At 72.2% G+C, this 115,343-nt stretch carries 93 protein-coding genes and 1 pseudogene (1 of these 94 only partly in view); 40 read left to right on the top strand and 54 right to left on the bottom strand.

Annotated elements, in window-relative coordinates; all coding sequences use genetic code 11:
• Window positions 1-452: the 5' portion of a response regulator gene (locus ACLZOT_RS13110; RefSeq protein WP_416969006.1), read on the bottom strand. 214 nt of this gene lie to the left of the window's left edge; the window shows 452 of its 666 coding nt (coding positions 1-452); the start codon lies at window positions 450-452; the stop codon falls past the left edge of the window.
• A complete protein-coding gene (locus tag ACLZOT_RS13105) occupies window positions 449-1,633 on the bottom strand; it encodes a sensor histidine kinase (RefSeq protein WP_416969005.1) in 1,185 nt (394 codons plus the stop codon). The genes ACLZOT_RS13110 and ACLZOT_RS13105 overlap by 4 nt, the downstream gene beginning before the upstream one ends.
• 304 nt (window positions 1,634-1,937) lie before the next feature.
• On the opposite strand from ACLZOT_RS13105, the gene ACLZOT_RS13100 reads away from it, so the two are divergent.
• Window positions 1,938-3,203, top strand: coding sequence for an alpha/beta fold hydrolase (locus tag ACLZOT_RS13100; protein ID WP_416969004.1), 1,266 nt, complete (start codon window positions 1,938-1,940; stop codon window positions 3,201-3,203).
• Window positions 3,204-3,312: 109 nt separating this feature from the next.
• The gene (gene tuf / locus ACLZOT_RS13095) at window positions 3,313-4,506 is read left to right on the top strand and encodes an elongation factor Tu (RefSeq protein WP_416969003.1); all 1,194 of its coding nucleotides are present in this window, start codon (window positions 3,313-3,315) and stop codon (window positions 4,504-4,506) included.
• A gap of 19 nt (window positions 4,507-4,525) precedes the next feature.
• Here tuf and ACLZOT_RS13090 read toward each other — a convergent pair whose 3' ends face one another.
• Together ACLZOT_RS13090 and ACLZOT_RS13085 are read right to left on the bottom strand one after the other, a co-directional pair.
• Complete coding sequence (locus ACLZOT_RS13090; RefSeq protein ID WP_416969002.1) at window positions 4,526-4,900, bottom strand: anti-sigma factor antagonist; 375 nt, start codon at window positions 4,898-4,900, stop codon at window positions 4,526-4,528.
• A 165-nt stretch (window positions 4,901-5,065) separates the two neighbouring features.
• On the bottom strand, window positions 5,066-5,491 hold the full coding sequence (locus tag ACLZOT_RS13085; protein WP_416969001.1) for a MarR family winged helix-turn-helix transcriptional regulator: 426 nt from the start codon (window positions 5,489-5,491) through the stop codon (window positions 5,066-5,068).
• 112 nt (window positions 5,492-5,603) lie between these two features.
• Between ACLZOT_RS13085 and ACLZOT_RS13080 the strand changes: the two genes are divergently transcribed.
• Both ACLZOT_RS13080 and ACLZOT_RS13075 read left to right on the top strand, forming a co-directional pair.
• Window positions 5,604-7,058, top strand: coding sequence for an aldehyde dehydrogenase family protein (locus tag ACLZOT_RS13080; RefSeq protein ID WP_416969000.1), 1,455 nt, complete (start codon window positions 5,604-5,606; stop codon window positions 7,056-7,058).
• 86 nt (window positions 7,059-7,144) lie between these two features.
• On the top strand, window positions 7,145-8,218 hold the full coding sequence (locus ACLZOT_RS13075) for an NAD(P)-dependent alcohol dehydrogenase (RefSeq protein ID WP_416968999.1): 1,074 nt from the start codon (window positions 7,145-7,147) through the stop codon (window positions 8,216-8,218).
• 8 nt (window positions 8,219-8,226) lie between these two features.
• Here the strand turns inward: ACLZOT_RS13075 and ACLZOT_RS13070 are convergent, their stop codons facing one another.
• The 3 genes from ACLZOT_RS13070 to ACLZOT_RS13060 all read right to left on the bottom strand — a co-directional run bounded on the left by ACLZOT_RS13070 (window position 8,227) and on the right by ACLZOT_RS13060 (window position 9,771).
• Entirely contained in the window at window positions 8,227-8,790 is a 564-nt protein-coding gene (locus ACLZOT_RS13070; protein ID WP_416968998.1) for a TetR/AcrR family transcriptional regulator, read from the bottom strand.
• Window positions 8,787-9,149, bottom strand: a complete 363-nt coding sequence (locus tag ACLZOT_RS13065; RefSeq protein ID WP_416968997.1) for a DUF1304 domain-containing protein — start codon at window positions 9,147-9,149, stop codon at window positions 8,787-8,789. The genes ACLZOT_RS13070 and ACLZOT_RS13065 overlap by 4 nt, the downstream gene beginning before the upstream one ends.
• Before the next feature lie 178 nt (window positions 9,150-9,327).
• Complete coding sequence (locus ACLZOT_RS13060) at window positions 9,328-9,771, bottom strand: nitroreductase family deazaflavin-dependent oxidoreductase (RefSeq protein ID WP_416968996.1); 444 nt, start codon at window positions 9,769-9,771, stop codon at window positions 9,328-9,330.
• Window positions 9,772-10,007: 236 nt separating this feature from the next.
• Between ACLZOT_RS13060 and ACLZOT_RS13055 the strand changes: the two genes are divergently transcribed.
• The gene (locus ACLZOT_RS13055; protein ID WP_416968995.1) at window positions 10,008-11,204 is read left to right on the top strand and encodes a cytochrome P450; all 1,197 of its coding nucleotides are present in this window, start codon (window positions 10,008-10,010) and stop codon (window positions 11,202-11,204) included.
• A 12-nt stretch (window positions 11,205-11,216) separates the two neighbouring features.
• Entirely contained in the window at window positions 11,217-11,405 is a 189-nt protein-coding gene (locus ACLZOT_RS13050; protein WP_416968994.1) for a ferredoxin, read from the top strand.
• Here ACLZOT_RS13050 and ACLZOT_RS13045 read toward each other — a convergent pair.
• Window positions 11,392-12,300, bottom strand: a complete 909-nt coding sequence (locus ACLZOT_RS13045) for a hypothetical protein (RefSeq protein ID WP_416968993.1) — start codon at window positions 12,298-12,300, stop codon at window positions 11,392-11,394. The genes ACLZOT_RS13050 and ACLZOT_RS13045 overlap by 14 nt on opposite strands.
• Window positions 12,301-12,477: 177 nt before the next feature.
• On the opposite strand from ACLZOT_RS13045, the gene ACLZOT_RS13040 reads away from it, so the two are divergent.
• Window positions 12,478-13,446: an aldo/keto reductase gene (locus tag ACLZOT_RS13040; RefSeq protein ID WP_416968992.1), complete on the top strand. Its 969-nt coding sequence runs from the start codon at window positions 12,478-12,480 to the stop codon at window positions 13,444-13,446.
• Between the two features lie 4 nt (window positions 13,447-13,450).
• On the opposite strand, the gene ACLZOT_RS13035 is transcribed toward ACLZOT_RS13040, so the two are convergent.
• Window positions 13,451-14,236 carry a phytanoyl-CoA dioxygenase family protein gene (locus ACLZOT_RS13035; protein WP_416968991.1) on the bottom strand — a complete coding sequence of 262 codons (786 nt, stop codon included), beginning with the start codon at window positions 14,234-14,236 and terminating at the stop codon, window positions 13,451-13,453.
• Window positions 14,237-14,272: 36 nt separating this feature from the next.
• On the opposite strand from ACLZOT_RS13035, the gene ACLZOT_RS13030 reads away from it, so the two are divergent.
• Window positions 14,273-15,169: a helix-turn-helix domain-containing protein gene (locus ACLZOT_RS13030; RefSeq protein ID WP_416968990.1), complete on the top strand. Its 897-nt coding sequence runs from the start codon at window positions 14,273-14,275 to the stop codon at window positions 15,167-15,169.
• On the opposite strand, the gene ACLZOT_RS13025 is transcribed toward ACLZOT_RS13030, so the two are convergent.
• From ACLZOT_RS13025 to ACLZOT_RS13015, 3 genes are read right to left on the bottom strand one after another with little or no spacing between them, the layout of a single operon-like run.
• Entirely contained in the window at window positions 15,147-15,734 is a 588-nt protein-coding gene (locus ACLZOT_RS13025) for a histidine phosphatase family protein (RefSeq protein WP_416968989.1), read from the bottom strand. The two genes, ACLZOT_RS13030 and ACLZOT_RS13025, sit on opposite strands and share 23 nt — an antisense overlap.
• Before the next feature lies 1 nt (window position 15,735).
• Window positions 15,736-17,295, bottom strand: coding sequence for a pyruvate, phosphate dikinase (locus ACLZOT_RS13020; RefSeq protein WP_416968988.1), 1,560 nt, complete (start codon window positions 17,293-17,295; stop codon window positions 15,736-15,738).
• Window positions 17,292-17,879: a transcriptional regulator gene (locus ACLZOT_RS13015; RefSeq protein ID WP_416968987.1), complete on the bottom strand. Its 588-nt coding sequence runs from the start codon at window positions 17,877-17,879 to the stop codon at window positions 17,292-17,294. The genes ACLZOT_RS13020 and ACLZOT_RS13015 overlap by 4 nt, the downstream gene beginning before the upstream one ends.
• Before the next feature lie 91 nt (window positions 17,880-17,970).
• Here ACLZOT_RS13015 and ACLZOT_RS13010 point away from each other — a divergent pair, with 91 nt between their 5' ends.
• The gene (locus ACLZOT_RS13010) at window positions 17,971-19,023 is read left to right on the top strand and encodes a TetR family transcriptional regulator (protein WP_416968986.1); all 1,053 of its coding nucleotides are present in this window, start codon (window positions 17,971-17,973) and stop codon (window positions 19,021-19,023) included.
• Between the two features lie 78 nt (window positions 19,024-19,101).
• Here ACLZOT_RS13010 and ACLZOT_RS13005 read toward each other — a convergent pair whose 3' ends face one another.
• Window positions 19,102-20,196 (bottom strand): sensor histidine kinase, encoded by a 1,095-nt coding sequence (locus ACLZOT_RS13005; protein WP_416968985.1) that lies wholly within the window; start codon window positions 20,194-20,196, stop codon window positions 19,102-19,104.
• Window positions 20,193-20,855: a response regulator gene (locus ACLZOT_RS13000; protein ID WP_416968984.1), complete on the bottom strand. Its 663-nt coding sequence runs from the start codon at window positions 20,853-20,855 to the stop codon at window positions 20,193-20,195. The genes ACLZOT_RS13005 and ACLZOT_RS13000 overlap by 4 nt, the downstream gene beginning before the upstream one ends.
• A 252-nt stretch (window positions 20,856-21,107) precedes the next feature.
• On the opposite strand from ACLZOT_RS13000, the gene ACLZOT_RS12995 reads away from it, so the two are divergent.
• Window positions 21,108-22,388, top strand: a complete 1,281-nt coding sequence (locus ACLZOT_RS12995; RefSeq protein ID WP_416968983.1) for a DUF418 domain-containing protein — start codon at window positions 21,108-21,110, stop codon at window positions 22,386-22,388.
• Window positions 22,389-22,421: 33 nt separating this feature from the next.
• A complete protein-coding gene (locus tag ACLZOT_RS12990; RefSeq protein ID WP_416968982.1) occupies window positions 22,422-23,555 on the top strand; it encodes an ABC transporter substrate-binding protein in 1,134 nt (377 codons plus the stop codon).
• Between the two features lie 351 nt (window positions 23,556-23,906).
• On the opposite strand, the gene ACLZOT_RS12985 is transcribed toward ACLZOT_RS12990, so the two are convergent.
• Entirely contained in the window at window positions 23,907-25,820 is a 1,914-nt protein-coding gene (locus ACLZOT_RS12985; protein WP_416968981.1) for a right-handed parallel beta-helix repeat-containing protein, read from the bottom strand.
• 483 nt (window positions 25,821-26,303) lie between these two features.
• On the opposite strand from ACLZOT_RS12985, the gene ACLZOT_RS12980 reads away from it, so the two are divergent.
• Window positions 26,304-28,103 (top strand): RICIN domain-containing protein, encoded by a 1,800-nt coding sequence (locus ACLZOT_RS12980; RefSeq protein WP_416969072.1) that lies wholly within the window; start codon window positions 26,304-26,306, stop codon window positions 28,101-28,103.
• A 50-nt stretch (window positions 28,104-28,153) separates the two neighbouring features.
• Here the strand turns inward: ACLZOT_RS12980 and ACLZOT_RS12975 are convergent, their stop codons facing one another.
• Entirely contained in the window at window positions 28,154-29,404 is a 1,251-nt protein-coding gene (locus tag ACLZOT_RS12975) for an SLC13 family permease (protein ID WP_416969071.1), read from the bottom strand.
• A 95-nt stretch (window positions 29,405-29,499) separates the two neighbouring features.
• Window positions 29,500-31,872 carry a SpoIIE family protein phosphatase gene (locus ACLZOT_RS12970; RefSeq protein WP_416968980.1) on the bottom strand — a complete coding sequence of 791 codons (2,373 nt, stop codon included), beginning with the start codon at window positions 31,870-31,872 and terminating at the stop codon, window positions 29,500-29,502.
• A gap of 231 nt (window positions 31,873-32,103) precedes the next feature.
• Between ACLZOT_RS12970 and ACLZOT_RS12965 the strand changes: the two genes are divergently transcribed.
• From ACLZOT_RS12965 to ACLZOT_RS12940, 6 genes and pseudogenes are all read left to right on the top strand, one after another.
• A complete protein-coding gene (locus tag ACLZOT_RS12965; RefSeq protein ID WP_416968979.1) occupies window positions 32,104-35,184 on the top strand; it encodes a glycoside hydrolase family 2 TIM barrel-domain containing protein in 3,081 nt (1,026 codons plus the stop codon).
• 138 nt (window positions 35,185-35,322) lie between these two features.
• Window positions 35,323-37,566 carry a glycoside hydrolase family 9 protein gene (locus ACLZOT_RS12960; RefSeq protein ID WP_416968978.1) on the top strand — a complete coding sequence of 748 codons (2,244 nt, stop codon included), beginning with the start codon at window positions 35,323-35,325 and terminating at the stop codon, window positions 37,564-37,566.
• 91 nt (window positions 37,567-37,657) lie between these two features.
• Complete coding sequence (locus ACLZOT_RS12955) at window positions 37,658-37,909, top strand: hypothetical protein (protein WP_416968977.1); 252 nt, start codon at window positions 37,658-37,660, stop codon at window positions 37,907-37,909.
• The gene (locus ACLZOT_RS12950) at window positions 37,906-38,283 is read left to right on the top strand and encodes a toxin Doc (RefSeq protein WP_416968976.1); all 378 of its coding nucleotides are present in this window, start codon (window positions 37,906-37,908) and stop codon (window positions 38,281-38,283) included. The genes ACLZOT_RS12955 and ACLZOT_RS12950 overlap by 4 nt, the downstream gene beginning before the upstream one ends.
• Before the next feature lie 405 nt (window positions 38,284-38,688).
• A pseudogene (locus ACLZOT_RS12945) lies at window positions 38,689-39,624 on the top strand (hydrolase); the annotation flags it as partial.
• A gap of 444 nt (window positions 39,625-40,068) precedes the next feature.
• Window positions 40,069-40,896 carry an RICIN domain-containing protein gene (locus ACLZOT_RS12940; protein ID WP_416969070.1) on the top strand — a complete coding sequence of 276 codons (828 nt, stop codon included), beginning with the start codon at window positions 40,069-40,071 and terminating at the stop codon, window positions 40,894-40,896.
• 20 nt (window positions 40,897-40,916) lie between these two features.
• Here ACLZOT_RS12940 and ACLZOT_RS12935 read toward each other — a convergent pair whose 3' ends face one another.
• Genes ACLZOT_RS12935 through ACLZOT_RS12925 form a run of 3 tightly spaced genes read right to left on the bottom strand, consistent with a single transcriptional unit; the run spans window position 40,917 to window position 44,334 of the window.
• Window positions 40,917-42,086: a lactate 2-monooxygenase gene (locus ACLZOT_RS12935; RefSeq protein WP_416968975.1), complete on the bottom strand. Its 1,170-nt coding sequence runs from the start codon at window positions 42,084-42,086 to the stop codon at window positions 40,917-40,919.
• Window positions 42,087-42,094: 8 nt separating this feature from the next.
• On the bottom strand, window positions 42,095-42,772 hold the full coding sequence (locus tag ACLZOT_RS12930) for an alpha/beta fold hydrolase (RefSeq protein ID WP_416968974.1): 678 nt from the start codon (window positions 42,770-42,772) through the stop codon (window positions 42,095-42,097).
• A complete protein-coding gene (locus ACLZOT_RS12925) occupies window positions 42,769-44,334 on the bottom strand; it encodes a purine-cytosine permease family protein (protein ID WP_416968973.1) in 1,566 nt (521 codons plus the stop codon). The genes ACLZOT_RS12930 and ACLZOT_RS12925 overlap by 4 nt, the downstream gene beginning before the upstream one ends.
• 406 nt (window positions 44,335-44,740) lie before the next feature.
• Between ACLZOT_RS12925 and ACLZOT_RS12920 the strand changes: the two genes are divergently transcribed.
• Window positions 44,741-45,175, top strand: a complete 435-nt coding sequence (locus ACLZOT_RS12920) for a subtilase-type protease inhibitor (RefSeq protein ID WP_416968972.1) — start codon at window positions 44,741-44,743, stop codon at window positions 45,173-45,175.
• 299 nt (window positions 45,176-45,474) lie between these two features.
• On the opposite strand, the gene ACLZOT_RS12915 is transcribed toward ACLZOT_RS12920, so the two are convergent.
• The 4 genes from ACLZOT_RS12915 to ACLZOT_RS12900 all read right to left on the bottom strand — a co-directional run bounded on the left by ACLZOT_RS12915 (window position 45,475) and on the right by ACLZOT_RS12900 (window position 51,544).
• Window positions 45,475-48,279, bottom strand: coding sequence for an NHLP bacteriocin export ABC transporter permease/ATPase subunit (locus ACLZOT_RS12915; protein WP_416968971.1), 2,805 nt, complete (start codon window positions 48,277-48,279; stop codon window positions 45,475-45,477).
• A complete protein-coding gene (locus ACLZOT_RS12910; protein ID WP_416968970.1) occupies window positions 48,276-50,435 on the bottom strand; it encodes an NHLP family bacteriocin export ABC transporter peptidase/permease/ATPase subunit in 2,160 nt (719 codons plus the stop codon). The genes ACLZOT_RS12915 and ACLZOT_RS12910 overlap by 4 nt, the downstream gene beginning before the upstream one ends.
• Window positions 50,432-51,238: an HlyD family efflux transporter periplasmic adaptor subunit gene (locus ACLZOT_RS12905; RefSeq protein WP_416968969.1), complete on the bottom strand. Its 807-nt coding sequence runs from the start codon at window positions 51,236-51,238 to the stop codon at window positions 50,432-50,434. The genes ACLZOT_RS12910 and ACLZOT_RS12905 overlap by 4 nt, the downstream gene beginning before the upstream one ends.
• A gap of 99 nt (window positions 51,239-51,337) precedes the next feature.
• Window positions 51,338-51,544 (bottom strand): type A2 lantipeptide, encoded by a 207-nt coding sequence (locus tag ACLZOT_RS12900; RefSeq protein ID WP_416968968.1) that lies wholly within the window; start codon window positions 51,542-51,544, stop codon window positions 51,338-51,340.
• A 706-nt stretch (window positions 51,545-52,250) separates the two neighbouring features.
• Here ACLZOT_RS12900 and ACLZOT_RS12895 point away from each other — a divergent pair.
• Window positions 52,251-53,678 (top strand): S1 family peptidase, encoded by a 1,428-nt coding sequence (locus tag ACLZOT_RS12895; protein ID WP_416968967.1) that lies wholly within the window; start codon window positions 52,251-52,253, stop codon window positions 53,676-53,678.
• Between the two features lie 98 nt (window positions 53,679-53,776).
• Here ACLZOT_RS12895 and ACLZOT_RS12890 read toward each other — a convergent pair whose 3' ends face one another.
• Complete coding sequence (locus tag ACLZOT_RS12890) at window positions 53,777-55,780, bottom strand: SpoIIE family protein phosphatase (protein WP_416969069.1); 2,004 nt, start codon at window positions 55,778-55,780, stop codon at window positions 53,777-53,779.
• A 318-nt stretch (window positions 55,781-56,098) separates the two neighbouring features.
• Here ACLZOT_RS12890 and ACLZOT_RS12885 point away from each other — a divergent pair, with 318 nt between their 5' ends.
• On the top strand, window positions 56,099-56,707 hold the full coding sequence (locus ACLZOT_RS12885) for a LuxR C-terminal-related transcriptional regulator (RefSeq protein ID WP_416968966.1): 609 nt from the start codon (window positions 56,099-56,101) through the stop codon (window positions 56,705-56,707).
• Here ACLZOT_RS12885 and ACLZOT_RS12880 read toward each other — a convergent pair.
• From ACLZOT_RS12880 to lanKC, 4 genes are all read right to left on the bottom strand, one after another.
• Window positions 56,702-58,648 (bottom strand): ATP-binding cassette domain-containing protein, encoded by a 1,947-nt coding sequence (locus ACLZOT_RS12880; protein ID WP_416968965.1) that lies wholly within the window; start codon window positions 58,646-58,648, stop codon window positions 56,702-56,704. The genes ACLZOT_RS12885 and ACLZOT_RS12880 overlap by 6 nt on opposite strands.
• Window positions 58,645-60,438: an ABC transporter ATP-binding protein gene (locus ACLZOT_RS12875; RefSeq protein ID WP_416968964.1), complete on the bottom strand. Its 1,794-nt coding sequence runs from the start codon at window positions 60,436-60,438 to the stop codon at window positions 58,645-58,647. Before ACLZOT_RS12875 ends, ACLZOT_RS12880 begins: the two co-directional genes overlap by 4 nt.
• A gap of 105 nt (window positions 60,439-60,543) precedes the next feature.
• Window positions 60,544-60,654 (bottom strand): SapB/AmfS family lanthipeptide, encoded by a 111-nt coding sequence (locus tag ACLZOT_RS12870; protein ID WP_416968963.1) that lies wholly within the window; start codon window positions 60,652-60,654, stop codon window positions 60,544-60,546.
• A 51-nt stretch (window positions 60,655-60,705) separates the two neighbouring features.
• Window positions 60,706-63,324 carry a class III lanthionine synthetase LanKC gene (gene lanKC, locus ACLZOT_RS12865; RefSeq protein ID WP_416968962.1) on the bottom strand — a complete coding sequence of 873 codons (2,619 nt, stop codon included), beginning with the start codon at window positions 63,322-63,324 and terminating at the stop codon, window positions 60,706-60,708.
• Window positions 63,325-63,590: 266 nt separating this feature from the next.
• Here lanKC and ACLZOT_RS12860 point away from each other — a divergent pair, with 266 nt between their 5' ends.
• Window positions 63,591-65,975 (top strand): SpoIIE family protein phosphatase, encoded by a 2,385-nt coding sequence (locus tag ACLZOT_RS12860; RefSeq protein WP_416968961.1) that lies wholly within the window; start codon window positions 63,591-63,593, stop codon window positions 65,973-65,975.
• Window positions 65,976-66,211: 236 nt separating this feature from the next.
• On the opposite strand, the gene ACLZOT_RS12855 is transcribed toward ACLZOT_RS12860, so the two are convergent.
• Window positions 66,212-67,090, bottom strand: a complete 879-nt coding sequence (locus ACLZOT_RS12855) for an oxygenase MpaB family protein (protein ID WP_416968960.1) — start codon at window positions 67,088-67,090, stop codon at window positions 66,212-66,214.
• A 41-nt stretch (window positions 67,091-67,131) separates the two neighbouring features.
• Window positions 67,132-68,190: an alpha/beta hydrolase gene (locus ACLZOT_RS12850; RefSeq protein WP_416968959.1), complete on the bottom strand. Its 1,059-nt coding sequence runs from the start codon at window positions 68,188-68,190 to the stop codon at window positions 67,132-67,134.
• A gap of 209 nt (window positions 68,191-68,399) precedes the next feature.
• On the opposite strand from ACLZOT_RS12850, the gene ACLZOT_RS12845 reads away from it, so the two are divergent.
• Complete coding sequence (locus tag ACLZOT_RS12845) at window positions 68,400-70,253, top strand: endoglycosylceramidase (RefSeq protein WP_416968958.1); 1,854 nt, start codon at window positions 68,400-68,402, stop codon at window positions 70,251-70,253.
• Between the two features lie 50 nt (window positions 70,254-70,303).
• On the opposite strand, the gene ACLZOT_RS12840 is transcribed toward ACLZOT_RS12845, so the two are convergent.
• Window positions 70,304-71,548, bottom strand: a complete 1,245-nt coding sequence (locus ACLZOT_RS12840; protein ID WP_416968957.1) for a YncE family protein — start codon at window positions 71,546-71,548, stop codon at window positions 70,304-70,306.
• 169 nt (window positions 71,549-71,717) lie between these two features.
• Here ACLZOT_RS12840 and ACLZOT_RS12835 point away from each other — a divergent pair, with 169 nt between their 5' ends.
• The gene (locus tag ACLZOT_RS12835) at window positions 71,718-72,401 is read left to right on the top strand and encodes a TetR/AcrR family transcriptional regulator (RefSeq protein WP_416968956.1); all 684 of its coding nucleotides are present in this window, start codon (window positions 71,718-71,720) and stop codon (window positions 72,399-72,401) included.
• Window positions 72,402-72,542: 141 nt separating this feature from the next.
• On the opposite strand, the gene ACLZOT_RS12830 is transcribed toward ACLZOT_RS12835, so the two are convergent.
• Window positions 72,543-73,754 (bottom strand): glycosyltransferase, encoded by a 1,212-nt coding sequence (locus tag ACLZOT_RS12830; protein ID WP_416969068.1) that lies wholly within the window; start codon window positions 73,752-73,754, stop codon window positions 72,543-72,545.
• 207 nt (window positions 73,755-73,961) lie between these two features.
• Here ACLZOT_RS12830 and ACLZOT_RS12825 point away from each other — a divergent pair, with 207 nt between their 5' ends.
• Both ACLZOT_RS12825 and ACLZOT_RS12820 read left to right on the top strand, forming a co-directional pair.
• A complete protein-coding gene (locus tag ACLZOT_RS12825) occupies window positions 73,962-75,896 on the top strand; it encodes a ricin-type beta-trefoil lectin domain protein (protein WP_416968955.1) in 1,935 nt (644 codons plus the stop codon).
• 322 nt (window positions 75,897-76,218) lie between these two features.
• A complete protein-coding gene (locus ACLZOT_RS12820) occupies window positions 76,219-77,172 on the top strand; it encodes a hypothetical protein (RefSeq protein WP_416968954.1) in 954 nt (317 codons plus the stop codon).
• Window positions 77,173-77,175: 3 nt separating this feature from the next.
• Here ACLZOT_RS12820 and ACLZOT_RS12815 read toward each other — a convergent pair whose 3' ends face one another.
• Window positions 77,176-77,541: a nuclear transport factor 2 family protein gene (locus ACLZOT_RS12815; protein ID WP_416968953.1), complete on the bottom strand. Its 366-nt coding sequence runs from the start codon at window positions 77,539-77,541 to the stop codon at window positions 77,176-77,178.
• 167 nt (window positions 77,542-77,708) lie between these two features.
• Here ACLZOT_RS12815 and ACLZOT_RS12810 point away from each other — a divergent pair, with 167 nt between their 5' ends.
• Complete coding sequence (locus ACLZOT_RS12810; RefSeq protein ID WP_416968952.1) at window positions 77,709-78,017, top strand: hypothetical protein; 309 nt, start codon at window positions 77,709-77,711, stop codon at window positions 78,015-78,017.
• Between the two features lie 94 nt (window positions 78,018-78,111).
• On the opposite strand, the gene ACLZOT_RS12805 is transcribed toward ACLZOT_RS12810, so the two are convergent.
• The 9 genes from ACLZOT_RS12805 to ACLZOT_RS12765 form a co-directional block, all read right to left on the bottom strand.
• Window positions 78,112-79,269, bottom strand: a complete 1,158-nt coding sequence (locus tag ACLZOT_RS12805) for a type III PLP-dependent enzyme (protein ID WP_416969067.1) — start codon at window positions 79,267-79,269, stop codon at window positions 78,112-78,114.
• Window positions 79,270-79,274: 5 nt separating this feature from the next.
• Entirely contained in the window at window positions 79,275-80,972 is a 1,698-nt protein-coding gene (locus ACLZOT_RS12800; protein WP_416968951.1) for an IucA/IucC family protein, read from the bottom strand.
• A complete protein-coding gene (locus tag ACLZOT_RS12795; protein WP_416968950.1) occupies window positions 80,972-82,147 on the bottom strand; it encodes an MFS transporter in 1,176 nt (391 codons plus the stop codon). Before ACLZOT_RS12795 ends, ACLZOT_RS12800 begins: the two co-directional genes overlap by 1 nt.
• Window positions 82,144-83,721, bottom strand: coding sequence for an IucA/IucC family protein (locus ACLZOT_RS12790; RefSeq protein ID WP_416968949.1), 1,578 nt, complete (start codon window positions 83,719-83,721; stop codon window positions 82,144-82,146). The genes ACLZOT_RS12795 and ACLZOT_RS12790 overlap by 4 nt, the downstream gene beginning before the upstream one ends.
• A 131-nt stretch (window positions 83,722-83,852) precedes the next feature.
• Window positions 83,853-85,013 carry an ATP-grasp domain-containing protein gene (locus ACLZOT_RS12785; RefSeq protein ID WP_416968948.1) on the bottom strand — a complete coding sequence of 387 codons (1,161 nt, stop codon included), beginning with the start codon at window positions 85,011-85,013 and terminating at the stop codon, window positions 83,853-83,855.
• A 114-nt stretch (window positions 85,014-85,127) separates the two neighbouring features.
• Window positions 85,128-86,159: an ABC transporter substrate-binding protein gene (locus ACLZOT_RS12780; RefSeq protein ID WP_416968947.1), complete on the bottom strand. Its 1,032-nt coding sequence runs from the start codon at window positions 86,157-86,159 to the stop codon at window positions 85,128-85,130.
• Window positions 86,160-86,187: 28 nt separating this feature from the next.
• The gene (locus ACLZOT_RS12775) at window positions 86,188-86,994 is read right to left on the bottom strand and encodes an ABC transporter ATP-binding protein (protein WP_416968946.1); all 807 of its coding nucleotides are present in this window, start codon (window positions 86,992-86,994) and stop codon (window positions 86,188-86,190) included.
• Window positions 86,994-88,001 (bottom strand): FecCD family ABC transporter permease, encoded by a 1,008-nt coding sequence (locus ACLZOT_RS12770; RefSeq protein WP_416968945.1) that lies wholly within the window; start codon window positions 87,999-88,001, stop codon window positions 86,994-86,996. The genes ACLZOT_RS12775 and ACLZOT_RS12770 overlap by 1 nt, the downstream gene beginning before the upstream one ends.
• A complete protein-coding gene (locus ACLZOT_RS12765) occupies window positions 87,998-88,966 on the bottom strand; it encodes a FecCD family ABC transporter permease (protein ID WP_416968944.1) in 969 nt (322 codons plus the stop codon). The genes ACLZOT_RS12770 and ACLZOT_RS12765 overlap by 4 nt, the downstream gene beginning before the upstream one ends.
• Before the next feature lie 197 nt (window positions 88,967-89,163).
• On the opposite strand from ACLZOT_RS12765, the gene ACLZOT_RS12760 reads away from it, so the two are divergent.
• On the top strand, window positions 89,164-89,868 hold the full coding sequence (locus ACLZOT_RS12760; protein ID WP_416968943.1) for a (2Fe-2S)-binding protein: 705 nt from the start codon (window positions 89,164-89,166) through the stop codon (window positions 89,866-89,868).
• Here the strand turns inward: ACLZOT_RS12760 and ACLZOT_RS12755 are convergent.
• Window positions 89,865-91,625, bottom strand: coding sequence for an ABC transporter ATP-binding protein (locus ACLZOT_RS12755; RefSeq protein ID WP_416968942.1), 1,761 nt, complete (start codon window positions 91,623-91,625; stop codon window positions 89,865-89,867). The two genes, ACLZOT_RS12760 and ACLZOT_RS12755, sit on opposite strands and share 4 nt — an antisense overlap.
• A gap of 114 nt (window positions 91,626-91,739) precedes the next feature.
• Between ACLZOT_RS12755 and ACLZOT_RS12750 the strand changes: the two genes are divergently transcribed.
• The 5 genes from ACLZOT_RS12750 to ACLZOT_RS12730 all read left to right on the top strand — a co-directional run bounded on the left by ACLZOT_RS12750 (window position 91,740) and on the right by ACLZOT_RS12730 (window position 95,601).
• Entirely contained in the window at window positions 91,740-92,828 is a 1,089-nt protein-coding gene (locus tag ACLZOT_RS12750) for an S-(hydroxymethyl)mycothiol dehydrogenase (RefSeq protein ID WP_416968941.1), read from the top strand.
• On the top strand, window positions 92,828-93,457 hold the full coding sequence (locus ACLZOT_RS12745) for an MBL fold metallo-hydrolase (protein ID WP_416968940.1): 630 nt from the start codon (window positions 92,828-92,830) through the stop codon (window positions 93,455-93,457). Before ACLZOT_RS12750 ends, ACLZOT_RS12745 begins: the two co-directional genes overlap by 1 nt.
• Window positions 93,458-93,520: 63 nt before the next feature.
• Complete coding sequence (locus tag ACLZOT_RS12740) at window positions 93,521-94,471, top strand: SDR family oxidoreductase (protein ID WP_416968939.1); 951 nt, start codon at window positions 93,521-93,523, stop codon at window positions 94,469-94,471.
• 114 nt (window positions 94,472-94,585) lie between these two features.
• On the top strand, window positions 94,586-95,281 hold the full coding sequence (locus tag ACLZOT_RS12735) for a L,D-transpeptidase family protein (protein WP_416968938.1): 696 nt from the start codon (window positions 94,586-94,588) through the stop codon (window positions 95,279-95,281).
• A 146-nt stretch (window positions 95,282-95,427) separates the two neighbouring features.
• On the top strand, window positions 95,428-95,601 hold the full coding sequence (locus tag ACLZOT_RS12730) for a hypothetical protein (protein WP_416968937.1): 174 nt from the start codon (window positions 95,428-95,430) through the stop codon (window positions 95,599-95,601).
• 64 nt (window positions 95,602-95,665) lie between these two features.
• On the opposite strand, the gene ACLZOT_RS12725 is transcribed toward ACLZOT_RS12730, so the two are convergent.
• Both ACLZOT_RS12725 and ACLZOT_RS12720 read right to left on the bottom strand, forming a co-directional pair.
• Window positions 95,666-96,997 (bottom strand): S1 family peptidase, encoded by a 1,332-nt coding sequence (locus tag ACLZOT_RS12725; RefSeq protein WP_416968936.1) that lies wholly within the window; start codon window positions 96,995-96,997, stop codon window positions 95,666-95,668.
• Window positions 96,998-97,268: 271 nt separating this feature from the next.
• The gene (locus ACLZOT_RS12720) at window positions 97,269-98,156 is read right to left on the bottom strand and encodes a hypothetical protein (RefSeq protein WP_416968935.1); all 888 of its coding nucleotides are present in this window, start codon (window positions 98,154-98,156) and stop codon (window positions 97,269-97,271) included.
• 181 nt (window positions 98,157-98,337) lie between these two features.
• On the opposite strand from ACLZOT_RS12720, the gene ACLZOT_RS12715 reads away from it, so the two are divergent.
• The 6 genes from ACLZOT_RS12715 to ACLZOT_RS12690 are packed head-to-tail and all read left to right on the top strand — an operon-like array spanning window position 98,338 to window position 104,074.
• The gene (locus tag ACLZOT_RS12715) at window positions 98,338-99,666 is read left to right on the top strand and encodes a sugar ABC transporter substrate-binding protein (protein WP_416968934.1); all 1,329 of its coding nucleotides are present in this window, start codon (window positions 98,338-98,340) and stop codon (window positions 99,664-99,666) included.
• Entirely contained in the window at window positions 99,663-100,571 is a 909-nt protein-coding gene (locus ACLZOT_RS12710; RefSeq protein ID WP_416968933.1) for a carbohydrate ABC transporter permease, read from the top strand. The genes ACLZOT_RS12715 and ACLZOT_RS12710 overlap by 4 nt, the downstream gene beginning before the upstream one ends.
• On the top strand, window positions 100,568-101,509 hold the full coding sequence (locus ACLZOT_RS12705) for a carbohydrate ABC transporter permease (protein WP_416968932.1): 942 nt from the start codon (window positions 100,568-100,570) through the stop codon (window positions 101,507-101,509). The genes ACLZOT_RS12710 and ACLZOT_RS12705 overlap by 4 nt, the downstream gene beginning before the upstream one ends.
• 26 nt (window positions 101,510-101,535) lie before the next feature.
• A complete protein-coding gene (locus ACLZOT_RS12700) occupies window positions 101,536-102,438 on the top strand; it encodes a 5-dehydro-4-deoxyglucarate dehydratase (RefSeq protein WP_416968931.1) in 903 nt (300 codons plus the stop codon).
• Window positions 102,435-103,685: a glucarate dehydratase family protein gene (locus ACLZOT_RS12695; RefSeq protein ID WP_416968930.1), complete on the top strand. Its 1,251-nt coding sequence runs from the start codon at window positions 102,435-102,437 to the stop codon at window positions 103,683-103,685. Before ACLZOT_RS12700 ends, ACLZOT_RS12695 begins: the two co-directional genes overlap by 4 nt.
• Window positions 103,686-103,702: 17 nt before the next feature.
• Window positions 103,703-104,074 (top strand): PPOX class F420-dependent oxidoreductase, encoded by a 372-nt coding sequence (locus ACLZOT_RS12690; RefSeq protein ID WP_416968929.1) that lies wholly within the window; start codon window positions 103,703-103,705, stop codon window positions 104,072-104,074.
• 50 nt (window positions 104,075-104,124) lie between these two features.
• Here ACLZOT_RS12690 and ACLZOT_RS12685 read toward each other — a convergent pair whose 3' ends face one another.
• The 4 genes from ACLZOT_RS12685 to ACLZOT_RS12670 form a co-directional block, all read right to left on the bottom strand.
• Window positions 104,125-106,878: a hypothetical protein gene (locus ACLZOT_RS12685; RefSeq protein ID WP_416968928.1), complete on the bottom strand. Its 2,754-nt coding sequence runs from the start codon at window positions 106,876-106,878 to the stop codon at window positions 104,125-104,127.
• 151 nt (window positions 106,879-107,029) lie between these two features.
• Entirely contained in the window at window positions 107,030-107,434 is a 405-nt protein-coding gene (locus ACLZOT_RS12680) for a Zn-ribbon domain-containing OB-fold protein (protein ID WP_416969066.1), read from the bottom strand.
• A 129-nt stretch (window positions 107,435-107,563) separates the two neighbouring features.
• On the bottom strand, window positions 107,564-108,235 hold the full coding sequence (locus tag ACLZOT_RS12675; protein WP_416969065.1) for a TetR family transcriptional regulator: 672 nt from the start codon (window positions 108,233-108,235) through the stop codon (window positions 107,564-107,566).
• A 71-nt stretch (window positions 108,236-108,306) separates the two neighbouring features.
• Window positions 108,307-109,155: a bifunctional methylenetetrahydrofolate dehydrogenase/methenyltetrahydrofolate cyclohydrolase gene (locus ACLZOT_RS12670; protein ID WP_416968927.1), complete on the bottom strand. Its 849-nt coding sequence runs from the start codon at window positions 109,153-109,155 to the stop codon at window positions 108,307-108,309.
• Window positions 109,156-109,379: 224 nt separating this feature from the next.
• On the opposite strand from ACLZOT_RS12670, the gene ACLZOT_RS12665 reads away from it, so the two are divergent.
• Complete coding sequence (locus ACLZOT_RS12665; RefSeq protein WP_416968926.1) at window positions 109,380-110,081, top strand: peptidoglycan-binding domain-containing protein; 702 nt, start codon at window positions 109,380-109,382, stop codon at window positions 110,079-110,081.
• Here ACLZOT_RS12665 and ACLZOT_RS12660 read toward each other — a convergent pair.
• From ACLZOT_RS12660 to ACLZOT_RS12645, 4 genes are all read right to left on the bottom strand, one after another.
• Window positions 110,067-110,456: a hypothetical protein gene (locus tag ACLZOT_RS12660; protein ID WP_416968925.1), complete on the bottom strand. Its 390-nt coding sequence runs from the start codon at window positions 110,454-110,456 to the stop codon at window positions 110,067-110,069. The two genes, ACLZOT_RS12665 and ACLZOT_RS12660, sit on opposite strands and share 15 nt — an antisense overlap.
• Before the next feature lie 113 nt (window positions 110,457-110,569).
• Window positions 110,570-111,517, bottom strand: a complete 948-nt coding sequence (locus ACLZOT_RS12655) for a MurR/RpiR family transcriptional regulator (protein WP_416968924.1) — start codon at window positions 111,515-111,517, stop codon at window positions 110,570-110,572.
• Window positions 111,518-111,534: 17 nt separating this feature from the next.
• Window positions 111,535-113,139, bottom strand: coding sequence for a phospholipid carrier-dependent glycosyltransferase (locus tag ACLZOT_RS12650; RefSeq protein ID WP_416968923.1), 1,605 nt, complete (start codon window positions 113,137-113,139; stop codon window positions 111,535-111,537).
• A gap of 74 nt (window positions 113,140-113,213) precedes the next feature.
• Complete coding sequence (locus ACLZOT_RS12645; protein ID WP_416968922.1) at window positions 113,214-115,115, bottom strand: phosphatase PAP2 family protein; 1,902 nt, start codon at window positions 115,113-115,115, stop codon at window positions 113,214-113,216.
• Window positions 115,116-115,343 lie beyond the last annotated feature (228 nt).

Genomic DNA, 115,343 nt, shown 5'->3' with positions numbered 1-115,343 from the left:
GCGGTCTCCGGTGACGGCTCCACCGGCGTCGCCCTCGCGAACTCCGCGAGCAGGCGCCGGGTCACGGACGGCCCGAGCAGCGCCTCGCCCGCCGCGAGCGTCCTGATCCCCTCGATCAGCGCCTCCGGCGGGCTCCGCTTGAGCAGGAACCCGGCCGCACCCGCCCGCACCGCCGCGAACACGTACTCGTCCAGCTCGAACGTCGTCAGGATCAGCACCTTCGGCGCACCGTCCCCCACCGCCGTGATCGCCCTCGCCGCACCGACACCGTCCAGCACCGGCATCCGTACGTCCATCAACACGACGTCCGGCCTCACCTCCCCGGCCAGCCGCACCGCCTCTCCACCGTCCCGCGCCTCACCCACGACCACGAGATCCGCCTGCGTCTCCAGCATCATCCGCAGACCGGCCCGCATGAGGTCTTCGTCATCGGCGAGGAGTACGCGGATCATGTCGCACCTTTCCAAGGAGGGACCTTCTCTGAGGGGGTCTCGCCTCCGTGCCCAGCACCGAGCCGTCCCCGCCGTCGCCGCGTGGTCGGCACCGGGCCGGTGCCCCGGAACCCCGCCGCCACCGGCACCACCGCAGTCACCCGCCACCCCCGACCTCCCCCCTCCACGACCCCTGCCTCCACCCACCCGCCAAGCCCCGCGACCCTCTCCCGCATGACCCCCAACCCCCGCCCTCCACCGACCACGACACGCGCCGCACCCCTACCCGCACCCGCACCCGCACCCCCGTCATCCGTGACCCGCACCACCACCCTCCCCTCACCCACCCCCACCTCCACGACAACCCGCCCCGCCCCCGCATGCCGAACGGCATTGGTCAGTGACTCCTGCACCACCCTCCCCACCGCCTCCGCGACCGGCAACGGCAGCTCCCGCAGCTCTCCGCCGACGGGAAGGCGCAGGTCCACGGGGATGTCCGCGGGGAGCCGGGCCGCGAGGTTGTGGAGGTCCGCCTCCAGGTCGTACGACTCTGTCAGCAGGCCGAGGACGCGGTCGAGGTCGGTCATCGCGGCGCGGCCGGCCTGCTCGATGCGGGTGAGGGCTTCACGGACGGGCGGGGAACCGTCCGCGAGGGTGAGACGGGCCGCACCCGCGTGGGTGAGCATGACGGTCACGGCGTGGCCGACCGCGTCGTGCAACTCGCGGGCCATCCGGGCGCGTTCCGCGGTCACCGCCCGTTCGCCGTCCCGTGCGCGCAAGGTCTCGGCCACCTCGTCCCGGGCCCGCCCCGCGCGCCCCGCGAGCCAGGCGACGCCGTGCGCCACGGCCGCCGGGACGAACGCGCGGTCGTCCGAGGCGAGCGCGACCAGCACGCCCGCGACCGGAACCGCCGCAAGCTCCAGAGCCCGGCGCGGCGGCCGGGACCGGACGACGAGGGCCAGCGCGAGGGCCGACGCCAGCGACACGTTCGTCACCTCGGCGCCGGACACCACCGCCGCGACCGTCGCACCACCGCCCGCCCACAGCGCCCACCCCGGAGCGAACCGCCGCCCGGCGATGGCCACGAACCACACGACCGCGCACCCCCGCTCGACCGCACTCCCGTCGACCACCGACGCCGTGTGATCCGACGGCCCGATCGCGATCACGGCGGACAGATAGGCGACGACGAGATCGAGCACGACCCACCGAACACCCCGCTCCCCAAGCCGATCCCCTCGCCACCGCCCCCCGAACTCCCGCACAGCATCCGGCACTTGATGCCACCCACGCCCCTGCGCGACACGCTTCCGCCCCCACACCCCCCACCCCACCATCTCCCCCCTCCTTCCCGCCGTCTCCGAATCTCCCCGCCCTCCAAACCCTAAGAACCCCACCCCCGAATCCGCGTCCCCCCACAGAGCTATCCCTCATCCCCCTACGAGAGGACCAGCCCGCCCACCCCGGCGGACGCGCCACCCCACCCCTCAGCCCCACGATCGCCCCATGACGACAACCCAGCTCATCCAGCCGGCCACGCCGACCACCCCCCACCGTTTCCGCACCCTCCGCCGAATCGCCCGCGTCCTCCTCACCCTCCTCGGCATCGTCCTGTCCCCGTTGGCAGCCCTGGCCGCGACCTGGGCCACCGCGACCCTCACCCCGGACCCGTGGCTGTTCACCGCGGCCGGCATGGCCGCGGCGGCGGTGACCTGTGCGCTGCTCGTCCACGCCGGAACCCGCCACCGGACAGCCACCGCGATCGTGACCGCGGCGGTCCTGGCCCTCACCACCCTCGCCGCGTCCCTCACCGTCCTGAAGCCCCTCGACGAAACCCCGCCCACCCCGCACGCCCGCCCCACCGGCTACTGGACCCTGGCCACGGGCTCCCGCCTCGCGTACACCCACCTCCCCGCCCAGGGCACACCCCGCCCGACCCCGGTCATCGTGCTGCACGGCGGCCCCGGCACCCCCGGCGACGGCCCCGACGCGATGGACCGGATCCTCGCCGGACGGGGGTATGACGTGTACGCCTACGACCAGGTGGGCTCAGGCCGCTCCACGCGGCTCGCGGACCCCACGGGGTACACGGTCGCCCGCCAGGTCGCGGACCTGGAGGCCGTACGGGAGCGGATCGGTGCCGAGAAGGTCGTTCTGATGGGCGCCTCCTGGGGTGCGACGCTCGCCGCCGAGTACCTGGCCGCACACCCCGAGCGTGTCGCGCGGATGGTGCTGACCTCGCCGGGTGTGCTGTGGGCACCGGCGTGGGAGGGCCGGGACGAGGGGGACATCTGGGACCTGCTGACTCCGGAACTCCGGCGTCGTATCGACGAGTTGGAGGCGAACCCGCGCCTGGTCGCATGGTCATCGCTGATGGCGGCCGATCCGCGGGCCGCGCACGCGGTGGTCGGGGACGCGGAGATCGACCCGGTGTTCGCGAAACTGCTCACGATCGCGGCGCCCGCGGCGACCTGCCACCCCGAGCGCCCGCTGGAGGACCTCCCGGGTTCGCTGCCCGGTTTCTACGCCAACCAGCTCACCACGGCGGACCAGTTGAAGGTCCCGGACCCGCGCCCCGCGCTGCGCCGGACCGGCGTCCCCGTCCTGGTCGTCCGGGGCGACTGCGACTACAAGAACCCGGGGATCGCGCGCGAGTACGGCGAAGTCCTGCCCGGCGCGACCCTGTTGACGGTCGAGGGCGCGGGGCATCTGGTCGATCTGGAGCAACCGGGGGCGTACCGGCGGGCGGTGACGGACTTCCTGACGGGCTGAGGCGCCGCGCGATGGCCCGTCGACGCCCTGTTCGACGGGCCGGGGAGCGAATAGACAGGAGACAGGCGCCAGTTGACGCCCGGCGCCCCTCAGGGACAGGAGGCCCGCAGTGGCGAAGGCACGGTTCGAACGGACCAAACCGCACGTCAACATCGGCACCATCGGCCATATCGACCACGGCAAGACGACACTGACCGCGGCGATCACGAAGGTGCTGCACGACCGGTTTCCCGACCTGAACCCGTTCACGCCGTTCGACCAGATCGACAAGGCGCCGGAGGAGCGCCAGCGCGGCATCACGATCTCGATCGCGCACGTCGAGTACCAGACTCAGGCCCGGCACTACGCGCACGTGGACTGCCCGGGCCACGCCGACTACATCAAGAACATGATCACGGGCGCGGCGCAGATGGACGGCGCGATCCTGGTCGTCGCGGCGACCGACGGGCCGATGCCGCAGACCAAGGAACACGTGCTGCTGGCACGGCAGGTGGGCGTGCCGTACATCGTCGTCGCGCTGAACAAGGCGGACATGGTGGACGACGAGGAGATCCTCGAACTCGTCGAGCTGGAGGTGCGCGAGTTGCTCACGGAGTACGAGTTCCCGGGGGACGACGTCCCGGTCGTACGGGTGTCGGCGCTGCGCGCGCTGGAGGGTGACCCGCAGTGGTCGAGGTCGGTGCTGGAGCTGCTGGACGCGGTCGACACGGCCGTACCGCAGCCGCAGCGGGACGTCGACAGGCCGTTCCTGATGCCGATCGAGGACGTGTTCACGATCACCGGGCGCGGGACGGTGGTCACCGGGCGGATCGAGCGCGGGACGCTGCGGGTGAACACCGAGGTGGAGATCATCGGGATCCACGAGCAGAAGACGCGGACGACCGTGACGGGCATCGAGATGTTCCGCAAGCTGCTCGACGAGGGCTGGGCGGGGGAGAACGTGGGGCTGCTGCTGCGCGGCGTCAAGCGGGAGGACGTGGAGCGCGGGCAGGTCGTCATCAAGCCGGGGTCGGTGACGCCGCACACGCGGTTCGAGGCGCGGGCGTACATCCTGTCGAAGGACGAGGGCGGGCGGCACACGCCGTTCTTCGACAACTACCGGCCGCAGTTCTACTTCCGGACGACGGACGTCACGGGGGTGGTGACGCTGCCGAAGGGGACCGAGATGGTCATGCCGGGCGACAACACGGGCATGCTGGTGCAGCTCATCCAGCCCGTCGCGATGGAGGAGGGGCTGAAGTTCGCCATCCGGGAGGGCGGGCGGACGGTGGGCGCGGGTCAGGTGACGAGGATCATCGAGTAGCGGGATCGACCGGGCGCGTTCATAAGGTCTCCCCGGGTTTGCCGAGGGCGGCCTCCACGCTCGGCGCGGGCGGCAGGAGCTTGGACAGGCCCGTCGCCCGCAGCACCCGCAGGGTCAGCGGGTGGACGCAGACCAGGCGCAGTTCCCCGTCGCGCTCCAGGGTCCGGGCGCGGGCGCGGTAGAGCAGGCGCAGCCCCGAGCAGTCGAAGAACTCGACGGCGGTGAGGTCGAGGAGCACGCGCGGGGCCTGTCCCGCCACGCGGTCGTCGATGTGCGGCAGGATCTCCATCGCCGCGACGATGTCGATCTCGCCGTGGAACTCCAGCACGACGTACCCCTGTTCCTCACGGATACGCAGGTGAGGGGTGTCGACCAGGGGTTCCTGGGGCACCATGGCATTGCCTCCAGCACGGGCCGGCGGATGGGTTTCTTCGGACGCTGGGGAGCGCTCGGTGGAGCCTGCCTCAGCAAGTTACCCCCGATGGAGTGAATTCCAGCATGTTCGATTGACATATGTCTTCGGAAATGGACCGCTCGGAGTCGGCCACTTCGTGAATCGTTACGACAGCGCCTGCCAGGCCCGGGTCAGCGACTGCCGGAACTGATCGGTCTGACGCTCCGTCAACTCGTTGACCATACGGTCCTCCAGCTCCCGCACGGGCGTCGCGTGCAGCGCGAGCAGCTCCCGTCCCGCGTCGGTCAGCAGGATCCTCAGCTCCCGGCGGCTGTGCGGATTCGGCTCGCGGCGGATCAGGCCCCGGCTCTCCAGGGAGCGCACCAGGTCGGCCATCGACTGCGCGGTCACGAACGAGTCCCGGGCCAACTGGGCGGCGGACAGGCCGTCGTGGCGCTCCAGGACCGTCAGCGCCGTGTACTGCAAGGCGGTGATGCCCGACGGTCTGACCAGCTCGTCCAGCCGGGAGCGGACGGCGAGTTCGAGCTGCTTGACCATGTAGAGAAGTGAGGGGGGTGCGCTTCCGGCCATGGAGCGAGCGTAAACCATTGACAGGAAACCTGTCTGTAAAGAGACTGCGAACCACCAGGAATCCTGTCGGTTCACGACGCGGCGACGGCGCCGCAAGACCCGAGGAGTGGCGATGACCGCCTTCCAGATCGACCCCGGGCAGCTCTTCATCGGGGGCCAGTGGCGGGAATCCGCCGACGGAGCGCGCGCCGAGGTGATCGACCCCTCCAGGGGCCGCACGGTCACCACGGTCGCCGAGGCCGGCCCCGCCGATGTCGACGCCGCCGTACGCGCCGCCCGCGAGGCGTACGAGACCGGACCCTGGGCCCACCTCACCGGCCGCGAACGGGGCCGCATCCTGCTGCGCGTCGCCGAGCTGATTCGGCAAGAGGCCGACACCATCGCCGAGTTGGAGAGCCTCGACGTCGGCAAGCCCATCACGCTGGCCCGCGCCGTGGACGTCACCAACGCCGCCAACGACTACGAGTACTACGCCACCCTCGCCTTCGCCCTCGACGGCTCCGCCCGCGAGACCCAGCACAACGCCCACGCCTACACCCGGCGCGGCCCCCTCGGCGTCGTCGCGGCGATCACGCCGTTCAACTTCCCGCTGATCCTGGCCGGTTCGAAACTCGCGCCCGCACTCGCCGCCGGGAACACGGTCGTTCACAAGCCCGCCGACGAAACCCCCCTCAGCGCCCTCTACATGGCGGGCCTCCTCCAGCGCGCGGGCGTCCCCGACGGCGTCGTCAACGTCGTCACCGGCACCGGACCCATCGCCGGCGAAGCCCTCCTGCGCCACCCCGGCATCGACAAGGTCGCCTTCACCGGGTCCACGCAGATCGGCAGGCACGCCGCCGCCATCGCCGGACAGGCACTGAAACCGGTCACGGTCGAACTGGGCGGAAACGCGCCCCACCTGGTCTTCGAGGACGCCGACCTGGAGAAGGCCGTCGGCGCGATCATCAAGGGATTCGTCTTCAACACCGGCCAGTTCTGCATGGGCGGCCCCCGTCTCCTGGTCGCCCGTTCGGTCTGCGCCACGCTGCTCAACATCCTCGCCGAGGCGGTCCCCGGCATCCCGGTCGGCGACCCGCGCGACCCGGCGACCGTCGTCGGCCCGCTGACGGGGGAGCGGCACCTGCGCAAGGTCGAGGAGTACGTCGACCTCGCCCGCAAGGACGGCGGCCGGATCGTCTGCGGCGGCGAACGCCTCGACCTGGACGGCGGCTACTACTACCGGCCGACCGTCATCGCCGACCTCCCCAACGACTCGCGCGTGATCCAGGAGGAGATCTTCGGCCCCGTCCTCACCGTCCAGCCCTTCGACGACGAGGACGAGGCGGTCGCCCTCGCCAACTCCACGCCCTACGGCCTGGCTTCGGGCATCCAGACCGGCAGCCTCGCCCGCGCCCACCGTGTCGCCGACCGCCTCCAGGCGGGCATCGTCTGGATCAACGACTGGGCGATGCTGGACCCCGCGGTGCCGTTCGGGGGTGTCAAGGACTCGGGGTTCGGGCGGGAGTACGGGCCGGAGGCGCTGGCGTCGTATCTGAAGACGAAGTCGGTGGTCGTGTCGCTGGACTGAGGGAGCCGCCCTCGCCCCGTGAGGCAACGCCGCCCCGTGCGGCAACCCCGCCCCAACCCTCCCTCGACATGCAGGAGTTCACCCCCATGCCCCTCACCACCAGAGCCGCCCTCGTCGAGTCCGGCGGCGCCCCCTTCACCTTCGCGGACGTCACCCTCGCCGACCCGGGCCCGAACGAAGCCGTCGTCCGTGTCGTCGCCGCCGGCCTCTGCCACACCGACCTCGGTGTCGCCTCCGGCGGGCTGCCGTTCCCCCTGCCCGGGGTGCTCGGGCACGAGGGCGCGGGGATCGTCGAGTCCGTCGGCGCCTCCGTCACCTCCGTCGCCCCCGGCGACCACGTCGTCCTCTCCTTCACCTCCTGCGGAACCTGCCGCAACTGCAACGGCGGCCACCCCGCCTACTGCGCCGACTGGCTCCCCCTGAACCTCCTCGGGGGCCGCCGCGCCGACGGCACCGCCACCATCACCCGCGACGGCGAGGAGATCGGCGGCCACTTCTTCGGGCAGTCCTCGTTCGCCGAACGGGCGTTGGTGGACGAGCGCAGTCTCGTCAAGGTCGACCCGGAGGTACCGCTCGCCTCGATCGCCCCGCTGGGCTGCGGAGTCCAGACCGGCGTCGGCGCCGTCTGGAACGTCCTGAAGCCGGAGCCGGGCAGTACGGTCGTCGTCCTCGGCGCCGGTGCCGTCGGACTCTCGGCGGTGATGGCCGCCGCGCTCTCCCCGGCCACCGAGATCGTCGCCGTCGACCGGGTGCCCGAACGGCTCGACCTGGCCCGGGAGTTGGGAGCGACCCGCACCCTCACCGACGTACGCGAAATCACTCAAGCCGACGGGATCGTGGAGACGACCGGCAGTACGGCCGTGCTGCGGGCCGGTGTCGACGCGCTCGCCGCGCGCGGCACTCTCGTCGTCGTGGGGGCGCCGCCCTTCGGGACCGAAGTCGCCCTGGACGTCAACGGGTTGCTCACCGGGAAGCGGGTCGTCGGTCTCACGCTCGGGGACAGCGAGACGCAGAGCCTCGTGCCGACGCTGGTCGGCCTGGTCAAGTCGGGGCGGCTGCCGCTGGAGAAGCTGATCGGGACGTACGGATTCGAGGACATCGGGCAGGCGGTGAAGGACATGACCGAGGGGCGGACCGTCAAGCCGGTGCTGCTCTTCTGAACCAGGCGTCAGCGGCTGGCGTGCAGCGCCACCAGCAACTGCCATATCTGGTCGGCGATCTGACGGGGTGTCCCCTCCAGCAGCCCGTGCAGCCAGTCACCCAGCACCCCCGCGAAGGTCGCCGCCACCGCCGACGCCACCAGCGCGGCGTCGGCGGCCCCCGCCCGCTCCCGCTCGCGCAGGCTGTACGCGCGCAGGTCCCGGTGCAGGACCAGTCCCAGCGGCCCGCCCCCGCCCGGCGTCAACAGCCGCCGGTACAGGGCGAGATGGGGAGTGAGGGAGGCGAAGAACTCCGGCAGCGCGTCCGGCGCGCGGACCGGATCCGGCCGCCCCTGCCAGGAGTGCAGCGCCTCAACCGCCTCCCGGACGACGTCCGCGCACGCGTCGACCGCGAGGTCTTCGAGGTCGGTGTAGTGGACGTAGAACGTGGCCCGCCCGGCACCGGCCCGCCGCACCAGCGCGGCCACGCTCACCTCCTCCAGCGGGCGCTGCGCGCACTCCGCGAGCAGCGCCGCCCGCAGCCTCGCCCGGGTGCGGGCGGCCCGCGGGTCCTCGGGCGCGGCGCGGGTCACTGCGCGATCAGGACGGCGGCCAGGGCGATGGCGCCGGGCAGTGCCTGCGCGAAGATGATGCGCCGGTTCGCGGTCGCCGCGCCGTACACGCCCGCGACGATCACGCAGGACAGGAAGAAGACCTGTGCGCGGAAGCCGGTCGGGTCGTCGGCGATCAGGCCCCAGACCAGGCCCGCGGCGAGGAAGCCGTTGTAGAGGCCCTGGTTGGCCGCGAGCTTCGCGGTCGTCTCGGCCAGCTCCGGGCCGAAGCCGTGGAAGCGGCGGCCCGGCGGCTTCTGCCACAGGAACATCTCCAGCACCAGGATGTAGGCGTGCAGCAGGGCGATGAGCGCCACCAGTACGTTCGCGACCGTTTCCATGACCTTTTCCGGCTCCCTCGACTCAGAACTTCCTGGACACCTGTCCACTATAGCTGGACAGGCGTCCAGGAAGTCACCTGAGGGCATGGGAAAGCCCCGCCGCGACGGGGGAGCGCGGCGGGGCCCGTAGACCGCGTTCCCGGCAGGCGGGCATTCACACCTGCCGGGCCGGGGGTTTCTACGCCTGCGGCTCCAGCACGAACACGGGGATCTCCCGGTCCGTCTTCTCCTGGTACTCCGCGTACGGCGGGTACGCGGCGACCGCCCGCTCCCACCACGCGGCCTTCTCCTCGCCGGTGACCTCACGGGCCGTCATGTCCTGCTTGGCGGGCCCGTCCTGGAGCTCGACCCGCGGATCGGCCGTGACGTTGTGGTACCAGACCGGGTGCGTCGGGGCGCCGCCCTGCGAGGCCACCAGCGCGTACCGGCCCTCGTGCTCCACCCGCATCAGCGGCGTCTTGCGGATCTTGCCGCTCTTCGCACCCCGGGTCGTCACCACGATCACCGGCATCCCGGTGTCCATCAGGGTCGTCCCCTCGGTCCCGCCGGACTTCTCGTACAGCTCCACCTGCTCCCGCACCCACTGCGTCGGGCTCGGCTCGTACTCGCCTTCGAGCGGCATGACAACCATCCTCTTCGTCAAGTCGTACGACGTGCTCACGTGTCGCACCATGGGGAACACACGTGTCCTTCGAAATCATCCTCACAGGCCGCACCGGTCACCGCCCCGTCCGCGGCGCAGTGTTCCGGCCAGATCACCGTCCCCGCGCATCTGGCCGAAGTCGACGTCGCCCATTAGATGCTTGGGGCATCTAATGGAGAGCCGGTACGTCGCAATCCACTTTCTGCGAGGTCTCCATGACACGACCGGCACCCCTCGCCTTCCCTCAGGACCGCACCTGCCCCTACCACCCGCCCACCGCCTACGACACACTCCGCACCGGCCGCCCCCTCACCCGCGCCACCCTCTACGACGGCACCACCACCTGGCTCGTCACCGGCCACACCCTCGCCCGCACCCTCCTCGCCGACCCCCGCCTCTCCTCCGACCGCACCCGCCCCGGGTTCCCCGGCACCAACCCCCGCACCAAGGCGCTGAGCGACCGCCCGATCCCGATCCTCGGCGTCGACGACCCCGAGCACCGCACCCAGCGACGCATGCTCCTCGCCGACTTCACCCTCCGCCGTGCCGAGGCGCTGCGCCCCGCCATCCAGCGGATCGTGGACGACCGCATCGAGGCCCTCCTCGCCCAGGGACCGCCCGCCGACCTCGTCTCCCTGTTCGCGCTGCCCGTGCCCTCGATGGTGATCTGCGCCCTGCTCGGCGTCCCCTACGCCGACCACGAGTTCTTCGAGGAGCAGTCCGGACGCCTCCTGCGCAGCCGCGACGAGGCCGAGGCACGCACCGCCCGCGATCACCTGCGGAACTACCTGGGCGACCTCATCGACCGCAAGCGGGGCGGCCGGCCCGGCGACGGCGTCCTCGACATGCTCGTCCACCGGCGCCTCGAAGACGGCGAACTCGACCGCGAGGACGTCCTCGACATGGCGCTCATCCTCCTCGTCGCCGGCCACGAGACCACCGCCAACATGATCTCCCTCGGCACCTACACCCTCCTCGGCCACCCCGACCGCCTCGCCGAACTCCGCGCCGATCCCGCCCTGTTGCCGGACGCCGTCGAGGAGCTGATGCGGATGCTGTCGATCGTCGACGGCCTCCTGCGCATCGCCCTGGAGGACATCGACATCGACGGCACGACGATCAAGGCAGGCGAAGGCGTCGTCTTCGCCACCTCCGTCGTCAACCGCGACACCACCGCCTACGACGACCCCGACGCCCTCGACTTCCACCGGCCCACCCGCCACCACGTCTCCTTCGGCTTCGGCATCCACCAGTGCCTCGGCCAGAACCTCGCCCGCGCCGAACTGGAGATCGCCCTGCACACCCTCTTCGAACGGCTCCCCGGCCTGCGCCTCGCCGCCCCCGCCGAGTCGATCCCCTTCAAATCCGGCGACACGATCCAGGGGATGCTGGAACTCCCCGTGACCTGGTAGGAGGCTCCGGAGATGCGTATCGACATCGACACGGACGTCTGTATCGGCGCCGGACAGTGCGCCCTCACCGCACCCCAGGTCTTCACCCAGGACGACGACGGCTTCTCGACCCTCACCGACGACCACGCGGACCACCTAGCGGACCCCCTGATCCGCGAGGCGGCCCGCGCCTGCCCGGTCTCCGCGATCACCGTCGGCTAGCGGGACACCCCACGGCCGGGCCCTCCAGCATGCCGCCCGTGTAGAGGGCCTGGCCGCGCGGCATCCAGTACCCCAGCTTCGACACGACCGGCGCGCAGCGTTCCCCGGCAGCCACCTCGACGACCACCGTGGACGGGTTGCCGGGCTGGAGGTCGGTCAGCGCGCAGTCCAGGGCGTACGCGGTCCGCGCCCGCTCCGGATACCGGCCGACCAGCGGGTTCACACACCGCGGGTCGGACGTCGTGAGCGTCGTCCCTTCTGCGCCGATCACCCCGAACCGCCCGCTGCCGTCGCCGAGTTCGCTGTCCCGGGAGACCGTGTACGTCAGGGTCGTCACCGAGCCCTGGGCGAGCGTCCGCCGGTCCACCTCGATCCGGTGCGTCGGCTTCGGTGCGGGCGCGGTGAAGGTCAGCCGCGCGCGGACCGTGCCCGCGAGATCGACGCCGGCGGGCACGGAACGGACCTTGACCGTCGCCGTCACGTCGTACGTCCCCGGCCCGGGGTACGGGGTCGAACCCGGCAGCGTTCCCGAGGCGACCTCGACGCCGTCGCGGCTCGCGGTCCAGGTGCCGGAGGTGAGACACACGGGCCGGACGCCGGGGCGCCGGCAGGTCGCCGGGGCCGACAGGGCGGTGATCGGCGTGCCGGTGCCCGCACAGAGACCGACCCGCGCGAACTGCCCGCCGGGCCCGCGGAGGGTACCGGCCGGGGAGCACAGGGTGGCGGGGGACTCCGGGGAGGCGGGAGCCGCGTACGCCGCCGAAGGCACCGGCGCCCGCCCGGCTCCGTACGCCGCCGGAGCCGTACGTCCCTGCGGGCCCTGCCCCCACGCCGCCGCCCCGCACAGCAACGCCCCCGCCACCAACACCCCGAACCCGACCCGACGTACCCGCACCGCGGCCTCCCGTATCTCTCACCGGCCCGGTGCCGGTCGCCGGACCGAGGATGCGCACGGCGCCGGAGGCCCGCGCCGCTCCCACGCCGGGCCGTCACCTGAAATGCCTTGCGGACCGGCGACGACGCGGACGTACGCTCCCCTGTGTCACCCCCTCCGACGGCAGGAGCAGCAGCGATGCAGTACGTGAAGCTCGGTTCGACCGGCCTGGACGTCTCCCGGATCTGTCTCGGCTGCATGACGTACGGCCTCCCGGACCGCGGCACGCACGAGTGGACCCTCGACGAGGAGGCGTCCCGCCCGCTGATCCGGCAGGCCCTGGACGCCGGGATCAACTTCTTCGACACCGCGAACGTCTACTCCGACGGCACCAGCGAGGAGATCGTCGGCAAGGCCCTCGCCGACTTCGCGGCCCGCGACGAGATCGTCCTCGCCACGAAGGTGCACAACCGGATGCGCCCCGGACCCAACGGCGCCGGCCTCTCCCGCAAGGCGATCCTCACCGAGATCGACCACAGCCTGACCCGCCTCGGCACCGACTACGTCGACCTCTACCAGATCCACCGCTTCGACCCGCACACCCCGGTCGAGGAGACGATGGAGGCCCTGCACGACGTGGTGAAGGCGGGCAAGGCCCGCTACATCGGGGCGAGTTCGATGTACGCGTGGCAGTTCGCGAAGATGCAGCACGCGGCGGAGCGGAACGGCTGGACGCGCTTCGTGTCGATGCAGAACCACTACAACCTCGTCTACCGCGAGGAGGAGCGCGAGATGCTCCCCCTCTGCGCCGACCAGGGCGTGGGCGTCATCCCGTGGAGCCCGCTCGCCCGGGGCCGCCTCACCCGCGACTGGGACGCGGCCACCGGCCGCAGCGCCACCGACGCCTTCGGCGCCACCCTCTACCAGGACGGCGACCGCGCGATCGTCGAGGCCGTGACCCGCATCGCCGAGGCGCGCGGCGTCCCCCGCGCCCGGATCGCGCTGGCCTGGCTCCTCCACCAGGACACGGTCACGGCCCCCATCATCGGCGCGTCCAAGCCGGCCCACCTCGACGACGCGGTCGCGGCCATCGAACTGGAGCTGACCGACAAGGAGTTGGCGGAGCTGGAGCAGCCGTACACCCCGCACCCCATCGCCGGTCACTGACCCCCTAGTGGGGCCCCTGCGCCGCGAACTCCGTGCCGCAGGGCCCCGCCCCCTCGCTCTCGGCCAGCACCACCCGCGCCCCGTCCATCTCGATCGTCCGGTAGTACGCCCCGATCCGCTCCGTCGACCGCCCCACGTAGTGCCCGATGAACGACCGCCGGAACCGGTCGGCCGTCCGGTTCGGCTGCGACCCGTGCACGAGACTGCCGTTGAAGAACAGGACGTCCCCGGGCGCCATGTCGACGGGTACGGCGGACAGGCCCGGCGGCGGCGCGACGTACTCGCGCGCGAACGACACGGACTCGTCGGCCTCCTCCGGGCAGAACAGGTCCAACAGGTGGGTGCCCGGAACGACTTCGAGCCCCCCGTTCTCCCGGTCGATGTCGTCGCAGGCCACCCACGCGGCGACGCACGTCCCCGGCTCGACCCGCAGATAGAAGTTGTCCTGGTGCAGCGCCTGACCCCGCGCCCCCGGCGGCTTGAAGTAGAACATGCTCTGCGCCGCGAGCACCTCCTCGCCGAGCAACTCCTCAAGCACGCCCCGCAGTCGGGCGTCCAGCAGCATGCCCCGGGCGGTCTCGTTGATCTCGTGCGGCTGCATCACCCGCGGGTACGCGTCCAGCGGATCGTCCCCGGCGCGCGGCCGGAAGTGCCCCGGCACCTCCCGCCCCGCCGCCTGCAACGCCGCGAACTCGCCGCGCACGCGCTCGACCTCGTCGTGGGAGAAGAGCCCCCGCACGACCGCGTACCCGTCCTGCCGGAACCGGTCCAGAATGCCTGTGACTGTCATGGCACAGGAAACTAGGCCGGAAATCGCCGAAGGAGGATGCCCGTGCGTGCTGAGGAGTTGACCGAGACTGCTGCGGACCCGTCCCCGCCGCCGGGGCTCGTGGTGGTCGGACGCTTCCATCAGGAGCCGGGGTACGCGGTCAACCGGCCCGCCGGGTCCGACAGCTGGCTGATCCTGTGGACCACGGGAGGCGCGGGCCTGGTGGGGCAGGGGCGTACCGAACTCCCCGTGGCGGCCGGTGACTTCGTCCTCCTCGCGCCGGGTGTCCCGCAGCGGTACGCCGTCCGGCCCGGCGCCCCTTCGTGGCAGTTCTGGTGGGCCCACTGCCAGTTGAGACCGTCGTGGCTGCCCTGGCTCCGCCCGTACGACGCCGGCGACGGCGTCCATACGACCGGACCCGTGCCCCAAGTGCTGCGCGGGCGCGTCGAGTCGGCGTTCCGGCGGATGCTGGACGACGCGCGCTGGACGGGCGGCGAACCGGTCAGGTCGGCCGACGAGGTGGCCGTCGCGCACAGCGCCGTCGCGCGCGAACTCGCCCTGTGCGCACTGGAGGAGGCGGTGCTGCTGGCCGCCGCCTCCTCAAGTCCCGTACCGGCGGGGGCCGATGAGCGGATCCAGCGGGCCCAGACGCTCATCGCCGCCGACCCCGGGGCCCCGCACACGGTCGCCTCCCTCGCCGGAGCCGTCGCGCTGTCACCCTCGCGGTTCGCCCATCTGTTCACCGAGCAGCTCGGGGTCTCACCGATGCGGGCCCTGCGGGAGGCCCGGCTGCGGCACGCCGCGCGGCTCCTGGAGAGCACCGGGCTGACGGCCGAACGGGTCGCGGCGGCCTCGGGGTTCGCGAGCGCGTTCCACTTCAGCCGGGCGTTCCGGGAGCGGTACGGGGTGCCGCCGGGGGAGTACCGGGGTCTCAGGGACGGACGCCGCCGCTGAATCCCGTCCAGCGCAGGTCCTGCGGCAGGTGGCCCATGTCGTTGAAGAGGAGGACCGCCGGGGGCAGGCCGTCCCGGTACTGGATCGTCGTCAGCGCGGTGTTTCCGCAGTTCAGTCCGGACCAGCGGGCCGGCGGCGCGTCCAGGGCGTGGCGCAGGAGCCAGGCGACCTGGAAGGCGTGCGTGACCAGCACCTCGTGGGTCTCCCGTTCGGCGGGGCGCGCGAACCTCTCGATCAGCGCGTCCGCCAGCCGCCGCCCCTCGGCGGCCTCCTCGCCGCCGAACCCGTCGAAGAAACCCGCGTACGCGGGCGGCATGTCCTCCGGGACGTACGGCACATGGTCGGTCAGCTCGGGCGCCTCCCGCACGGGGGCGTCCGGGAGGTGGGTGCCGAGGATCTCGGCGGAGCGCTCCGCGCGGGGGAGGGGCGAGTGCCAGACCGCGTCGACCGGCAGCGCGGACAGGCGCCGGCCGAGTGACTCGACCTGTCGCTGACCGGTCTCGGTGAGGTGCCCGAAGGCGTCGGCTTCGCCGTGCCGGACGACGTGGAGGTGGCGGGTGGGCATGTCAGAGGGCTCCTAGCGTTCGGCGGGCGTCTTCGAGGCGCTGGACGTCGTCACGGGGCGTGTGGTTCCCGGAGACGTCGTCCGCCCAGGCGAGCAGGCGGTGTACGTGGTCGTCGGCGGCGCCGGTGACGACGCGGGGGGTGCCGAGGACGACCTCGCCGGTGGTGCCGTCGAGGGTGACGAGGGTGCCTTCGGGGAGGGGCCGGGCGAGGGTGCTGACCTGGGGCTCGATCTCGGTCTCGGTGAGGTTCTCGGCGTCGGTGCGGCTCTCGGCGTCGGTGCGGCTCTCGGCTTCGGTCATGGCGAAGCCCTGTGCCCCGACCACCGCCGGTTTGCCCAACGCCCGTGCCACCACCGCCGCGTGGCTCGCCGGGCCGCCGCGCTCGGTGACGATCCCGGCTGCCGCCGCGATGCCCCGCAGGTCGTTCGGGGAGGTCTCGGGGCGGACCAGGACGACGGGGAAGTCCCGCGCCATGCGGACCGCCGCCTCCGTCGTCCTCGCGATCCGGCCGACCGCGACGCCCGGACTGGCGCCGACCCCCCGGGCCACTACCTCCTTGGGCCCGGCGATGCGCGGCGTACGGACATGGGCGAGGCCGCGGACCCGGCGCAGCGCCTCGTGCCGGTCGATGACGCCCGCCTCGGCCAGCTCCACGGCCGTACGGACCGCCGCCGCGTTCGTGAACCGGCCCGGTCTGACCTGGAGCAGCCACAACTCGCCGGACTGGAAGGTGAACTCGGTGTAGCAGGCGTCGCGGTAGCGCGCCTCGACCCGGCGCAGGGCGTCGAGCAGCTCCGCCCACAACGCCGGTTCCCGGTCGGCTAGTTCACGCAGGGGGCGGGTCGGGCGCGTACCGGAGACGACGTCCTCGCCCTGCGCGCGGAACAGGACGTCGCCGTACGGGGTGTTCTCGCCGGTGTTCGGATCGCGGCTGAAGGCGACGCCGGTACCGCTGCGGGGGTCGCGGTTGCCGAAGACCATGGCCTGGACGACGACGGCCGTGCCCAGGTCGTGGGGGACGGCGTGGAGGGTGCGGTATGTGTGGGCGCGGGGGGACCGCCAGGAGGCGAAGACGGCTTCCACGGCCCGGGTGAGCTGGGTGGGGGCGTCGTCGGGTACGGGGGCCGATGCCGATGCCGCTTTCGCGTAGCTCGTGAGGAAGCGGTTCCGGGAGTCCCGGGCGAACCCCTCGTCGCCGGTCTCGGCCGCCAGGCCCGCCGTGGCGGCGCTGGTCAGACCGAGGCCGAGCACCGTGTCCATCATCCCCGGCATCGACACCCCCGCCCCGGACCGCACGGACACCGCGAGCGGCCCGCGCGAGCCGCCGAAGACGCGGCCGGTGGCGTGTTCGAGCCCGGCGACCCCCTCGGCCAGCTCCTCGCGCAGCCCGTCCGGGAGCCGCCCCTCGCGCAGGAAGGCCCGGCACGCGTCCGCCGTCACGACGAACGCGGGCGGCACCCGCAGCCCGAGCCGGTGCAGCAGCGCGAGGCCGAGCGCCTTGCCGCCCAACTCGTCCTTCTCCCCGGCGAGTTGTGCCGAGACCGGGCGGACCCACCTCATCGCGGCAGCCCCAGCGTGACGAGCAGATCCTCGTGCAGCTCCGCCCAGATCGTGTGGTACGACGCCGTGCTGTCCGTCACGAACTCCCGTTCACCGCCCACGGCCCGCTCCAGCGCGCCGGTCAGCCGGACCCGGTAGCGGCCGAACCGGGGGAGCGCCGCCGCGAGTTCGTCACCCACGGGGGCGAACCGCCGGTCCAGGTCGACGAACCGGTCGAGGACCCGGGCGTCGTACGCCGGGTCGGTGTGGTCGTTGACGCTCAACGTGCCGTTCTGCGGGCGCAGTTGCCAGGCCGTGCACAGGTCGAGCAGCTCGGGGTTGAGCACCAGGAACTTCTGGAACGCCGCCCGCAGCCTTTGCCGGGCGCCGGACGATTCGAGTTCGGCTGTGACCCGGCGGACGTTCTCCGCGCGGCCCGCTTCCGTGAGGCTCCAGGCGTCGTAGGAGCGGGTCACGAACCCCTCGACACCGAGGTCGATGAGCGCGGACTCGACGTCCGGTTCGGTGAGGCCGGTGAAGGCGCCGATTCGGGTGGGGGTGGCGGCTCCGGCACAGCGGAGGGCGTGCAGGACGGGGAGGGGCATGGGTGGCCTCTTGGATGGTGTGCGTTTTCGGATGACGTCAACATCTGGATGGTCCCGGTATCATGGCACAGCCCGAACCGAAGGGGACACCATGGCGAGACTCACCCGCGCCGAGCAGCAGCAGCGCACCCGCGCCGCCGTACTCACCGCCGCCCGCGCCGAGTTCACCGAGCACGGCTACGCCGAGGCCAAGATCGACCGCATCGCGGAGCGCGCGGACCTCACGCGGGGCGCGGTGTACTCCAACTTCGCGGGGAAGCGGGCGCTGTACCTGGCGGTGCTGGCGGCCGACGCGGAGAGCTCACGCTCGGCTGCCCGACAGCCCCTGAGATCACCGGAGTCGACGGGCGAGGCGCTGGGCGCGTTCGCCCGAGTCTGGCTGGAACGCCTCCCCCTGGCCGGTGACACCCCGGCGAGCGGACACCTCCAGCTCCGCTCGCTGTCGGGGGTCGTCGACACGGAGCCGATGCGGGCAGCCCTGGCCGAACTCCTGCGCCTGGAGGCGCTGTTGCTGGCGCTGTCCCTGGACGCGGAGAGGCCGCCGGTACGGGTGGCGGACCTCGCGCTGACACTGCTGCACGGCGCGGCGGGGCTGGCGGAGAACGCGCCGGGGGCGGGGGACCCGTTCGATGTGGCGCGGGCGGCGGAACACCTGGCGGATCTGCCGCTGGACGCCGACGAACCAGCACCGCACTTGGCGTTCACAGCTCCGGCACGCGAGGTGGGGGATGCCTGGACGCCGCCCACCGGGGCGCGGGACGAGATCACCGGCGAGCCGGTCGACCTGGGGGACGACGGAGTGGTGGTCGTCCTGGGGGCGGGGCGGCTGAGCGCCGTGGGGGAAGCGGCGATGGAGGGAACGACGTTCGTCGTGGTGACCGCAGACCCCGCAGAGACCGGCAGCCTGGTCCGACTACGGATCGCGGACGTTGTGGCGTGCCTGCGCCGAGTGTTCGCCCCCGCGGACCTGCCTCGCATCCGGATTGTTCTGGACGGGGAGGGCGCAATGCTCGATGCGCTCGACACTGCGGCGGTCGATGACCACACGGAGACCGCGGTACGCATCCACAACGGCCGGATCACCCACCGGGCGGAGGGCCACGGGGCGGGACACGCCGTGACCAAAGTAGATACGGTTCGGTAGCTCTTTCCGAGGGGCGCGGGGCTGTATCCGATGTGCGGCTACCGCCGCGTGAGCGCGACCCGCAACCTCTGGCGGCACCTACAGCGGCGCGCTCATCCGCACCTCGTACCCCCCGTCCGCCGTCGGCCCCGCCGTGAACGTCCCGCCCAGCAGCTCCGCCCGCTCCCCGAGCCCGATCAACCCCTGATGCGCCCCCGGCAGCGGCAGGGAGCTGCGCGTCGCCGGTGTGTTCGTGACCGTCACCCCGAACGTCGACGCGTCGTGCCACAACCGGACCGTCGCCCGGGCCCCCGGCGCGTGTTTGCGGACATTCGTCAGCGCCTCCTGCACGGTCCGGTACACCGCCCGCTGGGCCGTCGTGCTCACCTGCCCCGGCAACTCCCCGACCAACTCGGTCTCGATGCCGCTCCCGGAGACCAGCCGCTGGAGATCCGTGAGCGTCGGCTGGGGCGTCAGCTCGGTGGCCCGCCCCCCGGACGCCCGCAACAGCGTGACCATGTGCCGCAGTTCGTCGAGCGTGTCGACACTGAGCGACCGGATGGCCCGCACCCCCTCCCGGAACTCGGGGTCCTTCGCGGCGACTTGCAGGGCCCCGGCCTGCACGGCGATGAGACTCACCTGATGGGAGACGACGTCGTGCATCTCCCGGGCCAACTGGACCCGCTCGCGCGCGAGTACGGCCTGCGAGTGCAGCAACCGCTCGTGCTCCCGGGCCTCCTCGATCTCCACGAGCCGCCGGGCGAGATCGCGCCGGGCCTGGAGGAGCTGCCCGAGCAGGACGGGCGCGACGGCGGTGGCGAGCATGTAGAAGAAGTAGACGACGGTCCACGTACGCTCGTGCTGGGACAGGCTGTCGAGCGGCCAGGGTGTGGCGGACGCGAGGGCGAACAGCACCGCGCACAGCCCGAGCAGCCGCCGGTCGCGGGAGCGCTCGGCGAGGGTGAACAGCGAGGCGAACGGCGCGAACACGATGTCCTGCATGACGGTCGCGGGAATCGTCAGCAGGAACACGGCGAGCGGGAACCGCCGCCGCAGCAGCAGCCCCGAGCAGGCGAGGGCGACGACCGCCAGGGCGAACGGGCTGTCGTCCTCCAGGTTGATCCACATGTCCGCGGCGGCGATGACGACGACCAGGGCGTCGACGACCCGCTCGGACGGCCGGGGCCACCTCATCGGCCCGGCTCGCCGCCACGCGTGTCCAGCAGCCCCGCCCGCTGGGCGAGCAGCGCGGCCTGCACCCGGCTGCCCACGCGCAGCTTCGTGAGGATCGCGCTCACATGGTCCTTGACCGTGCCGGCGCTGAGATGGATCCGCGCCCCGATCTCCGCGTTGGACAGCCCCTCCGCGACCAGCACGAGCACCTCGCGCTCCCGCTCGCTCAGCAGCCCCACCCGCCCGGCGTCCTCGTCGGCCCCGGCGGCGGGCCGCCCGCGCCACACCGCGTACGACGCCTTCGGCGACATCACGACCCCGCCCGCCGCGAGCGTCCGCACCAGCTGCGCGAGCTGATCCGGCTCGGTGTCCTTCAGCAGGAACCCCGCCGCGCCGGACTTGAGGGCGGTCACCACGTAGTCGTCCGCGTCGAACGTCGTCAGCATCGCCACGACCGGCGGCTCGGGCAGCGCCCGCACCTGGCCGAGGACGGTCAGGCCGTCCACGTCCGGCATCCGGATGTCCAGCAGCACCACGTCGGGCCGCTCGCGCCGGACCGTCGCCACCGCCTCCGCGCCGGTCGCCGTCGCCACGACCTCGATGTCCTCGGCCGCGTTGAGGATGAGCCGGAAACCGGACCGCACCAGGGCCTCGTCGTCCACCACCATGACACGGATCACGTGCGTCCCGCCTCGTCGTTCTGGGTTGTGATCGTCGCCGATCGACTGAACCGTCACAGCCGACCGTAGAGGGCGAAACGCCTCGTCGCAGAGGGTACGGGACACAGTCCCGCCGGTCGGGGGGAGAGGACCAGCCGCCCGGGGGGTCCGGCGGGGCGCCCCCGCCCGGCGGGGGTGGACCCGCCGACCGGCGGGGGGTGTCCGGACGACTGCCGGATACTGCCGCGGCCCTGCGCGCAACAGCCTGAAGGCATGACCCAGAACGCAGACCGCACGACACTCACGGACCGGGCCGCCGAACCGGCTCCCGGGTGGGCCGAGCAGCCCGCGCGCCCCTCCACCGGCCGCCTGATCGGCGTGGACCTCGCGCGCGGCCTCGCCGTCTTCGGCATGTACGCCGCCCACGTCGGCCCCGACCCCGCCCAGGGCGGTTTCGTCGGCCACCTGATGGAGCTGGCGCACGGCAGGGCCTCCGCGCTGTTCGCGTTCCTGGCCGGCTTCTCGATCATGCTGATCACCGGCCGGCGCACCCCGAAGACCGGCCGGGCCGGACGCCAGGCGGTCGCCAAGGTCGTCATCCGGGCCGTGATCCTGCTGGTCCTGGGCACGCTGCTGACGATGAGCGGCACCCCCGTCGAGGTCATCCTCGCCTTCTACGGCCTGTACTTCCTGCTCGTCCTCCCGCTGTACCGGCTGCGCGCCCTGCCCCTGGCGATCATCGCCGCGGCCGGCGCCCTGGTCCTGCCGCAGGTCCTCTACGTCGTCCAGCACATCCTGGTCAACCACGAGCCCGGCGCCCTGCTGACCTGGCCCGCCGATACCGGCGGCGTCGTCTCCCTGCTGTTCTCCGGCAGCTACCCGGCGCTGACCTGGATCCCGTTCGTCATCGCCGGGATGGCCGTGGCCCGCCTCGACCTGGCCGCCGCCGTCGTCCGCACCCGCCTCGCCCTCACCGGCGCCGCGCTCGCCGTCCTCGGCTACGGCGGCTCCTGGCTCGCCCTGCACCTCGTCCCCGGCGCGCTGACGCGGCTGGGCGAGAGCGGCTGGGGCGACTGGGCGAAGGGCGGCTCGGGCTCGGGTATGGGCTCGGGCGGCTTCGGCGGGGGTACCGGTGGCTCGGCGGCGTCCGCCTGGTGGTCGGACACCTGGGGCTACCCGACCGGCGACACCCCCTACGGGCTGCTGGTCGCCTCCCCGCACAGCGAGACCACCCTGTCGGTCCTCGGCAACACCGGGGTCGCGCTCCTCGTCCTGATCGGCTGCCTCGCCGCCGTCGACGCCTTCCCCCGCTTCCACCGGCTCGTCAAGCCCGTCATCGCCGTCGGCTCGATGTCCCTGACCGCGTACCTCTTCCACATCGCCGGCATCCACGTCCTCGGCATCGAGGAACTGCCCGGCTCGCCGCTGCACGTCCTGCTCGGATTCCTCGTCGCCGTCACCGTGTTCGCCGCCGTGTGGGCCCGGTTCTTCCGGCGCGGCCCCCTGGAGTGGCTCCTCGGCAAGGCCACCAAGCCCGCCGAACTCGTCCGCTGACCCCCGCCCCCACGACCCTCCCGGAGGCCGCTCATGCTGCTCAACCCGCTGACCAAGCCCAAGCAACCGACCCCCCTGCGCGGCACCCTCGTCATCGCGACCCTCGCGACGAGCGTCGCCGCCGTCGGGCTCGCCTTCGCCGCCGCCACCCGCTCCGAGGCCCGGCCCGCCGACGAGGAGACGAAGAGCCTCGGCCAGCTCTACGCCGCCGCCAAGGCCGAGGGCGGCAGGCTCGTCGTCTACGCGGGCGGTGACTGGAAGGACCAGCAGGACGACACGAAGAAGGCGTTCGAGCAGCGCTTCCCCGGGGTCACGGTCGACATGGTCGTCGACTACAGCAAGTACCACGACGCCCGCATCGACCACCAGATCGCGACGAAGAGCCTCGTCCCCGACGTCGTCCAGCTCCAGACGCTCCAGGACTTCGACCGGTGGAAGCGGCAAGGCGTCCTGCTGCCCTACAAGCCCGCCGGGTTCGACCAGGTGCACGCCGGGTTCAAGGACCCCGACGGCGCCTGGGTCGCCACCGACGTGTTCGCCTTCGGCGCCGCCTACAACCAGCGGGCCGTCGGCGGGGACGCGCCCCGCAGCGTCCGCGACCTCGCCGGTGCCCGCTGGAAGGGCAAGGTCGCCTCCGCCTATCCGAACGACGACGACGCCACCCTCTTCCTCTACAGCCGGTACGTGAAGGCGTACGGCTGGGAGTGGCTCGACGGCATGGCCCGCAACACCGAGTTCCTGCGCGGCTCCGACTCGGCCGGCACGCTCATGGCCGAGGGCAAGAAGGCCATCGGCCTCGGCGGCTGGGTCACCCCCGGCGCCGAGGGCAGCATGCTCCCGAACACGCCCGACCCGTTCGTCGCCTGGGGCCAGCGCGAGGCGATCCTCAAGACGGCCCGCCACCCCGCCGCCGCCAAGCTGTTCCTCAACTGGCAGCTCTCCAAGGAGCGCCAGACCAGCGACGCCTGGTCCGTCCGCACCGACGTCGCTCCGCCGACCGGCCTGAAGCCCGTCTGGCAGTACAAGAACGCGAACCTCGACGCCTTCCCCGCCTTCATGGCCGACCGCACCGCCGCCGAACGCCTCCGCCAACAGGTCACCCTCTACATCGGCGAGGTCCAGGGCGCCCCCACCCCCGGCCACCTCGGCACCCACCCGGGCCGCTGACCGAACCGCGACCTCGCGACCGCCAGGGGTGGGCCGGGTCCGCACCTCGGCTGCCAGCCCCGTCAGTTCCCTGCTCCTGGCCGGGGCCGGGGCCGCGGTCGGGGCTGGGGTCGGGGCCGACCGGGCGCTCCCGCCGGCTGCTGCTCCTGCCGATACCCCCACCTGCCCCGGGCCGTCGGCCCCGCCAGATCCCTGGCCCCGCTCCGGGCCGTCTCGGCTCTCACCCGGGCCGTCGGCCTGCCGGAACTCTGGCCCTGCTCCGGGCCGCCTCGGCCCCAACCCGGGCCGTCGGCCCCGCCGGATCCCTGGCCCCGCTCCGGGCCCTCTCGGCCCCCACCCCGGCCGTCGGCCTCATCGCACCCCCGCCCCCGACCCCAGTCCGAGCCCCCGGCGCCATTCCGGCCGGGGCCCGGACTGGGCCAGTACCGCCGCGCATCGGCGGTCCGCCGCGCAGGCCCGTCCCGGATCCGTCGCCGGCAGCAGCGTGTTCGCGGTGAACGTCAGCTCGTGCGGGTCCCCGCAGCCCTCCTCCGGGTTCGCCGGGTCGGCGGGGGGCCAGGCGCCGGGGTAGGGGCGCCGTGCCACCCAGTCGGGGACCGCGTCGTCCCAGAAGTTGCCCTGGTAGCGCACGTTGCGTACGGGCCGCCCGCCCCACTCCTCGCTGCACCCGCCGATCGACGCGACGTAGTCGTACACGGCGTTGTCGGCCACGGTCACCCAGTTCGTGCTGTCGTCGGTGTAGATCCCCACGTTCCACACCCCGTACCGGCTCCCGGTCACCGCGTTCCCGCTGATCACCGCCCCGTCCGCGAAGGACCGGCCCTGCTCGCCCCGGAGATAGATACCGCCCCCGTCGACCAGTACCTGGTTGGTCGCGAAGACACGGTTGCCGATGATCCGGTTGCCCCGCATGATCCCGCGCAGATCGTCGGCGGGCCCGGAGAGGATGCCGGTGTAGGGCACATGGTCGACCTGGTTGTGCGCGAGGGTCGTCCCCCGGGTCGCCGAGTCCCAGATCGCGGAGGACGCGCGGTACTCCCGGCCGGTGTGGTGGATCCAGTTGTCCGTGACGCGGTTCCCGCTGTTGACCCCCTTCTCCTCGGGCGGCAGCACTCCGAGCGCGATCCCGCCGTCCGACGTGTCGCTGATGACGTTCCCGACGACCGAGCTGTCCGAACTGTCCCTCAACTCCACGGCCTGCGCCCCGAGATGCGTGAACCGGTTCCCCGTCAGCGCCACCCGCTCCACATCCCGGAACGCCACCGCCCCCGGCACGGTCCGCAGCTTCCCGTCCGGCCGCAGATACATGCTCCACGCCGCCGGGAACCCGGCCGGCTCGCTCGGCGCCAGCCACGTGGCGTACGCGAACGTCAGCCCCCGGAACGCGACATCACGCACCCCCGCCCCGGAGACCAGCGCCTGAAGCACCGGCGCGACCACCCGCGCCCGGCGCATGTCCTCCCCGGCCCGCGGCACGTACAGCAGCGCGTGCCGCCCGGGACGGGACCGGTCCAAGTACCAACTCCCGGGCCGCGCACGGAAACCGGGCGAGTTCTCCACGGCCACCGGCTCCGCCAGCAGCTCGTCCGACGCGTACAGCTCCCGCACCAGCGACCAGCACGGCTCGTCCATCGTGATCGCCGTACCGCGCCCCGCCCGGGCGACCCCCGCGACCCCGCACCGCCCCTCGACGTACCCCGACCGGTACACGAACTCCACATCACCCGGCGCCCGCCACCCCAACGGCGCCGAACTCCCCGTCACGTACCCGGTCTTCGTCAGCGTCAGCTTCCCGCCCGCACTCCCCGTGAACCGCTCCGCCCGCCGCCCCTCCACATACAGCTGCCGGGTCTCCAGCGCCCCCGCCTCCGCCCGCCACACCCCCTTGAACCGCGGGTCGGGCCGCCACCCCGACACCGCCCGGCCCCCGCTGAGCGTCACCCGCTCCGCCCGCGAAGTCCCGTACCCGTACGCCTGATACACCACCCCGGAGTCCGCCCGCGTCAGCCGCAGCGGCGCCCCGAGCGTGTACGTCCCGCCCCGCAGATTGACCACCGTGCCCGCCCGCCCCCGAGCCTCCCGCTGCGCCCGACCCGGCGTCGCGAAAGGCTGCCGGAAGGTGCCCGGCCAGGAGTCCTTGCCCCACGGCGCGACATACAACTGCCGTGCGACGGCCGCCGCTCGGGACGGCACCGAAAGCACCGCCGCCACGACCGCCAGCACGAGCGCCGCCACGAGACCTGCCCTGCTCCACGTACGCACCATCACCGTCCCCGTCTCCTCGACACGACCTGCGTGATGAACCCGCCTCCACCGTCCCGCCCGACCCCGGCCCGCCACATCGGCCGATCGGCCATCCCCGTTCGCCCGGAGTAGGCAATCCCGCGACCGAAGTCGACGCCGTCTCCACCTTTCGGCCGATACGCCCACCCCCATACACCGGCCCCTGAATCCGGCATTCCGGTTGGAACGAAACAGCGAAGTCCGTCGCCAATCATCTTGAAAAGAAAAGCAGTTCAGAGGACGTGACCACAAAACGCTCACCATTCGGCGAGATCTCTTGTTCCGCCTCCACGGCCTGTGCAAAGGTGTGCCTGTCAACGCGCCGAGACGCGTTCTCCACCTCCACGTACGCGCGAAGGCCCCCGGCCGGTTCCGTACATCTCCCCCGGGAGGAATCCAACCGTGACAGAAGTGGGTCAGCCGAATTCCCCGACTTCGCCCCGGCGTTCGAACGCGACGGACGAAATGCTGAGCGCGGAACTGAAAAGCTGGGAAGGAGCGGGGCCCGCACTGCACCCCGTGGGCGAACTCCTCGACCGGCACTGGGAAGCGGCCTTCACGTACGCGCGCCTGTGCGCCGACGGCGACCGCGCCGCCGGCATGCTCACCACCGCGGCCTTCACCCGCCTCTTCGGCGAGTCCCTGCGCCACGACGGCCCCACCGCCGCCTGGCGCCCCCACCTCCTGGTCACCGTCCGCCGCATAGCCGCCGAGTGGTCCACCGACGGCCGCCGCGACCTCCTGCACCCCGCCCTGCGCGTCGAGGACGCCGACCTCCTCGCCGCCCGGCTCCTGCCGCCCCTGAACAGACGGCTGCTGTCGAGATCGTTCCAGCGGCTCTCCCCGGCCTCCCGCTGCCTCCTGTGGCACGTCGAGGTCGAGTCCGAGCCCATCGAGGCCCCCGCCTCCCTGCTCGGCTTCGAGACCGAGGCCGCCCGCGTCGAACTGCGCCGCTCCCGCGAGCGCCTGCGCGAGGAACTCCTCCAGTCGCACCGCGAACTCGCCGTCGAGGAGGAGTGCCACCGCTACGACCGCCTCCTGGACGTCACCAGCCGCCGGGGCGACGGCCTGGACGGCGACCTGCGCGGCCACCTCGACCGCTGCCGCCACTGCGCCTACACCGCCGACCAGTTGGCCTGCTTCACCGAAGGCCCCGCCCTCGGCACCGCCCTCGCCGAGGGCGCCCTCGGCTGGGCCGCGCACGCCTACCGGGACGCCTGCGCGGGCACGCCCGAGGAGCCACGGCACCAACCGGCCCTCCCCGGCGAGGACTTCCAGGCCCCCGGTGCCCCCGCACCGAGCACCGACCTCGTCGTCGTCCCCGGCGTCGGCTCCGCGCGCGCGGTCCGCAAGGCCCGCCGTCGCGCCCGGCGCCGCAACCTCGCCGCGGCCGTCCTCACCGTCAGCGGCCTCGTCGCCCTCCCGCTCGCCGTGTGGTCCGCGACGGGCTCCGGCGGCGGCACCGACCAGGCGGGCGGGAGCGCCGCGTCACCGCGCCCCGGCAAGGACACCGCCGGGAACGGCCCCTCCTGGGTCGACGCGGGCGACTCCGTCCAGGGCACCCTGCGCGGGCGCCTGCACAACGTGTTCTCCGGACAGTGCATCGGCATCAAGGGCGCCAAGGCCGTCGAGGGCGCCGAAGCCGTCCTCGGCGCCTGCTCGTCGGTCGCCTCGCAGCAGTGGTCGTACGAGACGAACGGCCTCCTGCGCAACGGCCTCGCGCCCGACCTGTGCCTCGACTCGCACCTCGGCTACACGGTCCGCCTCACCTCCTGCACGGACGCCGGCACCCAGGAGAGCAGCGTCCGCTACGACTTCACCCTCCAGGGTACCCTGGTCCCGCGCTGGAGCCAGGACCTCGCGCTCGCCCCCGCCGCGACCGACGGCTCCGGCGCGCTCGTCGCCAAGTCCCGCGCGGAGAGCGCCGCCCAGCGCTGGGTGATCGACACCTCCAAGCCCGACCTCCAGATGCAGATCGTCAACTGGGACACCGCCCAGACCCCTGCCAAGACACCGGCCACCCCCAAGAAGGCGGCCCCGCAGCCGACCCCCACACCGGCACCCCCCAAGAAGACCACCCCGAAACCCACCCCCACGCCCACCCCGACCCCGCCCGCGTCGAACGCCCCGCCGCAGACCCAGTGCTCGTACGCCAACCCGTACGCCTGCGGCTGGGGCACCGGAGGCGGCTACGGCGGCGGATACGGCTACGGAGGCGGTTACGGCTGGGGCGGAGGCTACGGGTACGGCGGCTACGGCCGCTGAGCCGGCACAAGCCCTGTCACCGCCGACGCCCCGCGCAGGCGGTGACCCGGTCACACGACCTGGAGCGCCCCCCACAGCGCCACCACCGACGCGACCAGCGACGCCGGCACCGTCAGCAGCCCCAGCCGGGTGAACTCGCCGACGTCCACCCGCTCCTCGTGCCCGTGCACCACCCGCCGCCACAGCAGCGTCGCGAGGGAACCGGCGTACGTGAGGTTCGGACCGATGTTCACGCCGAGCAGCACCGCGAGCACCGCCCCGGGACCCGCCGGGGCGGCCAGCGGGGCCAGCGCCAGGACGGCGGGCAGGTTGTTGATCAGGTTCGACAGCAGCGCGGCCACGGCGGCGAACCCGAGCAGCGCGAGCAGCCCCGAACCACCCGGCAGCACCTGCCCGAGCGCGTCCCCGAGCCCGTTGTCGACGACACCGCGCACGACGATGCCCAGGGCGAGCACGAACGCCAGGAACCCGGGAGCCGCCGCCCGCACCACCTCGCCCACCCCGGCCTGCCGCCGCACCAGCGCCCGCACCGCCAGGACGAGCGCCCCCGCGAACGCCACCCACGCGGGCTCGATCCCCACCGCCGACGCCACGACGAACCCGGCGAGCGTCGCCGCGACCGTCACCAGCGCGAACATCGGCACCTCGGGCGCGGGCCCCGTGTCCTCGACGGCCTCCAGGTCGGGCAGGTCGGCGGCGAAGAACCGCCGCATGACCAGGTACTCCACACCGATCGCCACCACCCACGGCACCACCATCAGCGCCGCGAACCGCGTGAAGCTCAGCCCGCTCGCCGTGAACGCCAGCAGGTTCGTCAGGTTCGAGACGGGCAACAGCAGGGACGCCGTATTGGACAGATGCGCGCACGCATAGACATGCGGTTTCGCGCGCACCTGCAACCGGGTCGCCGTCGCGAACACGACCGGCGTCAGCAGGACCACCGTCGCGTCCAGGCTCAGGACGGCCGTGATGACCGACGCCAGCGCGAACACCGAGGTCAGCAGCCGCCGGGGCCGCCCGGCAGCGCGCCGCGCCAGCCACGCCCCGCACGCCGTGAACAGGCCCTCCACCGCGCAGAAGTGCGCCAGCACCAGCACCGCCGCCAGGAACCCGATCACCGGCCCCAGCCGCTCCGCCTCCTCCCACGCGTCCCCGGCGGAGATCGCCCCGAGCGCGACGACCAGCACGGCCGCGGGGACCGCCACCAGTGCCTCCGACCTCCCGGAGGGCCGCAGCACCGCCCACCCGAGCGAGACGGCGAGCAGGACGGAGGACAGGGACACGGCGAGCGCGGTGTTCAGGGCGGTTCCTTAAGAGATGCACGAAGAGCGATGTACGAAGAAGCGGGCAACCCCTCATGAAAACAGGCCACGGTAAGAGCGGCACCGGCGCCCCCTTACTCTTCCCCGAGCAGCCCCAGCTCCGCCCAGATCGTCTTCCCCTCCGACGTGTGCCGCGTCCCCCACCGGTCCGTGAGCTGCGCCACCAGCAGCAGCCCCCGCCCGCCCTCGTCCCACGTCTTGGCCCGCCGCAGATGAGGCGCGGTGTGACTGGTGTCCGACACCTCGCAGATCAGCGTCGCCGCGTCATGGATGAGCCGCAGCCGGATCGGGTGCGACCCGTACCGGATCGCGTTGGTGACCAGCTCGCTGACCACGAGTTCCGCCGTGAAGGACACCATGTCGATGCCCCAGGCGACGAGCCGCTCGGAGACCTGTCTGCGGACGCTCGCGACGAGGGCCGGGTCGGGCGGGACGTCCCAGGTCGCGATGCGGCCGGCGGGCAGCGCGCGCGTACGCGCGAGGAGCAGCGCCACGTCGTCGGCGGAGCCGCCCGGCGGGAGCAGCGCGTGCAGGACGCGGTCGCAGGTCTCGTCGAGGGAGTCGGCGTACCCGTCGAGCGCCTCGCACAGCGCCCGGAACCCGGAATCGACGTCCCGCGTGCGGGACTCGATCAGCCCGTCCGTGTACAGCGCGAGGACGCTGCCCTCGGCGAGCTGCACCTCGGCCGACTCGAACGGCAGCCCGCCGAGCCCGAGCGGCGGCCCCGCCGGCAGGTCCACCCGGCGCGGACGCCCGCCGGGCGGCACCACGACGGGCGGCGGATGCCCGGCGCGGGCCATCGTGCACCGCCGCGTCACCGGGTCGTACACCGCGTACAGACAGGTCGCCCCCACCTCCCCGGGGCTCCCCTCGCTGCCGGCCTCCTCGGAGAGCCGTACGACGAGGTCGTCCAGGTGGGTGAGCAGCTCGTCCGGCGTGAGGTCGATGTCGGCGAGGGTGCGGACGGCGGTACGGAGGCGCCCCATCGTCGCGGACGCCTGGATGCCGTGGCCGACGACGTCCCCGACGACCATCGCGACCCGCGTCCCCGACAGGGGGATCACGTCGAACCAGTCGCCGCCCACGCCCGCGCGCGCGGCGGGCAGGTAGCGGGAGGCGGCGTCGACGGCGGCCGTACGGGGCAGGGAGCGCGGCAGGAGGCTGCGCTGGAGGGCGATGGCGGTGTCGCGCTCGCGGGAGTAGCGGCGGGCGTTGTCGACGCAGACGGCGGCCCGCGCGGTGACCTCCTCGGCGAGCAGCACGTCGTCCGGGGTGAACGGGTCGGGGCGGCGGAAGCGGGTCAGCACCGCCACCCCGAGGGTCGCCCCCCGCGCGCGCAGGGGCACCGACATGATCGAGTGGATGCCGACCTCCCGTACGCGCGCGCCGCGCGCCGCGTCCCAGGCCAGCCACTGGTCCAGCTCCCCGCCGGGCACCGTCGCGACGATCGTGCGCCCCGCCGTCAGCGAGTCCGCCTGCGGCGAGCCCGGCGGGTACGACTGCACCTCGCCCGGCTTGGCCACCGCCTCCGGGCTGCCCGGGTTCACGGACTGGTGCGCGGCCCGCCGCAGCGGCATCGGCGACACCAGCGCGCCCGGGACCTCCGGGCCGTCCGGCGGGTCCAGCAGGTCGACGCTCACGAAGTCGGCCAGCGCGGGCACGCAGACGTCCGCCAGCTCCTGAGCCGTACGAGTGACGTCGAGGGTGGAACCGATACGGACGCTCGCTTCGTTGACCAGTTGCAGCCGTTCCCGGGCGAGGTAGTTCTCGGTGAAGTCGTGGGCCGACAGGGCGACGCCGAGGACCCGCCCCTCCTCGTCGGTGACCGGCGCGAGCCTGGCCAGCCAGGCGTGCGCGTGCTCCTCGCCGCCGGTGCGCGTGTAGGTCTGGATGTCCTTGGCGAGGCCGGTGGCGAGCACGTCGGCCATGTGCTCCTCCAGCTCGTCGCTCTGCGGGCGCCCGCCGATCTCGGCCAGCCTCAGGCCCCGGATCCGCTCCTCCGGCAGCCCGATCGCCGCCTCCATCGCCTCGTTCACCAGCCGCAGCCGCAGCCGCTCGTCGTACACGGCCAGGGCACACGGCGACTGGGCCAGCGAGGGCAGTGCGAGCGGGTCGTCGGGCGCGCGCGGCCCGCTGCCGGTCAGCGGCGTCACGACCAGCCAGTACCCGGGGCGCCCGTCGCGCGGGCCGCGGTGGTGGGCGAGCAGCCAGACCCGGACGACGTAGCCGTCGCGGTGACGCAGCGCGACCGTGCCGTCCCAGCGGGGCGCCGAGGGGACCGGGAGCGCGCCGTCCGCCAGCAGGGCCGCGGCCGGGCCGCCCACGACCTCGCCGGCCTCCCAGCCGAGCAGGGCGTGAGCACCGCTGTTCCACTCGACGAGGGCACCGTCGTCCCCGACGACCACCCGTGCCGTCTCGGCATCGTCGAACGGATAGACCGGGCTCATCCTCGCCACTCCATCACGGACACTCACAGTGAACAGACCAGCCACTTCCGCCCCAGCCTAGACCGTCGGGCCGGTGCGTGAAGGGGGAGCGGGAAGGAGAGCGGACGGGGGAATGGCGCGCACGCGACCCGTGCCCTTGACGGGTGTGCGCGGACCGGCGTCACATTCTGTTGTTTGACGATCAGTTGTGAGTAGTTCTGATTCCCGATGTCTGTCCCAGGGAGAGCCGCAGTGACCTTCACCCGCAGATCGGTCCTGATCGCCTCCGCCGCCACCCCCGCGGCCGGAGCCCTCCTGTCCACCTCCACGGCCCATGCCGCGCACGCCCCCGCCCCGGGCCGCCACACCCTCCCCCTGCGCGACGGCTGGCGCTTCGCGCTGGTCAACCCGGGCGGCATCACCGACCCGACCGGCGCCTACGACCACGCCGCCGACCCCGCGTACGACGACACGGCCTGGCGCGAGGTCGCCGTCCCCCACGACTGGTCCATCGAACTGGCCCCCACCACCGAGCACGGCACCACCAGCGGCACCGGCTTCTTCCCCGGCGGCCTCGGCTGGTACCGCCTCTCCTTCACCGTGCCGGCCGCCTACGCCGGAAAACGCGTCTCCGTCGAGTTCGACGGCGTCTACATGGACTCCACGGTCTTCGTGAACGGCACGGAACTCGGCACCCACCCCTACGGCTACACGGGCTTCGCCTACGACCTCACCGGCCGTCTGCACACCGACGGCACCACCGAGAACGTCCTCGCCGTCCGGGTCCGCAACCGCCTCCCCAGCAGCCGCTGGTACTCCGGCAGCGGCATCTACCGCGAGGCCCGCCTGATCGTCACCGACCCGGTCCACGTCCCCCGCTGGGGCACCCACGTCACCACCCCCGAGATCACCGCCGACCGCGCGACCGTCGACATCCGCACGACCGTCGCCAACGCCTCCGGCACCCCGCGGGACGTCGAGGTCACCTCCCGGATCGTCGCCCCGAACGGCCGCACGGTCGCCCGCACGACCTCCACGCTGACCGTCACCGACACCGCGACCGAGGCCCACACCGCCGTCGTCCCCGACCCGAAGCGCTGGGACTTCACCGACCCGCACCGCTACCGCCTGGAGACCGAACTCCGCGTCGAGGGCAGGCTCGTCGACACCTACGGCACGGTCTTCGGTTTCCGCACCTTCCGCGTGGACCCCGACGACGGCTTCGAACTCAACGGCCATCACGCCAAGTTGAAGGGCGTCGACCTCCACCACGACCTCGGCGCGCTCGGCGCGGCCGTCAGCGCGGACGCGATCCGGCGGCAGATGACCATCATGAAGTCGATGGGCGTGAACGCCTTCCGCACCTCCCACAACCCGCCCTCCCCGGAGATGATCGGCATCTGCGAGGAACTGGGGATCGTGATGCTGGTGGAGGCGTTCGACTGCTGGAAGTCCCCCAAGACCCGCTACGACTACGGCCGTTTCTTCGACGCCTGGTCCGACCGCGACATCGCCGAGATGGTCCTCGCCGCCCGCAACTCCCCGGCCGTCGTGATGTGGTCGATCGGCAACGAGATCACCGAGTTCACCTCCACGGCGGGCCTCACGATCGCCGACCGTCTGATCGCGGGCATCAAGGCGTACGACACGACGCGCCCGGTCGTCATCGGCTCCCACCGCCACCGCAGCGTCCCCGCCCCCGGCACCCCGGCCGACCTGATCCTCGCCAAACTCGACGGCCTCGGCCTCAACTACAACACCGCGAAGTCGGTCGACGCCCTCCACGCCCGCTACCCGCACCTGTTCCTCTTCGAGTCGGAGTCCTCGTCGGAGACCTCGACTCGCGGGGCCTATCAGGAGCCTGAGCACCTCAACACGGGCGAGAACCACACCCCAGGCAGGCGTGCGACCTCCTCCTACGACAACAACCTCGCCTCCTGGACGATGAGCGGCGAGTACGGCCACAAGAAGGACCGCGACCGGAAGTGGTTCGCCGGGCAGTTCCTGTGGTCCGGCATCGACTACATCGGCGAACCCACCCCGTACGACGTGTTCCCGGTGAAGGCGTCGTTCTTCGGCGCGGTCGACACCGCCGGGTTCCCGAAGGACATGTACCACCTCTTCCGCAGCCAGTGGGTGAGCGAGCCCATGGTCCACCTGCTGCCGATGAGCTGGAACCACACGGCGGGGGAGACCGTCGAGGTGTGGGCCTACGCGAACGTCCCCGAGGTCGAACTCTTCCTGAACGGCAAGTCGTTGGGGGTGCGGACCTTCGACGCGAAGAAGACCGTGGACGGCCGCGACTACCTGGAGACGACCGAGGCGACCGGCGACGACAAGACGTTCACCGACGGCCCCTACCCCGGGAGTTACACCAGCCCCAACGGCAGCGCGGGCAAACTCCACCTCACCTGGAAAGTCCCCTTCCAGGAGGGCGAGTTGAAGGCGGTCGCCCGGCGCGGCGGCAGGACCGTCGCCACCGATGTCCTGCGCACGGCCGGCGCCCCGCACGCCGTACGTCTCACCGCCGACCGCAAGTCCCTTCCCGCCGACGGCCGTTCACACGTCTTCGTGACCGCCGAGGTCGTCGACGCGCGCGGCACCGTCGTCCCCGGCGCCGAGCACCTGCTGACGTTCAGCGTCGACGGCGGCTCCCTCGCCGGGCTCGACAACGGGCGCCAGGAGAGCGCCGAGAAGTACCAGGCGAGCACCCGGACCGCCTTCCACGGCAAGGCGCTCGCCATCGTCCGGGCGGGCGGCGAACCCGGGGCGCTGAAGGTGACGGCGACGGGGGAGGGGCTGCGCGAGGGGACGGTCGCCGTACGGACCACCTGGGCGCGCTCGGCCTCCGCGACCCCGGCGCCCGCGTTCGCGCCGGAACACCCGCAGGCCCCCAACCACCCCTACGCCGACGCCAGTTACTCCGGCCGCCCGGACACGCTCCCGGCCGCCGTGCTCGACGGCGACCCGGCGACCGGCTGGTCCAACGGGTTCCTCAAGGCGGCCACCGCTCTGCTGCCGGTGTTCGGCGGGGCACGCGCGTCCGACTGGGTCGCGGTGGACTACGGCAGGGTGCGGGACTTCGGCCGGGTCGAGGTGTCGTTCACCGTGGACGCCGGGCACAGCCTGCCCAGGAGCGTCGGGGTCGAGGTGTGGGACGGGCGAACGTACGTACCGGCCACGGGAGTCGCCGTCGAGTGGGCCGCGGCCTCCGACGCGCCGTCCGTGATCACCTTCGGCGCGCTGCGGGGATCCCGCGTGAAGCTGACGTTCACCAGCGCGCGGCCGGGTGAGTCCCAAGGGGCCGTCAGGGTCAGCAAGTTGGAAGCGTAACCAGTCGACGGCGGTCCGGGCGGAAGGTGTTTCGTCCGGACCGTTGACGGAAGGTCATGGTGGCCACCAGCATGGGCGGCCCGTCCGCAACATGGGAGCGCTCCCATATCGTGGGGCGCCTCTCCGAGGAGCCATGACGTGAAACGACGACGCAGAACGAGCCTGCTGACGCTGGCCGCGCTGCTCGGCGGCGCCCTCATCGCGCTGCCCGCCGCGCCCGCCGGAGCCGACGAGGTCGAGCAGGTCAAGAACGGCGGTTTCGACTCCGGCACCGCCCCCTGGTGGACCAGCAACGTCACCCCGGTCGCCGCCGACGGCCGGCTCTGTGCCGACGTCCCCGGCGGCACCGCCAACCGCTGGGACTCCGGGATAGGCCAGAACGACATCACCCTCGTCAAGGGCGAGACGTACCGCTTCTCCTTCAAGGCGTCCGGCGCCCCCGAGGGGCATGTGGTGCGCGCGATCGTGGGGCTCGCCGTCTCCCCGTACGACACCTGGCAGGAGGCGAGCCCGGTCCTCGCCGAGACCGACGGGTCGTACTCGTACACCTTCACCGCGCCCGTCGACTCCACGCAGGCGCAGGTCGCCTTCCAGGTCGGCGGCAGCGCGGACGCCTGGCGGTTCTGCGTGGACGACGTCTCGCTGCTCGGCGGGGTGCCGCCCGAGGTGTACGAGCCGGACACCGGGCCGCGCGTGCGCGTCAACCAGGTCGCCTACCTGCCCGCCGGGCCGAAGAACGCGACCCTCGTGACCGACGCGACGACCCGCCTGCCGTGGCAGCTCAAGAACGCGGCCGGCAAGACCGTCGCGCACGGCTGGACCGTCCCGCGCGGCACGGACGTGTCCTCCGCGCAGAACGTCCACAGCCTCGACTTCGGCGCCTACCGCAAGCCCGGCACCGGCTACACGCTCACCGCCGACGGCGAGACCAGCCGCCCCTTCGACATCGGCACGGCCGCCTACGAGAAGCTCAGCCGCGACGCCGTGAAGTACTACTACACGCAGCGCAGCGGCACCCCGATCCGCGACGACCTGCGCCCCGGCTACGGCAGGGCGGCCGGACACGTCGGCGTCGCCCCCAACCAGGGCGACACGTCCGTACCCTGCCAGCCCGGCGTCTGCGACTACGCGCTGGACGTCAGCGGCGGCTGGTACGACGCCGGCGACCACGGCAAGTACGTCGTCAACGGCGGCATCTCGACGTGGGAGGTGCTCAGCACCTACGAGCGCTCCCTGCACGCCCGCACCGGCACCCCGGCCCGCCTCGGCGACGGACAGCTCGCCCTGCCCGAGAGCGGCAACAAGGTCCCCGACGTCCTCGACGAGGCCCGCTGGGAGCTGGAGTTCCTGCTGAAGATGCAGGTCCCGGACGGGCAGCCCCTCGCCGGGATGGCCCACCACAAGATCCACGACCAGAACTGGACCGGCCTGCCCCTGCTGCCGAGCGACGACCCGCAGAAGCGCGAACTGCACCCGCCGTCCACCGCCGCCACCCTCAACCTCGCGGCGGCAGCCGCCCAGGCGGCCCGCCTCTACAAGCCCTACGACAAGGCGTTCGCCGCGAAGGCCCTGACCGCCGCCCGCAAGGCGTGGACGGCCGCACAGGCCCACCCGGCGATCTACGCCGACCCCGACGACGGCATCGGCGGCGGCGCCTACAACGACAACAACGTCACCGACGAGTTCTACTGGGCGTCGGCCGAGCTGTATCTCACCACCGGCGAGAAGCAGTTCGCGGACTACGTGGTGGCGTCCCCGCTCCACACCGCGAACGTCTTCGGCCCCGTCAGCTTCGACTGGGGCGGCACGGCGGCGGCAGGACGCCTCGACCTCGCCCTCGTCCCCAACAAGCTCCCTGGCCGCGACAAGGTCCGCGCCTCCGTCGTGAAGGGCGCCGACGGCTACCTCGCCACACTCGCCGGACAGGCGTACGGCATGCCGTACGCGCCCAACAACAACATGTACGACTGGGGCTCCGCGCACCAGGTGATCAACAACGCGGTCGTCGTCGCGAGCGCCTACGACATCACCGGCGCCGCCAAGTACCGTGACGGGGCCGTGCAGAGCCTGGACTACGTCCTCGGGCGCAACGCGCTCAACATGTCGTACGTCACCGGCTACGGCGAGGTCAACGCGCACCGGCAGCACAGCCGTTGGTACGCCAACCAGCTCGACCCGAAGCTGCCGTCGCCGCCCGCCGGGACCCTGTCCGGCGGCCCCAACTCGTCGATCCAGGACCCGTACGCGCAGAGCAAACTCCAGGGCTGCGTCGGGCAGTTCTGCTTCATCGACGACATCCAGTCGTGGTCGACGAACGAGACGGCCGTCAACTGGAACGCGGCCCTGACCCGGCTCGCGTCCTTCGTCGCCGACCAGGGATAGAGGGGAACGTCTGTACGCCTGCGGTACCGCTCGGTCGCCCGGGTGACCTGGGGATATTTACGGGTAAGTACCCGAGCGGTACCGTGAGGGCATGCCAGCCCTCAATGTGGAGTTCAGCGAACGCGAGCTGGAGGACCTGCGGCAGATCGCCAAGGAGCGCGGGACGTCGATGAAGGCGCTCGTCCGCGAGGCCGCCGCAGCTGACATCGCCCGGCACCGGGCCCTGCAGGAAGGCGCGGCGGCGTTCCGGACGTTCTTCGCCGCCCACGCCGACGAGTTCGCGGCGGCCTTCCCCGACGACGAGAGCCCCGCCGGGGCGAGGGGCAGGTCGGTCCGCCGGTGACCACCGTCATCCATATCGACGTGCCGTGGCTGCTCCAGCGCCACGAGGAGGTCCTTCCGGACCAGCCGACCGTCGACGACTTCTCCGCGCTCGTCGCGGCCGTCGCCCGGCACCGCGTCGACCCGCCCCGCCTCGGCGTCGACTCGGACCCGGCGTGGCGCGCGGCGGCCCTGCTGCACACGCTCGCGGTGCTGAAGCCGCTGCCGTCGGCCAACGCGCGGTTCGCCTGCGCGACGGCCGTGTCGTACATGTTCGTCAGCGGCGCCGGGATCGACCCGCCGTACGGAGCGTTAGTGGATCTTGCCCGGGACTTGATGTCCGGGAAGGCGGATGTGTACGGGGCGGCGGACCGGCTGCGGTCGTGGCAGATATGACCTGAGCCGGTACTGAAGGGGCTTTGGGCCGCCGGCCGGAGCGGGAAGGGGCCGGACCGGCGGCCGTGCACGCGGGGGAGAGCCGCCGTCCTCCGCGAGGACCCCGAGGAGGGCCGGTTCCAGTGGAGCGCGGGGAGCCGGGTGGCGGGAGTGTGTGGGGCGGGTCGGGTGTGGGCGTGTGATTCACACGGGGTGTGGTTCGCGCGGGGTGTGGTTCAGGCGGGGTGTGGTTCCGATTTCAACAATGTGTTGAAATCCCGTACCCCTGGGCAGAGTTGAGGTTTCCCGCGAACTGGTGGACGCCGTTCCGCATGCCTTGTTGTGCACGAGTAAGTTGTGCAATGGTGAACTAAAGTGCGCCGAGGTTCGGCCGGTCGCACCGTTCCGCACCGAAGGATCCGCCCAGTGCCCTCCGCCTATCCGCCGCGTCCCCCGTACCCGCCGCCCGGCGGGGATCCCGGAGAGTCCGACGACGCGCTCGCGGCAGGGGTGCGCGGCGGCACGGACGGCGAGGTCGCCGAGGCCACCGCGCTGCTGATCGCCCGGCACTGGAGACCCGTCCACGACTACGCGGTGATCTGCCTCGCCGGGTCCGGACAGGTCGCGTCCATGGCCACCGGGACCGCCTTCCACCAGGTCTTCGACCGGCTCAAGCTAGGCGAGTCCGGGACCGATCTGCGGCCCCGGCTGCTGCTCGCCGTCCGCGAGACCGTCCGGCTGTGGGCGTCCACCGAACGCGTCACCGCCGTCCTGCCCGAGCTGCGCAAGCCCGCAGGCGCGCGCGGGATGCGAGCCGCGAAGGGGATGACGCCGGACAACCGGATCCTCGCGGAGTACGCCTACCACGCGCTGCCGGCCACCGAACGGGCCCTGCTGTGGCACGTCGAGGTCGAGGGCGAGCCCCTCAGCGTCCCCGCCGCGCTGCTCGGCGTCGACACCTCCACGGCCGCCGCCACGCTGGAGGGCGCCCGCGACAAGCTCCGCGAAGGGCTGGTCCGCGCGCACCGGGAACTCGCGCCGAGCAAGGAGTGCCGCTTCTACAACCGGCTCCTGGACGTGCCGTTGCGGCGCGGGGGCGACCTTCTTCCCGATGTCCGCCGGCACCTCGACGCCTGCCGCTACTGCCGGGCCGCCGCCGAGCAGCTCGGGCAGGGCGAGGGGTGGGTGGGGCTCATGCTCGCGGAGGCGGTGCTCGGGTGGGGCGCCCGGCGGTATCACGACTCCCGGCCGGACCGGGGGCGCGAGGAGCCGGTGCGGTTGAAGGGGGCCGCGAAGAGGGGCGCGGGGCGGAGGCTCCTCGACCGGATACCGTCGCCCGCACGCCGGGAGGAGTCCGGCCGGGGGCGGACGTTCGGCGCACGCGGGGGTGCCGCGCAGGGGGCCGCTGAGCCGGTCCCGGGGGAGATCCCGCCGGGGGGCGCGCAGGGCGTGGGGGCGTTCGGCGGAGGCGTACGGCGGGGGCGGGGTGCGGGTGGCTTCCGGGGGGAGGGGGCGCCGGTCGCGGATGAACGGGCGTTTCCCGGCCCCGACGGAGTGGCACCGACGGGCGGTGAGCGGGCCTTTGCCGGTCCCTACGGCGCGGCGCCGGTCGGCGGTGAGCAGGTCTATGCCGGTCCCGACGGTGTGGCGCCGGTCGGGGGTGAGCGGGCGTTTCCCGGTGCTGACGGTGTGGAGCCGGTCGGCGGTGAGCAGGTCTATGCCGGTCCCGGCGGGGAGTCGGGGGCCTACGTGCCGGAGAATTTCTTCGCGTACGACGCCAGCACGTCCTCCTTCCCCGCCCCTGGCATGTCCGCCTTCCCCGACCCCGACGCCGGTTTCCCGGCCGAGCCGGCCGGGGACACGGATGACGATGGCCGGCCCCGGTCCCGGCGAGCCGCCGGGCGCGCGCGGGTGCGGGGCGTCCGGAGTGCGCAAGGTGCCCGCAGGGCGGTGCGGCGGGTCGGGAAGCGGTCGCCCCGCGCGCTCATCGCCGGGGTGGGGATCGCCTCCGCCGGGGTGCTGACGACGTTCCTCGCCGCCGGGATGTGGTCGGACGAGGGCGCGGATCCGGCCGCCTCCACCAGCGCGAGCGGCGGGGGAGCCCTGCCGGGGGCCGACACCCTGTCGCCCGCCCCCTCGCCGGGCGCCCAGGGCAGCGCCGGGATGCCGGGCGGCACCCAGCAGACGCGGCTGCGCAACGCGGACGCCGACCTGTGCGTCGAACTGCCCCTCGGCGCCCGTGCCGGTACGGCGCTCGCACTGGAGGTGTGCTCCTCCAACTGGGCCCAGCAGTGGGCGTACGAGGACGACGGCCTCCTGCGCAGCGTCGCCGAGCCCAACCTGTGCGTGGACTCGCGCGCGGACGCCGGGGTCGTCATCGCCAACACCTGCGCCGACGCGGACAACCCGCGCGCCGAGGACGTCCGCTACGACCTCACCGTCCAGGGCCAGTTGCTGCCCCGCTGGGACGAACGCCTGCCGCTGACCGCCGGGGGCGACGAGCCCGGCGCGAACATCGTCGTCAAGGTCCGCGACAGCTCCGCGTCCCAGCGCTGGCTGACGGACGCGCCCCGGGCGACACCGAGTTCGTTCTCGGTCGGGGGCTCGGAGAGCCCCTCGCCCAGACCGGCCTGAGGCGACGGACCGGGGGCGGCTCACACCGGGTCCTCCGCCAGCGCGTCCGCCCCGATCGTCGCCACCCTCGCGTGCCCCGACAGCGCCATCGTCAGGTCGAACTCCGCCAGCAGGCACCGGATGACGTGCTCGACGCCGGGCTGCCCGTCGAGCCCGAGGCCGTACGCGTACGGCCGCCCCAGCAGCACGGCCCGCGCCCCGAGGGCCAGGGCCTTGAACACGTCCGCCCCCGTCCGCACCCCGCTGTCGAACAGGACCGTCAGCCGGTCCCCGACGGCCTCGGCGACCCGGGGCAGCGCGTCGGCCGCCGCGACCGCCCCGGCGACCTGCCGGCCCCCGTGGTTGGAGACGATCACCCCGTCCATCCCGGCATCGGCGGCGAGCCGGGCGTCGTCAGGGTGGAGGATGCCCTTGAGGACGATCGGCCCGTCCCAGTGCTCCCGCAGGAACGCGAGGTCCGGCCAGGTCTTGCCGGGGTCGGAGAACAGGCTCACGAACCGCAGCACGGCCGCGTCGAGATCCTCCTGCGGCGACTTCGCGAGGCCGGCGAGGAACGCCGGGTCGGTGAAGTAGTTGGCCGTGCCCACCCCGCGCAGGAACGGCAGATACGCCTGGTCCAGATCGCGCGGACGCCACGCGAGCAGCGGCGTGTCCAGCGTGACGACGAGCACCGAGAACCCGGCCGCCCGCGCCCGCCCCAGGAAACTCCGGGTCACCTCGCGGTCCTTGGACCAGTACAGCTGGAACCAGCGCTCGGCGTCCCCCATCGCCTCGGCGACCTCCTCCAGGGGCGTGCTCGACGCCGACGACAGCACGTACGGCACGCCCTGCGCGGCGGCCGCCCGCGCCGCCGCCGGTTCCGCGCCGGGGTGCAGGATCGACAGCACCCCGACCGGAGCCAGCGCCAGCGGCGCGCGCAGCGTACGCCCCAGCACCTCGACGGACAGGTCCCGCACGGAGCAGTCCCGCAGCATGCGCGGCACGATCCGGCGCCGCTCCAGGGCCGCCCGGTTCGCCCGCGCGGTGCTGCCGTCCCCGGCGCTGCCCGCGACGTACCCGACCGGGCCGGGGCCGAGGCGCCGCTCGGCCATCTCCTCCAGCGCCGTGAGATCGGTGGGCAGGCGGGGGACCGCACCCGTCAGGCCGTTGAGGTAGATCTCGTACTGGAAGTCCGCCGGGTGCTGGGCCATGTCGCTCCTTACTCCGCGATCTCCCGCAGGACGCGGGCGAGTTCACGAGACTGAGAGAACATCGGCCAGTGCCCGCTGTCCATACGGACCAGGTCCCAGGACGGATTCTTGAGCAGGTCCGTGACCGCCGGGAGGGGTTCCTCGCCGTCCTGGAGGCACTTGATGTACGTCGCCGGGAGGTTCGGGAGCGCGCCCGTGAGGGTGGCCGGTTCGGTGAGGGTGGCGCCCGGGTGCGGGGTCGCGCCCGCGACGATCCGGGCCGCCTGCTCGGGCGTCAGGCCCAGCTCCACGAACTGCTCGACGGGCGGGGGCGGCCAGGACCCGCCGTGCGCCGCGAGGGCCTCCCGCACCCAGTCGCTGTCCCAGCCGTCCAGGTCCCCCTGCCCGTCCACCGGCACGTTCGCGTCGACGAACACCACCCGCCGCAGCCGGTCCCCGATCCGCTCGGCGGCCTGCCCCACCGGCACCCCCGAGTAGCTGTGCCCCACCAGCACGACGTCCCGCAGGCCGAGCCGCTCCACCTCCTCGACGATGTCCCGCACATGCGTCTGCTGCCCCGCAGGAAGATCCCGCTTCTCCGCCAGCCCCGACAGCGTGAGCGGATGGGCCGACGGCAGGTCGGCCGCCACCTCGTCCCACGCCCACGCTCCGAGCCAAGCCCCCGCCACCAACACGAATCCGGTCATGTCCGCAAGGTAGCCGACGGGTCTGACAATCCGTCCTGACCAGGCACGACACCGTTCCCGGTGATCGCCGGGACCGGCACGTCCACCGTCCTCACCCACCGTCCGCCCTCGGGCCCGTACACCGCCCGGGGCTCGGGGAAGAGCCGCAGCAGCGACAGGAACAGCACCGCCGCCACGACCAGCGACAGCGGCAGGCTGATGTCCACCCCGTTCGCCAGGCCGCCGAGCGGGCCGACGAACTGGCCCGGGATGTTCGTGAACAGCACACCGACCAGCGCCGCCACCCACCAGGCGGTCATGCCGCGCCAGTTCCAGCCGTGCGCGAACCAGTAACGCCCGCCGCGCTGACGCCGGTTGAAGACCTGGAGGGCGTCCGCGTCGTACCAGCCGCGCCGCGTCCAGAAGCCCAGCATCATCACGACCATCCACGGCGTCGTGCACGTCACGATCATCGTCGCGAACGTCGAGATCGACTGCACGACGTCCAGCGCGAACCGGCCCACGAAAATGAACGCGATCGCCAGCCCGCCGACCAGCACAGTGGCCCGCACCCGGCTCAGGCGCGGGAACACCGACGAGAAGTCCAGGCCGGTGCCGTACAGGGCCGTCGTCCCCGTCGCCATGCCGCCGATCAGCGCGAGCAGGCACACCGGCAGGAAGAACCAGCCCGGCGAGATCGCCAGCAGCCCGCCGACGAAGTCCGGGGCCGCCGGGTCGACGTACGCGGGCGCCCGCGCGGCGATGATGCTCGCCGTCCCGAGGCCGAACACGAACGGCAGGAGCGTCGCGAGCTGCGACAGGAACGCCGCGCCCACCACCCGGCGGCGCGGGGTGTCCGCCGGGATGTACCGCGACCAGTCCCCGAGGAACGCCCCGAACGACACCGGGTTCGACAGCACGATCAGCGCCGCGCCGATGAAGGCGGGCCAGAACGCCGCGTCGGACGTCGAGGTGAACGCGCCCGCGTACGAGGGGTCGAAGTCCCCGGCGAACGCGAACACGCCGACCAGGAACAGGACGGTCGCCGTCGGCACGGCGACCTTGTTGACGAACAGCATGAAACGGAAGCCGTACACGCACACCGTGAGGACCAGACCGGCGAACAGCGCGTACGCGACGGCGTACGAGGCGTTCCCGCGCGGGAGGTCCAGCAGGCGGTGCGCGCCGCCCACCAGGGCGTCGCCGCTGCTCCACACGGAGATCGAGAAGAACGCGACGGCCGTCAGCAGTGAGAGGAACGAGCCGACGATCCTGCCGTGCACGCCCAGGTGAGCGGAGGAGGAGACCGCGTTGTTCGTGCCGTTGGCCGGGCCGAACACGGCCATCGGGCACAGGATCAGGGCGCCGACGACGACCCCCAGGAGCGTCGCCGCGAGGCCCTGCCAGAAGGAGAGGCCGAAGAGGATCGGGAACGCGCCCAGCACGCACGTGGAGAACGTGTTGGCGCCGCCGAACGCCAGCCGGAACAGGTCCAGCGGGCGCGCGGTGCGGTCGGCGTCGGGGATGCGCTCCACGCCGTACGGCTCGACCTCGGTGAGGGACGGCGGTTGCTGGGACGTCATGGGGACTCCAACAGGGCGGCGGCGGAGGCTGGTTCTGGGGGGTGCGGTGACCGTACGGCTCGCGCGCGGGCGCCTACCAGAGGTTGATTCGTCTACAACTGGCGAGGTGAAGTGGATGGTTCGACCATTACTCGGGTCGGAGTATGTGAAGGGAATGTTTCAGGTCGATTGCCGAACCTACGAGAACCGGCCATCCGGGCCGGGAAGCGGATCATGAAGCGCTTGCCCTCGGCGTTCTCGCGTTCGAATCACGTAGCTTCACGCCACTGATTGAATACGCAAGGTTACTGAAATCTGTGGGGTCGATGTGAACTCCGGCCCCGGAACCGGCAGAGTGGCGTCCGCCGCCCGGCACCCGACCGGTGACCGGCGGCACCGACTCCGTCCGAGCGGAAGGAAGCACACAATGCGGAACACCGCGCGCTGGGCAGTGATCGGCGGTCTCCTGACCGCCACCGTGAGCGGACCCCTCACCGGGTCCGCCCTCGCCGCCCCGTCCGCAGGCCAGGCATCCCTGTACGCGCCGTCGGCACTCGTGCTGACCGTCGGGCACGGGGAACGCGCGGCCGCCGCGACGCCGGCCCGCGCCGTCACCCTGACCTGCGCCCCCAGGGCCTCCGGAACCCACCCGGCCGCCACCCTCGCCTGCGCCGAACTCCGCGCCGTCGGCGGCGACCTCGACGCGCTCACGATGCGCGCGAGCGGGCCCTGCACCAAGCAGTACGACCCCGTCGTCGTCACCGTCGACGGCGTCTGGCAGGGCAAACGCCTCGCCTACGAGCGGACGTTCGCCAACGAGTGCGTCAAGAACGCGGGCGAGATCAGCGTGTTCGCCTTCTAGGGCGAACCGCTTCCGAGACCGGAGTCGCGGGGTCCCTGTGGACGCCACGAGAGGCTCGTGACTGGGGAGTGCGAGTCCTGGACACGGGAGAACCCGTGACTCCTGGAACCCCGGGGACCGGAAAGGCGGGGTGGGGCCGCCGCCGGTTCCCGGGGTTCACCCATCAAGGCCGACCTGCGGGCTCGGAGTTGACGCCCGCAGCCCTATCAGGCCATCGTGCCGCGCGGGGTGTATGGGCGGCCCGCCTCCATTCACGCAGACTGCCCCGGCCGCCGGCCCACCCTCGACGCCCCAGCCCCCTACGCCAACTGCCGCCGCACCAACTCGTGCAACCGCCCCCCGACATCCGCCAGCAACTCCGCCGGCGCCCCCTGCTGCGCGATCTTCCCGTTCTCCATCACCACGACCCGGTCCGCGTCCATCACGGTCGACAGGCGGTGCGCGATCACCACGCGCGTGGCGTTCAGCTTGCGTGTCGACTCGATCACCACCCGCTGGGTCTCGTTGTCCAGCGCGCTGGTCGCCTCGTCGAAGAAGAGGATGCGGGGGCGGCGGATCAACGCCTGGGCGATCATCAGCCGTTGGCGCTGTCCCCCCGAGATGGCGCCGGCCCCGGAGACGATGGTGTGCAGCCCCATCGGCATCCGCTTGATGTCCTCGGCGAGCCCGGCGAGTTCGGCGGCGGCCATGGCCTCCTCCGGGGTGTACGACTCGGTGCCGCAGATGACGTCGAGGATGGAGCCGCTGAAGGGCTGGGCGTGCTGGAGGACCACTCCGCACTGCCGCCGGACGGCGGACTGGTCCAGCGCGGAGAGATCCTGTCCGTCGTAGAGGACACTCCCGGACACGGGACGGTCGAAGCCGATCAGCAGGCGCAGCAGCGTGGACTTGCCGCATCCACTGGGCCCCACGACCGCGACGAACTCGCCGGGACGCACCTCGAAGGACACGTCGTCGAGGACGAGCGGCCCGTCGTCGGAGTACCGGAAGGACACCCGGCGTGCTTCGAGCGCCCCGGTCAGCGGGCCGGGCCGGGTCGCCGCGCCCCGTACCTCGGGCGTCGCCTCAAGGACGGGCCGGATCTCCTCGAACAGCGGCAGCGCGGCGACGGCGGACACGAACGCCCCGGTCAGCGAGGTCACCGACGTCAGCAGCATCGTCACCGACGTGTTGAAGGTCAGGAAGGCGGACGCGGACATGCTCCCGCGCGCGGGCCCCGCGAGCAGCATGAACATCAGCAGCGTGCACACCGGCAGATACACCGCGCCCAGCACGGCGTTGAGGTTCTTGATCCGCCCCAGCCGGTGCTGGAGCTCACGGCTGCGGGCGAACTCGGACGCCCAGGCGGCGTACGCGTAGTTCTCGGCGGCGGCGACCCGCAGCTTCGGCAGCCCCCGGAGGGTCTGGAACGCCTGGTTGTTCAGCTTGTTGGACAGGACGACGAGCCGCCGCTGCCACCGCACCTGCCAGAGCCCGAGCGCGAGGAAGACGGCGGCGATGACGACGAGCATCCCGACCGCGGCCAGCGCCATCGGCACGCTGTACCAGAGCAGCATCCCGAGGCTCATCGCACCGACGGTCAGCGACTGCGCGACGGACGGCCCGAGACCCGCCATCAGCCGGCGGATCGCGCTGATCCCCATGGCCGCGCTGGCGAGTTCACCGGTGGAGCGGGCCGAGAAGAACTTCGTCGGCAGCCGCAACAGCCGGTCCCACACGGCGGGTTGGAGCGTCGACTCGATCCGCCCCTCCAGCCGCAGGATCGTCAGGTTCTGCAACAGGATGAACGCGGCGGCCACGACACTGCTGAGCATCACCGCCAGACACACCTGGACGATCAGCCCCTCCTGCGCACGCGGCACGAACTCGCCGAGGACCTTGCCGGTCGCGACCGGCACCAGCGCCCCGACCGCCACCGTCACCAGCCCGCTCAGCAGGAGCAGCGACAGATCGCCCCGGGTCCCGCGCATGCTGAACCGCAGCAGCCCCAGCGGACCCATCGGCCGGTCGGGCAGCGGCCGGTAGAACATCACCGCACGCGGCTCGAACTCGCTCGCGTTCGCCTTCTCGACCGGCGTCTCCCGCCCGGTCCCGGGATGCACGGCGACATACCCGCCCCGCCGCCACAGCAACGCGACCGGCGCCCCGGACAGCGCCCGGTGCCCGACGAGAGGACCCACGTCGTCCCGCCACCAGCGCCCGTCGAGCCGTACGGCCCGCACGCGCACGCGGGAGGCGAGCGCGACCTGTTCGACAGGGTCGAGCCGGTCGTTGACGGCACCCATCCGCGCGGGCTCGGCCAGCGCGATCCCGGCGGCCTGTGCGACCAGCTTGCACGCGGCGAACGTGGCATCCGCGTCGGCGGACGTCGTACGGCGGGCCGAGGGCTTCCCGATGGAGGCGATGAGCGTCCGGTCGGCCTGGACGCGGACCGCCTCACCGGCCTTGATGCCGGCGGCGGCTCGGGTCTCGTGGGTGCGTTCGAGCTGCTCGATCCAGCGGTCGAGGGTGGTGAGGAGCCGGTACTGCTGGTCGACCATGCTCTGCCAGACGGCCGGGTCCATCAGGAGGTCGGCGGCGGCTTCCTGGCCGTAGAGGGTGCCGTACTGGATACTGCCGGGCGGCACTTGCATCCAGAAGACGTCCTCGTCCATGACCTCGGCGGCGCCCATGGGGGCCTGGAAGAGGATGGAGAGGCTGCGGCCGACGCCCAGGGAGAGGGCGTACTCCAGGGGGCTCGTCGTCAGCGGCGCGTACTGCGGGTTGCCGTATTCGTCGTACGACCACACTTCCTGCTGTACCGGCTGATACAGCTCCCGCAACCCGATCCGGTGGACGACACAGTCCCGCACCGGCCGCGCCACCAGCGTGTGCTGCGCACCCGCCACCGGACCCAGCAGCAGCGAACCCGTCTCCAGGCGGCCGAGGTGATGCCAGTGCCCCTCCTGGCCCGCGTCCACCGCGAACAGGTCGAGCGCGCCCGACGCGACGAGCCACAGCACCTGCGGCCCCTCCAGGTCGAGCCGCGCGGAGCCCGCGCAGTCGAAGCGGGTGCCCGACTGCCCGAGCGCCCCGAGGACCAGGTCGCCGTCCTGCACCGTCACCGCTCCCTCACCAGCGCCGCGTACGCGCCACCGCGCGCCACCAGTTCCTCGTGCCGTCCGCGCTCCACGATCGTGCCGTGCTGGAGGACGACGATCTCGTCGCTGTCGCGGACCGTGCTGAGCCGGTGCGCGATGACCACGCAGGCGCAGCCGCGCCGCCGCAGGTTGTCCATGACGACCAGCTCGGTCTCCGCGTCGAGCGCGCTGGTCACCTCGTCGAGGACCAGGACGCTCGGCCTGCGCACCAACGCCCGTGCGATCTCCAGGCGTTGACGCTGGCCGCCGGAGAAGTTCCGGCCGTCCTGCTCGACCTTGCTCTGGAGGCCGCCCGGCCTGCGCATCACCACGTCGTACAGGGCCGCGTCCCGCAGCGCCTCGGTCACCGCCTCGTCCGTGATCGACGGGTCCCACAGCGCCACGTTGTCGCGCACCGACCCCTCGAAGAGGAACACCTCCTGGTCGACGAAGGACACCGACGCGGCGAGCGCGCCGCGCGGGATGTCGTCGAGGCGCTGCCCGTCGATGCGGATCACGCCCTCCCAGGCGGTGTAGAGGCCCGAGATCAGGCGGGACACCGTCGACTTGCCGCTCCCGGAGCCGCCGACCAGCGCGACCTGCTGACCCGGGCCGACGGTGAGGTCGAAACCGGACAGCAACGGCTTGTCGAGGGGGCTGTAGCCGAAGGTGATGTTCTGGAGCTCGACATGGCCGCGCAGCCGGCGCGTCGAATCGGCGCCGCCGGGGCGGTCGTACAGCGGGTCGGCGCGGAAGTTCTCCACGTCCTTCAGGCGAGCGACGTCGGCCGCGAAGTCCTGGATGCGGCCCGCGACGCCGTTCAGGCGGGTCAGCGGGGCCGTGAAACGGGCCACCAGCGCCTGGAACGCGACCAGCAGGCCCACCGAGATGTGCCCCTCGATCGCGCGCATCCCGCCGATCCACAGGATGAGCGCGCTGTTGAGGGTCGCGAGCGTCGGCGCGACCACGCCCAGCCAGGCGCTCGGTACGCCGAGTCGCTGCTGCTCCTCCAGGGTCGTCGCATGCTGTCCGGCCCACTTGCGGAAGTAGCCGTCCTCGCCGCCGGTCGCCTTCATCGTCTCGATCAACTGGAGCCCGGTGTATGCCGTGTTGGTCAACCGGGCGTTGTCCGCGCGGAGTTTGGCGGTACGGGTCGCGCGCAGCCGGATCACGACCCGCATCGCGACGATGTTCAGGAGGGCGACGCCGATGCCGACGAAGGTGAGTTGGGGGTCGTAGGTATAGAGGAGCACGGCGTACAGGACGACCACCACCGCGTCCACGCCCGCCGAGGCGAGGTCGCGGGCCAGGGTCTCGGCGACCGCGTCGTTCGACTGGAGGCGCTGCACCAGGTCGGCCGGGCTGCGCTGGGAGAAGAACGTCACCGGCAGCCGCAGGAGGTGGCGCAGGAAGCGGGCGCTGGAGAGGGTCGAGGAGATGATGCGGCCGTGGTGGAGGTTGGCCTGCTGGAGCCAGGTCAGGGCGATCGTCAGCAGGACGCAGGCGGCCATGGACGTGAACAGGACGCCCAGCAAAGAGGTTTGGCCGCCGATGAGGAACATGTCGATGTACTGGCGGCTCAGCGCCGGCACCGCCGCGCCGACCAGGACCAGGAGGAGGCTCGCCAGCACGGCCGCCGGGAGCGTGCCCGCCGTACCGCGCAGCCGGGCCGGCATCGCGCCCAGCACGCCCGCCTTGCGGCCGCCGCGCTCGAACTCCTCGCCGGGCTCCAGGACCAGGACGACACCGGTGAAGCTGCCGTCGAAGTCCTCCATCGGCACGAACCGCCGCCCCTTGGCGGGGTCGTTGATGAAGACGCCGCGCCGACCGAAGCGGCGGCCCATGCCGTCGTACACGACGTAGTGGTTGAACTCCCAGAACAGGATCGCCGGAGTCGCCACCCCCTCCAGGGCCGCCAGATCCATCTGCATGCCCTTGGCGGTGAAGCCGTAACTGCGGGCCGCCTTCAGGAGGTTGCTCGCGCGCGAGCCGTCCCGCGAGACGCCGCACGCGATGCGCAGCTCCTCCAGCGGGACATGCCGGCCGTGATGCGCGAGGACCATCGACAAGGAGGCGGCCCCGCACTCGACGGCCTCCATCTGCAACACGGTCGGCGTACGGACCGTCTTCACCGCGCTCATGGCAACAGCCAGTCGACGGGCCGCTGTTCGGCCAGCTTGATCGAACCGCTGGCCAACGTCATGGAGTCGAGCCCGTACGGCGGCCCCTGTGCCGACGACCAGCGGTAACCGCTCTTCGTCGCCGAGGACCTGTCGAGCTGGACCAGCACCGCGACCGGGCGCCCCTTGCTCGTGAACTGCTCGCCGAGCTGCTGGTCACCGAGGAACGCGGCGATCTGCTGCGCCGACTGGGCCGTACGGTCGACGGACTTCACGTGGCCGCGCAGCACGCCGTACCGCTGGGTGGGGACCGTCTGGACGGTGAGGTCGACGGCGGCGTTCTCGGGGATCGTCGCCGCGTTCTGGGCGGGGACGTACACGGTCGCGTACAGCGGGTCGTCGGCCTTCGCGACCTTCTCGATCGCGGCGACGTTCGCGCCGGTCGAGATGATCTGGCCGATGGTCGCGGCGAGCGCGGTGACGCGTCCGGCGGCGACCGTGCGGACCACCGCGTCGCCCTGGGCCGTACGCACCTGGAGCAACGGGGCGTTCGCGCCGAGCCGTTGGCCCTCCCGCGCGAGGACGGCGGTGACCTGTCCGGCCGCCGGGCTCTGGAGGATGTAGCTGCCCTCGCCGTGGGTGAGGACGGCGGGCGCGCTCACCGTGGAGGCGACCGAACCGGTGACCGCCCACACGGACCCGGCGGCCAGCGCGACGACCGTCACCGCCAGCACCAGCCAGCCCTGCGGGCGCGCGAAACGCACCGGCAGGTCGAGATCCTCCGGCGACTGGAGCTTGCTCAGGGCCTGTTGGCGGAACTGCATACGACCTTCACTGGACAGGCGGCGATCAACGGTCGGAAAGCAGCGAAGAGCCCCGGAGCCGGGTCACGGCTCCGGAGCTCAGCGACTGCGAGGCGTCGATCAGAGACCGGCGACCAGGTTGGTGACCGGGGCCACGCTCAGGCCGGTGACACCCTCGACCGTGCCGACGGCGGTGTTGAGGATGCCGGAGACCGGGACGATGCCGTCGACCAGGTCGGTGACGGTGCCCAGGGCGTTGAGGGTCAGGCCGCCGGAGACGTTGTCGAGCTCGGCGTCGGAGATCTCGACGGTCTGGATGGAGTCCATGATGGAACTGCCTTTCCTGATGGAGGTGCTTGAGGGGGTGACCCCCGTAGGCCGGGGGAGCGGGCCCCCTCGGGGGGACGACTGGATCAAAGCAGTCCGGCACCCGGGCTTCCAATCAATCGCCTGTCACCCGAGGGCAGTTGAGGGCCGATCCGTGAGCGGCCGTGCACACGCGTCCACGGCACGCCGCCGACTTCTTCACACGAAGCCACTTGAACGCTCGGATGAGCGCGGTGCGCTGTCGAGGCGAATCCGGCACTCCGCCGTCAAACGTTGCGGCGTCCTTGCGGAGTTGTGCGGGAAGTGCGACCGAGGTGGCCCGGATGGGCAATCGATGTGCAGATTCCCCGGGGCGAAGATTCGGCCGGGAATTGTCGGCGGAAAGTTACCGGCTGGTCACTCAGGGGTCCCGGAGTGGGGGTTCCCGCCAGGACCGGCGGTATTCGGACAACCGGCGACGGTCCGGAAGAGGTCCTTCCTCTTCTGGTGGGCGAGTTGCCCGGACAGATCGTGCCGGTTTCGGTGCCGGTCAACGGCATATGGGGGGTTGGCCGATTCCCCGTTGCTCCCCGGCCGTTCGCAAAGAAATGGGAAACACGTTTGAACGCCCTTCCGGGGACCCGCGTACTCATGGCCAACCAGGCGCCGCTGTACGGAGCTGCCGACGAGGCAGCACAAGACCCCGTCCCTCAGGAGGTCGAAGAACTTGAGTCACAAGCGAATCCCGAAGCGCAAGGCAGCGATAGCCGTGGGCGGTGTGGCCGCGCTCGGCGCGGCGGCACTCCTGCTGCCCAACGCGAACGCTTCGCAGGACGGTGACACGAACGCCTCCTCCGTCACGCCGAGGACGCTGAAGTCCTCCGGTGACGTCTCCGACCTCGCCTCCCAGCTCTCGAAGCTGCTCGGTGACGCGTTCGCCGGCTCCTACTACGACTCCGACGCCAGCCAGCTGGTCGTCAACGTCGTGAACGTCTCCGGCGACAAGAACAACGTCATCGTCGCCGCGCAGAAGGCCGGCGCGAAGGTCCGCGAGGTCGCCAACAGCGCGGACAAGCTGGAGTCGGCCGCCCAGACCCTCAAGGCGCAGGCCACCATCCCCGGCACGTCGTGGGCCGTCGACCCCAGAACGAACAAGGTCCTCGTCACCGCCGACTCCACGGTCACCGGCTCCAAGTGGAACCAGCTCGAATCGACCGTCAACGCGCTCGGCGCGAACGTCGCGACCGTGAAGAAGTCGGCCGGCACCTTCAAGACCTTCCTCTCCGGCGGTGACGCCATCTTCGCCGGCGGCGCCCGCTGCTCGGCCGGCTTCAACGTCACGGCCGGCGACGGCTCGCCCGCCTTCCTCACCGCCGGGCACTGCGGTGTCGCGGAGGAGCAGTGGGCCGACGCCGCGAACGGCCAGCCGATCGCCACCGTCGACCAGGCCGTCTTCCCCGGCGAGGGCGACTTCGCGCTCGTCAAGTACGACGACCCGAACACGCAGGCGCCGAGCGACGTCAACATCGGCGGCGGCCAGAACGTCCAGATCCTCCAGGCCGCCGACGCGACCGTGGGCACCCAGGTGTTCCGCATGGGCTCGACCACCGGCCTCAACGACGGCCAGATCGTCGGCCTCGACGCCACCGTCAACTACCCCGAGGGCACCGTCACCGGCCTCATCCAGACCAACGTCTGCGCCGAGCCCGGCGACAGCGGCGGCTCCCTCTTCACGCAGGACGGCAGCGCGATCGGCCTCACCTCCGGCGGCGCCGGCGACTGCACGGTCGGCGGCGAGACGTTCTTCCAGCCGGTGACGACCGCCCTCCAGGCGACGGGCGCGACCCTGAACGGCGCGGGCGCGGGTGCCGGTGCCGGTGCCGGTGACCAGGCGGGCAACGGCGCTGGTGACCAGGCCGGTCAGGAGGCCGGCAACGGCCAGGACGCCGGTAACGGGCAGGACACGGGCAACGGCGTCGGCGACAACGGCGCGGGCAACGAGAACGGCGCGGGCCAGGAAGCCGGCAACGGCGCTGCCGACAACGGCCTGAACGAGAACCAGAACAACAACCAGGGCGTCGGCGACAACCAGAACAACAACCAGGACCAGAACAACAACCAGAAGCAGAACCAGCAGAGCGGCCAGCACAACTGATCAGCTGAGCCAAGGGCCGGGCGCCTGAAAAGCCCGGCCGACCGAAGAGTCCGGCCCTCTCCCCCCTGGAGGGCCGGACTCTCCACGTCCACCCCCGCTCACCCCTCCGCCCGCAGCAACAGCAACGCCACATCGTCCAACCGGTCCTCCGCAGCCGCGTACCTCCCCACCAACGCGTCCGCCACCTCCTCCAACGGCCGCCCTCCGTACTCCGCCAGCCGCCCCGCGAGCCCCGTCACCCCCTCCTCGATGTCCACCCCCGGCACCTCCACCAGCCCGTCGGTGTACAGCGCGAGCACCGCTCCCGGCTCCAACGCCACCTCGGTCGTCGGATAGACGGCCCCCGCGTCGATCCCGAGCAGCGGCCCCCCGGCGAGATCCAGCACCCGCACCCGCCCGTCCGCCCGGCGCAGCAGCGGCGGCGGATGCCCGGCCCGCGCCATCACGACCCGCCCCCGCGCCGGATCCAGCCGCAGATACAGGCAGCTCGCGAACAGCTCCGCGCCGAGGTCGAGGAGCAGCCGGTTCGTCCCGCGCATCACCTCCCCGGGCTCCTGCCCGACGGCCGTGTACGCCCGTACCGCCGTCCTGAGCTGCCCCATCAGCCCCGCCGCCGTCACGTTGTGCCCCTGCACGTCCCCGATGACGGCCGCCGGGAACGGCCGGGAGGGCACCAGGTCGTAGAAGTCGCCGCCGATCTCCATGCCCCGCGTCGCCGGCAGATAGCGGGCGGTCGCGCACAGCCCCGGCAACTGAGGCAGGGAGTGGGGGAGGAGCGCGGCCTGCAAGCCGTGCGCGAGCCGGTTCTTCGCGTCGTACAGCAGCGCCCGGTCCAGGGCCTGCGCGATCAGCCCCGCGAGGCTCGTGAGGACGGCCCGCTCGTGGGTGGAGAACTCGTGCGGCTCGGCGTACGCGAGGACGCAGGCGCCGACCGGCCGGCCGGAGGCGATCAGCGGGAGGTAGGCCCAGGCCGCGAAGCCGTCCGGGGTCGTGTTCCGGTCCGGGTAGAGGTGTTCGAGCTGGCGCCGGGAGGCGAAGAACGCCGGCAGCCCGGTCGCCAGCGCGTGCGTGCCCGGGGTGCGGTCGGTGAGCGGGAGGCCGTCCCAGCGCTCCACGGTCGCCGGGTCCGGGTACCCGTGCTGCCCCAGCACGTGCAGCCGCCCCGCCTGCGACCCCAGCAGCACCAGCGCCTGGCTCCCCACGGCCGGCGCGATCTCCCGCGCGACGAGCCGGACGACGTCGGCGACGCTCACCGTCTCGGTCAGCGCGCCCGACAGGCTCAGCGCCTGCGAGAGGGTGACCAGGGACGGCGCGTCCTCGGCGCGCGGGGTCCCGGCCTCCGCCCGCGCCCGCCCGATCCGCACGCTCAGCCCGTCCGTGCCCGGGTACAGCCGGAACGACAGCCACTCCGACGGCGGCTTCAGCGCCACGAACGAGGTCGGGATCTGGCCGATCAGCGCGGCCCGGTACCGCTCCTCGTACCCCGGGTCGTCCAGCCACGGCACCGACGCCCACAGCCGGGTCCCCGTCAGCCGGGCGACCGGCACGCCGAGCAGCCGTGCGGCGGCGGAGTTCGCGAAGTCGACGCGCCCGTGCAGGTCGAGTGAGCACAGGCCGTACGGCAGCCGTGCCACCAGCCGCGCGGCCTCCGGTGCCGTACCCGTCCGCACCCCGAGGACGTCCCGCTCCGAGCCGACCGCGTCGGCCCGCTCCAGGCGCAGCGCGAGGCGCCGGCAGCCGCCGGTGAGCTGCCGGCGCTCCTCCTCGGAGAGGTCGGCGGGCCGGCCGCCCGGCCAGGTCACGAAGACCGCGCCGTACACGGTGGACGGGGTCGCGACGGGGAGGGCCGCGAGGGCGAAGGGGTACGGCAGGACGACCGCGATCCGGGGGAAGCGGCGGGCCATCTCCTCCTCGCCGCCGACCCAGACGAGCCGCCGGTCGCGCACCGCCTCGGCGACCGGCAGGGGCGCGCTCAGCCCGACCCGCTCCCAGGGCGCGGCGAACGCGCGGGGCAGCCCGGCCATCACCGCCATCTCCAGGACGGGTTCCTCCTCGGAGAGGAGGTAGACGGCCCCCGAGTGGGCGCCCACGGCGTCCATCATCGAGGTCAGCCCCTGGGACAGCGGCGGCCCCGCGGCCGGCGGCACGTCCACCGCGACCACCTCCTCGCCAGGCCGTGCGGTCGGGAACAAATCTCCCCCGATACGGCGCGGAGCGCACGGCGAGGGCCCGAGCCCGTACCCCCTCGAACCGTTCATAGGCACCCGTATCGAAGCGTGCGGCGGCGTCCGGGCGCCGTATGTGCGCCCCCGCGCATCCCTGTGGCCGGTTCTTCGCGCTCCGAAACGGAGGCGGGCGCCAAGAATGGGGCACGCATCAAATACGACGAGCCGGTGGGCGGGCGAGCCGAAGGGACGTAAGTGATCCGGGTACTTCTGGTGCACGACGAGGGACTGGTGCGGACGGTGCTGGCGAGATGGCTCGCTCGGGAGAGCGACCTGCGGGTGTACGACACGCCGTGGCGTGGCGCGTACGCGCGGGTACGGAGCGTACGGCCCCTCGTGTGCGCGGCGGACCTCGACTGCACGGACAGCTACGGCATCCCCCCGCTGGGCGAGCTGTGCGCTCCCGGGGGCGACCGCATCGCGCCCCGCCTGCTGGTCCTCGCCCGGGCGAACCGCCCCGGCCTGCTGAAACGCGCGCTCGAAGCGGGGGCGCTCGGCTACGTCGACAAGGCGGGGCCGCCCGAGCAGTTACTCGACGGAATCCGGACCGTCGCCCAGGGGGAACGTTTCATCAACGACTCCCTCGGGTTCGGATTCCTCAAGGCGGCGCAGATGCCCCTGACCCGCCGCGAACTGAGCGTGCTGACGCTCGCCGCCGAGGGGGTGTCGATGGCGGAGATCGCGGGGCGGCTGCATCTGTCGCACGGGACCGTGCGCAACTACATGGCGGCGATCACCCGCAAGACCGGGGCGCGCAACCGGATCGACGCGATCCGGATATCGCAGGGGCAGGGGTGGTTATGAGGGCGCACCAGGTCCTTCGGGCGCCTCGGGCGCTGCCCAGCGGCCCACGAGGTCGCGGTACAGGGGTGAGGTCTCCAGGAGCTGCGGGTGCGTGCCGTACGCGGTGTCCGCGCCGTCCATGACCAGGATCCGGTCCGCCCGGCGGGCCGAGGCGATGCGGTGCGCGACGACGACGAGCGTGCCGCCCGGCCGCCTCGCGAACGCCCGCTCCGCGCGCTCCTCGGCCACCGGGTCCAGGTGCGAGGTCGCCTCGTCCAGCAGGGCCAGCGGAGCGGGGGACAGGTAGGCACGGGTCAGCGCGATCAACTGGCGCTCGCCCGTGGACAGGGCGGCCGGATCGAGCAGCGCGTCCGGGCCGCCCAGCCGCCTCATCAGGCCGGCCATCCCGACCGCCTCGGCACCGGACCACAGCTCGGCCTCCGGCACCGCGTCCGCGCGCAGGTAGGTCAGGTTCTCGGCGAGGGTCCCGGTGAACACGTACGCCTCCTGCGGGATCAGCACCCGCCGCGCCCGCGCGTCCGGGGCCGCCCGGCCACCGATCCTGACCTCGCCCCCGGTCGGCGTCAGCGTCGCCGCGATCAGCGCGGTGAGCGTGGACTTGCCGATGCCGCTGGGGCCTACGACGGTGAGGTGGGCGCCCGGGGGGAGGGTGAGGGTGAGGCCGTCGAGGACGGGGGTGGAGGCGGGGCCGTAGGCGAAGGTGAGGTCGGTGAGGGTGAGGGCGGCGCGGGCGGTTCGGTTCGGGGGTGCCGGGATGGGAGCGGGAGCGGGGGGCGCGTGAGGGGAGTCCGGCGGCGGGGGCGTGTTCGCCGTCAGGCGGCGCAGGACCACCGTCAGCCGTGAGCCGCTCGCCCCGAGCCCGTGCACCAGGGCGTTGAGAGCGGGCAGCAGGGACTGCGTGACGTACGCGAACGCGCCCACCAGGGCACCCGGCGTGACGTCGTGGCCGAGGAGCCAGGGGGCCGTCAACAGGAGCAGGACGATGGGGAGTTGGCCCCCCACGGCCAGCGCGAGGATCCGCGTGACGCTCCAGCGGGCCAGCGCGCGGGCCGCCCGGAACTCCGCGTCGACCAGACGCGCGGTCCCCTCCTCCACGTTCCGCTCCGCGCCCGCCGCGGTGATGTCCCGCAGCCCCGGACAGACCGTGCCGAGATGCGCGGCCAGGGCCTCGTCCGCACGGAGGTACGCCTCCTGGCGGCGGGCCAGGGGACGCAGGGTGAGGACGAACAGGGCGACCCCTGCGGCGAGGGGCGGCAGGACGACGGCCAGCAGCACCGGGGCGAGCGAGAACAGGCCGACGAGCGCGCCGACGGACGTGAACACGAAGGAGCGGGAGACCAGGACGAGCCCGGCGGAGGTGTCCCGCGCGATCTCGACCTGCTGGGTCACCCCCGACAGCGCACCCCGGTCGGCGTCCCTGACCCCCCGCCGCACGACACCGGCGACCAGCCGGTCCCGCAGCGGCTCCACGAGGTCCGCGACCGCCCCGTACACCTTCCCGGTCCCCACCGCCCCGGCCAGCACCCCGGCCGCGCCCACCGCGAGCCACCCCGTCCCGGTCCCGGCCCGCCCCACGAGAAACCCCTCGTCCAGGGCCTTGGCGAGCGCGTACCCGAGCAGGAAACTCTGCCCCGCTTCGAGGAGGGACCACAGGGAGAGGCGCAGGAGGACGGCCCGGTGGGAGAGGAGGTAGCGGAGGGCACGGGGGAGGAGGGGGGTGGGGGAGGGCGGGGGCGTCGGCGCGGCTCGGGATGCTGTTGGCGCGAGCGTTGTGGGGGGGCCGGGTTCGAGGGGGCCCGAGTCGTCGGCTGTGCGGTGGGTGCCGGCGGTGGCGTCGGTCCGGGGCAGGGTGTCGCGCCCCTCACCTGCGCGGCGGCCCTGCCCCGGCAGCCCGCGCCCGTCGGCGGCACCGGCGTCCCGCCCGGAGTTCTCGCGCCTCACCGCGCCCCCTCCCCGTCCCCGCTCGCCTCGACGCCCGCACCCGAGCGCACAGGAACGCCAGCCCCCGTGACGCCCCCCTCCACAGCGCCTCCATGCTCACAGTCGTCCCCCGCGGCACTCTCACCCTCCTTCTCCCCGAACAGCTCCCGGTACTCCGCCACCCCCCACAACTCCCGGTGCGTCCCCACGGCCCGGATCCTCCCCTCCTCCATCCAGGCGACCGCGTCCGCGCGGGCCGCCGTCGACGCGCGGTGGGTCACCAGGAGGCGGGTCGTCGGGGTGGCCGGGGAGAGGAGGGCCCGCGTGACGCGGTGTTCCGTGATCGTGTCGAGGCTGGAGAGCGCGTCGTCGAGGACGAGGAGCCGGGCGGGCCGGGCGAACGCGCGGGCGAGGCCGAGGCGCTGGGACTCGCCGCCGGAGTGGGGGGCGTCGGCGCAGGGGGTGCCGTAGCCCTGGGGGAGGCGTGTGATGTAGGCGTGGGCGTGGGAGGCGCGGGCCGCTGCCTCGACGCCGTGGTGGGTGGGGAGGCCGAGGGCGATGGTGTCCGCGATCGTCGTGCCGAGGAGGACGGGCCGGTCGAAGGCGCAGGAGATCGCGGCCCGCAGCTCCGCGTGGCCGAGCGTGTGGAGGGGGACGCCGTCGAGGAGGACCTCCCCGTCGGCCGGGTCGGTCAGGCGTGCCGCGAGGGCCGCCAGCAGCGACTTGCCCGACCCGCTGCGCCCGACGACCGCGAGGGCCGTACCGCCGGGGACGGTGAGGTCGACGCCGTCCAGGACGACCCGCCCGCCGCGCAGGGCCCGTACGCCGCGCAGCTCCAGCCGTCCCGGCCCGGCCGGCAGACGGCGTCCGCCGTACGCGGGAGGCTCCTCGGCGTGGACCTCCGCGAGCCGTTGCGCGCCGGCCCGCGCCCGGACGAGCCCCGCCAGCTGCCCCGTGAGCACGCCCACCCCGGTCGCGAGGACGGCGTACCGGGAAGCGGCGAGCAGGTCGCCGGGGGAGAGGCGGTGACGGGCGAGGAGGAACCCGGCGACGGCGATCACGCCGAGCTGCAGGAGCGGCGCGACGGCGACGGCCTGTGCGGCGGCCCGCCCCTGCACGTGCCACATGCGCCGCCCCGCGTCGGAGAGTTCGGGCAGCGGCCGCAGGACGCGGGCGGCGTCGCGGTCCGCGCTCCCGGCGGCCTCGATGGTCCGGGCCCCGTCGACGGCCTCGGAGAGCGCGGCGGCGATCCGCCCCTGCACGTTCTGGTAGCGCACCACGCACTCGGACGTGTCCCGGGCGAGCACCCGCAGCAGCAGCGCCAGCACCGGTGCCCCCGCGAGGAACACGACGGCGAGCCACGGATCGAGCACCCCGAGCGCCACGACCCCGCCGACGGGCCCGGCCACCGACGCGGCCAGCGCGGCCCGCGCCGCGGGTGACGCCCCCGCCTGCGCCCCGCTCCCCACGACCCGCGCGACCAGGTCCCCCGCCTCGAACCGCCCCCGGGTCCCCAGCGCGAGGACGTGCCGGACGGCCCCCCGCCGCACGTACGCGGCCGTCCGGGCGTCCACGGTCCCCGTCAGGACGCTTTCGCACCCGTCCAGCACGACCGTCACCAGCACCAGCCCCGCACACCATCCCACCCAGCGTCCCGCGTCCTGCCCGGCGAGCAGCAGGTCCAGCGCCCGCCCCAGCACGGCGGGCAGCGCCAGCCCCGCCCCGGTGGCGCCGACGCTCACCAGCGCCAGCAGCGCACACCGCCCCCCGCTGTGCCGGGCGGCGTCCCTGAGCAACTCCCGTGTCCGCACCGGCTCCCCTTTCCCGAGCGTGCACGACCCCGAGGGCCGTTCCCGTGACGGGACCGGCCCTCAAGGCTCCGTGCTAGCGACGACAGAGCGGCGTCGTCTCCTTGATCAGAGACAGAGCAGGACGCTCGCGGCGCTCACGCAGGACAGCAGGCTGAGCGTGCTCGGGCCGCCGGTGTACTCCTCGGACTCCATCGTCTGCAGGTCGAGCAGTGCCATGGTGTGCTCCTTCCGGGTAGTCCCGTCGATTCCTGTGGGGACGGGGCGGTTTCACGGCCGCGCGGATGACGCGGTCGTGCTCTGGGGCCGCCGCGCGGGCGGCGGGAGGAACGGCAGGTGTGCGGCGGTGGCGTCCTCGGCGAGGGCCGAGGCGACCGCCAGCAGACAGCCGGCCGTTCCGGTGGCGAGGTCCATGGACAGGCGCATCATCTGGTGGCCGGGGAAGGCGAGCTGTCCCCGATAGGGCATGGCGAGCCAGTCCAGCGCGTCGATCTGCGCGGTGAGGTGCGCGCCCGTGGCCCCCGGGGCCGTCGTACGGGCTAGGTGCAGGATCATCCCGGCGCGGCCCTGGAGCAGTCCGGGCTGGGCGTAGAAGCGGCAGGTCGCGGCGGTGAGGATGCCGGTGCGGGCCTGCTCGAAGGCGTCGTCGGCGGTGTGCGCCAGGTAGTCGTCGAGGACGAGTCCGATGCCCGCGCTGCCGTCGCCGAGGTAGGGCATCGTCCGCCACACCTCGTCGACCTCCAGCGCCCCGCTCTCCTGGACGACACACCCGTCGAGGTCCCGGCGCAGCGCGGTCGCCGCAGCCTCCAGCAGGGCCTTGTCGCCGGTGCGTTCGTAGTGCCGCAGCAGGAACAGGGCCGGTCCGGTCGCGCCCCGCATGAGGCCCGCGCGCGGCCGGGGCTTGTCCGGCCGGGGCTCGGCGAGCCGCTCGACGAGGAGACCCGCGGCCTCGTCCGCCCGCGCCGCCAAGGACGCCTCGCCGGTCAGGTCGGCGAGGCCGGACAGCACGAGCCCGAGGCCCGCGAGGCCGCCCTGGAGATCGGAGGAGAGCTTCTGCCAGCGCTCGCGCAGGATCCCGGAGACCAGGTCGAGGGCGCGCTCGCGGTGACCGAGGAGCGCGAGGACGTGCGCGACGCCCGCGAGACCGTCGTACAGGCCGAGCGGGGTGCCCAGGGGCGGTGGGGCCGTGTGGTCGAGGAGCCAGCGCTCGCCCTCCTCGTAGGGGCCCGCGCCCGCCGCGCGCAGCGCGTACAGGACGCCCGCCGCGCCGTGCGCGATCCCGAGGCCGCCGCCCTCCGAGAACTGGGCGACGTCGCCGGGGAAGAGCCGGTCGGTACGGTCCGGGGTCGCCGACGCGAGGATCGCCTTCACCATCGAGTCCCGGCTGTGCGGCCACGCCGCGGGGGCGGGCCAGGAGGCGCGCGCGCCGGTCCCGTCCCCCGTCGGGGCCGACGCGCCGTACGAGGGCTCGCGGGTGATCTCGGCGACCGCCTCGGCGAGGAACGCGCGCGGCACGTCCGGGAACTGGTCCGCGATCACCTCGGCGAGGTGCGCGGCCTTGCTCCGGTCGACCACGAACAGCGTCGTCACCGGCAGGAACAGGGCGAGCCGCAGACAGGCGAGGGCGTAGCGGTCGATGTCGGCGCCTCTGCGGTCCGGCGGCGCGAAGAAACCGGGGTGCGCGACGACCTGGCGGGCGTTCGCGGTGACCGGCGCCGCCGCCTCGAAGTCCAGCAGGCTCACCGACTCGTCGGGTCCGACCATGATGTTGAAGACGTGCAGGTCGTTGAAGACGATCCCGCGCGCGTGCACGGCCGCCACCGCCCGCTCCACCTTGCCGTGGACGCGCACCGCCCACGCCGTGTACGCGGCGACCTTCTCCGGGTCCGGGTCGGGCACCAGCAGCGGATGCCGTTCCGCGAAGAACGCGTTGAGGGGCCGCCCCTCCAGGAAGTCCATGACGAGGAACCGGTGCCCGCCCAGCTCGAACCAGTCCCGCACCTCCGGCACCACCCCGGTCCCGGAGACCGCCTGGAGCGCCCGCATCTCCCGCTCCAGCCGCGCGATGGCGTCGGCCCCGTCGGAGGCGAGCCCCGCGAACGGCCGCCCCTCCTTGAGGACGACCTTCTCCCCGGTCCGCGTGTCGGTGCCCTGGTAGACGCCGCCCCCGTTGGAGAAGTGCAGCGCCTTCTCGATCGTGTACGGCAGCTCGCCGACCGTCGTCGTGTTGCGGGCCGCGAGGTGAGGTTCGAGGAACTTCGGCAGCGTCACCCACTCCGGGACCTGGAACGAGGGCGCCCGGCGGTCGGGCACCAGCGTCCCCGAACCGTCCCGCACCGCCGGCACCAGCGACCCCCGCTCGTCGACCACGAACCGCCGCGCGAACGCGCCGTAGCGGACGTACAGCGGGCCGTCGTACCAGCGCAGGTCGGTGAGGACGTACGGCCCCTCGAAGCCCTCCAGGAGCGCTCCCAGCTCGCGCAGGACCTCGTGGAGCTGGTCCTCGCCCGCCGGGTAGACGGTGACGAACTTGCCGCTGCCGTCACGGGCCGCGTACTTCGTGTTGCGCAGGTGCAGCAGGTGCGGGCCCGGCACGAACTTGAAGGGGATGCGGCGCGGCACGCAGTAGTCCCACACGATGCCCGCGATCTTCTCCGCGTTCTCCCGGGTGGCCGAGGCGTGGATCTTCCAGCCCTGCTCCGGGCCCTCGGCATGCTGAGGGGTCAGGGTCAGCCAGTCGCCGGAACGCGCCGACTCCCAGCCCGCCGGCACCGGCCTGCGCGCCGTCGCGTACCACCCCGCGGACTCGTCCCGGCCGGCGCCCAGCCGGTCCGGCGTCTCGTAGAAGTGCGCGTCCGCCAGCGCGTAGACCTCGTACCGCTTGTCCATGCGTCCCGTCCCCCTCCGTGCCCTCGTGGGCCGGAGTCGAGATTTCCAGGGCGCCGGAGCCGCCGACAGTCACGGCTGTCATGAGATGGACATGCGGAACGCACGGGTAAAGACATGTTCGGGATGTTTCGATCCCCGGCGTCCGCCGGAGTGCGCCCTTCCGCCCCCGAGGCGGCCCCGGAACGCTCCCAGGGGCTGCGCGAACGCGGCGTAAGCGCTGTAATACGGACGTGGTGACTGAGGGTGGTGCGCGGCAGGGAGGGCGGGTGCCGCGTGCCGAAGTGGCCCTCAAGACCGTCGGGGCGGATCCGCACTCCCCCGAACGGGTGAGGCGGACGCTGGAGCAGGCGCTCGTCTTCGCGGGCGCCTCCTGCGCCGCCGGCTACGCCCCAGGCGCCGACGGCCTGCTGTGCCTCGTCGACTCCGCGGGCGTCCCCCGCACTCTGTTCGGGCTGCGCGAGACCTACCCGCCCGACGGGAACTCCCCGGTCGCCGCCGCCGTCCGCACCGGGCGGCCCGTCCGGCTCGGCCCCGGAGACCTCGCCGACTGCGCCGAGGCCCGCCGCATGGCCGCAGGGGAGGTCCACCTGATCGCGCTGCCCGTGCCCGGCGGCTGCCTCGTCGCCGTCGGGGAACGCGCCTTCGACGCCGAGGACCACGCGTGCCTGACCCTCGTCGCCGACGCCCTCGCCTGGCCCGAGCCCCGCCCCGCCCCGCCCGGCCAGGTCGGCGGCGACGGCTTCGCGCTCGCCATGGACACCGGCCGCGTCGAGGTCGGCGACCGGCTCCTGGACCTCTTCGGACTCACCCGCGAACGCTTCGACGGCCGCGTCGAGACCCTCCTCGGCCTCGCCGTCCCCGAGGACCTGCCCGCCCTCATGTCCGTCGTCGAGGCCGACCACATGTCCCTCGGCGACCGCGAACTGGAGTTCCGGGTCATCGGACCGAGCGGTACCCCGCGCTGGCTGCGGCTGCGCGGCCGGCTCGAACCGGCCGAGGCGGGCCGCCCCGTACGGCTCGTCGGGACCGTCGCCGACGCCGCCGCCGTCCGCTCCGAGGTCACCGACGTCGCCCGCGTCCAGCGCCTCGCCGCCGCCCTCTCCACCGCCGGGACCGTCCGCGACGTCAGCCATGCCGTCGTCTCCGCCCTGCGCGGCCCCCTGCGCGCCGACCGGATCGCCCTCGCCGAACTGGAGGGGGAACGCCTCGTCGTCACCGTCCTCGACCCGCCCTACCCCGAGTCCTGGCCCGAGCTGTGGCGCCTGGAGTGGCGCGGCGAATGGCCCGACGCGCCCATGCGGTCCCTGCCGACGCTGGCCGCCGTGCTGCGCGAGGGCCGGGTGCGGATCTGGACCGCCGGAACCGCCCTCGAACCGGCCCTCGGCGAACTCGGCCCCGGCGGGCTCGCGGTGCTGCCGCTGGCCGCCGCGGGCCGTACGGTCGGCGCCTGCCTCGTCGGCTGGAACGCCCCCCACGACTTCGGCCCCGACGAACGCGCCCTCCTCACCGCCTCCGCCGGGCTCGCCGGACAGGCCCTCACCCGCGCCCACGCCTTCGACGCCGAACACGAACTCGTCGGCATGCTCCAACGCCAGCTCCTGCCCCGCAGCCTGCCCCGCCTGCCCGGCGGCGTCGCCGTCGCCCGCTACCTCCCCGCCACGGCCGGCCTGGAGGTCGGCGGCGACTGGTACGACGTCATCCCCCTCCCCGACAACCACGTCGCCCTCGTCATCGGCGACGTCCAGGGCCACAGCACCGCCGCCGCGACCCTCATGGGCCAGATGCGCACCGCGCTGCGCGCCTACTCCACCGAGGGCCACCCGCCCGACGTCGTCGTCGCCCACGCCAACCGCCTCCTCCTCGAACTGGAGACGGACCTCTTCGCCACCTGCGTGTACGTCGACGTCGACATGGAGTCCGGGACGGCCTGGTGCGTCCGCGCCGGGCACCCGCCGGCGACCCTGCGTCACCCGGACGGCTCCACGGAGGTCGCCGACGACGACGGGGGGCCGCCGCTCGGGGTCGTCGCCCAGGCCGACTTCCCGCTCACGCCGCTGCGGCTGCGGGCCGGCACGGTCGTCGCGCTCACCACGGACGGGCTCGTGGAGTCCGCCGCAACGTCCATGGACGAGGGCTTCGAACGGCTCTGTACGGGCCTCTCGGCGGCCGACCCGACCCACCTCGACCTCGTCGCCGACAGCCTCCTCGCCGACGCGCACCGCGGCGACGACATCGCGCTCCTCCTCCTGCGCTACGACGGCATGTCCGTACGGCCCCTCCGCGAGGGCTGGACCGTCTGGCGCGTCCCCGAGGCGGCCCGGCACGCCCGCCGCTTCACCCGGCGCACGCTCAGGAGCTGGGGCATCGAGGACTCCGACATGGACAGCGCCCTCCTGGCCGTGTCCGAACTCGTCACCAACGCCCTGGTCCACACGGAGGGACAGGTACGCCTCGACATGACCCTGCTGGGGCGAAAACTGCGGCTCGCGGTCACCGACACGTCACCCCGGACACCGGTGAAACCGACGGGACTGGGGTGGGAGGCGACCGGGGGGCGGGGGATCCTGCTGGTGGAGGCCATGTCGGAGGTCTGGGGGACGGTACCGGTGAGCGGGGGGAAGCAGGTGTGGTGCGAGCTGTTGTTGGGGTGAGGTGGGGGTGGGGAGGTGGGGGTGAGGGGGCGGTGAGCCGGGGTGGTGTGAGGTGCGGTCGGGCGGCGTGAGGTGCCGCTGGGGCAGCCCGGTCATATGACCCGACCGATTCCCAGCCCTCCGAGCCCGCGCGGTTTCCCGAGTGCTGTCACACCGGCCGCTCTCTGGGCCCGCGTGGCTTTCCGGGCGCTGTTACGCCGGCCGCCCTCCGAGCCCGCGCGGTTTCCCGGGCGTCGTCACGTCAGCCGCCCCCGCGCCGCCGCCTGGATCTTCGACGGCCCCAGTCCCCATTCCAGCGTCCGCCCCACAGCCGTGGCCAATGGCCGGTCCCAGCCGGTGCGGACCGCGGCGGGGCGCCGGATGCCCAGTTCCGTGCGCGCCCAGTCCGGGAGCAGCCCGATCGACGCGTTCATGAGCCGGCCGACCGCCAGCCGCTCCCGCCGGGTACGCCCGAAGCGCCGCAGGAACAGCACCGAGTCCAACGCGGCCGGGGTGGCACAAAGCAGGGGACGCAACCCTTCGAGGTACTCCTCGACCCCGCGAGCCGTACGTGGTACGCCCCGCGCGCCCAGCGCCTCGGCGACGGGGGCGACCTGGTCGTAGTACGCGTCGCACTCGGCGGGGGACAGCCGCTGCGCCCGGGGCGCGTACGCCTGGTGCCCGGCGAGGAAGCTGCGCACCTCGGCGGTGTGCACCCAGGTCAGCAGGCCGGGATCGTCCGCGCGGTACGGACGCCCGTCCGCCGTGGTGCCGTTCACCTTCGTGTGGATCCGCCGGACCAGGTCGATCACCTCGCGCGCGGCCGGCGCCGAGCCGAAGGTCGTCGTCGTGACGAACCGCACGGTCCCGTTCAGCCGCCCCACCGGATCCGCGCGGAAGTCGGAGTGCTGGTCGACCCCCGCCATGGCCAGCGGATGCAGCGACTGGAGCATCAGCGCGGCGAACCCGCCGGTCAGCATCCCGGTGGCCTGCCCGTGCACCCGCCACACCGGATCACCGGGCACGATCCCGAACAACCCCGGATCACCGGGAGGCTCCGCGTACCGCTCCAAGTGCAGATCACCGCCGTGCATGGTCGCCGTCAGCTCCGCGGAGATCCGCTCCCGCAGTCCCACCCGCACCTCCCCAGGTCGTCACCCGAGGGTACCGACACGGCCTAGCGCGGTGCCCGCAGCCACTGGCTGAGCAGCGTGAACGCCTCCGGGTACTCCGCCTTCCACGTGTTGTAGTTGTGCCCGCCGCTGCTCAGGAGCTGCGTACGGATCTCCACCGGCGTCCCCGCGGCGGCCGCCACGAACTGTTCGATGGAGGAGGCGGGGCTCAGCCGGTCCTGCCGGGACGTGGCGAGGAAGAGGCTCACGCGGGCCTTGGTGCCCTTGACCATGTGGGTGGGCGCGTTGCGGCGGCGGACGGCGGGGTCGGTGAGGACCGAGGTGTCGCCGGTCAGCGGATCGGGGTCGAGGGCGGCGCCCGCCCCGAAGACCTTCGGGAACTGCAGCGGCAGTTTCACCGCGCAGAACCCGCCCGTGGAGTACCCGGCGACCCCCCACCCACCGGGCCCGCTCAGGGTCCGGAACTTCGTCCGGACCAGATCCGGCACATCGGCGGAGAGCCAGGTGGCCACCTTGTGGTCGGGCAGGTCACTGCAATCCGTGTCGACGCTCCCCGGGTTCACGACCGGCATCACCAGGATGAAGGGGTGTACGGCGCGCTGCGCCAGCAGGTCCGCGAAGTCGCCCGGCATCCCGCCGTGCTCCAGCCAGGACTGCGGCGACCCCGGCACCCCGTGCAGCAGCATCAGCACCGGGAACCGTTTCGTGCGGTACGCGGCCTCGTCGTACTGCGGCGGCGTCCACACCAGCACCTGCCCGGACAGCAGCGACCTCTTCCCCCGGAAGTACGTGTCGAGGACCCCGTCCTGCGTGCCCTTGCTGAACTTGGCCCGGTCGACCGGCGGCCCCGGCATGGTCATGGCGGTCGTGTTGTCGGTGCCCATCAGGTCGTCCCAGGAGGCGTACAGACCGTAGCTGTTGTTGATCCACACGGCCACCACGGAGATCGCGGTCAACTGGCACACGCCGATCAGCACCGCCTGCACCGCCCACCGCACCACACGCGGCCCCCGAACCCTCGCCCACAGCGCGATGGTCGCCACCACCGCCAGCGCGGTCACCGCCACGAGAACGACGAAGAACGCCGTACCTGTCAGCGACATGACCACCTCCTGATCCTTACCGGACAACTTTGCTACTTCCGTACCAAAGAGACGGGACACGGTCCGTTCATGTTGGCCATGGAACGGTCAAGGATCTTCGCGACCTGCCGAGGGGGTGCGCGTCAGCCGCAGGTGGGATGCAAGAGGTGAGACTTACTCATGAGTCAGAAGTATTGACGCTTTCCGGAAATCGCCCGACTGTAGTGGACATGCCGAATATCCGGGCACGTCTGCTCGCTGTTCTGGTTGTCCTCTGCGGATTCCTGGCGACGCTGGTCCCACCGGCCGGCGCCGCCGCCTCTGTCCCCGACTCCCTGTCGTTCGACGGCACCCCCCTCACCGTCGCGAACGGCCGCTTCGTCGACGGCACCGGCCGCGAGGTCGTGCTGCGCGGCTACAACGTCTCCGGCGAGACCAAACTCGACGAGAACAAGGGCCTGCCCTTCGCCTCGGTCGCCGACGCCAAGAAGTCCGCCACCGCGCTGCGCGCCCTCGGCGGCGGAAACTCCGTACGCTTCCTCCTCTCCTGGGCCTACGCCGAACCCGTACGCGGCCAGCTCGACGCCGCCTACATCTCGGCGGCGACCGCCCAGATCGGCGCCTTCCTGGACGCCGGGATCCGGGTCTACCCCGACTTCCACCAGGACCTCTACTCCCGCTACCTCTTCAACTCCGGCAGCTGGTACACGGGCGACGGCGCTCCCAAGTGGGCCGTGGACCTGGGGGGTTACCCGCAGGAGTCGTGCGGCATCTGCTTCGTCTGGGGCCAGAACATCACCCAGAACAACGCCGTGAAGGCCGGCCAGTACGACTTCTGGCACAACAACCACGGCCTCCAGGACAGCTTCCTGGCGAACGCGCAGCGGGTCATGACGTACCTCAAGCAGAACCTGTCGTCGGACCAGTTCGCCGGGATCATCGGCTTCAACCCCTACAACGAGCCCTACGCCGGCACCTACGACTCCGGCCAGAAGAGCCGGAGTTGGGAACAGAACCTGCTCTGGCCGTTCTACGTGAAGTTCCGCGCCCGGATGGACGCGGCGGGCTGGCAGGACAAGCCCGCGATGATCGAACCCAACCTCTTCTGGAACGGCAACGTCAGCAAGGAGGAGGGCGGCCTCCTCGACGTCGGCACGCTCGGCTCCCGCTACGTCTTCAACACCCACTTCTACGACCAGAAGGCCATCTCCGGCATCCTCATGTGGGGCAACGCCTCCGACGGCCAGTACGTCACCGACTTCGGGACGGTCCGCGACCGCGCCACGGCCACCGGGACGACGGCCATCGTCAGCGAGTTCGGCCACCCCCTCAACGGCTCCACCGCAGGCAAGGCCCCGACCGTCCTCAAGGCCATGTATCAGGCCCTCGACTCCCGGGTGAAGGGCGCCAACTGGTGGTCCACGCCCGCGAGTTCGGGTCCCGTGCTGTCCGGCTCGCAGTGGCAGTGGGACATCTACAACGGACGCCACCACGAGTACATGAACGGCAACCCCGACAAGCTCCTCACCACCGGCGACGGCTGGAACGACGAGGACCTCTCCGCCGTACGCCTCGACGACTCCGGGACGGCGGTGCTGCGGCAGGACGGGCGGCTCGTCGACCGGATCTACCCGAGCGCCACGGCCGGTACGACCCTCGCCTTCACCTACGAGGACCGCTCCCGGGACGGCTCGACCGTGCTGACCTGGAACCCGGTGCCGAGTTCGCTGCCGAACGTGGCCTCGCTCGTCGGGTCGGGGCAGTACAGCGTGCTGGTGTGGCGGTCCAACGGGGGCTCGGCGCCTACCGAGTTGCACCTTCCGGCGACGTTCCCGACGGCCACGACCACCGTCGTGTCCGACCTCGGGACGGTGTACGGGCCTGGCGCTTACTCGGCGTCCACGAAGATCGGGGCGGCGGTCGAGCCGGGCGGCACCGGGAGCCGGCGACTGCTGCTGAGCGCCGCCGACTCGGGGACCCTGCACTACGCGCTGGTCACCAACGGGGCTTCCTCACCGTCGAGTTCGGCGCTGGCGGCGGCCCGTACGGAACTGGCGGGCTGGGTCGCGCAGAAGTTCGGCTGAGCAGGTGACCGTGCCCCCCTTCTGGCTGAAGGGGGGCACGGTTCCCGTGATCAGGACGGGCTCGTCCAGGTGGCCGCGACATGCCCCAGCCGGACGCGCTGCGGGTGGTCGCCCACCGGCACCGACGTCAGCTTCTGGCCGGTCGCGAAGTCGATCGCCGTGACCTGGTCGGCGCCGCTCTCCGAGACGATGCACGCCTTGCCGTCGCCGCTGACCGTCGCCCAGTAGGGCTTGGACGCGGTGACCAGCGGGCCTTCCTGGAGCGTCGTACGGTTCACGACGGTCGCGTAGTCGTCCATCGTGCCCGCGACACACAGCTTGCTGCCGTCCGGGCTCATCGAGATGCCGTGGTGGCGCGAGTCGTTGACGAAGCTGTTGCGCGCGTCGCTGGTCGCCGGGTTCTTCGGCAGGGTCTTCGTGCGGGTGATGCGGTCGGTCGCGAGGTCGTACTCGAAGAAGCCGTTGAAGAACGACACCTGGAAGTAGAGCTTCGACTCGTCCGGCGAGAACACCGCCGGGCGGACCGCGTCCGAGTAGTCGGTCAGGCCGAGCGCGTCCAGCTTCGGACGCATGTCGATAACCTTGACCTGCTGGTACGTGGTCGCGTCGACGACCGTGATGCGCCGGTCGCCCTTCGTCCAGTCCTGCCAGGGCTCGTCGAGGGCCGTGTTCACGTCCCCGATCGCCATGTTGTAGATGTACTTGCCGTCCTTGGTGAAGATGTTCTCGTGCGGCTTGTCGCCGGTGGCGAACTTGCCCAGCTGGCGGCCCGTGGTGATGTCCAGCACGTGCACGGTGTTCGAGGTCGAGGCGGAGACCGCGACGCGGGTGCCGTCGGGGGAGACCGCCATGTGGTCGGAGCGGTAACCCGACACCGGGAAACGCCAGTTGATGGCCCCGGTGGCGAGGTTGATGGACACGACGTCGGCGAAGCTCGGGCGGGAGACGACCACCGACGACCCGTCGGGCGTGGTGTACATGTCGTCCACGAACTGGTCGTGGCCCTCACCGACGCCGTTGCGGATCGCCATGAAGTAGATCCACTTGATCGGGTTGGCGTTGATCTCGGCCATCCGCTGGTCCTTGTCCGGGATGACGTTGATGCGGCCGATCTTCGCGTAGTCGCCGGACGACTTGATGACGTCGGCGGTGCCGTCCCAGTTGTTCCCGACGAACAGCACCTCCCGCAGCGCCGCCGCGTCCGGGGCGGCGTGCGCGGAGGCGACAGGGGCGGCGAGAGTCAGGGCGAGAGCGGCGGCGAGCGTGCACAGGTGCCTGGATCTGGCAGCAGGCATGGGGGGTGTTCCCTCCATCCGAGGGCGGTGACATGGATGAACGCGGCTCGGTCAGATCTGAAGACGTGCGATTCCAGATCTGACTTACTGGAAAGTAAGGAGGGGGTGGCCTTCGCCACAAGACTCCGGACACGACAAAATTGGCCACAGGAACGAACGAGGAGGGTCATTGGCGGGCAGGCTCAAAGGGCCGACCGGCCGGTACGGCGGGAAGAGCGCGGAAGAACGGCAGGCCGAGCGGCGCCGGCGGTTCCTCGCCGCTGCCCTTGAGCTGTTCGGGGGTTCGCCCGGCTACCGGGGCACGACGGTCGCCGCGCTCAGCGAGGCCGCGGGGCTCTCCACCCGCCAGTTCTACGAGGAGTTCCGGTCGCTGGAGGACGTCCTCGCGGCACTGCACCTCCAGGTGAACGACTGGGCCGAGGAGGCGGTGCTCGATACGTTCGCCGCGGTGGACGACCTTCCGCTGGTGGAACGCGTGACCGCGATCTTCCGGGCGTACGCGCGCAACGTCACGACCGACCCGCGCCGGATCCGCATCACGTTCGTGGAGATCGTGGGGGTCAGTCCTCGGCTGGAGTCCCAGCGGCTCGCCCGCCGGGCCCGCTGGATCGACCTCATCGTCGCGGAGGCGTCGGCGGCCGCGCTGCGCGGGGAGGCGGTCGAGCGGGACTACCGCCTCGCGGCGACGGCGTTCATCGGGAGCGTGAACGGGCTGCTGCACGACTGGAGTGCGGGGTGGGTGGAGGCGGGGTTGGACGAGGTGGTGGACGAGCTGGTGAGGCAGTTGCTGGGGATCTTGCGGCCGGTGGGGGAGTGGCCGATCGAGGGGTGGGAGGGAGAGGGAGGGGGGTGAACGGGGGTGGCTGGGTGCGGGCTCGTTGTGGCTGGTCGCGCAGTTCCCCGCGCCCCTTGGGCCGTGGGGGTGGCCGTGAGTTGTCGGGTGACCGGCCGTGGGGTGCGCGCCCGTCGCCCGCAACCGCTCGCCTTCGGTGCTTCACCCTAGCTGTCCCACTGCCTCCACCACCCTCCTCACCCCGTCCTCCCTCCGAACCCGCTCCCCCAACTCCCTCGCCCGCTTCCCGAATTGCGCCTCCCCCGTCGCCCGCCGCAGCGCCCCCGCGAGCCGTTCCGTCGTCAGCCCGCGCAGTGGGATCGCCTCCGGTGCCACCCCCAGCGTGACCAGTCGCCGTGCCCAGAAGCCCTCGTCGAACTGGATCGGCACCGGCACCGAGGGGACCCCGGCGCGGATGCCGGCCGCCGTCGTGCCCGCGCCGCAGTGGTGGACGACCGCCGCCATCCGGGGGAACAGCACCGAGTGCGGTACGTCCTCGATCGTCAGGATGTCGTCCCCCTCTGCCGCCAGGTCCGCCCAACCGCGCTGGATCACTCCCCGGAGTCCGGCCGTCCGCAGCGCGCGGACGATCTGGGCGCTCAGTGCCGCCGGGTCGGGGACCGTCGCGCTGCCCAGGCCGACGAAGACCGGCGGGGGACCGGCGTCCAGGAAGTCCCGTAGGCGCGCGGGGAGTTGTGCTGTCGTGTCGTACGGCCACCAGTAGCCCGTGACCTCCAGGCCGGGGCGCCAGTCGGCGGGGCGCGGGACGACCAGGGGGCTGAAGCCGTGCAGCATCGGGCGGCGGGGCCGGCGCAGGCGGCGCGGGGGGCGTCGTACGCCCAACTCGGCGCGGACGGCGGGGAGTGCGGGGGCGAAGACGTGGTCGACGGAGCGGTCGACGACATGGCCCGCGAGGAGGTTCAGGAGCGGGCCGTAGGAGCCCGCGCCGAGCATCGGGGGCGCGAACTCCCGGGTCGCGGCGATGGGTTGGAGGGGGAGGTCGAGTGCGGGGAGGTCGAGGGCCTCGGCGACGACGTGGCCCAGCGGGGACAGGGACGCCGAGAGCAGCAGCGCGTCGCTCTTGCGGGCCGCCGCGACGACGTCGTACGCCATCTCGCCGACCAGTGACCGGGCGAGACGCACCACGCGGGTGAGTTTGCCGAGGCCGCTGCCGCTGCGGTGCAGGCCCCGGCCGCGCGTGGACTCCAGCTCGGCGCGGGGGTCGACCGGCAGCGCGTGGAAGGCGACACCGGAACCGGCGACGAGGGGTTCGAAGCGGGCGTGGGTGACCAGGGTGACGTCGTGGCCCGCGCCCGCGAGGGCGTGCCCGACTCCGGTGAAGGGGGCCACGTCACCCCGGGAACCCGCTGTCATGATCGCGACTCGCACGACGGACAGTATGGCGGCGCGGGACCCGTGAGGGGGTGAACGACCCTTCGGAAAGAGCCAGTTCACTCTTGTCCCAGCCGTTGACTTCATTACCGGCCGGTTCTATTTTCGGCGCGCGGCACGTTCGATTCGTCGATCTCTGTTCGAAATCCCGTACGGGCTGCCGCTTCCCCCCGACCTTTACGGAGCCGCATGTACGCCCCACTTCTGCGCCGGTGCAGATCCCTCGCCGCCCTCGTCCTGACCGCCGCAGCCGCCCTCGTCTTCGTCCAGCCGGCCCCCGCCCAGGCCGCGACCTCGCGCCAGATCGCTGTACCGAGCGCGCCCATGGGCTGGGCCTCCTGGAACAGCTTCGCCGCGAAGATCGACTACAGCGTGATCAAGCAGCAGGTCGACGCGTTCGTCGCGGCCGGGCTGCCGGCGGCCGGGTACCAGTACGTCAACATCGACGAGGGCTGGTGGCAGGGCACCCGCGACGCCGCCGGGAACATCACCGTCGACGAGTCCGAGTGGCCCGGCGGGATGGCCGCCATCGCCGACTACATCCACAGCAAGGGCCTCAAGGCGGGCATCTACACCGACGCCGGGAAGGACGGCTGCGGGTACTACTACCCGACCGGCCGCCCCGCCGCGCCCGGCTCCGGCAGCGAGGGCCACTACGACCAGGACATGCTCCAGTTCTCGAAGTGGGGCTTCGACTTCGTGAAGGTCGACTGGTGCGGCGGCGACGCGGAGGGCCTCGACCCGGCGACGACGTACCGGGCCATCAGCGACTCCATCGCCCGCGCGACCGCCGCCACCGGCCGCCCGATGACCCTGTCGCTGTGCAACTGGGGCCGCAAGAACCCCTGGAACTGGGCGCCCGGCCAGGGCGCGATGTGGCGCACCAACGACGACATCATCATCTACGGCAACAAGCCGTCCATGACCAACCTGCTCACCAACTTCGACCGGAACCTGCACCCCACCGCGCAGCACACCGGCTACTACAACGACCCCGACATGCTGATGACCGGCATGGACGGCTTCACCGCCGCGCAGAACCGCACCCACATGAACCTCTGGGCGATCTCCGGCGCACCCCTCCTGGCGGGCAACAACCTCGCGACGATGACCGCCGAGACGGCCGCCATCCTCAAGAACCCCGAGGTCATCGCCGTCGACCAGGACCCGCGCGGCCTCCAGGGCGTCAAGGTCGCCGAGGACACCACCGGCCTCCAGACGTACGGCAAGGTCCTCGCCGGCACCGGCAACCGCGCCGTCGTCCTCCTCAACCGCACCTCCGCCGCCGCGAACATCACCGTCCGCTGGTCCGACCTCGGCCTCACCGACGCGAGCGCCACGGTCCGCGACCTGTGGACGCGCTCCAACATCGGCTCCTCCAGCGGCAGTCACACCGCGAACGTCCCCGCGGGCGGCTCGGTCATGCTCACCGTCACCGGCGGCACGGAGGCCGCGTCCAGCGTCTACACCGGTACGTCGTCCTTCGCGAACGTCTCCGTGGGCTCGACCGGTGTCAAGGTCGTCGACGTCGCGTACGTCAACAACACCTCGTCCGCCCGCACGGCCACGCTCAGCGTCAACGGCCAGCACACCACGGCGGTCTCCTTCCCGCCGACCGGCGCGTCCCAGGGCACGATCAGCCTCCAGGTGTCCCTGGCGAAGGGCTCCGCCAACACCCTGAGCTTCACGGGGGCACCGACCCTGGCCGACATCACGGTACGGCCGCTGCCGGGGACGAACGGCACGGAGATCACCGGCACCCAGTCCGGCCGCTGCCTCGACATCGACGACAACACGATCGGCAACGGCACCCAGGCCCAGCTCTGGGACTGCAACGCCGGCCAGAACCAGACCTGGACCTACACCGCCCGCAAGGAACTCGTCGTCTACGGCAACAAGTGCCTCGACGCGTACAACCTCGGCACCACCAACGGCACCAAGGTCGTCATCTGGGACTGCAACGGCCAGAACAACCAGAAGTGGAACGTCAACTCCGACGGCACGATCACCAACGTCAACGCGAACCTCTGCCTCGACGCGAACGGGGCGGCGACGGCGAACGGCACGCAGTTGGTCCTGTGGACCTGCAACGGCCAGTCCAACCAGAAGTGGACGCGTAACTAGGTGAGCCGGGGGCGCCTCCGCTGCCGACCGGAGGCGCCCCCACCTCGCGGCCGACCGGCCGCGGTCACGGTCTGGTTGGGCGGCCGGACGTGACGTCCGTTCCCCGGCCCGGGTGGGCGACCTGCGACGGAGCGCTCCGCGCCGGTCACGACCCGGGGCAGGGTAAACCAGTTGGCCGGTGGGGTGGGGGTGGTGAGAATCCGGGGTGATGGATGTTTTCGTGTGCGGGGGGTGTGGGGCCGGACTCACGGTTCCTGTCGAGGAAGTGGCGTTGCCGGCGCATGCGCGGCAGCGTGCGGGGCACTGGTTGCTGCCTGTGCTCATGGAGCACGGCACCTACGCGGTCGACCCCGAACCCTTCGGCGGACCCTGGCGGCGGTGGGCCGAGGTCGGGGACGAGGAGGCGGCGGCGCGTGGGGTGTTCGCGCCGGTCGAAGTGGTGTCGTACGGCCCTGCGGGAGCCGTCGTCGTCGCGCCGGGAGACGTCCGGGGGACGGTGCTCATTCCTGAACAGTGCGAGGGCTGCTGCTTCGGGATCAGCGGAGCGACCGGTCCGAACCTGGCCTGCGAGGCGTGCGGACGGGAGGTGGCCACCCGCGTCGACGACTGCTCGCTCTGGCAGGGCGTATGGCTGGACCCGAGATCGGTACGCCGGGTGCGAGGGCCTCGGCCCGGGGTGGCGGGCTGGGACGAACTGGCGACGCGGTGGAGCGCGGCCCCCTTGATCGAGTCGCACCGGATCTGGTGGTCCGGGACCGGCCTCGTCGACACCTGGAGCCTTCGGTGGGCGGCGGCAGCCGGAGTGGCGCTGGTCGACCTGCTGATCGCGGCCGACGCCGAACCCGTGGGGCTCCCGGGCGACAGCCTGCTCACGGAGCTGTTCGGCACCGCCCTCGACCGGTTCCTCCCGGCCGGACGGCCGACGCGCACCGTCGGCCTCGCCGGGCCCGGCGTCGACTCCGGCGCCGACATCGTCGTCGTCCCGGTCCATCCGCAGACCGGCGAGGCATGGCGGCCGGAGCGGACGGCCGGGGCGGTGCCGCTGGACGCGGAGGTGTGGCTGCATCTGGCGTTCGGCGCTCCCGAGTGGGAGTCGCTGCCGGTGCCCGCGAGCGGGGGAATGCCCGAAGGGGTGTGGCGGGACTACTCGTGGCCGAGACCTCCTGGCACCAGCCTGCTCCGGCTGGACCCGTGGGTGTTCCTGCACCGTCTCGCCCGCCACCCCGCCGTCCGCGAACCGTGGCTGCGGGCCATCTACGACCAGGGGTTCTTCTGAGCCTCAGCCGCTCTCCTCGTCCCACGCCTGCACCATCGTCTGGCGGACGATCTTGCCGTCCCGCAGGGACACCGCCGACTCGGCGAGGACGCGTGTGCCGTCGGCGTACCGGCAGGACTCCGTGTAGGCGAGTTCGTCGCCCTGGACGACGCAGTGTTCGAGCTTGTGGGTCATGTCCCGGCTGTAGACGTCGGCGAGCATCTCGGCGATCTGACCACGCCCGTGCAGGACGAGGGGGTGGCTGGGCTGGGTGTTGCGGTCGATGACGTGGATCTCGGCGTCGTCGGCGTAGAGGGCCAGCAGCGTGTCGGGGCTGGTCGACTCCTCGATGCCACGGCGGAGGGTCTCGGTGTCGAAGGTGGTGCCCATGGCGATGACCTCCTGAGGAGGGCCACGGGCCGAGACGGGGACGGCCCGTAGGGCCCCCACCCTTACGAGCGTCCTCCGCCCCGGCGCACCCGGCAACCGCTCAGCCTGTCGGGTGAGCGCCGGTCACGACCCGTTACCGCACGGGTGCTCGCCGCGTTGCTGAGGGCATGATCTCGACTCGACGCATGCTCGCCGCCGCCGCTCTCGCCGCCGGTGTCGCCGGCCTCGCCGCCCCGGCAGCGAACGCCGCGGACGCCGTTCCCATGGACGACGGCAAGCTCAACCCGATCGCCCTGCTCGACGACCTCGCCGTCAGCGACATCCCCGCCGAACACCGGGACAAGATGCCGAGTGTGTCCGGCCAGGTCAGCGAGGTGAAGAAGCTCGGCGGCATCCCGAACGAGCTGGGCCAGCTGCACCAGCTCACCGACCTCGCGGCCCCCGTCACGGGGCTGCTTCCGGCCGTCGAGGGCTGAACGGCCAGGGCCGCAGGGCCGCCCGGAGAGACTTCCGGGCGGCCCTGCGCCATGCTCGGCGCGGAGAGGCAGCGCAGGGCCTCAGCCCAGGGCCTCAGTTCAGGAACCGGAACCCCGGCCGCGGATGCATCAGGAACTCGTGGTGGGAGATGTTCCACGCGTACGCCCCGGCCATCGAGAACGCCACCCGGTCCCCGGCCCGCAGCCCCGCCGCCGGTACACCCCGGGCCAGCAGATCCTTCGGCGTGCACAACTGCCCGGCCAGCGTGACCAGTTCACCGGAGGCTGCGGCACGGGGCCACGGATGCGCCCACTCCTCGACCGGCAGCACCGCGCACGGCTGGTCGTGCCCCTTGGTGGCGGGCGTCCGCAGATGATGCGTCCCCCCACGGACGACCGCGAAGTCCTCGCCGTGACTGCGCTTCACGTCCAGCACCTCGGTGACGTACCACCCGCAGTACGCGGTGAGCGCCCGCCCCGGCTCGATCCGCAGCGTCAACTCCGGGTGGGCGTCGGCGATTTCCCCCAGCCCCTTGCCGTACGCGACCCAGTCGAACCGCCGCTCGGGATCCCCGTAGTCGACGGCCATCCCGCCCCCGACGTTGACCTCCGCCAGAGGCACCCCGATCCCGGCGGCCCACTCCACGACGGCCCCGGCGACGGCGACCTGCGCGAAAGCGTCCAGCCCGCTCGCCAAGTGCGCGTGGATCCCCACGAGTTCGAGATTCCCGTACGCCCCGGAGGCGAGCCCCCGTGCGACGGCCGCAGCCCGCGCCGGATCCATGCCGAACGGCGTCGGCCGCCCGCCCATCGCGAGCTGACTGCCCGTCAACGACCCGTCGGGCACAGCGAGGTTGACCCGGGGCAGCACCGACACCCGGCGCCCGCCCGCGAGCGAGGCCAGCATCGACAGCTCGTACTCGCTCTCGACGTGGAACCGCTCGACCCCGGCGTCCAGCGCGCCCCGCACCTCGTCCGGCGTCTTCCCCGGCCCCCCGAACGCCAGCGGCCGACCGGGCACCGCCCGCGCCACATGGGCGAGTTCACCCCCGGACGACACCTCGTACCCGTCGACGTACGGCCCCAGCGCGGCCAGGATCTCCGCCTCGGGATTGGCCTTGGCGGCGTAGTACACCTCGACCCGGGGCGGCAACGCCCCCCGGACGGCGGCGGCATGCTCGCGCAACGCCGCCAAGTCGTACACGTACGACGGGAGTTCAGCGGCAGGCAGGGACAGCGCGTACTCGTGCACCCGGTTCACCGGCCCACGCTCCCCGCGAGAAGGGACTCCGCCAGCGGCGAGGCCAGCCGTACGTACCCCGCCTCCCGGTCCGCCTTGCGCTCCCAGCGGGTGAGGAGGTTCGCCTTCGCGGGCAGCGGCACTCCGGCGAGGAGCGCGGCGAGCCTCGGCGGGCGGCCGTGGTGTGCGGCGTACCGCTCGACGGAGGCGCGCACCCGCGCCCACAACTCGCCCTCCAGGGACGGGTGCAGGTCGGCGAGCGCGGCGAGGAGTTCGGCGACGTGGTTGACGAACAGGCAGTACACGACCCGGTCCCAGCCGCGCAGCGCGTCGTACGTCATGGGGTCCGCGACGTCCGGGGGAAGCTCGGCGAGGACGTCGGAGTGGTACTCGGGGAGCAGCTTCGTGCCCTCCAGGTCACGGAAGAGGACCTGCGCGGGCAGCCCGGTGGGGCCGACGCAGACGAGGACGTTCTGGAGGTGGGGTTCCAGGACGAGCCCGTGGTCGAAGTAGGCGGCGAGGACGGGCGGGAGCAGCAGGTCCAGGTACGCCGACCACCAGGCGAGGGCCGTCTCGGGGGAGCCGTCCGGCAGGAGCCGCGAGATCTGCGCGCCGCCCGTCGGGAACTCGTCGGCGACGGCCGCGGCGAGGAGCGCGGTGGTCCCGGGGGCCAGCCGCCGGGGCAGCCCTTCGCGGACGATCACCCCGAACCCCTCCAGCAGCTCCCGGTCGGGCATGCCGTCGGGGCCGGGCAACGCGAGGGAACGGTAGGCGGGTTCACGCAGCACGGCCGCCCCCGGGAACCGGTCCGCGAGGTCGGCGAGCGCGGGCGCCAGCAGCCGGGTCAGGGCCACCGCGCCGGTCAGCTCGTAACTGCTGTTCTTGCGCAGGCAGTTGGTGATCCGCACGTTCAGGCTGAACTTGAGGAACGTCTCCCCGTCGTACAGGGTCCGCACGGACGCCGTCGCGGCGAACTCCCGGCCACCGGTACCGAGATCGAGCACGTCACCACGCTCCGACGCGGCCAGCAGCAAGGGGTGTTCGCGCAGGAACGCGTACTGCCACGGGTGCACCGGCAGCAGCCGGTACCCCTCGGGCACCTCCCGCAGCCCGTCCAGCGCCTCGGGCGCCCACGCCTCCGCGCTCTCCTCGGCGATCAACTCCGGCCGCACGGCGAGGTGTCGGAGCGGGAACGCGGCACCGGCCTCCGGCGCGAACGCGGCCCAGTCGCGAGGATCCCCCGTACGGGCCTTGGGCGTCGGATGGAACCGGTGCCCGAAGAGCAACGACTGCTCGGAGGCGAGGTAGGGATCGTCGGCGGCCTTGCCGGGTACGCCGGTCAGCGCCGCCTCGATCGCGTCGTGACCGGACACGACCTGCGCGAGGAACTCCTCGTTGCGCACGCCGGTCCTGAGGGACAGCTCGTCCTGGGTGAGTTCGGCGAGCCGGCGCCAGCCGATCTCCGCCCAGCCGTCCCCGCGCCGCTCGGTGACGGGCCCGGTGAACCGGTGGGCGCCGAGGAGGGAGGTCCGCCGCAGGGCGACCCGCAGGAGAACGCCCCGGCGGGGCAGGCGCAGCAGCAGGTGCCCGTCGTCGACGACGTTCTGGTGCTCGGGCCCGGACACCTCGCGCAGCAGGCAGTTGAGGAGGGTGTGGGCCACGGCCCGGTCGGCGGTGGGGAGTTCGACGGGGGTGGAGGCTGTGAGGGAGTGCATCAACGGCTCCAGCGGGTACGGGGTGCGAGGAAGAGGGTCGCGAGGGCGGCGGCGGCCGCGGCGGCGCCCCCGGTGAGGACGGGGGCCGCCGGGCCGAAGCGGGCGCTGCCCACGGCGGCGGCGACACCGGCGGCGACCGCGCCGGCCTTGGAGAAGAACTCCAGCGACCCGAACATCCCGCCGGGCGCCCGGCCGTGAGCGCAGTCGGCGGCGAGGACGGAGAGACAGACGAGCCCCAGGGTGAGCCCCGCGCCGAGCACGAGCCGCACGAGGACCAGCGAGGTCAGCGACCCCGCGACCCCGTGCCCGGCCAGCCCGAGCGCGATCAGTACGAACCCCAGCGCGAGCCCGCCGAGCGGCCGCTCCCGGAACGCCGAGTGCACCGGCAACGCCGCGACCAGGTAACAGAGATGGGGCAGTGCGAACAGCACCCCGGACAGCGCCGACGACGTCCCGGGCACCCGCTCGTCGACCAGGGAGATGAGGTAGGGGAAGGAGATGACGGTGGAGAACACGAACGCGCACTCCAGCGTGTACAGCACCCGCAGCGAGACGAGAGGCGTGTGCTCGACGGCCGACTCGGCCCGACGCGCGGCCTGTTGACCCCGCTCCGGCTCGGGCAGCAGCGCCAGGAGTACGGCCGCCGTCAGCGGCAGCACGGCCAGCAGCGCGTACTGCCGGTGCGGCGACAGCCACCCCGACAGCGAACCGACCACGATCGGCGCCGCCACCAGCGCCGCCCGCGCGCTGCCCTGCATCAGCGTGAGCGCCCGCGACAGCGCGGGCCCCTCCAGTGCGGCGCCCAGGTAGCCGTTGGACGCGGCGAAGGTCCCGCCCAGGATGCCCTGGAGGACGAGCGCCAGCGTGAACGTGAGCAGCGAGTCCGCCCACCCCGCGAGCAGGAACGACACCGTGAGCCCCAACTGCGCCCGCAGCAGCAGCCGTTTACGCCCGAACCGGTCCGCGAGCCGCCCCCACAAGGGGGCACCCAGCGCGCCGAACACCGTCGGCACGACATACAGCACCCCGGCCCAGCGGGCCTTCTCGTCCCCCAGCTCCGGGAGGATCTCGGTGAGATACGGCGGCAGGCCCAGCGCGGCGAACGACGCGACGAAGTAGCACCCCGCCACCGCGTACACCTGAGCGCGCCCGGAGTCGGTGCCCGTGGTGCTCATGAGCCGTCCCGCAGCAGGTAGTTGGGGCCGTCGGTGTAGTGCTTGTTCACGTCGGCCGCCCCGGACCGCTCCTTGGAGAGCAGCGTCCCGGCGGACACCATCGCCTTGACCGGCAGCCGGGGGGCCTCCAGCACCCGCTTGCGCAGCACGTCCGCCGCGTCCCCGCCCAGCCGCTCGACGGCCTCGGCGAGCCGGTCGCGGACCAGGTCCAGCAGCTCGGGGTCGTCGAGCCCGAACGCGTAGGCGCCGGCGCAGAGATGAAGCGTGATGGTCGTGAAGACGTCGGCGATCGGGCCGTCGTCCGTGGTGAAGGTGCGGGGGTCGTCGAAGGCCGGAACCCCGGAGAGCCGCGCGGTGTTGATCCGCGGCCCGTCGTTGTCCTTGAACAGCAGCTTCGCCCGGCCCTGTCCGAAGACCACGGAGACGTTCTGCTGGTGCGACTCCAGGGCGACGCCGTACCCGAAGAGGGTGGTGTGCCAGTCGAACAGCAAGGTCAACAGGGTGTCGAAGAGGGCGAGTCGGTCCCCCGCGAAGTGCCGTTCGGCGAGGTGGTCGACCACCGGACAGCCACTGGGCGCCTCCGCGAGCAGCGCGGCGAGCGGTACGGCCGTCTCGCTCGGCTGGCGTCGGCACAGGACCGCGAGGAGTTCGTGTCCGGCGTGCGCGTACGTCGTCTCGTCGGCGTGCGACACGCTGTCCCGGAACCGGGGTTCACGCTCCAGCACCGATTCCACGAGCCGCTGGCCCGCGGCGCCGTCCACCAGCGTGCCCGGCTTGATCGAGCGCTTGTTGCGCAGGCCCAGCGTCGAGGTGGCGAGGGGGAGTTTGAGGTGGAGGGAGGGGTCGTCGAGGACGGCGACCGTACGCATGGAGAGGGTGGGGACGACGTCCAGGTAGGCGGTGCCGGAGAGGACCACGCCGGGTGGGAGGGCGTCCACGGTCAACGGGTGGACAGGGAACGGGACATGAGTGTCCGTCAGCTCCGGCAGGCCCAGCGCGTCGAGGGCCGGCCAGATCTCGGGCAGTGTGCCGCTGAGGGTGACCGTCTCGCGGGGGACCGCGACCCACCTCAGGGTGAAGCGGGGGTGGAACTCGGGGGCGTACAGCCGCAGTTGCTCGGGGGACAGGCCCGCGCGGCCCCGTGCCGTCGGGTAGACCGGGTGGTCGAGGCGGGCAGCGAGGGTGTCGAGGGCGAGCGTGGGCCAGTCGGCAGGGTCGTCGCCGTACCGCTCGGCGAGGGTGCGCAGGACCGGGGTCCGGGTCTCCTCGTGCAGCCGTACCGTCTGCGCCGTCTGCCGGAACTCCTCCGCGAAGGCGTCGAACCCGGGACGGTCCTCGGGGTCGGCGAGGTCACGCAGGGCGGCCAGGACGGTGTCGTAGGAGGTGAGTTCGGCGCCGTCCCGGACGAGCAGGGGGAGGCGGGCGGCGAAGTCGCTCTGGAAACCGTCGGGTTCGACGGGCAGGAGGAGGCCGGCACGGCGGATCCAGAGGCCGTCGGGGTGCTCCTCCAGGTCGCCGAGGGTACGCAGCCCCACGACGTCCTCGCGGAGCAACGCGGACAGGACCCGGAGCATCAACTCCGGGCTTGCGGCGGGCTGTTGAGCGTGTCGCGCCCGTGCAGCCGTTTCTTGGGCCAGCCCGGCCCGCGCCGCTGTTTCTCGCGCCGGCCCAGCGCCCGGAGCGGCCTCTCGCCCCGACTCCGCGCTCACGCCTCGATCTCCCAGCGCTGAGCGGCCAGGAACTCCGCCGCCGCACGGTCCACGGTCGCCTGGTCGGTCCCGGTGGCCCGGAGGACCCCCAGATAGTCCCGGTTGGTCCGGTACAGGGGGTGCGTCGAGCCGACGGCCCGCAGCGGGCGGTACGCCAAGTGCACGCCGTCCACATCGAGTTCGGCGGCCTCGGGGGCCGAGACGAGCGCGCCTCCCCGATCCGCGCAGGGGTAGTCGAGCCGAGCGGCACCGTCACGCCGGACGCCGAGGTCGCCGGGCAGAGCGGCCCCCAGATGCACCTGAAGGACGTGCTCGAACAGGGGCACGCCCAACAGCCGGGCCAGCAGCAGATCACACTGATCGCCGATGGCCCGGTAGTTGACCTCGATGATCCGAGCGCGCCCCTCGTGCACGACGAACTCGGTGTGGCATATCCCGAACCCGACACCCAGGGCGTCCAGTTGGGCAAGCACCTGCTCGACGACCGGCGCGGGATGCTCCGCGACGAACGTCATCCGCTCCTCGATGAAGAACGGCGGCGGCGAGACCTCGGTGTGGAACCCGCCCAGCACATGCAGGACATGCCCGTCCCCGAGCGTCTCCAGGGTGTACAGCTCGCCGGGAAGGTACTCCTCGACGACCAGCACACCCCCCGGCCGCCGGGCGAAGATCTCCTCGGACCGGGCCACCAGCTCTTCCGGACCACCGACCAGGACGACATCTTCGCTGGCGACCCCTTCACGCGGCTTGACCACGCAGGGATAGGGCGCGTCCAGAGCGACCGGCGCGGAGATCTCCGCGGACCAGACGGCGTCGACACCGTGCGCCGCCAGCTGCCGTCGCATCTCCGCCTTGTCCTTGCACCGCAACGCGGCCCGCCAGTCCTTCCCGGGGAGCCCGAAGTAGGAGGCGGCGAGGGCGGCTTGGACCTGAAGGTGATCGCTGTTGGTGAAGATCCCGTCGGGCCGGTGATGCCGGGAGATCCGCGAGACGACCTCGCGGAAATCCCGTACGTCACACGCCAGTACCTCCGGTCCGGCGTAGGACTGGGGTTGATCGGTAAGGATCGTCACCTCTATGCCGAGCCGAGCGGCAGCGGGCAGGAATCCATCGGTGACGGAATCGGTGGGGTTGAGAGCGAGGAGGTACAGGCGCATGAGTGGGGGGCTTCCGCTGAAGACGTGGGGGAGTGGAGAAACCTGGGGGCGCGGGGAACTGCGCGACCAGCCCGAACGGACCCGCAGTCGCCCCACAGCCGTCGGAATCACTTGCTACTGCGCGGCCGGCAGCGTGACCCCGGTGGCCTTGGCCACGTCCTTGAGCATCTGCTCGGCGGCCTGGACGCCGATGCCGGACATCCACGTCTCGTCCGGGACGTTGAACACCTTGCCGCCCTTGACGGCCGGCAGGTCCTTCCACACGGGGTTGGACGTGACCTGCTTCTCCTGGGTCTTGTCCGGGGTGTCGGCGGTCGTCACGAAGATCAGGTCGGCGTCGGCCTGGTCGATCTGCTCGGGGCTGACGTCCTTCATCGTCACCTTGGGGTCGTTCGACATCTGGGAGGCGGGCCGCCGGAACCCGATGTCGTTCAGGACGATCCCGCTGTAGGAGTTGGACTGGTAGAGCCGCGTGGGCCCGGCGATGAACCGCACCACGGAAGCGACGGGCATGGTCCCGCCGTCCTTCTTCTTGATCTCCGCGCCGAGGGCGGCGGCCTGCGTCTCGTACTTCTTCAGCGCGGCGGCGGCCTCGGACTCAAGGCCCAACGCCTGCGCGTGCACGGCGAGGTTCTGCTTCCAGACCCCGCCGGTGGTCTCCGTGAACACGGTCGGCGCGATGGCGCTCAACTTGTCGTAGATCTTCTCGTGCCGGACCTTGGACGACAGGATGAGGTCGGGCTTGAGGGAGGCGATCTTCTCCAGGTTGGGTTCGAGCAGCGGCCCGACGTCCTGGGTCCCGCCCAACTCGCCCTTGAGGTACGTCGGGAAGCCGCCCTCGGTCTTGAAGTGCGGCGGCACGGCCCCGACGGGGTCGAGGCCGAGGAGCGTGACGTCGTCCAGCTCGCCCGTGTCGAGGACGACGACCCGCTTCGGCTTGGACGGGATCTTGACCTCGCCCATGGCGGTCCTGACGGTCCGGGGGAAGCCCGCGGAGTCGGCGGCGGCAGAGGCGTCGGCCTTGGGGGAATCGTTTCCGCTGTCACTGCTGCCGCAGCCGGTCAGGACGACCGCGCCGAGGACGACAGCGACCGGAACGGCCTTGAGGCGGCCGATTCCGCGCAGGGAGGAGCGCATGGTGAACATGGGGGGTTGAACTTTCCTGTAGAAGGGTTCAGTCGCGGGCGGCGTGCCGCGCCGCGCTGCTCTTGGGAATGACCAGCGGGGTGCCGGTCTCCGGATCGGGGACGATCCGGCAGTCGACGTCGAACACGGACTTCACGAGGTCCGCGTCGAGCACGTCGGACGGCGCCCCGGCGGCGGCCAGGCGGCCGTCCTTGAGGACGACCATGTGGTCGGCGTACCGGGCGGCCTGCCCGAGGTCGTGCAGGACCATGACGACGGTCCGCCCGGCGTCCGCGTGCAGGTCGGCGACCAGGTCGAGGACGTCGAGCTGGTGGCGCAGGTCGAGGAAGGTCGTCGGCTCGTCCAGCAGGAGCAGCTCCGTGTCCTGGGCCAACGCCAGCGCGATCCAGGCGCGTTGACGCTGGCCGCCGGAGAGCCGGTCGACGGCCCGGTCACGCAGCGGCGTCGTGCCGGTCCGCTCCAGAGCCTCGTCCACGGCCTTCTGGTCGGCGGCCGACCAGGGGCTCAGCAGCCGCTGGTGCGGGTACCGGCCGAGCCGGACGAGCGCCTCGACGGTGATCGCCTCGGGCGTGACCGGCTGCTGCGGGAGCAGGCCCATCCGGCGGGCCAGGGTCCGCGCGTCCATGCGGTGGATGTCGGAACCGTCGAGCGTGACCGTGCCGGCGGCGGGCGCCAGGAGGCGGCTCAGCCCCCTCAACAGGGTTGATTTCCCGCAGGCGTTGGGGCCGACGATCGCCGTGACCGCCCCGCCGGGGATCGTCAGGTCGAGGCCGTCGACGATCGTCCGGTCGCCGTAGCGCAGTGCGAGGCCCTCGGTGGTGAGCTGGTTGGTCATCAGGAGTTCCTCTTCACGTTCACGGGCGAGGACTGGCGGAGCATCAGCACCAGCAGCCAGGGCGCCCCCAGGGTCGCGGTGACCGCGCCGACGGGCAGCCCCTCGACCGGCAGGAGGTGCTGGACGACGAGGTCGGAGGCGAGCAGCAGGACGGCGCCGGTGAGCGCGGCGAGCGCGAGCGTCACGGCCGTGGGAGGTCCCGTCAGGAAGCGCACGATGTGCGGGACGGCGAGCGCGACGAAGGTCACGGGCCCGGCGAGTGCGGCGGCGAGGGATGCCAATACGACGGCGAGGACGAGGAGTTGGAGGCGGGCCCGGGAGGTGTTGAGGCCGAGCGCGCCCGCCGAGTCGTCCCCGAGGTCGAGGACCGCGAGCCGCCGGTTCATCACCAGGGCCACGGCGAGCGCGAGGACCATCGCGGCCGTACCGCCCCACACCTCGGTCCACGTCCGCCCGTACACCGAGCCGGTCGTCCACTGGAGCGCCGAGCCGGCCAGCTCCGCCGGGAAGCGGACGATCATCAGGTTGACGGCCGCCGCGAGCGCCGCCTGCACGGCGAGCCCGGTGAGGACCAGGCGGGTCACCGAGACGGAACCCCAGCTGAAGACGCCCAGCAGGAGCGCGGCGAGGAGGCCGCCGCCGAGCGCGCCCAGCGGGATCAGGGTCTGCGTGGCACCGGCCGCGAGCAGCGACACCGCGCCGAGGGACGCGCCGCCCGTGACGCCCATGACGTCCGGGGAGGCGAGCGGGTTGCGGAAGAGGCGTTGCAGCACGCACCCGGCCGCGCCGAGCCCGGCACCCGCGACGATCGCCGCGAACGCGCGGGGCGCCCGGAACTCCTGGACGACCAGGACGTCCCCGGAGTCCCCGAGCCCGACCAGCGCGCGCAGCGCCGTACCGGCCGGGATCGACATCGTGCCGGTGGTCAGCGAGATGGTCAGCAGGACGAGGAGGGTGGCGAGGCCGGTGCCCGCGAAGAGCAGGACGCGGCTGCGGTAGGCGCTCATCGGGCCACCTTCCGGGCGAGGAAGGCCAGCAGCGGGGCGCCCAGGAAGGCGGTGACGATGCCGACTTCGAGCTCCGAGGGGCGGATCACCAGACGGCCCAGGATGTCGGCGGAGAGCAGCAGGATCGGGCCCGCGAGGAGGCAGCCGGGCACCAGGAGGCGGTGGTCGCCGCCGAGGAAGGGGCGGACGAGGTGGGGCGCGGCCAGTCCGATGAACGCGAGCGGGCCCGCCACGGCGACCGAGGACCCCGCGAGCAGCACGACCGCGATGCCGCCCGCGAGCCGCACCTTGCCGACCGGGACGCCGAGCGCCGCCGCCGAATCGTCGCCCAGCGCGAGGGTGTTGAGCGCCGGGGAGACCGCGAGGGCGACGACCAGGCCGAGAACCAGCGTCGGCAGCACCTGCCACAGCGCGGACAGCGGGCGCTCCGCGAGCGAGCCGGCCAGCCAGAAGCGGGCCTCGTCCAGGGTGCGCTGGTTGAGGAGCATGACCGCCGACGTCCAGGAGATCAGCACGAGTTGGAGGACCGTGCCGCCAAGTGCCAGGCGTACGGGGTCGATGTCGCCCGAGCGGCGGGCCAGGGCCTGCGCGAAGAGGGCGGCCGCGGCGGCGCCGGCGAAGGCGAACCAGACGTATTCGACAGGGTCGTCGAGCCCGAGGGCGTAGATCGCGACCACGACGGCGAACCCGGCGCCCGCGTTGATGCCGAGGGTTGTCGGCGAGGCGAGGGGGTTGCGGGTGATGCCCTGTGCGACCGCGCCGGCGACGCCGAGCGCGGCGCCGACGAACAGGCCGATCACCGTGCGCGGCAGGCGCAGGCCCGTCACGACCAGCGCGTCACGGCCGTGCGCGTCGCGGAACAGCGCGTCCGCCACCGTCGACAGAGGAACGGAGCGGGCGCCGAGCGCGAGGCTCAGCGCGGTGCACAGCACCAACGCGGCGGTTCCCAGGAGGAACAGGGACATGTGCCGAAAGGCACGGGAGGGCACACCGGTGGGTGGTGTGCCCCGAAGAGTCGCAGTCACGAGCGGTGAGCTTAGGTTAGGCTTCCTTTAGTTTTCAACCGCCTGTGGAATCACTGTGATCTTTCTTGCGATCTTCACACCCTACGTCGCGGTTGGGAACACCCCCAGCCGGAAAAATCGTCCCCGTGGAGCACCGCATGCCCGTCGCCGAGGTCCTGCACCGCCTCACCGCCCTCTGCGACGTCCTCGACGTCCGGATCACCCCCGACGACCCCGCCGGCACCGACCTCCTCACCGACACCGCCGCCTTCGTCGACGCCGAGGCCGCCCGCATCCACGACCGCTACGGCGTCACCGTCCCCCGCCACGTCGCCGCCTCCCGCGCCCTCCACGACTACGCCTGGTCCGCCGCGCTGCTGATGAGCGGCCCTTGGTTCCTCGAACGCCGGGTCCCGCTGATCCGCCCCCAGGACATCCGCGCCGACCTCACCACCGCCTCCTACCGGGTACGACCGGCCGGCTCGGACGCCCCCGGCAGCCTCCTCGACGCCCTCACCACCCACATGGAACCGGTGCTGGCCGCGTTCGCCCCGCTCACCCGGCGCGGTTCGCGGGCCCTGTGGGGGATGGTCGGCGACGACCTGGTCTCCGGACTCTGGTACCTGGGACGGGTGTTGGACCGCGAGGACGACGGCATCCGCGCCGCGAGCGAGATCCTCCCCGGCCCCGTCGGCCGCTTCCCGGCAGGCGCCGGATTCCGCAACCTGACCGCCGCCGACGGCAGTTGCCACCCGACTCGCACCCGCGCCGGATGCTGCATGTTCTACGCGGTACGCCCGGCCGAGGCATGCGGCACCTGCCCGCGCACCTCCGACGCCGAACGCCTGCGCAGGCTCGGCTAGTTCACCGATTGCGCCGGTGAATCCCCCGCCGCCAAGAACTGCGTCGCCGCCAACTCCGCGTACAGCGGGTCCCCGTCCACGAGTTCACGGTGCGTACCCACCGCCCGCACCCGCCCCGCGTCCATCACGACGATCCGGTCCGCCATCGTCACCGTCGACAGCCGGTGCGCGACCACCAGAACCGTCGTCGAACGCGCCACGTCCGCGACCGTGTCCCGCAGCGCCGCCTCGTTCACCGCGTCCAGCTGGGACGTCGCCTCGTCCAGCATCAGCAGCCGGGGCCGCCGCAGCAACGCCCGCGCGATGGCGACCCGTTGGCGCTCACCCCCGGACAACTTGGTCCCCCGGTGCCCCACCAACGTCTCCAGCCCCTGCGGGAGCCGCTCCACCAGCCCGTCCAACCGCGTTGTCTTCAGGACCCGTTGGACGGCCGCCTCGTCCGCGTCCGGGTTGCCGAGCAGCAGGTTGTCCAGCAGGGACCCCGACAGGACCGGCGCGTCCTGCTCCACGTACCCGATGGCCGACCGGAGTCCGGGCAGATCCCAGTCACCGAGCGGACGCCCGTCCACCGTGACGACGCCCTCCTCGGGGTCGTAGAACCGCTCGATCAGCGAGAACACCGTCGTCTTGCCCGCGCCCGACGGACCCACGAACGCCGTCATGCCCCGGGGCGGCACCGAGAACGTCACCCCGTGGTGCACGAACGGCAGGTCGTCGGCGTACCGGAAGCGGACGTCCGTGAAGGTCACCGAGGCCGGTTCGGCGTCGGAGGAGGGGAGCGGGGCCGGACGGGCCGACGGCTCGGCGGGCAGGGCCAGCGCCTCCTGGATCCGCGTCAGCGCCGCCGCACCCGTCTGGTACTGGGCGACCGCGCCCACCAACTGCTGGATCGGCGACATCAGATAGAACACGTACAGCAGGAACGCCACCAGCGTCCCGATCCCGATCGCCCCCGTCGCCACCCGCGCCCCGCCCACCGCGAGGACCGTGATGAACGCGACCTGGATCGCGAGCCCCGCCGTGTTCCCGGCCGCCGCCGACCACATCGCGGCCCGCACGCTCTGCCGCCACGACTCCTCGGCCGCCGCGTGCAACGCCTTCTCCTCACGGTGCTCGGCCCCCGACGCCTTCACCGTCCGCAGCGCGCCGAGCACCCGCTCCAGCGAGGCACCCATCACCCCGACCGCGTCCTGCGCGCGACGGCTCGCCCGGTTGATGCGCGGCACGATCAGCCCGATCACCAGCGCCGTGCACACCACCACCCCGAGCGTCACCGCCAGCAGCACCGGATCGACGAACCCCATCATCACGACCGTTGCCACCAGCGTCAGCCCGCCCGTCCCGAGGCCGACCAGCGAGTCCGTCGTCACCTCCCGCAGCAGCGTCGTGTCGGAGGTGATCCGCGCCATCAGATCGCCCGGCTCGGTCCGGTCGACGGCCGTGATCCGCAGCCGCAGCAGGTACGACGACAGCGCCTTGCGCGCGCCGAGCACCACGGACTCGGCGGTGCGCCGCAGCACGAACGAACCCAGGCCGCCCAGCACGGCGTTGAGGACCACGAGGCCCGTCATGAGCGCCAACGCGCCCGTGATCGCACGGTCGTTGGACAGGTCGGCTATCAACTCCCGTGCCACCAGCGGGAGGAGGAGGCCCGCGGCGCCGGTCAGCAGCGAGAGAATCGCTCCGGCGAACAGAGTCCAGCGATGCGGACGGACGTACCCGAGGAGGAGACGCCAGGGGGGAGTGGTCTGCTGCACGTCTCTCCTCGGTTCGTGGGATGCATCACCAGGCTACGGCCGACCGGATGTGACCCCGAGGGTGATCACTTCCGCGTAGGGTCGGATGCGGGACGTAAAGAAAGGGTCAGCACCATGCCACAGGAAGTACGTGGAGTCATCGCGCCGGGGAAGGACGAGCCGGTACGGGTCGAGACGATCGTCGTCCCGGACCCCGGTCCCGGTGAGGCCGTCGTCCGGATCCAGGCGTGCGGGGTCTGTCACACCGACCTGCACTACAAGCAGGGCGGCATCAACGACGAGTTCCCCTTCCTCCTCGGGCACGAGGCGGCAGGTGTCGTCGAGTCCGTCGGCGAGGGGGTGACCGACGTCGCTCCGGGTGACTTCGTGATCCTCAACTGGCGTGCGGTGTGCGGGAACTGCCGGGCCTGTCTGCGGGGTCGGCCGCAGTACTGCTTCAACACGCACAACGCCAAGCAGAAGATGACCCTCGCCTCGACGGGTCAGGAGCTGTCCCCGGCGCTCGGCATCGGCGCGTTCGCGGAGAAGACGCTCGTCGCCGCCGGGCAGTGCACGAAGGTCGACCCGTCCGTGTCCCCGGCCGTCGCCGGACTCCTCGGCTGCGGCGTGATGGCCGGGATCGGCGCCGCGATCAACACCGGTGGCGTCGGGCGCGGTGACAGCGTCGCCGTCATCGGCTGCGGCGGGGTCGGGGACGCGGCGGTCGCCGGGTCGGCGCTGGCCGGTGCCGGGCGGATCATCGCCGTGGACATCGACGAGCGCAAGCTCGCCAAGGCCCGCGAGCTGGGGGCCACGCACACCGTCAACTCCCGCGAGACGGACGCCGTGACGGCGATCCAGGAGCTGACCGGAGGGTTCGGCGCGGACGTCGTCATCGACGCGGTCGGCCGGCCGGAGACGTACAAACAGGCTTTCTACGCCCGGGACCTGGCCGGGACGGTCGTCCTCGTCGGCGTCCCCACACCGGAGATGAAGCTCGAACTCCCGCTCCTGGACGTCTTCGGGCGGGGCGGCTCGCTCAAGTCGTCCTGGTACGGGGACTGCCTGCCCTCCCGGGACTTCCCGATGCTCATCGACCTGCACCTCCAAGGCAGGCTCCCCCTCGACGCGTTCGTCACCGAGACCATCCAACTCGACGAGGTGGAGAAGGCGTTCGAGCGGATGCACCAGGGCGACGTCCTGCGCTCGGTGGTGGTCCTCTGATGGCCGCGCGCATCGAACGACTCGTCACCTCCGGGCAGTTCACCCTCGACGGGGGCACCTGGGACGTCGACAACAACGTCTGGATCGTCGGCGACGACCATGAAGTGATCGTCATCGACGCCGCGCACGACGCACAGGCCATCGCCGACGCGGTCGGCGACCGGCGGCTGACCGCGATCATCTGCACCCACGCCCACAACGACCACGTCAACGCGGCCCCCGCGCTCGCCGAGCTGACCGGGGCGCGGATCTGGCTGCACCCCGACGACCTTCCCCTGTGGAAGCTCGCGCACCCCGACCGCGACCCCGACGAGCACCTCGCCGACGGACAGGTCATCGAGGCCGCCGGAGCGGATCTGCGGGTCCTCCACACGCCGGGGCACGCACCGGGCGCGGTGTGCCTGTACGACCCCGCCCTCGGCGCCGTCTTCACGGGCGACACGCTGTTCGCGGGCGGGCCCGGGGCCACGGGGCGCTCCTTCTCCCACTTCCCGACGATCATCGACTCGATCCGTGACCGGCTCCTGGAACTCCCCGGCGAGACGCGGGTGCTGACCGGGCACGGGGACGAGTCGACGATCGGGGCGGAGGCGCCGCACCTGGAGGAGTGGATCGCGCGGGGGCACTGAAAGATCTGAGGTCGCTTGAATAGGCGACAGAAGGTGTCCGGTTTCCCGGGAATCCTCGTGCACATGAGCAAGAACGAGAACCCGGACACCCCTCAGCCCGACGACAAGCCCCTCCACGGCAAGGTCGCCCTCGTCGCCGGCGCCACCCGCGGCGCCGGCCGCGGGATCGCCGTAGAACTCGGTGCCGCCGGAGCCACCGTGTACGTCACCGGCCGCACCACCCGCACCCAGCGCTCCGAGTACGACCGTCCCGAGACCATCGAGGACACCGCCGACCTCGTCACGGAGGCGGGCGGCCGGGGGATCGCCGTCCCCACCGACCATCTGGTCCCCGCCCAGGTGAAGACGCTCGTCGAGCGCGTCGACGCCGAACAGGGCCGCCTGGACGTCCTGGTCAACGACATCTGGGGCGCCGAGAACATCGTCGAGTGGGACACGCCGGTCTGGGAGCACGACCTGGACAACGGGCTGCGGACGCTGCGGCTGGCGATCGACACGCACGCGATCACCTCCCACCACGCCCTCCCGCTCCTGCTGCGCCGGCCCGGCGGTCTGGTCGTCGAGATGACCGACGGCACCGCCGAGTACAACCGCGACAACTACCGCCTCAACTACTTCTACGACCTCGCCAAGGCGGCCGTCCTGCGCATGGGGTTCGCGCTCGGCCACGAACTCGCCCCGCACGGCGCGACGGGCCTGGTCCTCACCCCCGGCTGGATGCGCTCCGAGCTCATGCTGGAGCACTACGGCGTCCGCGAGGACAACTGGCGTGACGCGCTGGAGAAGGTCCCGCACTTCGCGATCTCCGAGACGACCCGCTACGTCGGCCGCGCGGTCGCGGCCCTGGCCGCCGACCCCGACGTCGCCCGCTTCAACGGCCGGTCCCTCTCCAGCGGCGGCCTGGCCCAGGAGTACGGCTTCACGGACCTCGACGGCAGCCGCCCCGACGCCTGGCGCTACCTGGTGGAAGTCCAGGACGCGGGGAAACCGGCGGACGTGTCCGGATATCGGTGATCCCGTGACCGACTGAGGGAAAGTTCACTGTTCTGTCACAGGGCCATGTGGGGTACAACCGACGTGTCCGAGCACGGGTCTAGACAGGCGAGGAACATCCCGAGGGAGGCAGGCATGGGGGACATACGCAGACGAGCCGCGGTCGTGGCGGGGGTCACGGGGCTTCTGGCACCGCTCACGATCGCGCTCGGGGCCGGCACGGCGCAGGCGGCGAGCTGTACGGCGTCGGCGGGGCCGTACCAGAAGCAGGTGGAGAAGTTCCTGGGGCGGCCGGTGGACGGGAAGCAGTCCAGTGCGGACTGCAAGGCGATCCAGGCGTTCCAGAACAAGCACGGCATCACCCCGAACATCGGGTACGCGGGTCCGGTCACCTGGGGCGTGATGGACCTCATGAACAAGCAGAAGGCCGTGGGGAGCAACCCCAACAAGGACGGCAAGTGCCCGACGAACAAGGGCCGGATCGCCTGCGTGAACCTGACGCTCCAGCTCAGCTGGATCCAGGACGGCAAGAAGCTGGTGTACGGGCCGGTGCCGGTGCGCAGCGGGCGGGACGGCTTCGAGACGCGTACGGGGCTGAAGAAGATCTACTGGCGGCATATCGACCACGTGTCGACGATCTACAACGTGCCGATGCCCTACAGCCAGTTCTTCGACGGCGGCCAGGCGTTCCACTCCGTGGGGATCAGCGTGTGGAACCCGCCGGGGTCGCACGGCTGCGTCAACATGACCACCGCGGCGGCGAAGAAGTACTGGTCGCTGCTGAGGAACGGGGACGACGTCTTCGTCTACGGGCGCAAGCCCGGCACCTGACGGGTCTCGCCGGCGGGTCTCGCTTTGAGGGGGGATCGCCTTTTTGTTCCGGGCAGTTGACGTGATCAGTAACACGGTCCGATATGCCCGGAATGAAACCTATTAACTCACGCGGTCTTCACCCCCGGCGCCGTAAGATTCACACCATGTCCATCACTGTTGAACCCCTTACCGAGCGATCGGCCGCGGAGGTCAACGAGGAGATCAGGGCCCTGTGGCTCCGGTCGGGCGGGATTCTGCGCGGGGACCAGCGCGAGGAGTATCAGCGGCTGGTGACGGAGTGGGCCGCGGTTTCCCACCGTTCGGACCACGCGGCCTGAACTCCCCGGCCTCCCTTACCTCTTGGGGCACCCGCCGACCGGTGGGTGCCCTTGTTCGTGTCCCTCAGCTCCAGTTCGCCGCGTAGTACCGCTGGTACTCCTTGCGGTCCCGCTCCTCGCGCAGGTAGCGCGTGAAGAACAGCGCCCCCATGCTCGCCGCGATGATCAGCAGACCGGGGCCGATGGCCAGCGGGTTGGCCAGCTTCGAGGCCAGGGACGTGCCGCCGACCGGAGCCGTCGAACCCGGCGCCGCCTTGCCGGGAGCGACCGCCGCTTGCGTGGCGGCGGGGTTCGGCGCGGCGCCGCCCTGCTGGGCGCCGTCCGCCTGCGCGGCCACGATCAGCTGCATCTTGGTCGCCGCCAGCGCCGCCGACACCGGCTGGAAGAACGTCGTGCCGCCCGCCGTGCAGTCACCGCTGCCGCCCGAGGTGACCCCGAGCGCGATGCCCTCCGAGAACATCGGGCCGCCGCTGTCGCCGGGCTCCGCGCAGACGTTCGTCTCGATCAGGCCGGTGACCGTGCCCTCCGGGTAGTTGACGGTCGAGTTCAGCGACGTGACCTGGCCGTCGCGCAGGCCCGTCGTGCTGCCGCTGCGGAACACCCGCTGGCCCACGACCGGGTCCGCGAAGCCGGTGATCTTGACGCCGTTGCCGTTGCCGATCGCCACGATGTCGGCGCCCTCGCCCGCCTTGCCGTTCGCGTACTGGATCAGCGAGTAGTCGCCGCCCGGGAACGAGGAGTCGACGGTCTGGCCGATCTCCTGCGACGCCTGGTCGTTGCCGAACCAGATCGAACCGTTCGGCCCGCAGTGCCCGGCGGTCAGGATGAAGTCCTGCTGCCCGTTCGTCACGTTGAACCCGGCCGAACACCGGCCGCTCGTCGACAGGATGGGCAGCGCGCCGTTGATCCGGGTGGTGAACTTCCCCTTCGTGCGCTCCATCTGGACGAAGCTGCCGATGCCGGTCGCGACCTTCGTCATCCGCGACCAGTCCTCGGCGGAGACCGTGCTGTCCGCCTGGACGACCACCTTGTTCGTCCGGTAGTCCACCGACCAGGCCGTGCCCGCGACCCGGGGCGCGTCCTTCAGCGTCGTGGTGGCCGCCTTGAGTTCGTTCATGCTGTGGCCGACCATCTTCGGCTCGGCACCCGCCTTGCGGACCTGGTCCGCCGCGCTGTCGTCGGTGACCGCGACAACCGGCCTGCCGTCCGCGCCGATCCAGCTCCCCGCCGTCCGCGCGGTGCCGAGGCTCTTCGTCAGCTCCGTCCCCGTCCGGCCCGCCGTGTCCGCCGAACTGCGCACCAGCGCCGACGAGTTCGGCGTCTCACCCGCCATCGCCGCCTGCGCGACCATGACCCCTCCCAGGAGGACCCCGCCGACGGCCGCCAGCCGTGTCACTCGCCGGACGGTGCGTCGTCGTACGTGCCTCATACCTGGCTCCCGAACCCGAACACGCGACGCGGGGCGCCGCGGGGCGCCGTGGTCGTGGAGCGCCCACTGTTCATACGAACGCGACCGTACGGGTGTTCACCTCAAGTGACCGGGTTCTTCGGGGCGTTGTTCCCGGCGGGGCGGGGCTGAGGGGGGTTCGGAGGCGGCGGGTCGGTGAGGTGTCCTGGAGGCGTAGTACCTCGGGGAGCGACCCTGCGGTGCCGGCGCCCGCGCGGCGTCAGCCCTTCCGGGCGCCGTCCCCGCGCAGCGCCCCCGCTTCCAGGTACGGCCGCAGCAGCTCGCCGAGCACCGGATCCCCGACGCCGGTCGCCTCGTCCCCGGCGATCTTGCGGGCGATCCCGGCGAGGAAGTCCGCGAGCTGGACGCGGGGATCCGAACGGGCCTGTACGAGCCGCAGGCCGGCCAGCGTCACGCCGCGCGCCTCGGCCCGCTGCCGGATCCACTCGACGCGGGCCGGCGTGAGCAGGGTCTGCCGGTCGTGGACGAGGTGGACGGGTGTGCCGGGGGAGGACCAGTGGGCGGCGGTGTCGACGATCGTGGGGAAGAGGGGGTCGAGAACGGGGATCAGCGTCGGTATCGAGGCGCGATAGGCGAAGGCCCTTTCCCGCCGCCCCGAGAGCCGCGCGAGCATTTCCCCCGCCTCGGTCCCGGCGACGGCACTCCGCAGCGCGTCGAGGCTGCCGAAGAATTCCTCGACGAGCACCCCGGAATCGACCTCGGCCCGCACCCGGAGCAACCGATTGCCCGCGCGCACAAACGCCCCCCAGACCTCCTCCGGCACCCCCTCCCCGCTCGGCGCTCCCTCTCCGCCCAGTACCTCCACCACCCGTCCCACCAGGAACGATTCCTTGCGCACCAACTCCACATGAGCCCGCCCGCGCAACGCCCCGAGCAGCCACTCCAGCACGGCCCGGTGCTTCTCCCGCAGCAGATGATTCGCCTTGTACTCCTCGGCGGGCGACCGAATCCGCTCCCGGATCTCGGAAATGACCGAGCCGGCGAACTCCACAGAGACATCCACGCTGCCGTGAGCGAAGAACAGCGTGTTCCCCCCGACGAGATTCTCCCCATCGGCCCCGGACTCATCACAGGCGATCTCGATCACGCTCCCATCCTCCTGTACGAGGGGGCGGCGGCGCAGCCGCCTTTTTCGGGGGCGCGGGTCCGGCTGGTCGAGTCGGCGCAACCTCCCCGTCATGTCTTGACATGCGGCCGAAACCATTCGTAGCTTGAGCCCCTAATTTAGATTCGTGAAGCGAGTTCACGGATATGAACGGAGAGTGCCCATGGTGGATCGCCGACGAAGTCGTCGCCTGGTCGCCGGCCTCGGTGCCACGGCACTGTTGTTCGGGGTCACCGCGTGCGGCGGCGGATCCAGCGGAGCGACCGGCCCGAACACCCTGGAGGTCTGGACCCGCAGCAACCCGGACTCCGCGGAGACCTACAAACGCGTGTTCGCCGCGTTCACGAAGAAGACCGGCATCAAGGTCGACTACCAGCCGGTCGTCAACTTCGACCAGCAGCTCCAGGCCCGCGCGTCCACCAAGGACCTCCCCGACGTCATGATCAACGACACGGCGCTGATGGGCAGCTACCAGAGCCAGGGCCTCCTGAAGCCGATCGACCCGGCGTCGATCGCGGGCAGCGGCCAGATCGACGCCAAGACCTGGGCGTCGACGGTCGGCCTCGACGGCACGCACTACGGCATCCCCTACTCCCGCCAGGCGTTCACCCTGTTCATCAGGAAGGACTGGCGCGAGAAGCTCGGCCTGCCCGTCCCGAAGACCTGGGCCGAACTGCTGACCCTGGCGAAGGCGTTCGCGGACAAGGACCCGGACGGCGACGGCAAGAAGGACACGTACGGCATGGTCGTCCCGGGCAGCGCCCAGAACGGCTACGTCGCCTGGTGGGCCGCGAGCTTCCTGTGGCAGTCCGGCGCCCGCATCATCGAGCCCACGAAGACCGGCGGCTACCAGCCCGTGATGACGTCGGACGCGGCCGTGAACGCGGTCACCTGGCTGAAGAAGAACCTGTTCTGCACGGAAGACAACGGTGTCATCCAGCCCGGCGCGATCACCGCGATCACCGGCAACGCCAGCAACTTCCAGGACGGCAACGCCGGTATGTACCTCACCGGCCCGTACAACATCGCGACGTTCGACACCGCCCTCGGCAAGGACAAGTACGAGGTCGTCCCGGCGCCCGCGGGACCCGCCGGCAACAACGACGTCCTGGCCGACGGCGAGAACGTCTACTTCGGCGCCAAGACCGGCAAGGCGAAGCAGGAAGAGGCCCTCGCCGCGTTCCTGATCTCGCCGGAAGGGCAGCGGCTCGCCATGACCGGCGACCACCAGCCCGTCGTCCGCATCCCGGTGAACTCCACGCTGAGCGCGGCGACCGTGCACGACGACCCGCGCTGGGGCGTCGTACAGAAGGCGTACGAGGACGCCTCGGTGCAGTTCCCGAACGCCCTCGACTGGGCGCCGTTCCGCCAGGACACCGCCGACGCGCTGAACTCGATCTTCACCTACTGCGGAGGCAGCGTCCGCTCCAGCCTCAAGGAGCTGAACGAGACCCTCGCCGGTGACCTCAAGGACCAGGACCTGCTGAAATGACCGCGACCACCCCGACCCCGGTGCGCCGCGCCCGGGGGATCAGCAAGAGGAGCGTCCTGCCGTGGGTGTTCCTCGCCCCCGGCCTGCTCCTGGCCCTCGTCTTCAAGTTCTGGCCCATGGCCAAGGGCATCTGGCTCAGCTTCTTCAAGGTGCGCCCGTTCCTGGGCGACCAGTGGGTCGGCCTGGACAACTACACCCGCGTCCTGAGCGACCACCGCTTCCAGGACGCCGTGGGACACACCCTGGTCCTCGGCATCGGGATGTCCCTGGGCGGCATCCTCGTCGGCTTCGTGCTCGCGCTGCTCCTGGAGGGGCAGAGCCGGTCGCTGAAGATCGTCCGGACGGCTGTCTTCCTGCCGGTCGTCACCGCGACCGCGGTCGTCGGCGAGCTGTGGCGGCTGCTGTACTACCCGACCTCGGACGGCCTCATCAACCACGGCCTGAGCTTCCTCGGCCTCGGTCCGACGCAGTTCCTCGACAACCCCGGCACCGCGCTGTGGTCGACGATGGCCATGGGCATCTGGATGAGCGCCCCCTACAACATGGTGATCATCCTGGCCGGCCTCGCGGGCGTGGACCGCTCGCTGTACGAGGCCGCCGCGATGGACGGCGTCTCCCTGTGGCAGCGCCTGCGCCACATCACGCTCCCCGCGATCCGCCCCGCCATCGGCATCGTCCTCACCCTCGCCGCCATCCGCGGCCTGCGCGTCTTCACCGAGGTGTACGTCCTCACCGGCGGCGGCCCGGCCGGCTCCACCGACGTGTGGATGACCCGCGCCTACACGCTCGGCTTCACCCGCAACGACATCGGCGGCGCCTCCGCGGCCTCCGTGGTCCTCCTGGGCGTGACGCTCCTGCTGACCGTCACGGTCAACTACTTCCGCAAGAGGGGAGACGCCCGATGAGCGCACCAGCCATCGACCCCGTCCGCGCGCCCCAGGCCCCCGCGCGCAGCCGTACCGCCAAGGCCGCTAGCACCACCCCGGCCCGCTTCGACACCGCGCTCGGCTGGAGCGACCGGCCCGGCGTCGCCTGGGCGCTGCGGATCCTGCTCTGCCTGATCGCGCTCGGCGTCTTCGCCGCGCCCTTCCTGACCATCTTCGCCGGGGCATTCAGCAAGAACCCCAGCGGCTCCGACCTGTCGTTCCTCCCGCACCACCCCACCCTGCTCAACTTCAAGGTCGCCGGCGAGCGCAGCATCTGGGACTACTTCACCAACTCCCTGGTCATCGCGGGCGGCGCGCTCCTCCTCCAGCTCGCCGTCTCGGTGCTGGCCGCCTACGCGCTCGCCCGGCACAAGTTCCGGGGGCAGGCGATCGTCCTCACGCTCTTCATGCTGACGATGATGCTGCCCGAGGAGGTCATCGCGATCCCCCTCTCCCTGGTCCTCGGCCACGTACCGGTCCTCGGCCTCGACCTGAAGGGCACCGCGTTCGGCGTCATCCTGCCGCTCGGCGCCTGGGGCTTCTCGATCATGCTGCTGACGGAGTTCATGAAGGACATCCCCGTCGAGATCGAGGAGGCCGCCCGCCTGGACGGCGTCGGCGAGTTCCGCATGTTGTGGCAGGTCATCCTCCCGCTGTGCAAGCCGGCCCTCGGCGTCGCGGGCGTCCTCGGCTTCGTGATGATCTGGGACCAGTACCTGCTGCCCCTCATCGCCTCCAAGGACCCCACCGACTACACGGTCACCGTCGCCCTGTCGGTCCTGCGCACGGACCCCGAGGTCGGCTCCGGCGTCCTGCTGGCCGGCGCGGTCATCGCCCTGGTCCCCAGCCTGATCGTCTACCTGCTCCTCCAGCGCTCGCTGGTCACCGGCATCGCGGCCGGTGCCACCAAGGGCTGATCTCGACACCCCCACTGAGAGAAGACATGAAGTTCCACGGAGTGCTGTTCTTCCCGGTCACCCCGTTCGACAAGGACGGCGACCTGGACGAGGACCTGCTCGCCCAGCACATCGACAACGGTGTCAGGGCGGGCGCGGGCGGTGTCTTCGTCGCCTGCGGGACCGGCGAGTTCCACGCCCTCACCCCGGACGAGGTCGAACGCGCCACCCAGGTCGCCGTCAAGACCACCGCCGGACGCGTCCCGGTCCTCGCGGCGGCCGGCGGACCCACCCCGGTCGCCCGCGACCACGCCGTACGCGCCGCCCGCGCGGGCGCCGACGGCATCCTGCTGCTCCCGCCGTACCTGGTCACCGCACCCCAGCGGGGCCTGGTCCGGTACGCCGCCGAGGTCACCGCCGCCACCGGCCTCCCGGCGATCTTCTACCAGCGCGGGACGGCCCGGCTCGGCGAGGACACGGCCGCCGAGATCGCCGCGCTGCCGAATGTCGTCGGCCTCAAGGACGGCCTCGGTGATCTGGAGCGCCTGCACCGCATCGTGCGCCGAGTCCGCGCGCGGCAGCCGGAGTTCCAGTTCTTCAACGGGCTGCCCACCGCCGAGATGACCGCCCCCGCCTACCAGGGTATCGGCGTCGACCTCTACTCCTCGGCCGTCTTCGCCTTCGCCCCCGAGATCGCCCTCGCCTTCCACCGGGCGCTCGCCACAGGGGACACCGGCCTCGTCGACACCCTCCTCGACGAGTTCTACGCCCCCCTCGTCGCCCTGCGCGACGAGGTACCCGGATACGCTGTCGCCCTGGTCAAGGCCGGGGTCCGGCTGCGTGGCCTGGACGTCGGAGGCGTCCGCGCCCCCCTCGTCGACCCGGCCCCCGACCACCTCGACAGGCTCGCGAAACTCCTCGACCACGGACTGGAGACCGTCGCCGCATGAGCGCCACCCGCATCCGCGAACTGATCATCACCCCGATCGCGTTCTCCGACCCGCCGCTCCTCAACTCCAACGGCTGCCACGAGCCGCTGGCCCTGCGCATCATCCTCCAACTCGTCCTGGAGGACGGCACGGTGGGCCTCGGCGAGTCCCCCGGCGGCACCGTACGCCTGGAGCGACTTCAGATCGCCGCGAAGGCCGTCGTCGGCATGGACGTCTTCGACGCGACCGCGATCAGCCGGGCCATCGACGCCGCGCTGGTTCCCACGGTGCCCTCCTCGCACGAGCGCGGCTGGACCCACTCCGCCGTGGAGGTCGCCTGCCTCGACGCCCAGGGCAAGATCCTCGGCCGCCCGGTCAGCGACCTCCTCGGCGGCAAGGTCCGCGACTCCGTGCCGTTCGCGGCGTACCTGTTCTACAAGTGGGCCGAACACCCCGAGCTGGACGGCCGGCCCGCGATCACCGACGACTGGGGCGCCGCCCTCGACCCCGCCGGGATCGTCGAACAGGCCCGGCTCATGCAGGAGCGGTACGGATTCAAGTCGTTCAAGCTGAAGGGCGGCGTCTTCCCGCCCGACGAGGAGATCGCCGCGATCCGCGCACTGGCCGAGGCGTTCCCCGGCCGGCCGCTGCGCCTGGACCCCAACGTCGCCTGGACCGTGGAGACCTCGCGGTACGTCGCCGAGCAACTCGACGGCGTCCTGGAGTACTTGGAGGACCCCACCCGGGGCATCGAGGGCATGGCCGAGGTCGCGAGGACCGCGCCGATGCCGCTCGCCACCAACATGTGCGTGATCGCCTGGGAACACCTCAAGCCGGCGATCGAACAGGGCGCGATCCAGGTCCTCCTGACGGACCATCACTACTGGGGCGGCCTGCGCCGCACCCGTGAACTCGCCGCCGTCTGCGAGGCGTTCGGGATCAAGCTGTCCATGCACTCCAACTCCCACCTCGGCATCAGCCTCGCCGCGATGACCCACGTCGCCGCCGCGATCCCCAACCTCGACCACTCCTGCGACACCCACTACCCGTGGAACAGCGGCGACGAGGTGATCGTCGGGGGCCCGCTGACGATCGAGGACGGCGAGGTGAAGGTCCCGACCGGGCCCGGCCTCGGCGTCGACCTCGACCACGACGTCCTGGAGCGCCTGCACCGCCGCTACCTCGACTCCGGGATGAAGGGCCGCGACGACACCGGCTACATCCGCAACTTCCAGCCGGAGTACGAACTGCGGCTGCCGCGCTGGTGACTGCCTAGACTGCGGGCATGACACAGGATCTGGCCGCGGGAAAGTACCTGCTCATCACCAGCTACCGGAAGAACGGCACCGGTGTCCCGACACCGGTGTGGGTGGTGCGCGACGGCGACGCGCTCGGCGCCTGGTCGGCGGCCGACTCCTGGAAGGTCAAGCGGATCAGGGCGCGCGGGGACGTGCTGGTCGGCCCCTGCGACGCCCGGGGCAACCCCACGGGTGACCCGGTGCCGGGCACGGCGGAGATCTGCGACGCGCAGACGACGGCCCGCTACCGGACGCTGATCGCCCGGAAGTACGGGATCCTCGGGCGGCTCACCCTGCTCGGGAGCAAGATGCGGCGCGGGCTCGACGGCACGGTCGGGATCCGCATCACGCTGACATGAGATGAGGGGTACGAGCCAGGTGGCCCGTACCCCTCGTCCCCTGACCGGCGTCAGGACGCGTCCGTCACCGTCCCCACGACCGGCGTCGTGCCCGGCAGTTCCTTGCCGTCCATGTCGGTCTGGACCGCGCGCACCGACTCGACCGGCTCGGTCACCGAGTCCTTGACGGTCCGCACGTCGAAGTCCGCCGTGGTCTTGCCGGCCTCGACGATCACCCACGCCCAGACGTCCGCCTTGGACAGGGCCCGCTCCGGGTCCGGCTTCTGGCCCGAGTAGTCCTCCAGCCACTGCGGATCGACGTCCTTCGTGGACAGTTCGGTGCCCTCGGTGACCGGCACGAGCCGGATCGGGTGCCAGATGTCGACGGCGGCCGTCTGCGACTGCGTGACCCGCCACAGCAGCGTCCCGCCCTCGGTGACCTTGTCGGCCACCGGCACCAGCGTCGCCTTCGGCTCCGGGTCGTCGTTCTTCGCGGTGACCCCGCCCCGGTACTTCCCGACGACCGCGCCGTGCACCGCCTTCACGACGATGTCCTGCTGCTGGTCGTTCCCGAACTCGGTGTCGCCCTTGACCTTCACCGGTACGTCGATGGCGTTCGAGCCCGGCCGGACGGTCACCACCTTGTCCGTGGACTTACCGGTCTTCGGGTCGATGACGTAGTAGCGGACCTGCCCGCTGCCCTTCCCGGACACCTTGACCGGCACCCGGTAGGTGCGCGTCCCGGAGTCGCCCTCCAGGACGCTGAGCCGGCCGACGTCGACACGCGGCAGCGCGGCGGCCCGGGCGGCGGGGGTACCGGCACGCCAGCCCCAGGCGTCCATCAGCCACGCCTTGCCCGACGCCGAACGCGGCGTGATCTCCAGGGACTTGACCCGCTTCAGGTCGAAGGTCTTCGCCGTCTTCAGCGGGACCCGCACCTCACGCGCCCAGTAGGAGGCGGTGGCGGAGGAACCCGGCAGCCCGTCCACGGTGACCTGGCCCAGCTTGGCCCGGCGGTTCTTGGAGTCGACGAGGGTGACGTCGAGCTTCGTGCCCCTGGTGTTCGGCGGGACGAAGACGCGCAGGGCCACGGCCGAGGAACCGGCCAGCGACAGCGGCTTCGCGGGGGTGACCCGCGCGGCCGTACCCGGCTTGGTCCAGGAGACGGCGACCGCGCGGCGGCCGCTCTCCCGCTCGGTGTCCCACTGCGCGAAGTGCGGCGAGGAGCCCTTGGCCCGGTCGAGCCCGCAGCCCTTCTTCGCGTCGGGCGTGACCGCGTCGCACAGCCGCGCGCCGGACACGCTCACCGAACCGTCCGGCAGGAAACCGGCACCCCGGTTCGCGCCGACGGCGTGCGTGAGGACCTGCGCCTTCCCGGCGGAGGCGGCGCGCACGTTCGTGCCGTCGAGGAGCGGGCGGACCCGGTCGTCCCCGGCGACGAACAGCCGCGCGGCGGCGGCGATGTAGACCGCGCCCGCCTGGTGCTGCTGGTCGGCGGTCAGGCGGGTCGCCTTGCCGGGGGCGCAGACCGGGTCACGCTGGTCGGGGTCGTCGTAGAAGTCGTCCCAGGCGGGGGCCTGTGCCTTGCCGGGGGTCCACTCCGTGTTGAAGAAGTTGTGGTTGGCGCCGACCACGTACACCGCGCTGTGCAGCGCCTTGCCGTTGCTGACGGCGCGCGTGCCGTCGACGTACACCTCGCCCTGGAGGTCGGAGACGTCGCCGTCGCAGCCCGGCAGGATCGTCGCGGACGGGACGTCGGCGACCGGGTTCTGGCCGAAGATCGTCGGTCCGATCAGGACCGTGCCGCTGACGTGCCAGCGCGCCTTGCCGGGCGCCCCGTCCTCGGCGGCCGGCGGCGGGTACAGGCTGTCCATCGCCGCCCGGTTGACGCCCTCGCCGCCGCGCGAGTGCCCGACGAGCAGCACCTTCGACAGGTCGGTCTTCGGCGCGCTGCGGACGACCGGCGGGGCGGACGACGGCTTCGCGGCCCAGTCGGCCCAGCGGGCCAGGTGGCGGCGGACCAGCGACGATCGGGCCTGGGCGCCCGCGTCCTCGGCCTCCCAGTCCTGGCCGTTGATGCCGTTCGCGGAGATGGAGACCGTCACATAGCCCTGGGACGCGAGGAGTTGCTGATCCTTCACGTACCCCTGGTAGCTGGGGATCTCCTTGAAGCCCTTGGCGCAGGGCCAGTCACCGGTGACGGACTCCTCGCCGCCGCCCGTCTTGAAGCACGTCGAGTGGCGGCCGTGCAGGAACAGCGCCACGGGACGCTTCCCGGCCGCGCCCTTCGGCGCGATCACCAGGCCCCGCATCTCCACGGGCGCCTTGAAACCGGGGAGTTTGACGGAGGGGAGGGAGTACTCGCCGCGCGTCGTGCGGTACGGGCCCGGCTTGCCGGGGTCGACCGGGTTCGCCGGCGGTGCGGGGGCGGCCTGCGGGGCGGCGAGGGAGGCACCGGCCCCGGGCTCCTCGGCGTCCAGCCGGCGCCCGCTCGCCTGCACCTGGAGCCGCGTGAGCTGCTCGGCCCGAGCGGCGTCGTCGAGGGGGAGCTTGAAGGTACGGCCGTCGGCGGCCGGTCGGGGCACGCCCAGGAGGCGGCCGTTCGCGTGGAACTCCACGCGCGCGTCACCCATGGGCACGGGCTGCGGCGCGCGCCACAGCAGATCATGGCCGGATATGCGCCAGCCGGGCGGAAGCGTGTTCGCAGTGGCCGGCGCGTCTTGCGCCGCGGCCAACCCCGGTGAACCCGCCAGGACCGCGAGCGCGGCCACGGCGGTGACACCTATTCGCCGGGAACGGGACAAGGGAGTTCCCTCCTCGCACATGGAGTGCGGGCGTCCCGTCGGAACCGGGTGCCTCGCACGTCACTGAGGATGCGAAGCATGTCCTATGGGTTGGCTGTGGGAACGCTGTTCGGATCAACGGCCAACGGTTTCCGGCCAGTTCTGAAACTTTCAAGAAGGTGCTCGGCAGCAGCTACCACGACCGGTACGGCTCGTCGAGCAGCTGGAACACCGGCTCGCCCCGCACCGGGTCCTGAGCGGTCGTCAGCCGCACCCGGTCCCCGCTGTGGATGCCGATCGCCGGCCCGATGACCCGGCCGCGCACGACGAATCCCTCGGCCATCTCGACCATCGACACGTTCCGCGCGCCCGGGGTGTTGCGGTTCACGACCGTCGAGTGCCGGACCGTGCCGGTGCCCTCGGCGCGCTCCGTGCGCAGGTCGCTGCCCCGGCACACCGGGCACAGGAGGCGGTGGTACATCGCCGTGCCGCAGTAGTCGCAGCGCTGGTAGAGGATCGCCTCGTGGTCGCCGCCGCGCCGGTCGAGTACGGCGGCCCCGCCGGCCGCCCGCTGCGTGGCGTTCGTGTGGTGGTACACGCTCATCGACTCCCTGCGCTCGCCCGGACATGGCCGCACGGGGCGCCGCTCCTGTGTGCCACCGTGCACACGGTCAGCGTATGGCACTCAGTGCCAAGCGTAAAGGCACTGCGTACCCCTGAAATCAGGTCAGCCGCGGCCCAGCGTCGTCTCGATCTCCTGGACCACCCGCCACAGCGGAGCGCCCCGGCGCGAGACGACCACGACGACGTCCTCGGGCTGCTCGGCGGCGGCGGGCGCGGTCCCGGGGGAGCTGTACGTGGACTGGACGTACTCCAGCGCGTGGTCGACCATCGCGCCCGCGTCGCCCGTGCCGTCCGAACGCAGCCAGGAACGCAGGGCGTTGTTGTGCGCGGCGACCACCGCGGCGGCGATCACGTCCGCGCGCAGGATGCCGTCCGGGCGTCCGGCGAACCGCGCGCGCAGATACTCGGCGAGCGCCCGTTCGTAGCGCCACACCACCGACAGCTCGTAGGCCCGCAGCCCCGGGACGCGCTTGGTGAGCCGGTAGCGCTGGACGGAGAAGGACGGGTTCTCGGCGTACATCCGCAGCACCAGCCGGGCCGCGTCGCAGACCCGCCGCACCGGCTCGACCCCCGTGTCGTCCTCGGCGAGATACGCCGTCATGTCGGCGAGGCACCGCTCGTGGTCGGGGAAGACCACGTCCTCCTTGGAGGGGAAGTAGCGGAAGAACGACCGCCGTCCGACCCCGGCGAGCGCCACGATGTCGTCGACCGTGGTCTGTTCGTACCCGCGCTCCAGGAACAGCCGGAAGGCCGCCGCGACCAGCGCGTCCCGCATGGAGGGCTTGCTCATGGCAGGGAACGTAGCACGCGATGGCACTCAGTTCCCTGCCGTGAGGGAACTCCGTGCTACTGCCGTTCCGCTGCCTCGACCACGTTCGTCAGCAGCATCGCCCGTGTCATCGGGCCGACCCCGCCGACCGGCGGCGAGAAGGAGCCCGCGACGTCGCTCACGTCCGGGTGGACGTCGCCGAGGATGCCCTCGACCGTGCGGGTCAGGCCGACGGACAGGACGGTCGCGCCCGGCTTGATCCAGTCCGGGGTCACCAGGTGGGCGACACCGGCGGCGGCCACCACCACATCGGCCACCCGCGCGTGCGCGGCGACGTCCTGCGTGGCCTCGTGGCACAGCGTCACCGTGGCGTGCTCGGTCGAGCGGGTCAGCATCAGGCCCAGCGGACGGCCGACGGTGATGCCGCAGCCGATGACGCAGAACTGCTGGCCGGTGATGGCCACGTTGTTGCGGCGCAGCAGGTCGATGATGCCGCGCGGGGTGCAGGGCAGCGGGCCCGGGATGCCGAGGACCAGGCGGCCCAGGTTGGTGGGGTGCAGGCCGTCCGCGTCCTTGCGGGGGTCGATCAGCTCCAGGACCGCGTGCGTGTCGATGTGCGCGGGCAGCGGGAGCTGGACGATGAAGCCGGTGCAGGCCGGGTCCTCGTTGAGGCGCAGGACCGCCGCCTCCACGTCCGCCTGCGAGGCGTCGGCGGGGAGTTCGACGCGGATGGAGGCGATGCCGACCTGGGCGCAGTCGCGGTGCTTGCCGCCGACGTAGGAGCGGCTGCCCGGGTCGTCGCCGACCAGGATGGTGCCGAGGCCGGGGGCGATCCCGCGCTCCTTGAGCGCACTCACCCGCTGGGCCAGCTCGGTCTTGATGTCGGCCGCAGCGGCCTTGCCGTCGAGAAGTGTCGCGGTGGTCACGGGAGGAGAGAACCCTTCGGGACGAAGACGCCGGTCGGGAGCCGGTGACGTCCTCGGCCCCCGTACGACCATGGTACGTCGCCCGAGTGGGGGAATCCGCGCCGGACGGATTGTGCGGTCGTACGAAAATCCCGCACGCCCCGCCCGCCCCGGTGAACCGCCCCCGCCACCCGCCCGTATCTCTCCGGGGGATCCGAGGAGATCCGAGGAGAGGGGAGACCGGAGTGCCGACACCGGAGACCAGCGGCGAGCCGTTCGAGCGTGAGGTCCTGGAACCCATCGTGGTGCTCAGGCCGAGGCGCACCGACGCGCTGGCGGACCTGTTCCGCGAACTGACCGAGCTGAGCGTCGACGACACCCCGGACCAGGAGAAGACCCGCACCTACGAGGCGGTGAACGTCTCGAAGGAGCCGCAGACGCAGCGGATCCCGCCGCTGCCGCCCCTGCCTCCGCGCCGCCGCGCCGCACCACCCCCGCCCGCGCAGCCGGCCACCGGCAGGGGCGTACGCCGAGCGGCCGGGGTGATCGCGGTCTCCGCCGCCGCCCTGGTCGGCTTCGCCGCAGCGATCCTGCTCCTGCCCGGCCGCCAGAACGACGCGGCGGCGGCCCAGCCCCCGGTCGCCAGCGCCCCCGCGCAGGAGACCCCGGCGACCCCCGCCCCGAGCCCCCCGGCCCAGGACCAGGCCCCCGACCCCGACGGCGCCGGCGTCCTGCGCGAGGGCGCCACCGGCCCCGAGGTCGTCACCCTCCAGGAACGCCTGCGCCGGATCCCGAACGTGTACGACGACGGCGCCACGAACGGCCGGTACGACGCCACGCTCACCGAGGCGGTGGCCCGCTTCCAGCTCTGGTACGGCATCCGCGGCGACGAGTCCGGGGTGTACGGCGACAACACGCGCCACGACCTGGAGTCACGCACCTCGTGACGCGGCCGACTGGGCCGCCAGCGCCTCCGCGACCGCCCGCACCCCGCGCGCGAGGTGCTGGAGCTGCGTCAGCTCGGCGGCGTACATCTTGATCGTGTGCTCGATCGCAGCCTCGTGCAGGCCGAGGGCCGGCAGGTCCGCGCGGGCCGTCTGGAGCGCCGTGCGGGCCACCCGGACCTCCTGCTGGAGCTGGAGGTGGGCGTGGCGGGCGAGCAGGACGGGGTGGCGCAGCAGGGCCGGGTAGCCCGCGTACCGCGCGGGGACCAGCTCGCGCAGCCATTTGACCGCGGAGCGCTCCCAGTCGTAACTGCCGGGCGTCTTGACGTGGCGGGGCCAGTCCGGGCTGAGGCGCGTCGTCGTGAGACTCATGAGCATGGCTTCCGATGTGCGGCGGTGCGACCGGAGCAGTATTTATATATGCGGCCACCTTTGCAAGACGTATGAAAACATTCACGTTCTCGCCGGAAGATCACCACTCGCCCGCGGGCTCACTCCGGCAGGAAGAACTGGTGCCGGTCCGCGACCTGCTCGTACTCCTCCAGCCGCGCCTGCGTCCGCTCCGGGCCCGCGTCCGTCATGGCCTGGAGCAGCGCCGCTGCCATCACGCCCGGGGCCGCGTACGAGTCGAACACCAGCCGCGATCCGGTCCCCGTCGCGAACACCACGTCCGCCTCGTCGGCCAGCGGGCCCAGCGCCAGGTCCGTGACCAGCGCCACCCGCAGGCCCGCCCCCCGCGCCACCCGGACCGCCGTCAGCGTCTCCTGCGCGTGCCGGGGCATCGAGAACGCCAGCACCCATGTGCCGCCCGCCTCCCGGGACTGGAGCAGCGCGTCGTAGGCGACGCTCCCGCCGCGCGTCACCGGCCGCACGTCCGGATGCACCCGGCGGGCCGCGTACGTGAAGTACTCCGCGAGCGACGCCGAGATCCGCAGGCCCAGTACCGTCAGCGGCGTCGACCCCGACAGGCTCCGGCCCACCTCGATGACCTGGTCCGGGTCGGCGAAGTCACGCCGCAGGTCCTCCAGGTTGCGGATCTCGGCGTCCACCGCCGCCTGGAGTTCGTTGCCCCGGTTCACCTCGGCCGCCCCGCGCGGGCCGAGCGCCAGCGACTGGAGCCGCTCCCGCAGCGCCGGATAGCCGCTGAAGCCGACGGCCGCCGCGAACCGGGTCACCGAGGGCTGGCTCACCCCGACGCGCTCCGCGAGGTCCGTGATCGACAGCAGGGACGCCTCGGTGAGGTGCTCGATCAGGTACTGCGCGATACGGCGCTGGCCGGGGGAGAGATGCGTCCCGTCGAACAGGGCCCGCAGCCGCGAGGCCGGGGAGAGTTCCGCCTCCTCGACGGCCTTGCCCGAGGTGATCGCCGACGCCTGCGCCCGTGCCTGCTGCTCCGAGGGCCCGGAGCCTCCTCCTGTGTCTCCCACGCGGCTCAACATAGCCCACGGCTTGATCGTCACCGCCGGTAGACGGTGATCGAGTGCCCCACGTCGTCCACCGCCCGGCTGGTCCGCAGCAGCTCCGCGAGCCGCCCCGTCGCCTTGGCCGCCGCCGAGTCCGACACGACCAGCAGCCCCCGCACCCGCCCGGCCGGCACGCCCAGCGGATCGCTCGCCTCGATGCCGTAGTACGACGGCACCCCGGCCCCCTTGTAGACCAGCCACATCGGCTGATCCCGGTACTCCTCCGCGAGCCGCCCGAGGTCCTGCCCCCAGTCCACGTTGGAGTCGTGCAGCCGCAGATGTGTGCGCGCCGGACCCCCGAACGCCTCGTTGGAGTACGGCAGATAGTAGGGAAACGTCCGCAGCGAACTCACCGCGACGAACGCCACCAGCGCCCACGTCACCCACACCCGCCGCAGGCTCAGCGCACAACCCGCCGCCACAGCAAGGAACATGGGCACGAACACCGCGTACCGCGTCCCCAGGTCCCGCGACCCCGTCATCGCCGACGCCAGCAACACCCCGGTAGGCACCAGCACATACAGCGCGGCCCGCCGCAGCCTCGCCACCGACACCATCGCCACCGCCCCCGCCACCCACAGCGCGATCATCCCCAGCGGCGTCTTCACCAGCAGCGCGGCCGGCAGGTAGTACCACCGCGACCCGGTGTAGACCTGCCCGAACAGGAATCCCTGCCACGGCTGGTTCTCGAACCTGAACTGCACCCGCATCCCGTCCCGGTACGACTCCGGCACCGGCAGCAGATCCACAACGAGCCCGCGCAACCCATGAGTTGACGGGATCTCACCCGGTGCCGGACTCCACCGCAGCCGGGGATCGACGACGAGGTACGAGATCCAGACGACGGCCAGGGCGCTCACCACGACGACCGCCGCACCCGCGAGCGCCTTCCCGCGACCTGAGGACCACAGCGCCACCACAGCCAGCCCCGCGAACACCGGCACCGCCGTCAGCGTGCTCATCTTCGTCGCCAGCGCCGCCCCCAACGCCAGCCCCGCGAGGGCGAGATACAGCCGGGGGTTCCGGTCGGCCCGCCACAGCAGCCACGCCGACGTCAGCAGGAACCCCGCCGCCGGGACGTCCAGCGTGGCCAGCGAACCATGTGCGATGACGTCCGGGGAGAACGCGTACAGGGCGAGCGCGACGAACGCCGCCGCGCGGCCCGCGACGTCCCGCGCGAAGAAGAAGACGACCAGCCCGAACAGCAGCGTCAGCGCGATCACGGGTAACCGGGCCCAGAGCATCAGGTCCCACGGGTCGTTGCCGGACCCGTATAAGAGGTGCCGGCCCAACGCGCCCTGGTTGCCGGTGAATCGAGGATCGACGTGCGGGTCGGCCAGAGCCACTCCGACGGCCACGATCAGCTTCCCCAGCGGCGGGTGCTCGGGGTTGTAGCGGACCTCGTGCGCGTGGAGGTAGTCGGCCGCCGTCCCGACGTACACCGGCTCGTCGATGGTCGGTGTCTGCTCGACCGCCGTCGTCACCATGACCGCCGCCATCTGGGCCAGCAGCAGGAACACCAACAGGGGGACCAGCCAAGGGCGTTGACGGATCCGGACGAGGGCCGGGGGTTCTCGCAGAAGAGTTGTGCTCGCCATCGTCCGCCCTGGGTGACCGTACGGGGCGGGAGCGGCCCCCGGATCGGGCCGGGCCGCTCCCGCCCCTCAGTACGTCACCGCTTCACGATTCGTACCGACAGACCTTCCGCCGTGTAGTGGGGTACGGCCCGCAGGTGGGCCGAGTTCAGCTCGACCTTGTCGAACTGGCCCCGCAGCTGGGCCGCGCCCAGGACGTGGACGACCGTACCGGCGACCGGCGGCTGCTTCGCGTCGAGGCGCAGCACCAGCTTGGCGCCCTTCTCCAGGCGGGCGCGGGCGGCGACGGCGAGGGCGGGGCCGTGGTTCCTGCGGATCGTCAGGTCGAGCGTCGAGGCGCCCTGCGTCCAGGCGCCGCGCACCCGCAGCCGCATCGGCAGCGCGGCGCGCAGCGTGCCGCCCGTGAGGGTGACATCGCCCTGGCCGAGTGCGTTGACGTGCCCGGCGACGAGCGTGCCCTCCTGGACGACCGTGCCGCCGTGGTAGCGGTTGTGGCCGGTCAGGGTGAGCGTCCCGGAGCCCTTCTTCGTCAGGCACCCCCGGCCCTCGATGTCGTTGCGCCAGGCGTCGGCCGCGTGGAAGCCGCCCTTCGCCGCGTCCAGGGTGACCGTGACGTCCGACTCGAAGGCGCCGTACCCGTCCGCCGCCGCGAACAGGTTGAGCCGGCCCCACTGCTCGAAGCCGTCCAGCAGGACGTACCCCGACTCCAGCGCGGTCGTCCGCAGCACCGCGCGGCGCTGCTCGGCCGTCAGGTAGGGCTGGCGGGTCTCCAGGAGCACTTCGGCGCCCTTGGGCACGGTCAGCGGGTACGTCCGTCCCTTGCGGTTCAGGACGTACGTCAGCTTCGGCTCGACCAGGTCGGCGTTGGCCTCGCGGTCGGCGTACTTGTCGGCGGCGTCCGAGTGGGCGTACGCGAACAGGGTGTCGGGGGTCGTGCCGGTCTTCGCCGTGAAGTAGGCCAGGGCCTGGGCGCGCGCGGCGGCCTTCAGCTCGGCGTTCGCCGGGTCGGCGAGGGTCGCGGCGGCCAGCGCGGTGGCCATGATCCGGCCGCCGAGCACGTCGACCGTGGAGTGCATGCCGGACATGATCCGGGTGTGGCTCAGCTCCAGGGCGCGGGTCACCAGCTCCTGGAAGCGCTCGGGGACGGCGTACGCGTAGGCGAGCGAGGCCAGGTGGAAGGCGTTGGTGTGGCCGCTGGGGAAGCCGCCGTCGTCGACCGGCGAGGTGGAGCGCTGCCGAAGCAGCTGCTTCACGACGACGACCTTCGAGTCGTAGACCGGGTAGCCGAGTTCGTCGGTCCTGCCGGTGTCGACGACCTCGCTGTTCTCGTTCATGCGCCACGGACGCGGGTACTGGAACGCGTACTTGCCCGGGTTGCCGGACGCGAACGGGCCGCGCACGGTGTCGACGAGCTTGGCGACCTGGCCGAGATCCGAGGTGTACGAGCCGGCGCCGAGCGCGGAACCGGCGGGCGCGTCGGCGGGGACCGCGTCGTCGATCTTCGTCGGCGGGGTGGTCTCGGGCGCGGCGGTGATCGAGGTGACCGCCTTGGCGCCGGTGCGGTAGAGCGGGGCGAGCGGGCCGAGGCCGCCGATCATCGCGTAGCTCTGGTGCTGGCGGTCGTAGACGAACGCCTCGCGCGCCTGTGCCTCGGTGCGGCGGGTGGTGAGGTTGACGCAGTACCGCACGTTGGCGCGCAGCACCTCGCGGTCGAGGACCGTGCCGGTGTTCCAGGCGGCACCCGTCTTCCAGACCTCCGTCATCCCGCCGAGGATGCGCACGACGGCGTTCGTCTCGGGCGTGAGGTTCGCCATGACGTTCGTCTTGTAGTCGTCGACGAACGCCGCCGCTGCGGGCGCGGCCTTCGCGTCGGCGGCGCCGAGCCACGACACGAGCGTCGGCGCGGCCACCAGCGCGGCCGAACCGCCCACGGACGCCTTGAGGAAACGCCTTCTGTTCACTGCGGCGGGGGACGACATGCGGGTGCCTCTCTGGAGATGACGGAGATCGTGCGATCGGGGTCGGCTCGGAGGCAACTGCCGTCGACTGAGCCGGGTGATGCGTACGAGCGAAGATCTACGGCGGAGTCGTGACCGTTCCGGGTGGGAACGGCGGCCGGAGCATGTCCCGTGGGTGAACGGGGAGTTCCGTGATCCGCCTGCCGTGCGGTACTGCTGTCTGCCGTGCGGTGAGCACATATATAAGGA

The organism is Streptomyces sp. 4F14 (assembly GCF_048159485.1).
Lineage (GTDB): Bacteria > Actinomycetota > Actinomycetes > Streptomycetales > Streptomycetaceae > Streptomyces.
This window is presented reverse-complemented; position numbering and strand designations above follow the sequence as displayed.

Coding starts and splice junctions, on each gene's coding strand:
- ACLZOT_RS13100 (WP_416969004.1), top strand. CDS start 1,938: ATGACGACAACCCAGCTCATCCAGCCGGCCACGCCGACCACCCCCCAC.
- ACLZOT_RS13090 (WP_416969002.1), bottom strand. CDS start 4,900: ATGGTGCCCCAGGAACCCCTGGTCGACACCCCTCACCTGCGTATCCGT.
- ACLZOT_RS13085 (WP_416969001.1), bottom strand. CDS start 5,491: ATGGCCGGAAGCGCACCCCCCTCACTTCTCTACATGGTCAAGCAGCTC.
- ACLZOT_RS13080 (WP_416969000.1), top strand. CDS start 5,604: ATGACCGCCTTCCAGATCGACCCCGGGCAGCTCTTCATCGGGGGCCAG.
- ACLZOT_RS13075 (WP_416968999.1), top strand. CDS start 7,145: ATGCCCCTCACCACCAGAGCCGCCCTCGTCGAGTCCGGCGGCGCCCCC.
- ACLZOT_RS13065 (WP_416968997.1), bottom strand. CDS start 9,149: ATGGAAACGGTCGCGAACGTACTGGTGGCGCTCATCGCCCTGCTGCAC.
- ACLZOT_RS13060 (WP_416968996.1), bottom strand. CDS start 9,771: ATGCCGCTCGAAGGCGAGTACGAGCCGAGCCCGACGCAGTGGGTGCGG.
- ACLZOT_RS13055 (WP_416968995.1), top strand. CDS start 10,008: ATGACACGACCGGCACCCCTCGCCTTCCCTCAGGACCGCACCTGCCCC.
- ACLZOT_RS13050 (WP_416968994.1), top strand. CDS start 11,217: ATGCGTATCGACATCGACACGGACGTCTGTATCGGCGCCGGACAGTGC.
- ACLZOT_RS13040 (WP_416968992.1), top strand. CDS start 12,478: ATGCAGTACGTGAAGCTCGGTTCGACCGGCCTGGACGTCTCCCGGATC.
- ACLZOT_RS13035 (WP_416968991.1), bottom strand. CDS start 14,236: ATGACAGTCACAGGCATTCTGGACCGGTTCCGGCAGGACGGGTACGCG.
- ACLZOT_RS13030 (WP_416968990.1), top strand. CDS start 14,273: ATGCCCGTGCGTGCTGAGGAGTTGACCGAGACTGCTGCGGACCCGTCC.
- ACLZOT_RS13025 (WP_416968989.1), bottom strand. CDS start 15,734: ATGCCCACCCGCCACCTCCACGTCGTCCGGCACGGCGAAGCCGACGCC.
- ACLZOT_RS13020 (WP_416968988.1), bottom strand. CDS start 17,295: ATGAGGTGGGTCCGCCCGGTCTCGGCACAACTCGCCGGGGAGAAGGAC.
- ACLZOT_RS13015 (WP_416968987.1), bottom strand. CDS start 17,879: ATGCCCCTCCCCGTCCTGCACGCCCTCCGCTGTGCCGGAGCCGCCACC.
- ACLZOT_RS13010 (WP_416968986.1), top strand. CDS start 17,971: ATGGCGAGACTCACCCGCGCCGAGCAGCAGCAGCGCACCCGCGCCGCC.
- ACLZOT_RS13005 (WP_416968985.1), bottom strand. CDS start 20,196: ATGAGGTGGCCCCGGCCGTCCGAGCGGGTCGTCGACGCCCTGGTCGTC.
- ACLZOT_RS12995 (WP_416968983.1), top strand. CDS start 21,108: ATGACCCAGAACGCAGACCGCACGACACTCACGGACCGGGCCGCCGAA.
- ACLZOT_RS12990 (WP_416968982.1), top strand. CDS start 22,422: ATGCTGCTCAACCCGCTGACCAAGCCCAAGCAACCGACCCCCCTGCGC.
- ACLZOT_RS12985 (WP_416968981.1), bottom strand. CDS start 25,820: ATGGTGCGTACGTGGAGCAGGGCAGGTCTCGTGGCGGCGCTCGTGCTG.
- ACLZOT_RS12980 (WP_416969072.1), top strand. CDS start 26,304: ATGCTGAGCGCGGAACTGAAAAGCTGGGAAGGAGCGGGGCCCGCACTG.
- ACLZOT_RS12970 (WP_416968980.1), bottom strand. CDS start 31,872: ATGAGCCCGGTCTATCCGTTCGACGATGCCGAGACGGCACGGGTGGTC.
- ACLZOT_RS12955 (WP_416968977.1), top strand. CDS start 37,658: ATGCCAGCCCTCAATGTGGAGTTCAGCGAACGCGAGCTGGAGGACCTG.
- ACLZOT_RS12940 (WP_416969070.1), top strand. CDS start 40,069: ATGTCCGCCTTCCCCGACCCCGACGCCGGTTTCCCGGCCGAGCCGGCC.
- ACLZOT_RS12935 (WP_416968975.1), bottom strand. CDS start 42,086: ATGGCCCAGCACCCGGCGGACTTCCAGTACGAGATCTACCTCAACGGC.
- ACLZOT_RS12930 (WP_416968974.1), bottom strand. CDS start 42,772: ATGACCGGATTCGTGTTGGTGGCGGGGGCTTGGCTCGGAGCGTGGGCG.
- ACLZOT_RS12925 (WP_416968973.1), bottom strand. CDS start 44,334: ATGACGTCCCAGCAACCGCCGTCCCTCACCGAGGTCGAGCCGTACGGC.
- ACLZOT_RS12920 (WP_416968972.1), top strand. CDS start 44,741: ATGCGGAACACCGCGCGCTGGGCAGTGATCGGCGGTCTCCTGACCGCC.
- ACLZOT_RS12910 (WP_416968970.1), bottom strand. CDS start 50,435: ATGAGCGCGGTGAAGACGGTCCGTACGCCGACCGTGTTGCAGATGGAG.
- ACLZOT_RS12905 (WP_416968969.1), bottom strand. CDS start 51,238: ATGCAGTTCCGCCAACAGGCCCTGAGCAAGCTCCAGTCGCCGGAGGAT.
- ACLZOT_RS12900 (WP_416968968.1), bottom strand. CDS start 51,544: ATGGACTCCATCCAGACCGTCGAGATCTCCGACGCCGAGCTCGACAAC.
- ACLZOT_RS12890 (WP_416969069.1), bottom strand. CDS start 55,780: ATGATGGACGCCGTGGGCGCCCACTCGGGGGCCGTCTACCTCCTCTCC.
- ACLZOT_RS12870 (WP_416968963.1), bottom strand. CDS start 60,654: ATGGCACTGCTCGACCTGCAGACGATGGAGTCCGAGGAGTACACCGGC.
- lanKC (WP_416968962.1), bottom strand. CDS start 63,324: ATGGACAAGCGGTACGAGGTCTACGCGCTGGCGGACGCGCACTTCTAC.
- ACLZOT_RS12850 (WP_416968959.1), bottom strand. CDS start 68,190: ATGTCGCTGACAGGTACGGCGTTCTTCGTCGTTCTCGTGGCGGTGACC.
- ACLZOT_RS12845 (WP_416968958.1), top strand. CDS start 68,400: ATGCCGAATATCCGGGCACGTCTGCTCGCTGTTCTGGTTGTCCTCTGC.
- ACLZOT_RS12840 (WP_416968957.1), bottom strand. CDS start 71,548: ATGCCTGCTGCCAGATCCAGGCACCTGTGCACGCTCGCCGCCGCTCTC.
- ACLZOT_RS12830 (WP_416969068.1), bottom strand. CDS start 73,754: ATGACAGCGGGTTCCCGGGGTGACGTGGCCCCCTTCACCGGAGTCGGG.
- ACLZOT_RS12825 (WP_416968955.1), top strand. CDS start 73,962: ATGTACGCCCCACTTCTGCGCCGGTGCAGATCCCTCGCCGCCCTCGTC.
- ACLZOT_RS12820 (WP_416968954.1), top strand. CDS start 76,219: ATGGAGCACGGCACCTACGCGGTCGACCCCGAACCCTTCGGCGGACCC.
- ACLZOT_RS12815 (WP_416968953.1), bottom strand. CDS start 77,541: ATGGGCACCACCTTCGACACCGAGACCCTCCGCCGTGGCATCGAGGAG.
- ACLZOT_RS12810 (WP_416968952.1), top strand. CDS start 77,709: ATGATCTCGACTCGACGCATGCTCGCCGCCGCCGCTCTCGCCGCCGGT.
- ACLZOT_RS12800 (WP_416968951.1), bottom strand. CDS start 80,972: ATGCACTCCCTCACAGCCTCCACCCCCGTCGAACTCCCCACCGCCGAC.
- ACLZOT_RS12795 (WP_416968950.1), bottom strand. CDS start 82,147: ATGAGCACCACGGGCACCGACTCCGGGCGCGCTCAGGTGTACGCGGTG.
- ACLZOT_RS12790 (WP_416968949.1), bottom strand. CDS start 83,721: ATGCTCCGGGTCCTGTCCGCGTTGCTCCGCGAGGACGTCGTGGGGCTG.
- ACLZOT_RS12785 (WP_416968948.1), bottom strand. CDS start 85,013: ATGCGCCTGTACCTCCTCGCTCTCAACCCCACCGATTCCGTCACCGAT.
- ACLZOT_RS12780 (WP_416968947.1), bottom strand. CDS start 86,159: ATGTTCACCATGCGCTCCTCCCTGCGCGGAATCGGCCGCCTCAAGGCC.
- ACLZOT_RS12775 (WP_416968946.1), bottom strand. CDS start 86,994: ATGACCAACCAGCTCACCACCGAGGGCCTCGCACTGCGCTACGGCGAC.
- ACLZOT_RS12770 (WP_416968945.1), bottom strand. CDS start 88,001: ATGAGCGCCTACCGCAGCCGCGTCCTGCTCTTCGCGGGCACCGGCCTC.
- ACLZOT_RS12765 (WP_416968944.1), bottom strand. CDS start 88,966: ATGTCCCTGTTCCTCCTGGGAACCGCCGCGTTGGTGCTGTGCACCGCG.
- ACLZOT_RS12760 (WP_416968943.1), top strand. CDS start 89,164: ATGCCCGTCGCCGAGGTCCTGCACCGCCTCACCGCCCTCTGCGACGTC.
- ACLZOT_RS12750 (WP_416968941.1), top strand. CDS start 91,740: ATGCCACAGGAAGTACGTGGAGTCATCGCGCCGGGGAAGGACGAGCCG.
- ACLZOT_RS12745 (WP_416968940.1), top strand. CDS start 92,828: ATGGCCGCGCGCATCGAACGACTCGTCACCTCCGGGCAGTTCACCCTC.
- ACLZOT_RS12740 (WP_416968939.1), top strand. CDS start 93,521: ATGAGCAAGAACGAGAACCCGGACACCCCTCAGCCCGACGACAAGCCC.
- ACLZOT_RS12735 (WP_416968938.1), top strand. CDS start 94,586: ATGGGGGACATACGCAGACGAGCCGCGGTCGTGGCGGGGGTCACGGGG.
- ACLZOT_RS12730 (WP_416968937.1), top strand. CDS start 95,428: ATGTCCATCACTGTTGAACCCCTTACCGAGCGATCGGCCGCGGAGGTC.
- ACLZOT_RS12715 (WP_416968934.1), top strand. CDS start 98,338: ATGGTGGATCGCCGACGAAGTCGTCGCCTGGTCGCCGGCCTCGGTGCC.
- ACLZOT_RS12710 (WP_416968933.1), top strand. CDS start 99,663: ATGACCGCGACCACCCCGACCCCGGTGCGCCGCGCCCGGGGGATCAGC.
- ACLZOT_RS12705 (WP_416968932.1), top strand. CDS start 100,568: ATGAGCGCACCAGCCATCGACCCCGTCCGCGCGCCCCAGGCCCCCGCG.
- ACLZOT_RS12700 (WP_416968931.1), top strand. CDS start 101,536: ATGAAGTTCCACGGAGTGCTGTTCTTCCCGGTCACCCCGTTCGACAAG.
- ACLZOT_RS12695 (WP_416968930.1), top strand. CDS start 102,435: ATGAGCGCCACCCGCATCCGCGAACTGATCATCACCCCGATCGCGTTC.
- ACLZOT_RS12690 (WP_416968929.1), top strand. CDS start 103,703: ATGACACAGGATCTGGCCGCGGGAAAGTACCTGCTCATCACCAGCTAC.
- ACLZOT_RS12685 (WP_416968928.1), bottom strand. CDS start 106,878: ATGTGCGAGGAGGGAACTCCCTTGTCCCGTTCCCGGCGAATAGGTGTC.
- ACLZOT_RS12675 (WP_416969065.1), bottom strand. CDS start 108,235: ATGCGGGACGCGCTGGTCGCGGCGGCCTTCCGGCTGTTCCTGGAGCGC.
- ACLZOT_RS12660 (WP_416968925.1), bottom strand. CDS start 110,456: ATGCTCATGAGTCTCACGACGACGCGCCTCAGCCCGGACTGGCCCCGC.
- ACLZOT_RS12655 (WP_416968924.1), bottom strand. CDS start 111,517: ATGTTGAGCCGCGTGGGAGACACAGGAGGAGGCTCCGGGCCCTCGGAG.
- ACLZOT_RS12650 (WP_416968923.1), bottom strand. CDS start 113,139: ATGGCGAGCACAACTCTTCTGCGAGAACCCCCGGCCCTCGTCCGGATC.
- ACLZOT_RS12645 (WP_416968922.1), bottom strand. CDS start 115,115: ATGTCGTCCCCCGCCGCAGTGAACAGAAGGCGTTTCCTCAAGGCGTCC.